This window comes from Aeromicrobium sp. CF3.5 (assembly GCF_051262695.1).
Lineage (GTDB): Bacteria > Actinomycetota > Actinomycetes > Propionibacteriales > Nocardioidaceae > Aeromicrobium.
Genome location: NZ_JBIMEZ010000004.1, coordinates 55,309 through 168,178 on the forward strand (window position 1 = coordinate 55,309; position 112,870 = coordinate 168,178).

Genomic DNA, 112,870 nt, shown 5'->3' on the forward strand with positions numbered 1-112,870 from the left:
CCGAGGACTCCGGACCATAGATCTCCACGACACGGCCGCGGGGCAGACCACCGATGCCCAGAGCGATGTCGAGCGACATGGCTCCGGTGGGGATGGTCGCGATGGGCGCCTGGACGCGGTCACCCAGTCGCATGACGGCATTCTTGCCGTGGGCGCGATCAATCTGCGCCATGGCGTTGTCGAGGGCCTTGTTCTTCTCGTTGAGGGCCTTCTCGGCGGCCTTGTCGGCAACTTTGTCGTTCAGCTTCGCGACAGGCTTGGCGGGTGCTTCGGTGGGAGGCATCTGGTGGTCCGTTCTTTGCTCGTGGGTGGCCGGTCATCGACGACGCTAGGGGGACCCTCAGACATTCGTGGGCCTCATCGACCCGCCTGTGGATGGTGTCCTCCGTACGTCCAACCTGTGCATGAGCCTATAGAACAGATGTTCGAGGCTGCCTCGCGACACGCCGAACTCATGGCTCCAGCGTGACGCGGCACTGGCCCAGGTGGGACAGCGTCGTATCAGTGCCCCTGATACGACGCTGTCCCACCGCCCCTGGACGAATCCCACCGGTTCGCCTCGATCAGTGGTCAGCGCTCGCGGGCCGGCAGACCGAGATGGTCGTGGACGGCTCGCCAGACGGTCTTGGGCAGTTCACCGGCACTGAGGGCCTCGTGCACGGTGCGGCTCTGCAGAGCAGCAATGGCCTGGGTGTCGGCCCAGACCCGCGCATAGCTGACGCCCAGGTGCTCCTCCATGCGAAGCCAGAACTCCGAGTGCTTCACGCTGCGGAGACTTCGACCTCACCGCTGGGAAGAAGAGAGGAGACGCTGGCGAGCGACAGCTCGGCATTCATGGCGAGCGAGAGCTCGGTTGCCTCTTCGATGGCCAGCATCGCGCCGACGTCGAGCAGCACCTCGGACAACGGCACGTCGAGTGCCGCCGCGACGGCGGCCAACAGCTCGGAGCTGGGTTCCTTCTGGCCGCGCTCGATCTCAGAGATGTAGCCGAGGCTGACACGTGCCTTGGCGGAGACGTCACGCAGCGTCAAGCCCTGGGCGGCCCGGCGCGCTCGGAGAACCTCGCCGACCAGCTGGCGCATCGGTGTCATCGGGGCTCCTTGTTCTTCGTCACGACGTCGTCAACGCTCGACGCCTGGTGATTCTTCCCCCAGCGTAGCGACCAGCAACGACAGCGCAGCACCGACCGCACCCGATCGGACCTGCGCACGACCGCCAGCCACGTCCACGCGCGTCGACACGGTCCCAGCCGGCCCCGCGACAGCCACGAAGACCGTGCCGGCGGGCTGGCCCTCGCTGGGACCCGGACCCGCGACTCCCGTGGTCGAGACGCCGTGGCTCGCGCCGCAGGCCGCTCGCACGCCCTCGGCCATCTGCTCGGCCACCTGCGGATGCACCGTGCCGTGCGTCGCGACCAGATCCGCGTCGACGCCGAGCAGAGCGATCTTCACGTCAGCGGCGTAGGCGACCACGGCCCCGCGCACGACGTCGGATGCCCCCGGCACGTCGACCAGAGCCGCGCACACCAGTCCCCCGGTCAGTGACTCTGCCGAGGCCACGGTTGCTCCCGCGGACCGGGCCAGGTCGATCACGTCGCTCGGCTGAACCATCGTGGATAGACCCTCAGAACTCAGGACGGGCGCGCGAGAGACGAACGCCTCAGGTCACGGGCGTCGCGCACATACTGCACTCCGGTGACCAACGTGATGGCGAACGCTCCGGCCATCAGCACGTGGGTGATCCAGCGCAGCGTGTCGGCGCCGGCGTTGTCCCACAGCTCGAGGGGCAGGACGTAGCCGCCCAGCGCGACGGCCTGCAGGGTCGTCTTGATCTTGCCGCCCTGTCCGGCCGGCATCACGCCATACTTCTTGACCACGAAGCGCATCGCGGTGATGCCCCACTCGCGGACCAGGATGACGATCGTGACGATCCAGAACAACCAGCCGAACTGATCGCCGGTGAACACGATCGCCAGGCCCACGAACGCCATGCCGGTCAGAGCCTTGTCGGCGATGGGGTCGGCCAGCTTGCCGAAGTCGGTGACCAGGTCGTGCTTGCGAGCCAGGTCGCCGTCGATGCGGTCGGTGATCATCAGGAGCCCGAACGTGATGCAGGCCCAGACGCGCAGCTCGATGGACTGACCGTCGTCGATCAGCAGGAGCACGCCGAACACCGGCACTCCGGCGATGCGCAGCACCGTCAGAGCGTTGGCGATGTTCAAGTTGCTCGGCGCTGGTGCCGGATCCATGGGTACCTCTCGATGGTGCCGTGTCAGTGGCCGCCCTCAGTATGAGGCAGCCGCCCGGCGACGCGCCAACTCGATCTCGGCCTGGGGCGCCGAGACGTTGGTGGCGAACCCCAGCGTGATGCTGTGCTCGCGGTCGTCGCCCTGCCCGCGCACGCGCACTCTTGGGCCGCGCAGCAGACGTCGGGGATCGACAGCGACGTCGCCCATCTCACGCCACAGGAACCCAACCCAGCCGTTCTCGCCGAGCAGCCGGACGCCGTGCAGATCGGCCACGAACAGCGGCGTGCGCACCTGCCGCAACATCCAGGCGAAGACCAGACCGATCGCCACCAGGACGCCACACGCGCCCCACACCCACGGCAGCGGGGCGTACTGGGGCCGCTCGAGAGCGATCCAGCCGAAACCACCGGCGAGAGCCCACGCGGTCAGCCCGACCAGTCCGTACAGCCAGCTGCGGCGCCGGATCTCGAACGGTTGGGCGGCTCCGACGTCCAGCAGCATGGCGTCGTCGCGCGGACCACCGAAGATGTCCGCGCCGCGCAGACCCCCGGCCCGGCGAGCGTCCGGCGACGACCCGCCCGACTCATCGTCCGGCCAGCTCATGACGTCGCGACCCATCACGTCGGTACTCATGCGCTCTGCACGCTCGCGAGCACGTCCTCGAGCTCGTCGGGCTTGATCATCACGTCGCGGGCCTTGGATCCTTCGCTGGGGCCGACGACTCCGCGACTCTCCATGATGTCCATCAGGCGTCCCGCCTTGGCGAACCCGACGCGCAGCTTGCGCTGCAGCATCGACGTCGAGCCGAACTGCGTCGTGACGACCAACTCGATCGCCTGCAGCACCAGGTCCAGGTCGTCACCGATGTCGTCGTCGAGCTCACGGGTGGTCTCCTTCGGGGCAGTGACGTCCTCGCGGTAGGTGGGCTGCAGCTGCCCCTTGCAGTGCTCCACGATGGTCTGGATCTCGGCCTCGGTGACCCAGGCTCCCTGCATGCGCATGGACTTGTTGGCGCCCATGGGCAGGAACAGTCCGTCACCCTGTCCGACGAGCTTCTCGGCGCCCGGCTGGTCGAGGATGACGCGGCTGTCGGCCAACGACGAGGTCGCGAAGGCCAATCGGCTGGGCACATTGGCCTTGATCAGGCCCGTGACGACGTCGACGCTGGGTCGCTGGGTCGCCAGCACCAGGTGGATGCCAGCGGCGCGAGCCAGCTGGGTGATGCGCACGACCGAGTCCTCGACGTCGCGCGGAGCGACCATCATCAGGTCGGCGAGCTCGTCGACCACGACCAGCAGGTACGGGTACGGGGTCAGCTCGCGCTCGCTGCCGGGCGGAACGGTGACCGTGCCGGCCCGGACGGCCTTGTTGAAGTCGTCGATGTGGCGGAAGCCGTAGTTGGCGAGGTCGTCGTAGCGCAGGTCCATCTCGCGCACGACCCAGGCCAGCGCCTCGGCGGCCTTCTTCGGATTGGTGATGATGGGCGTGATCAGGTGCGGCACGCCCTCGTAGGCAGTCAGCTCGACCCGCTTGGGGTCGACCATGATCATGCGCACCTCCTCGGGCGTCGAGCGCATGAGGATCGAGGCGATCATCGAGTTCACGAACGAGCTCTTGCCCGAGCCGGTGGCACCGGCGACCAGCAGGTGGGGCATCTTGGCGAGGTTCGCCACGACGTAGCCCCCCTCGACGTCCTTGCCCAGGCCGATGACCATCGGGTGGTGGTCGCTACGTGCCTTGGACGAGCGCAGCACGTCACCGAGGCTGACCATCTCCTTGTCGATGTTCGGGATCTCGACACCGATCGCGGACTTGCCCGGGATCGGGCTGAGGATGCGGACCTCGTTGGAGGCCACCGCGTAGGAGATGTTCTTGCTCAGCGCGGTGACCTTCTCGACCTTGACGGCCGGGCCCAGCTCGACCTCGTAGCGCGTCACGGTGGGTCCACGGGTGTAACCGGTGACTTGGGCGTCGATCTGGAACTGCTCGAGCACCTCGGTGAGCCGGTGCACGATGTCGTCCGACGCATCGGACCGCGCCTTGTGCGGCGATCCCTCACCCAGCATCGTGCTGTCGGGCAGGGAGTAGGTCACATCGCCGGCCAGCAGAAGCTGCTCGGAGCGCTGCGGGATCGGCTCCATCGGCGGAAGCTCGACCTCGGCCGGGCTCTTCTCGGCGATCTCGGTGGTGACTGGTGCGGGCGTGGGAGTCGCCTTGGGCTTCTTGGGCGGCACGACCGGCGGAGTCGTGGACTCGGGGCCGTCGACGAGCGGGTTGTCGTACGGCTCGTCGCCAGAGGTCTCGACGGCCGTCTGGTCGGTGCGAGGGTGACGCCGGCGCATGGAGGGCTTCTCAGCCACCGTGTCGTCCGTGGCGCGACGTCCCAGTGCCGTGTCGCGGAGCTCGGCCAGGCGGCCGGGCACGGCGTACACGGGGGTTCCGGTCACGATCAGGACCCCGAAGGCGATGACCATGATCAACAGGGGCGCCACGAGGTACGGCGTGCTGAGCAGGTCGACCAGCACGGCCGAGAACAGGTAGCCGATCGCTCCCCCGGCCTCGCGCATCGCGTCAGGATCCTGATCACTGGGACGCGGAACGCCGTGCGAGAGGTGCACGAGTCCGAGCACGCCACCGGCGACCAGCAGCCAGCCCGTGACCTGCCGCCCGATCGGGCCGTTGGTGTCGGGGTGCCGCAGCGTGCGCCAGGCAATGACGGCCAGCACGATCGGGACCGCCCAGGCCAGCACACCGACCGTGCTGGTCGTGACGCCGCGGATCACGTCGCCGACGGTGCCCGAGATGTCACCCCACACCGATCCTGCGACGATCAGTGCGAGCGCGAGGATCGCGAAGCCCACGCCATCACGGCGCTGCTCCGGATCGAGATCGCGGGCACCCGAACCGATGCTGCGCGCGACGGCACCGATCAGGCCAGCGATGCCGAGCCAGATCGCGGCCACGGCGCGGAACGCGGCATGAATGAGGGTGGGAATGAATCCAGGACCGGTGCGCTTGGGGGCAGGACGACGGGCCGCAGGCTTTTTCGCCTGCGGCTTGCGTCGTGGAGCCGGCTTCTTACGGGCCTGGCTTCCGGACGGCCGCTTGCGCGGCGGGGAAGACGTACGGGTCGCCATGTCTGAAGGGTAAAGCACAGGTTCAGTCTTGTGGCGCACCCCACGCCGGGACGGACGTGACGGGTGTGGCCAGTGGGGCCGACCAGGCGGCCCCACGGGGCAGGGACCCAGTCGTGGCCTCGCCGCCCAGTCCTTGCGTGAAGGTCTGGGCGGCGAGGCTCGACCTCGGTCGGGCGGCCAGATCATCCATGGCCGACGTTCCGGATCGTTGTGGGGGCAACCCCGTGTCTCCATCATCTCGTCACCGGGTTTCGGCAGCGTTAACACCACACAGCAGATCGGTGACACCTGCCGCCCGGGTCGAGCGGGCGGTCCCGAGGGCCTCAGGCCGCCGAGGGTCCACGCTGGCGCACCACGTGGCTCGTGGCCGCCGGGGAGGGCGTCATCCGGGCTGCTCGTCGCTCACGGCGAGGCGGTAGCCGCGCTTCACGACGGTCTGGACGATGGGCTGGCCGATCGCCTCGCGGAGCCGGGCCACGGCGACCTCTGCGGAGTGTGGGTCGTCGGAGTCGCCCGGCAGCACCCTCAGCAGCTCCTCCCGGGAGCTGACGCGTCCGGGATCGGCAGCCAGGGCGCGCAGGACCGCGACGCCACTGGGCGAGACGGGCAGGATCTCGTGCTCGATCGTCGCGGCGGTCGCCCGGACCCGCAGGTGTCCCGCGCACGTCGGCACGCTGGTGCTGGCATCGCCGAGGAGCATCACGAGAGAACGAACCAGGGCTCCGAGTCGGGCCCGCTCCGGCAGCAGGGGGTCGAAGCCCGCGACTCGCAGCGGCTCGGCGGTGACGTGACCGACGACGGCCAGCACGACCCGGCGGTCCTTCTCGAGCCGGCGCAGCGTGTCGAGCACACCCTCACGGGCGGCGGCCTCGAGCCACGCGGCGGCACCGGGCGCCGAGGTGAACACCACGGCGTCGTAGGCGCCTCCAGCGCAGTCGCGCACCGACCGCTCGACGGCGTCGGGGTCCGGCGGAGGTCCCCAGCGATAGACCACGAGACCGAATGGTCGGCCACCGGCCGCGGCGAGCCGCGTCTCGAGACCGTCGTCACCGGCGCCGTGGTGCTGCACCGCTATTGACAGCCCGTCAACACCTTCCGTGACGAGGAGGTCGGCGATCTCGGCCGATGTCTCGGACTCGGCGACCCAGTCGGGCACCAGACCGGCGGCCTGCAGCGCGCCCCGCGCCTTGGGTCCGCGGGCGATGATGCGCATCTCCCGCAATGCCTCCACAAGGTCGTGCCCGAGCCCCGCCGCCTCCGCGGTGTCGAGCCAGCCCCGGAACCCGATCCCGGTGGTCACGACGACGATGTCGGCACCTGTCGCGATGATCTGCCGGGTCTGGGCCAGCAGCGTCTCCTCGTCGATGTGCGACTCGACGCCCAGCGATGCGGCCACGACGACATCGGCACCACGGCGGCCGAGGGCCAGCGACAGGTCGCCCGCTCGCCGCTGGGCCGTCACGAGGATGCGCGTGCCAGCCAGCACGGGTCCGAGGGGCGTCACGGCGAATCGCTGCCCTGGTCGACCGCGACCTCGACCCATCCCCCGGTGACCCGCGTCGGCCACACCGCCAGGGTGACGTCGGGGTCATCGAGGCAGGTTCCCGTCACGAGGTCGAACGACTGCTTGTGCATCGGGGACGCGACAGTCGGGACCCCGCCGCGGCTGCCGACGAGCCCGCGGGCCATGACGTTGGCCCGGCTGAACGGATCGCGGTGGTCGACGGCGTGGACGGCGCCGGAGTCGCTGAGCAGGAAGATCGCGATCTGGTGGCCGTCGACCAACGCCGCGGCGCCTCGATCGGGCACCAACGTGTCGGAGGCACACACCCGCGTCCACGTCATGCTGTCACCTCCGTCGGTCGGACCGGGATGCTGGCTCCCGCGATCAGGACTTCTCGTTCCGCCTCGTCGGCCGGCCGCCGCTGGCCTCGCTCCTGGACGTAGGCGAGGTCCGGGTCGGCGGTGTCGGGTGCGTTGACGAAGGACGCAAACCTTTGCAGCCTGTCGTCGTCAGCCAGTGTGGCAGCCCACTCGTCCTCGTACGTGTCGACGTGCGCGGCCATGGCAGCGTCGAGATCGCCGCCGATGCCGAGGCTGTCGTCGAGGACGACGGCGCGGACGGCGTCGATGCCGCCCTCCACCGACTCGAGCCACGGCGCCGTGCGCTGGAGGCGGTCTGCGGTGCGGACGTAGTACATCAGGAACCGGTCGATGGCGCGGACGAGGTCGTCAGTGCTGAGGTCCTCGGCGAACAGCTGGGCATGGCGGGGCGTGAATCCACCGTTGCCGCCGACGTACATGTTCCACCCGTGGTCGGTCGCGATGATCCCGACGTCCTTGCTGCGAGCCTCGGCGCACTCCCGCGCGCACCCGGAGACTCCCAGCTTGAGCTTGTGCGGCGACCGCAGTCCGCGATACCGCAGCTCGAGGTCGATCGCGAGCGTCGTGGAGTCCTGCACGCCGTAGCGGCACCACGACTGGCCGACACAGGACTTCACGGTGCGCAGCGACTTGCCGTAGGCGTGCCCCGACTCGAAGCCGGCGTCGACCAGCCTCTTCCAGATGGCGGGGAGCTGCTCGATACGGGCGCCGAACATGTCGATCCGTTGACCGCCGGTGATCTTGGTGTAGAGGCCGAAGTCGGCGGCGACCTGGCCGATCACGATCAGCCCTTCCGGGGTCACCTCTCCTCCGGCGATCCGTGGCACCACCGAGTACGTCCCGTCCTTCTGCATGTTCGCCATGACGTGGTCGTTGGTGTCCTGCAGTGTCGCGTTCTCGCCCTCGAGGACGTGACCGTGTCGCAGGGTCGACAGGATCGATGCGGCGACGGGGCGGCAGATGTCACATCCATGGCCCGTGCCGTGCTGGGCGATGAGGTCGCTGAAGGTCGAGATCTCGCTGACCCGGACGATGTCGAACAGCTGCGCACGGGTGAACGCGAAGTGCTCGCACAGGGCGTTGCTGACCTCGATGCCCGCCCCGGACAGCTCGACGTCGACGAGCTTCTTGACCAGGGAGGCGCAAGACCCGCAGCTCGTGCCGGCCTTGGTGCAGGCCTTGACCCCCGCGAGGTCGGTGCAGCCCTGCTCCGTCACGGCGCAGCGGATCTGACCGGCCGACACGTTGTTGCACGAGCAGATCGTGGCATCGTCGGGCAGCGCACTGCCGCTCGGCGGCTCCATGCCCTCCGGGAGGAGCCAGCCGGTCGGGTCACTGCCCAGCGTGCGGCCCACCATGGGCCGCAGGTTCGTGTACGCGCTGGCATCGCCGACGAGCATGCCGCCGAGCAGCGTCTGCGCGTCGTCACTCATGACGAGCTTCTTGTAGACGCCGGCAGTGGGATCGGCGTAGACGACCTCGAGGCTGCCCGACGTCGCCGCGAAGGCGTCGCCGAAGCTCGCGACGTCGACTCCCAGCAGCTTGAGCTTGGTCGACAGGTCGGCGCCGTCGAAGGTCGCGTCACCGCCGAGCAGCCGGTCGGCCACGACCTCCGCCATCGTGTAGCCCGGGCCCACCAGGCCCCACACCCGTCCGGCGATGTGCGCCACCTCGCCGATCGCGAAGATCGACTCGTCGTCGGTCAGGCATCCCTCGTCAGCGACGACCCCTCCACGCTCGGCGATCGCGAGCCCACTCGAACGGGCCAGCTCGTCCCGCGGACGGACACCAGTGGCGAAGACCACGACGTCAGCGGGGATCTTCTCCCCGTCCGCGAACTGCATCCGCGCGATCTTGCCGTCGCGACCGGCCTTGAGCCTGGCGGTCGCGGTCGACGTACGCACCGAGACGCCCAGCTGCTCGATGATCCGGCGCAGCGCTCCGCCGCCGGCGCGGTCGACCTGCAGCGGCATGAGCCACTCGGCGAACTCGACGACCGTCGTCTCGGCCCCCAGCGCCGTCAGCGCGCCCGCCGCCTCGAGGCCCAGCAGGCCTCCACCGACGACCGCTCCCCTGACCGGGCGCCCCAGCGCGACCTCACGGTCAAGGACCCACTGGCGCAGCTCCGCGACGTCGTCGACCGTGCGATAGACGAAGCAGCCGGGCAGGTCCGAGCCGTCCACCGGCGGCACCGTCGCGTACGACCCCGTGGCGATGACCAGCTTGTCGTAGTCGAACGTCGTGCTGCGGGCGTGCAGCTGCTTGGCCTCGCGGTCGATTCCGCTGACGACCGATCCGCGGTAGAGGCGAACGCCGGGGCGTTTCCACAGGCTCCCGTCCCCGAGAAGGAGGTCCTCCGGAGCCCGGTCGGAGAAGAACGACGTCAGCGCGACCCGGTCGTACGGCGGCCGGGTCTCGTCGCCGAACACCTCGATGTCCCACGCGTCGTCGGCGCCGCGCTCGACCATCGCCTCGACGAGTCGGTGGGCCACCATGCCGGCGCCGATCACGGCGAGCTTGCTCTTGGAGGTCATTCGCTCACGCTACGAACGACAGATGTCATCGCGTGAGCGCCTGTGTTACCTCGACGGAACACTTGTCTCACGCTCGGCCGAGGTCCCCTGTGAGATCTCCGGCGGATCGCTGTCCCGCAGCCAGTCGGCGATGCCGCAGACCAGCGTCGTGCAGCCTCCGCACCCTGTCGTCGCCAGCGTCGCGGTCGCGAGGGACTCGACGGTCGTCGCCCCACCGTCCCATGCGTGCACCAGATCACCCTTGGTCACGCCGTTGCAGCGGCACACCGTCGTGGCGGCGGGCATCGTGGTCGGCGACACGCTCTCGACCACTCCTGTCGATCCGCCACCCATCAGCAGGTGCATCGGGTCGCGCGGCAGCATGCCGGGGCGGTCGAACTGGGTCGACAAGTGCGCCGCCAGGGCGGGAGCGCCGACGCAGGTCACGCCCACGAGCGTGTCGCCGCGGGCGACGAGCTCGACGTGGCGGCGCTCGCGCGGATCCGACAGTGTCACGATCCGGTCGTGCTCCGCTGCGGTCGACGCGCGCACGCCCATCGTCACGATGCTCAGCCCGACGGCCTTGAGCCGCATCGCCGATCCGGAGATGGGTGGGAGCTCGAGCTGGGTCTGCCGGGCAATGCTGCGAGCCAGGCCACGCGCCTGGGCCCACCCGGGCGCCACGAGCCCACTCACGCCGGCCGGCGTCTCGGCGCAGTCGCCGATCGCACTGATCGACGGATCGAGGGTCGTGCGCAGGTCGGCACCCACGACGATGCCGATGTTGGTCTCGAGCCCGGCGGCACCGGCCAGCCCCGTCTCAGGCGCCGTGCCGGCGGCCAGCACGACCAGCCCGGCCGGGTACGACGTGCCGTCGGCGAGACATACCCCGGTGACGCGTCCGTCCGTGACGCCGACGGACCCGATCTGCGCAGCGCCGACGAAGTCGATGCCGAGGTCCCGGGCGGCATCCTCGGCGACCTGCGCGACCGCGGGGTCGAGGTCGCGGTCCAACATCGTCGGCATGATCGACATGACCGTGACGGCGACCCCGCGGTGCCGCAGCCCGCACGCGAGCTCGATGCCGAGCGGACCGCCACCGATCACGACGGCGCGATCGACGTTCAGCGCCGCCGCCGAGATGTCACGGGCGTCGTCGAGGCTGCGCAGGACGTGCGCACCACGCGGCAGGCCGTCGCGCAGTCCCGGGATCGGGATGACGCGACCACGGGCCCCGGTCGCCAGGACGAGCTGGTCGTACTCGAAGTCGCCCTCGGCCGTCACGACACAACGTCGCTCACGGTCGATCTCCAGTGCCGCGACCCCGGGGCGCACGCGCACGCGGCCCTCGTCGGGCGTTGGGAGCGTCAGCCCGGCCAGGTCGACCCGTCCCGCCACGAGCTCGGTCAGGAGCACCCGGTTGTAGGGCTCGTACGACTCCTCGCCGAGCAGGTCGACGTCGATCTCCGGCGCCAGGCGGCCCAGCTCGTCGACGAAGCGGTTCCCCACCATGCCGGCACCGATCACGACGACCTTCATGATGCTGCCCTCCTGACCTGGACGGCGCACACCTTGAACTCGGGCATCCCCGACACCGGGTCCGTGGCCGCGTTGGTGACGGCGTTGACCATGCCCTCATCGGCGAAGTGGAACGGCACGAAGACCGTGTCCGGCCGGATGTCGGCGCTGATGCGCGCCTGCGCGACCATCGAGCCACGCGTGGACGTGATGCTGATGTCGTCGGTGCCCTCGATCCCGATGCGCTCGGCCAGCAGCGGGTGGATCTCCACGTGGGCTCGTGGCATCGAGGCGTCGAGCTTCGCGACCCGCCGCGTCTGGGCGCCCGACTGGTAGTGCTGCAGAACCCGACCGGTCACGAGCCACACCGGCGCCTCGACCCGCACCATGTCGTCGGGACCGCACGGACGCACCGCGACCAGGCGGGCCCGCCCGCTCGGCGTCGGAAAGGCGTCGGCGAACAGCCGCGGCGTGCCGGGATGGTCCTCGGTCGGGCACGGCCAGTACAGCGCCTCACCCGCGTCGAGCCGGTCGTAGGAGATGCCCGCGTAGTCGGCCCGCCCTCCGGCGCTGGCCCGGCGCAGCTCGTCGTAGACCTCCCGCGGATCGCTCGACCAGGTGCCCGGGGCGTCGAGCCGTGCGGCAAGAGCCGTGAAGACCTCGAGCTCGGACCGGACCCCGCCCGGCGGGTCGACGGCGCGGCGGCGGCGCAGCACGCGTCCCTCGAGGCCCGTCATGGTGCCTTCCTCCTCGGCCCACTGCGTGACCGGGAGGATGTAGTCGGCGAGCATCGCGGTCTCGGACGGGACGAAGTCGCAGACCACGACGAGGTCGAGGGCCTCGACACGTCGGCGGACTGTCTGCGCATCAGGCGCGCTCACGAGGACGTTGCTGCCGTGGACGAACAGTGCCCGAGGGCCGCCCGTCTGTCCCAGACTCGTCAGCAGCTCGACCGCGGGGACGCCCGGCCCGGGGATCAGCGCCGGGTCGACGCCCCACACCGTCGCCACGTGCTCGCGCGCAGCCGGATCGGTGATCATCCGGTACCCCGGCAGCTGATCGGCCTTCTGGCCGTGCTCCCGGCCGCCCTGCCCGTTGCCCTGGCCCGTGATGGCGCCGTAGCCTCCTCGCTCGGCTCCGACCAGACCCAGGCAGAGGGCGAGGTTGATGACGGCGGTCACGGTGTCGGTGCCGTCGGTGTGCTGCTCGGACCCGCGGCCCGTGAGGAGGAAGGCTCCCCGCCCGCCCCGGTGCGGGCTCGCGTCGGCGAGGAGGCGCGCCACCTGCCGAAGCTGCGTCTCGGACACGCCGGTCGTGGCGGCGACGCGTTCGGGCCACCACTCGGCGACGCTGCGACGGACGTCGTCGAGGCCGTCGACGCGGGCGGCGAGGTAGTCAGCATCGAACAGTCCCTCGGCGAGGACGATGTGCAGCAGGCCCAGGACCAGCACCAGGTCGGTGCCAGGGACGACCTGCAGGTGCTCGCCCTTCCCGTCCTCGGTGAGCCGCGCGGTCGCGCTGCGACGCGGATCCACGACGACGAGGCCACCACGCTCGCGCGTCGGACCCAGGTGCTGCACGGCCGGTGGCATCGTGTCGGCGAGGTTGCTGCCGAACAGGACGATGACGTCGGCGTCGGCGAGGTCTGTCAGCGGGAACGGCAGTCCCCGGTCGACGCCCAGCGATCGGTTGGCCGCAGCGGCGGCCGACGACATGCAGAACCGTCCGTTGTAGTCGATCAGCCGGGTGCGCAGGGCCAGTCGGGCGAACTTGCCGAGCTGGTAGGCCTTCTCGTTGGTCAGCCCACCGCCGCCGAACACCGCGACCGCGTCCGGACCGCTCTCGGCCCTCAGGGTCAGGACGCGGGCCGCGATCTCGTCGAGCGCGACGTCCCACTCGACCTCCTCGAACCCACCGTCGACCTTGCGCAGCGGTTGAGTGAGGCGATCGCCCGCCCGCAGGACCTCGGTGCTCGTCCATCCCTTCTGGCACATCCCTCCCGCACTGGTCGGGAACTCCCGCGGCTCGGCGGCGAGGGGCTCTCCACCGAGTCGCTGGGCGCACTGCAGCGCACAGTAGGGGCAATGGGTGTCCGTCATACCCTGGCCTCGGCCATGATCGAGGCCGGTCTGAGGTAGAACAGCCAGGTCACCGCGAGGCACACGACGTAGAAGATCGTGAACACCACGAAGGCGCTCGTGACGGCATCGACCGGGTCGGCGATCCACGGCGCGCTGAACGTGATCGGGATCAGGAACCCGCCGAGCGCACCGATCGCCCCGGCGATGCCGATGACCGCAGAGGCCTCCTTCGTGGACCGCCCCTCGGCGGCCGCGCGCTCCGGGGTGCCCTCGGCACCGGCTCGGCGGGCATATGTCTTCCAGATCAGCGGGATCATGCGGTACGTCGAGCCGTTTCCGATACCGGTGGCCGCGAAGACCACCAGGAACGCTGCAAGGAAGAACGGGAAGATGTCCGCGTTGTGGTCGACGGCGACACGGACGGCATCGGAGTACTCGAACGTCGCCGGATCGGGTGCCGGCGCACCGGCAGCGGGTTTCGGCACGGCGTCGAGCTGCGCCAGCGAGATCATGACGAGCACCGTGCCGAGGATCATCGCGATGAAAGCGCCGAGCGTGACTCGCGCACCCCCGAACCGGTCGGCGAGCCAGCCACCCAGGGGGCGGGTCAGAGATCCGACCAGGGCGCCGAGGAAGCCGTAGAAGGCGAAGTTGATGCCGATGCCGGGGATCGAGGAGATCGGCTGGTTGAAGAAGTTGATCTTGATCAGCAACGGCATCGCGGCGGAGTAGCCAATGAACGAGCCGAAGGTGCCGATGTACAGGAACGACATGACCCAGGTGTGCTTGTACTTCACGACGGCGAGCTGCTCACGGGGCCTGGAGTAGGCCGCCGAGAGGTTGTTCATGAAGAAGTACGCCGCCAGCGCCGCGACGACGGCCAGCGCCGCGTAGAGATACCCGGCCCGCTCGAGCACGATGCCGTTCTGGCTCGCCTTCACCAGACCGAACGCCCCGGCGCCTCCGACGATGATCGGCAGGAAGAACTGGACGACGGCCACGCCGAGGTTGCCTCCGGCCGCGTTGAGGCCCAGCGCCGTGCCCTTGAGCCGCGCGGGATAGAAGAAGTTGATGCTGGCCATCGACGAGGCGAAGTTGCCGCCGCCGACGCCGGCCGTCGCGGCGATCACGACGAAGACCCAGAACGGCGTGTCGGGCCGCTGCACGAACCAGGTGAACAGCAGCGTCGGCACCAGCAGCATCAGTGCGCTGAAGACCGCGAAGTTGCGGCCACCGAACCGCGGCACCGCGAAGGTGTACGGCAGACGGAGCAGCGATCCGACGAGATTGGGCACCGCGACGAGCCAGAACAGCTCCTGTGGGGTGAAGGCGAACCCGGCTCCCGCCAGCAGAGCCGCGGCGGCGCTCCACAGCAGCCACACCGAGAAGCCCAGATGCTCGCCGAAGATCGACCAGATCAGGTTGCGGCGGGCGATGCGGCTGCCGCCGGATTCCCACTGCGTGGTGTCCTCGGGATCCCAGCCGTCGATCCAGTACTTGCCCCGCGACGGGGTGTCGGTGTCTGTCGTGGCCTTCGGTTCCAGGACTGAGGTCATCGTCGCTCCATCGCCGCCGACACGGCCGGGTGCCGTCGTCGATGGAGCGAACCTAGGCAGCGCGTGTTTCGTCCGACCTGTTTGAACGGTCAGAGCGACGTAACACTGTCCGCACACCGACGCGCGGGTCGGTGTGAGAACTCCCTTCGAGCGTCGTGGCTCAGGCCTGGATGACGACCGGCAGGATCATCGGACGACGACGCAGGCGACGGCCCAGGTACGAGCCGAGGACGCGGCGCATGACCTGCTGCAACTGCGCGGTGTCGCGGGTTCCGTCGGCGACGGCCTGCTCGAGCGCCTGCACGATCTTGGGATAGATCTCGTCGAAGGCGGACTCCTCCTCGGCGATGCCGCGGGCGTGGATCTCCGGGCCCGAGAGGATCTTGCCGTTGGTGGAGTCGACCACCACGACGATCGAGACGAAGCCCTCCTCGCCGAGCATGCGGCGATCCTTGAGGTCGGTGTCGGTGACGTCGCCGACCGAGGAGCCGTCGACGTAGACGTAGCCGCAGTCGACGGCGCCACTGATGGACGCATGACCGTCGACCAGGTCGACGACGTAACCGTCCTCGCACAGGAGCACATTCGGGACGCCCGTCTGGGTGGCGAGAGCGCCGTTGGCGTGCAGGTGCCGGATCTCGCCGTGCACCGGCATCACGTTGCTGGGCTGCACGATGTTGTAGCAGTACAGCAGCTCGCCGGCCGAGGCGTGGCCCGAGACGTGGACCAGGGCATTGCCCTTGTGCACGACGCGGGCGCCGAGCTTGGTGAGACCGTCGATGACGCGGTAGATCGCGTTCTCGTTGCCCGGGATCAGCGAGGAGGCCATCAGCACGGTGTCGCCGGGCTCGAGGTTGACCTGCTGGTGGCTGTTGTTGGCCATGCGTGACAGAGCAGCCATGGGCTCGCCCTGCGAACCGGTCGACATCAGGACCATCTTGTGCGGCGGCGCGGCGTCGATCTTGTCCACGACGACACCGTCGGGCACGTGCAGGTAGCCCAGCTCACGCGCGATCTGCATGTTGCGGACCATGGAGCGACCGACGTAGGCGACCTTGCGACCGTGCTTGTGCGCGGCGTCAAGTACGGCCTGCACGCGGTGGATGTGCGAGGCGAAGGACGCCACGATGATGCGCTTGCTGCTGGTGGCGAAGACGGCATCGATGGCCGGCACGATGTTGCGCTCGGACACCGTGAACCCGGGAACCTCGGCGTTGGTGGAGTCGGTCAGGAACAGGTCGACGCCTGCCTCACCCAGACGTGCGAAGGCGCGCAGGTCGGTGATGCGACCGTCGAGCGGCAGCTGGTCCATTTTGAAGTCGCCGGTGTGCAGGGCGACGCCCGCCGGCGTCTTGATGGCCACGGCCAGCGCGTCAGGGATTGAGTGGTTGACCGCGACGAACTCGCACTCGAACGGGCCGAAGGTCTCGGTGTCGCCCTCGGAGACCACGAAGGTGGGCGTGTCCTTGAGCTTGTGCTCGCGCAGCTTGGGCTCGACGAGCGCGAGCGTCAGCCGCGAGCCAATGATGGGGATGTTGCCGCGCTCGCGCAGCAGGTACGGAACGCCGCCGATGTGGTCCTCGTGGCCGTGCGTGAGCACGATGCCGACGATGTCGTCGAGGCGGTCCCGGATGTGGCTGAAGTCGGGCAGGATCAGGTCGACGCCGGGGTGGTGCTCCTCGGGGAACAGCACGCCGCAGTCGACGATCAGCAACTTGCCGCCGAACTCGAAGACGGTCATGTTGCGGCCGATCTCGCCCAGACCGCCCAGGGGGATGACGCGCAGGGCGCCTTCGGGGAGTGCGGGCGGCGGGCCCAGTTCAGAGTGCATGTGGCTCATGGGTGTGGCGGTCCGTTCAGTTGAGAAGCCCGGCAACCGCGAGGGCATCGCGCAACATGGCGATCTCGTCCTCGGTGGCTTCGGGCAGTGGCGCACGGGTGGTGCGGTGGTCGAGCACACCCAGGATCTGCAGCACGGCCTTGGCCGTGATGACTCCCTGGGTGACGGTCATCATGGCCCGGTCGATGGGCAAGAGCTGGTCGTGCAGGGCGCGCGCCGCGACGAGGTCGCCGCGGTCGACGGCCGTCACCATGTCGGCGAGCTGCCGCGGTGCGGCGTGGGCGACGACGCTCACGATGCCGCAGGCACCGTAGGCCAACCAGCCGAGGTTGAGCGAGTCGTCGCCGGAGTAGATGGTGATGCCGGTCTCGCGCATCAGCCAGGCGCCGCGGTTGAAGTCGCCGACTGCGTCCTTGACCGACAGCACCAGCGGGTTCTTGCGCAGCTCGACGTAGGTCTGCGGCGTGAGCATGACCCCGCTGCGGCCGGGGATGTCGTACAGCATCACCGGCAGGTCGTCTCCGGCCCCCGCCACGGTGTTCACGTGAGCGACGATTCCGGACTGGGGTGGCTTGGAGTAGTACGGGGTGACGATCAGGAGCCCGTCGGCGCCGACCGTGCGGGCCTGCTGGGCCAGCGCGACCGAGTGCGCGGTGTCGTTGGTGCCCACCCCGGCCACGACGGTGGCGCGGTCGCCGACGGCCTCGACGACGGCTGCCAGCAGGCGACCGTCCTCGGCGACCGTGGTGGTGGGTGACTCTCCCGTGGTGCCGCTGATGACCAGACCGTCGTTGCCCTGATCGATCAGGTGAGTGGCCACCTTCTGGGCAGCATCGAGGTCGAGCTCACCGTTAGGGGTGAACGGCGTGACCATGGCGGTCAGCACACGCCCGAAGGGCGCGGCCTCGGTGGCGAGGGGCGACGTCATGGGTCGAGGCTATCGCGAGGACACCGATGGCCACCGGCAGGATGGGCCCATGACTGACGACGTGTACGGCACCGACCTGGCTTCCGTTCCCCGAGTCGATGGTGGGGGCGACGGCCGGCGCGACCTCGTGATGACGGATCGGTGGAACACACCGCTGGGTCGCCCGAACGGCGGCTACATCCTGGCAGCCATGCTCGGTGGCCTCGCCGAGGAGCTCGAGGTCACGGCACCCCTCGTCGCTGCCATCACCTACCTCGCGGCTCCAACGAACGGTCCCGCCGTGATCACGTGCGAACCTGTCCGACGCGGCCGCCGGGTGCAGACCGGCACTGCAACCCTGCACCAGGGCGACCGCCTGATCGCCCAGATGACGGCCAGCTACGGCGAACGATCCGGATCGAGCGCGGAGCTCGGCGCCCCGCCCGCACTGCCCGCTCCGGACTCGCTGCCCGATCCGCGCCATCACGGCATGCCCGGCGGCGGGATCTTTGATCGCGTGAACTACCGGCTGACCGGCATTCCGGGATTCTTTCGCGGCGACCCCACGGGTGACCCGACCGTCGAGCTGTGGCAGAGCCGCAGCGACGGGCGGGTGGCCGACTGGTCGACGTTGGCCTTCTTCTGCGACTCGTTCGCCCCTCCGGTCCTCGAGCTCGGCCCCGACACGGCGCAGAACTCGATGACGATCCAGTTGACGGTACACTTCCACCGCCTGCCGACCACACCGTGGATCGCCACACGCCTCACGACCCGTCACCTGGTCGACGGCTACCACGACGAGGACTGCGAGCTGTGGGACGAGCAGGGCAACCTGCTGGCCCAGAGCCGACAGCTGGCGCTGGCCGTGTGAGGCATCCGCTGATCGGCTGCGTCGCGGTCGTCGCCGCGCTGGTCGCCGGCGGTTGCGCCGGCAGCCCACCGCCCGTGGTCGTGACCACCATCGAGTCGAGCGGGTCGCTCACCGACGTCGCCGGCGATGTGGCGGTCGACGGGGTGAGACTCGTGGCGCCCGATGACCTGGGTCCGCTGCCCGGAGGGCCTCCTGAGCTGCCGACAGGGGCGCAGTCTCAGCTCGTGGTGTCCAACTACCTGCCCGAATCGGGTGGGTACAGCGGCGATCTGGCCCGGGCGATGCTCGCCGACCCTGCGGCCCGATCCGCCGTCACCACCGAGCTGGTGGAGGTGGCGTCGGGCTTCGACGCCGTGCAGGTCTCCTGGCTCAAGCTGGCGTCCACCGACTCGGCCGCCCTGGTCGACTTCACCGCCGATCTCCGCGATGCACTGCCCGAGGACACGTCCCTGGTGCTGACGGTCATCGCCTCGACCGACTTCGGCGGGTACCGCGAGCGCGGCTTCGACGTCGCGGCACTGTCCGATCACGTCGACCGCTTCGTGCTGCAGACCTACGAGCCGGCCGAGGCCGACCTGCCCCCGGCGCCCATCGACGACGCCGGGGGGATCGTCGAGGAGATCGACTACCTCACCTCGCAGATCGACGCCGATCGGATCGACCTGGGCGTCAGCCCCTTGGCCGGCATCGGCGCCGACGAGGGTCTGCGCCTTGCCGCAGAGGCGAACCTGCACGGGCTGCTGATCGGCACCGACGCTCAACCCGAGGTGTCGGTCACTCCCTCGTAGAGTCCGACGACGTTTCCGTCAGGATCCTCGAAGATCGCCCACCAGCTGGTCTCGGAGATCGGCGACTTCTCCATCACGATCCGGCCTCCGCTCTCGGTGACGATCGCCATCGTCTCATCGATCGAGTCGACCTCGACGTACGAGCGTGGCTGGGTGAAGCCGTCGTCGCGAGGGGCGAGTCCCCCGCCGCTGATCTGGTTGGGCGCCTGCCACATGGGATAGCCCTCGAACCCGGGGATCTCGTTGATCTGCCAGCCGAAGAGGGCCGAGTAGAACTGGCTGGCGCGGGCCGTGTCGGTGACCGGGATGTCGATGTGGGTGATGTCTCCGTGGGGCATGGCATTCTCCTCGTGTCCTGACCAGTGTGCTCCCAGCAGCATCCCGGAGTCCAGCGTCAGCCGCGTCGGTACGTGACGATGTCGAATCCCTCGTGCGGCACCCGGCCCACCTCGGTCCAGGCCTCCCAGTCCAGGCGGGGGAACCAGGTGTCACCGTCGGGAGAAGCGGCGACGCGGGTCACCGCCATGAGGTCGACCAGGCCGCGTTCGAGCGCTTCGGCGTAGACCTGCCCCCCACCCACCACGAAGACCTCGTCATCGAGCTCGACAGCCCGGGCCAGTGCCGCGTCGAGGCTCGCGGCGGTCTCGACGCCGTCGGCGGTCCAGTCGCCTTGTCGAGTGACCACGATCGTGGTCCGCCCCGGCAGCGGTCGTCCGATCGACTCGTAGGTGGCACGGCCCATGATCATCGGGTGGCCCAGCGTGAGCGCCTTGAAGTGGGCCAGATCCTCGGGCAGGCGCCACGGGAGGCCGCCTGCCGCACCGATGACGCGGTTGGCTCCCATCGCGACGACCAGGGTGACGGTCATCGGCTCAGATGGCGATCGGCGCCACGATCCGCGGGTGCGGGTCGTAGCCGTCGATCGTCACGGAGTCGAGAGTGAAGCCGTCGATCGAGGTGACCGCAGGATCGAGCCGCAGCTGGGGAAGGGCTCGCGGCTGTCTCGTCAGCTGCTCGCGGGCCTGGTCGAGGTGATTGACGTACAGGTGCGCGTCACCCAGCGTGTGCACGAACTCGCCCACCTCAAGGCCGGCGACCTGCGCGACCATGTGGGTCAGCAGCGCGTAGGAGGCAATGTTGAACGGCACACCGAGGAAGACGTCGGCCGATCGCTGGTACAGCTGGCACGACAAGCGGGCCACGCCATCGGCGTCGTCGGCGACGTAGAACTGGAACAGCGCATGGCAGGGGGCCAGCGCCATGGCGTCGAGGTCGGCGACGTTCCAGGCGCTGACGATGTGCCGACGTGAGTTGGGATCGGCCTTGAGCTGCTCGACGACCCGGGCCAGCTGGTCGATGGTTGCGCCGTCCGGCGTCGGCCAGGACCGCCACTGGTGCCCGTAGACCGGACCGAGGTCGCCGTTCTCGTCGGCCCACTCGTCCCAGATGCTGATGCCGTTGGAGCGCAGGTAGGCGGTGTTGGTGTCACCGGAAATGAACCACAACAGCTCGCCGACCACCGACGTGACGTGGATCTTCTTGGTCGTCACCAGAGGGAAACCGGCCCGCAGGTCGAAGCGCATCTGGTGGCCGAACACGCTGCGGGTCCCGGTTCCGGTGCGATCGCCCTTGGCGACCCCTTCGTCGAGGATGCGCTGCATGAGATCGAGGTACGCCTGCATGCGGCCACAGTACCCATGGGCGAGATCGGCGAGGGCCGCCAGACGGCGAGTCCCCGGTCGCACCATGTGTCAGACTCGGCCGCATGCCCGCCCGCGAGGAGACCACCCCCACCGAGGTGCGCAGAACCATCGCCGTGCAGATCGCGCTCACCGCGGTGTTCCTGCTCGTGGTGTTCGTGCTGCTCGACCGTCTCGATTCCGACGCACCCCCGATCTGGTTGATCGCCGTGCTCCTGCTCATCGTGGTGGCCGGCGCCGTGCTCGCGGAGCGCTCCTGGTTGACGGTGAAGCCGCTCGCCCCGGACGCCCACGACCGCGAACGTGAGGCGCTGGACGTCTACGTGTCGCAGACCCTGCGCAAGTTCGCCTACTGCGAGGGCGCCGTGCTGGTGTGCGTCATCCTCGCGTTCGCCGTCGACCACGCGGCGTGGCCCATCGTGATCGGTGCCCTGCCCGGACTCGCGGTGCTGGCCTTCGAGACATGGCCCAGTCCCCGCAACCTGTCGCTGATCGAGGCCATGCTCGACGCCGACGGCGGTTCATCGCGCCTGATGGAGCGCTTCGACACGGCACGACTGGGAGATGACGCATGACCGAGCCCGGCCCCGACGTGAGCGCCCGACTCGCCTGGCCCGACGACGCCGCCACCCTCACCCGCCTGCAGCTGTTGTCGTGGCAGGAGTCCTTCGGCGAGCTGATCGGCGCCGAGGCCCTGTCCACGCTCGACGCCACCGCGATCGCCGAGCAGTGGTCGCAGCTGATCACCTCGCCACCGGACGCCCGCATCCGTGCCCTGGTGGCCCTGGACCGGGCGGCGGCACGCGGCTACATCCTCGTCCACCCCTCGGGCGACCCCGATGCCGACGGCGTCGCCGACGGCGAGATCGGCGAGTTCACCGTCGACGCGGCCCACCGCGACGCGGGACACGGATCCCGGCTGGTCAATGCCGCCGTTGACACCCTGCGCTCCGACCGGTTCACCCGTGCGGTGTGGTGGATCGACGCCACCGATGACGCTCTGCGTGCCTTCGTCACCGAATCGGGGTGGGAGGCCGACGGCGCTCACCGCGAGCTGGCGACGCCGACCGGAGCGACCATGAAGCAGGTTCGCCTTCACACGAGCCTGGAGTAGAGGCGCAGCGTGAGGTTCGCACCGTGAGCGAGCCCGGCGATCGGTCCGTGATCACGGACTCGCTGGGCGTCTCGGCAGCGGTGGGTCTGTACGGCATCTCCTTCGGAGCGATCGCGACGTCGTCGGGATTGTCGATCTGGCAGGCCTGCGCGTTGTCGCTGTTCGTGTTCACCGGAGCTTCCCAGTTCGCCTTCGTGGGGGTCATCGGGGCGGGCGGCGCTCCGATGACCGGTGCGCTGACGGCCGTCCTGCTGGGCAGCCGCAACATGTTCTACGGGATCGCGCTCGCTCCCCGGTTGCAGCTGGGGCGAGGACAGCGGGCAGCAGCGGCGCACCTGGTGATCGACGAGTCCACGGCCATGGCGATCACCCGGGACACCCGACGCCAGGCCCGTCTCGGCTTCTTCTGGACCGGCCTGGGCGTCTTCACCCTGTGGAACCTGGCGACCCTGGCCGGGGCCGTCGCCGGTGAGACGATCGGCGACCCACGCACCTACGGACTCGACGCGGCCGTCGGGGCGGCCTTCCTGGGTCTGCTGTGGCCCCGGCTGCAGTCGTGGAACGGGCGAGTCGTCGCTCTCGCAGGCGCGGCGGTCGCCACCGGGCTGATACCGGTCACAGCGGCCGGCGCCCCCATCATCATCGGCGGCGCGGTCGCGGTCGGGCTCGGCCTGCTGTGGCGCTCGGGCCCGCCGGCGACGGATCCAGCGGCATGAGTGCTCTGTGGCTGGGGATCGTGCTCAGCGCCGCCGGCTGCTTCGCGCTGAAGATCGCGGGGCTGTCGGTCCCCGAACGCGTGCTGGCTCACCCGCTGACGGTCCGGGTCTCCGACCTCATCCCCGTGGCCCTGCTCGGCGCACTGATCGCCGTCCAGGTGTTCGCCGACGACTCACGCGTGGTGGTCGATGCACGACTCGCCGCTCTCGGCGTCGCGGCCCTTCTGCTGTGGCTGCGCGTGCCGTTTCTACCGATGGTGGCGTTGGCCGCCCTGACCGCTGCCGGCCTGCGCGCTCTCTGAACCGCCCAGAGACCCAGAGACCTAGAGACCCAGGACGGTGTCGAGGCCGACCGTGAGGCCGGGGCGGCCTGCGACTGCACGGACGGCCGCGACGACGCCCGGCATGAAGGACTCTCGGTCGTGGGAGTCGTGGCGGATCGTGAAGGTCTCGCCCACTCCCCCGAGCACGACCTCCTGGCTGGCGACGTAACCGCGGGCCCGCAGCGCATGCACCGGGATGCCAGCCACCGTGGCACCGCGCGCGCCGTCCGGGTCGGTGTGGGTGGCGTCCGGAAGCGGTGGTGAGCCGGCCGCCGACCGGGCGGAGGCGATCATCTCAGCAGTCCGTGTGGCAGTGCCCGACGGCGCATCGACCTTGTCGGGGTGGTGCATCTCGACGACCTCGACCGACTCGAAGTACGGCGCCGCCTCGGCCGCGAACTTCATCATCAGAACCGCACCGATCGAGAAGTTCGGCACGACCAGGACACCGGTGGCGGGCTCGAGCGCACGCACCGTGTCGATCTGGGCGTCATCGAACCCGCTGGTGCCGACCACGACGTGCAGTCGGCGCTCGATGCACCAACGCACGTGGTCGAGGGCGACCGCCGGCTGGGTGAAGTCGAGGACCACCTCGGCGCCGGATTCGGTGATCGCGTCCAGCGCGTCGTCGACGTCGATCTGCGCGACCACCTCGAGTCCGTCGGCCGCGTCGATGGCCTGCACCGACGCCGACCCCATGCGCCCCCGCGCGCCCAGCACTGCCACTCGTGTCATGTCCCGCTTCGTCATGAGTGCGAGCCTATCGACGCGATGACGTCGGCGATCACGCCGAGGCCTTGCTCGACCTCGCCGAACGATGTCGACAGCGGTGAGAACCCGAGCCGGACGAGGTCGGGCTCGCGGAAGTCGGGAATCACCCCACGCTCAGCCGCGGCGGCGGTCACCGCGCGCGCCTGCGGATGGCGCACCGTGACGTGCCCGCCCCGAGCGGTCGAATCGCGCGGAGTGGTCGATTCCAGCCCGTGCCGGTCGATCAGGTCGAGCGCGAATCCGGTCAGCGCGATCGACTTGGTCCGGATCGTCTCGACACCGGCCTCAGCGGTCAGCCGTACGCCTTCCTGCACCGCGATGATGCCCGACACGGCCGGTGTGCCCGACAGCATGCGCCGGATGTCCGGCGCGGGTTCGTAGACGTCGCCCATCGCGAACAGGTCGGCGGCACTCCACCATCCCTCGATCGGCTGGCGGGCCGTGGTGAGGTGACGCTCGGCCACGTACAGGAACGCGGGCGCCCCGGGCCCGGCATTGAGGTACTTGTAGGTGCAGCCGACCGCGAGATCGGCACCGGCGCCGTCGAGATCCATCGGCACGACTCCCACCGAGTGGCACAGGTCCCACAGGGCGAGCGCGCCCGTGGCCTGGATCGTTGCGGTCAGGGCGGGCAGGTCGAGCAGCAGACCGCTGCGGTAGTCCACGTGGTTGAGCACCACCACTGCGGTGCGATCCCCCACCACGCCGGCCAGATCGGTCGGGTCGTCCACGTACACCACCTGGCGGCCGCGAGCACGAGCGACCGAGTCCACCAGATAGCGATCCGTGGGGAAGCCGGACCGCTCGACGACGATCTCGGCGCGGTCCGGGCGCAGGTCGAGCGCGGTGTGCAGCAGCTTGTACAGGCACACCGACGTGGAGTCGGCCACGACGGTCTGTCCGGTCGTCGCTCCGATCAGGGCACCGATCTCGTCCCCGACCACGACGGGCAGGTCGACCCAGCGGTCGGCCCAGCCGCGAATCAGGTCGCCGCCCCACTCCTCGCGCACGAACCGCTCGAGCCGGTCACGCGTCGCCAGCGGCAGCCGCCCCAGCGAGTTGCCGTCGAAGTAGGCCACCACGTCCGGCTCGATCACGAACCGGTCGCGAAGGTCGGCCAGCGGGTCGGTGGCGTCGAGCTCGGTCGAGGTGGTCATGACTCGATTCTGTCCGACGCGGAGGTCGGACACCGCCGACTCAGCTGAAGAACGTCGTGCGACGCGAGTTCTGCAGCTTGAGCTCCCCGTCGCGAGTACCCCGCCACTGCAGGTACATCTCGTACTTCACGTCCTCGCGGATCTGCAGGTTGGGCGTGCACAGCTTGCCGTTGTTCCCCCGACGTGATCTGGCAAGACACGGCGTCTCGCGACACCGACATCCTGACACGACGCTGCCCCCGCACCCGAGTGGGGTGTGGGGGCAGCGTCGGTGACAGATCGATCAGGCGTCGGCCGGGGCCTCGTCGGCCGCAGCGTCCTCGGTGACCGGGATCAGCGAGATCTTGCCGCGGTCGCCGAGCTCGGCGATCTGGACCTGGATCTTCTGGCCGACCGAGACGACGTCCTCGACGTTGTTGACCCGCTCGCCGCCATTGAGGTCGCGCAGCTTGCTGATGTGCAGCAGGCCGTCCTTGCCGGGGCTCAGCGAGATGAACGCACCGAAGTCGACCGTCTTGACGACGGTGCCGAGGTAGCGCTCGCCGACCTCGGGCATCGTCGGGTTGGCGATCTGGTTGATCGCGTCCCGCGCGGCCTCGGCCGAGCCGCCACCGGTACCCGCGACGTAGACGGTGCCGTCGTCATCGACCGAGATCTTGGCGCCGGTGTCGGCCTGCAGCTGGTTGATGATCTTGCCCTTCGGGCCGATGACCTCACCGATCTTGTCGACGGGGATCTTGATCGTCAGGATCCGCGGCGCGTAGGGGCTCATCTCGTCGGGCTCGTCGATCGCCTCGGCCATGACGTCGAGGATCGCGAGGCGAGCGCCCTTGGCCTGCGTCAGCGCGCCGGCCAGGATGTCGGCCGGGATGCCGTCGAGCTTGGTGTCCAGCTGCAGGGCCGTGATGAACTCACGGGTTCCGGCGACCTTGAAGTCCATGTCGCCGAAGGCGTCCTCGGCTCCGAGGATGTCGGTCAGGGTCACGAACGACTGCTGGCCGTCGACCTCACCGGAGATGAGGCCCATCGCGATGCCGGCGACCGGGGCGCGCAACGGCACACCGGCGTTCAGCAGGCCGAGTGTCGAGGCGCAGACCGAGCCCATCGACGTGGAGCCGTTGGAGCTCAGCGCCTCGGAGACCTGACGGATCGCGTACGGGAACTCCTCGCGCGTCGGCAGCACGGGCAGCAGCGCCCGACCGGCGAGCGCGCCGTGGCCGATCTCGCGACGCTTGGGCGAGCCCACGCGACCGGTCTCACCGGTGGAGAACGGCGGGAAGTTGTAGTTGTGCATGTAGCGACGCGTGGTCTCGGGCGAGAGCGTGTCGAGCTTCTGCTCCAGGTCGAGCATGTTCAGCGTGGTGATGCCCATGATCTGGGTCTCGCCGCGCTGGAACAGGGCCGAGCCGTGCACGCGGGGAACCACGCCGACCTCGGCGCTGAGGGCACGGATGTCCTCGAGGCCACGGCCGTCGATGCGGACCTTGTCGCGCAGGACGCGCTCCCGCACGACCGACTTGGTGACGGCGCGCACTGCGGCACCGATCTCCTTCTCGCGACCCTCGAACTGCGCGCCGAGCTGATCGACGAGGTCAGCCTTGATCGCGGACTCACGCTCTTCGCGGTCGGCCTTGTGCAGGATCGTCATGGCCTCGGCGAGCTTGTCCTTGGCGGCCGCCTCGACAGCGGCGTGGACGTCGTCCTCGAACTCCAGGAAGATCGGGAAGTCGCGGACCTCCTTGGCGGCGGTCGACGCGAGCGTGATCTGCGCCTCGCACAGCTGCTTGATGAAGCCCTTGGCGGCGTCGAGGCCGCTGGCCACGACCTCCTCGGTGGGGCCCTGGATGCCTGCCTGGACCAGGTCCCAGGTCATCTCGGTGCTCTCGGCCTCGACCATCATGATGGCGACGTCGCCCTCATCGGTGATGCGACCGGCGACGACCATGTCGAACACGGCGTTCTCGAGCTGGGTGTGGGTGGGGAATCCGACCCACTGGCCGTCGATCAGGGCCACGCGGGTGGCACCGACCGGTCCGGTGAACGGCAGGCCGGAGATCTGGGTGGATGCCGACGCGGCATTGATGGCCAGCACGTCGTACGGGGTGTCGGGGTTGAGCGCGAGCACGGTGATGACGACCTGGACCTCGTTGCGCAGGCCCTTCTTGAACGTCGGGCGCAGCGGCCGGTCGATCAGGCGGCAGGTGAGGATGGCGTCCTCGCCCGGGCGGCCCTCGCGACGGAAGAACGAGCCGGGGATGCGTCCCGCGGCGTACATGCGCTCCTCGACGTCGATCGTGAGGGGGAAGAAGTCGAAGTGGTCCTTGGGGTGCTTGCCGGCCGTCGTGGCCGACAGCAGCATCGTGTCGTCGTCGAGGTACGCGGCGACGGCGCCAGCGGCCTGCTGGGCGAGCACGCCGGTCTCGAATCGGACGGTGCGGGTGCCGAAGGAGCCGTTGTCGATGATGGTCTCGGCGGTGTGCAGGGTGGGTTCGGACATGTATGTCCCTTCCGCAGGCGAAGGCCTGCAATTTCGATCTGCAGGCGAAGGCCTGCAGCGGGCATAGCAGGCGGAGGCCTGCTATTCGGACGCAGCAGGCCGAGGCCTGCTATCGGGAACGAGTGCCGCGGTGACCTCGATGGCGGGCAGGTGCCGGTCTTCGATCGAGGCCCTCGGCTGCAACGTCCGGGAGCCACTACCGAGGACCGAGCGGGGTTCGCAGGTGCGATGCCCGACGGCGTCTCGTCGTGTGTCGGTGTTCAGTTGTGAGCCTACGAGAGAGGCGGCCATTCCCCGAGCTGATGTCGGGCAATGACCGCCTCGTCGTGGCTAGCGGCGCAGGCCGATTCGCTCGATGAGCGAGCGGTAGCGCTCGATGTCACTGTTCTGCAGGTAGTTCAGCAGGCGACGACGCTGACCGACGAGCAGCAGCAGTCCGCGGCGGCTGTGGTGGTCGTGCTTGTGCTCCTGCAGGTGACCGGTGAGGTGCGAGATGCGTCCGGTGAGCAGTGCGACCTGGACCTCGGGAGATCCCGTGTCGCCTTCACTTCGTGCGTACTCCTTGATGATGTCCGCACGATCCATGTCTGCCACGGTGGGGGCAGCGGTCTTCTTCGACACGATGTTCTCCTGAGGGATGTCGTTGCACGGCGCGCCCGGGCTGGTTCTCCGGGGCTCTGTGATCCGTGGCCGATCTACGGCATTCCCCAGATTATCAGCGCAGGCACACGCAGTGCGAATCAGCGCGTCCCGCACAGTGCAGATCAGCGCGTCCCGCACACGGCCAATCGCCGTTCGGACGGCCGACCTAGGCTGATCAGATGACTTTGCGGCGCGCCGGTGCAGCCTTGACGCTCGCAGCCGTGGCCCTCGTGATGGTCTCGGCCTGCACGAGCACCGCATCGGACCCCGAGCCGGCCGAGACCACAGCATCGGCCGCGCCGTCGACACCGGCCGAGCTCGGTACCGCCTACGTGGCGCTGGGCGACTCCTACTCCGCTGGTCCCGGCATCCAGCCCGCAGACACCGAGCAGCCGCAGTGCTTCCGATCCGAGACCAACTGGCCGAATCTGCTGGCCGATGCCGAGGGCCTCGATCTCGCCGACGTGTCCTGCTCGGGTGCCACGACCGAGAGCGCCCTCGATGGCGTCGGCAACGAGATTCCCGCACAGCTCGATGCGCTCGGCGAGGACACCTCCCTGGTCACGCTGGGCATCGGCGGCAACGACGGCGGCCTGTTCTCCTCGCTGATCCAGTCCTGCGCCACCGCTGCGGCGACGTGCCAGCAGTACGTCGACCAGCAGGCTCCCGAGGTGCTGTCGATGATCAGCACCAACGTCGCGGACCTGCTCGGTCAGATCGCCGAGAGGTCGCCCGACGCCCAGGTCGCGCTCGTCGGCTACCTGCGCCTGGCGCCCCAGACCGGCACGTGCGAGCTGCTCGGAGTTCCTGCCGAGGCCGCCGACGACGCCCGGCGCATCGAGCAGGGGCTCGAGGACGCCCTTGCGGCCGCAGCCACCTCCGCTGATGTGCCGTTCGTGTCGATGCGCGAGGTCTCCACCGGGCACGACGTCTGCGCGGGCGACGAGGCCTGGGTCAACGGTGCCCAGGTCACCGACGGCGACGGCATCGTGTTCCACCCCCGCTCGGCGGGCATGCAGGCCGTGGCCGCCGAGGTCGCCCGGAGCCTGTGAGGATCGGCTACAGAGCCCGTCGGGCGGCCTCGACGTCACGGGCCATCTGCTCCACGAGGGCGTCGACACCGTCGTAGGCCTCCATCTGACGCAGTCGCTCGACCAGCTCGACGCGGATGGTCTCGCCGTACAGGTTCAGGTCCTGACCCGATCCGAAGGGACGGTCCAGCACGTAGGACTCCACGCGTCGGTCGTGCTCGCCGAAGGTCGGGTTGGTGCCGATCGACACCGCCGCGGGCAGCGACTCCCCGTCCGCCCGGATGACCCGCCCCGCGTAGACACCGTCGGGCGGGACGGCATAGGTGTCGTCGATGGGGGTGTTGGCCGTGGGATACCCCAGCTCGCGGCCGCGTTGCTCGCCACGGATGACCTCCCCGACGACCTCGTGGGATCGCCCCAGGATGTCGGCGGCGCCCCGCATGTCTCCGGCCGCGACCAGGGCCCGCACTCTCGTCGATGACCACGGCTCGTCCGTCCCGGCGAGCCCCAGACCCAGCGCAGCGAATCCTGCAGACGCTCCGAGCTCGACCAGCGTGTCGACGGTCCCCGCGGCCTTGGCGCCGAAACGGAAGTTCTCCCCCACGACCACGTGCTGGGCGGACAGCTGATCGACGATGACCTCGTGCACGAACTGCTCGGGCGTCATCCCCGCCATCTCACGCTCGAAGGCCAGCACACGCACCTCATCGGCGCCGTGCTCACGCAAGAGCTCGATGCGGCGGTGCAACGTGGTCAGGCGCGCGGGCGCACGATCGGGCGCGAAGACCGCCGTGGGATGCGGATCGAACGTGACGGACACGACAGGCAGGCCGCCTCCGGCTGCACGCGTCCGCTCGAGCAGGGTCTGATGACCGCGGTGCACCCCGTCGAACGCGCCGATCGTGATCGCTGCGGGGGTGTGGCGAGGTGCGGTCTCCGCACCCTCGACGTCACGCCAGATCATCACGGTGGAACTGTGCCACAGGGACGCTGGAGCGTGCGCGGCCGATCCTAAGAGTTCTCTCATCGCACCCTCATCGAAGCGGGCCCCCGGATGCGACACCCTGAGGACATGGACCTGAGACGACGACTTCCCGTGCTGGTGGTGTCCGTGCTCGCGGCCGTGCTGGTCGTGGTCATCTCCGGGCGCGTCACGGCCGGCGCCGGCACGGCTCCCCGTGACACGACACCGGTGACGATCGCCCCGTCATCACCCTCGTCATCACCCTCGCCCTCCGCGTCCGCCCCGGCAGCGACCCCGTCGCCCACTCCGGCACCGACGGACGATGATGATGACGACAGCGATGATGATGACGACGGGGGTCGGATCGATCCGGAGATCAACGACGACGATGATCGTGATGATGACGACGACTGAGCGGAGCACCTGACACGTGGCAAGGCTGCCGTGGTCGCGCCTGTCGGTACGCCAGCGACTGACCCTCACCGTCGCCGCGACCACGACGACCGCGCTGGTGGTCGTGGGGTTCACCGTGTTCTTCGTCGAGGCGAATCGGATCGAGGGGACCATCGACACCTCGATCAGTCAGGAGATCGGCGAGTTCCGGGCGCTGCAGGCCGAGGGCGACCCCACGACGGGAGCACCCTTCGCCAGCGCTGATCGGCTGTCGACGTTGTTCCTGCAGCAGAATCTCCCCGACGACAACGAGACCCTCTATGCCTTCGGGCCCACCGGAGGGCCCTCGTTCCAGGGTGGTGGATCGGACCCCTTGCGGGACTCGTCTCAGCTGAGAACGCTCGTCGACGATCTGCGCCAGGTCGGTGGCACGCGCTCTCTCGACGTGGACGGGCGCGAGTACCGCGTGGCCGTGCAACCGGTCAACGACCCCGAGGGTGCCTCGGCCTTCGTCGTGGCGCACGACGTGAGCTCGAGCCTCGACGAGCTGCGCGAGCTGATGATCACCTACGCCCTGCTCGCGGCGCTGTCGGTGCTGATCGTGACAGCGGCGTCGTCCTGGATCGCGGGACGACTCCTGCGTCCCGTGCGCCATCTGCGCGACACCGCCCGCGGCATCACCGATGGCGATCTCGGTGGACGCATGGAGGTGACCGGCCACGACGACATCAGCGACCTGCAGATCACCTTCAACGACATGCTGGATCGGCTCGAGGCGGCCTTCGTGGCCCAGCGGGCGCTGCTCGACGATGCCGGACACGAGCTGCGCACTCCGCTGACCGTGCTGCGCGGTCATCTCGAGGTGCTGGATCCGACCGACCCTGATGACGTCGCCGCGACCCGGTCCCTGCTGGTGGACGAGGTCGATCGGATGGCCCGACTCGTCAACGACCTCCTGATGCTGGCGAAGGCGCGGCGACCCGACTTCGTCACCGTGGCGCCGACCGACATCACCTCGCTGACCCGTGGCGTCCTGGACCGGGCCCGCGGTCTGGCGGACCGCTCCTGGCTGCTCGAGGAGTCCGCTGACATCGAGGCCGTCGTGGACGGCCAGCGGGTGACGCAGGCGATGCTTCAGCTGTGCGACAACGCCGTCCGGTTCACCCAACCTGGCGACGAGGTGGCGGTCGGATCCCGGGTCCTGGGCGACGACCTCGAGCTGTGGGTGCGCGACACCGGCCCCGGTGTCAGCCCGGCGGTGCAGACCTCATTGTTCGAGCGGTTCGCCCGCGACGACGACGCTGCCGCCGAGGCGGACCATGTCGGCTTCGGCCTGGGACTGTCGATCGTGAGCGCGATCGCCGCAGCCCACGGCGGGCACGCCTCGCTCGATGACGCGACGTCCCGAGGCGCGACCTTCCGCCTCCACCTTCCGATCCACCCCACGAGAGCAGATGACACATGAGCCGCATCTTGATCGTCGAGGACGAGGAACGCATCTCCTCGTTCGTCGCCAAGGGTCTACGGGCGGAGGGATTCACGCCCACGGTCGTCGCTGATGGCATCACGGGACTGGACTACGCCCTGACCGGCGAGTTCGACCTGATGGTGCTCGACATCGGGTTGCCCGGCATGGACGGATACCGGGTGCTGGAACGGGTCACGGTCGACCGGCCGGCCTTGCCGGTCATCGTGCTGACGGCCCGTGACTCGGTGACCGACACCGTGGCCGCCCTCGAGGGTGGGGCAGCGGACTACATGGCCAAGCCCTTTCGGTTCGATGAGCTGGTGGCGCGGGTTCGATTGCGGTTGCGCGGCACCAACGAGCCCGCTCCGTCCGACGACCTCGAGGCTGGACCCGTGCGGTTGGACCTCCGTCGCCGGCGGGCCTACGTCGATGGCGCCGAGGTCGACCTGTCGGCCCGCGAGCTGACGCTGGCCGAGGTGCTGATGCGCAACCGCGGGCTCGTGCTCTCGCGGGAGCAGCTGCTCTCGCAGGTGTGGGGCTATGACTTCGATCCCGGCTCCAACGTGGTCGACGTGTACGTGGGCTACCTGCGCAAGAAGCTCGGCGCCGGCCTGGTGACGACGGTGCGCGGGCTGGGGTACCGCGTCGACTGACGCACATCGGACCCGCGTCGACTGACGCGCGTCAGCGCCGCAGGCTGAAGCCGGCGAGGCGGGCCTTGGGAAGCGCCCCGAGCAGGGGGTCGATGCGATCGACGATCTCGCGCGGGGTGGGACGGTCGGCCGCGTCCGGGGCGAGGCAGTCCAGGATCAGCCGGGACATCGGCTCGCCGACGTGGTGTGGCAGATCGTGGGGCTCGTCGGTGAGCTGGCGCCAGCGGGGTTCGCGCTCGAACCCGCGGCGTCCGGCGGCGGCGCGAAACATGGTGGCGCCGAACGCCCACACGTCGCTGGCCGGACCGGGCGTCCCGCGCTCGCCGGGCAGGCACTGCTCGGGTGCCATGTACTCGTCGCTGCCGACGGGGTGATCGAGTGCGGCGGCGTCGCCGACGGACATGGCGATGCTGAAGTCGATCAGCTTGGCGGGCGCGCCCATCACGACGTTGCTGGGCTTGAGGTCAAGGTGGCACAGGTCACGTCCGTGCAGGTAGTGCAACGCCGACGCGAGGTCGGCGCCCAGAGGCAGCAGCTGCTGCTCGGGCAGGTGGCCGTGCGTGGAGATGAGACTCGACAGGGTGGGCCCGTCGATGTGCTCGATGACCAGGTAGGGGCGGTCGCACTCGTCGTCGTAGGAGAAGAGTCGGGCGATTCCGGGGTGGGCGATGGAGGACAACAGCTCCAGCTCGCGGCGGTAGCTGGCCACGCTGCTCTCGTCGTGGGCGTGCTCAGCACGCATCTGCTTGACGACGACGGGGGCGAGGAGTCGTTCGTCGAAGGCAAGCCACGCCTCGTAGACGAGGCCACCGCCGAGCTCCTTGAGCGGCACGAGGCCGGGGGCGATGCTCTCGCCCCCGGCCGGTGCGATGTCGACGGGCATCAGCGGTCGTCGGTGTTTCGGGTGTCGACCGAGGGGGCGGTGTTCTTCGACGGTGCCGTGTTCGCCGACTGTGCCGTGTTCGCCGACTGTGCCGTGTTCGCCGACTGTGCCGTGTTCGCCGACTGTGCCGTGTTCGCCGACTGTGCCGTGTTCGCCGACTGTGCCGTGTTCGCCGACGGGGCCGTATTCGCCGACTGTGCCGTGTTCTTGGACGGGGCGGTGTTGATCGTCTTGGCTGTGTTCTTGGTGGGTGCCGAGCTCGTGGTCTGTGCCGTGTTGCGGGTGTTCTGGGTGGGGTCGTCGGCCGAGGTGGGCTGATCGGCGTCGTCGAGGTCGTCGAGGTCGACGTCCTGCATCACTGCGCTGCTGGCCTGCTCGCGCTTGGCGGGTTCGTTGTCGGCGCTGGCCGCTGCGAAGCCGAGGGTGCCGAGGGCCAGGACGCTGGCCGAGGAGATGATGCCGATTCGGATCGAGTTCTTCATGAGGTGCTCCTATGTGGGTTCACTGGTGTGGGTTGGTACGACCACAGTCGCGAACGTGCGTGAGACCTCGGTGAGGTCTGCGTGAGAGGACTCTCATGGTGCGATGGGCCGTCGACGCCGCCTCACAGCAGCGGCGCCAACGGTCGCAGGATCGCCTCGTAGACCTTGGCAACCCACGGTCTGCGATTCCACTCGGCCAGGGTGAGCCGCTCAGCGCCGCGCAGGTCGTTCTCGAAGATGTCCTGCATGCCTCGAGCCAGACCTGGATCGAGGATCTCCAGGTTGATCTCGTAGTTGCCCAGCAGGCTGAGCCGGTCGATGTTGGCCGTGCCGACCGTGGACCACTGGCCGTCGACCGTGGCGGTCTTGGCGTGCACCATGTGGTCGGTGTACCGGTGGATCTGCACCCCACCGCGCAGCAGCTGGCCGTAGAAACCACGCGAGAGCCAGTCGGTGACGACGTGGTTGGAGACCTTGGGTGTCAGAACGCGCACCGTCACTCCGCGCCTCGCTGCCTCCAGCAGGGCGGAGAGGATGTCGTGATCGGGGATGAAGTACGCGGCGGTGATGTCGATGCTGTGGTGCGCTCGGTCGATGGCCTCGAGGTAGAGGGCCCTGATCGGGTACACCAGCTGGTGCGGGAGGTTGCGGTGGGCGCGCACCTGCGGGTTCCAGGTGGCCGATCCGAGTGGTCGCAGCGGACCGGTGGGCTTCTTCGCGGTGGTCGCGTGCACGTTCCAGAAGTCGATGAACGCGTTGTCGAGGTCCCACACGGCCGCCCCGGTGACCTTGACGTGGGTGTCGCGCCACTCGGTCGCGTACAGGGCACCGATGTTGTAGCCACCGACGAATGCGGCGGTGTCGTCGACCACCAGGATCTTGCGGTGGTCGCGGCCCTGCTTGCGCGGGCTGAAGATCTTCCAGCCGGCGTTCCACAACGGATAGCGATAGACCCGGATCGGGGCCGGGAACTCAAAGAAGCTGGGCCGCACGACCAGGTTGGCGAAGCCGTCGTAGACGACACAGACATCGACTCCGCGCTCGGCGGCGCCGATGAGGGCCGCCTTGAAGGCTCGACCGGTCTCGTCGTTCTTGATGATGTAGGACTCCAGCAGCACTCGGTGCTCGGCACCCTCGATCGCCGCGATCATGTCCTCGAACAGCGTGGCCCCGTACGTGTACGTCGTCAGGACGCTGCTGCCATCGCCACGTCCGGCGAGCTCGTGCACGCGAGCATCGGCCGGCGCGAGCGTGGGGACGTTCGAGCCTCTGAGCATGCGCCGCAGCCGGTCGGCTCCCATCAGCGAGGCGACCGCCGCCACCTGCACCGCCAGGAAACCGAGAAGCCCTCGGCGCACCACCGCACGGGTCGATCGGCTCACACTCATGCCGAGACCCTACTGAACCTGCGCGTGCGGCTTGTCGAGCGTGCGGCGCATCGCGACCCGAGGCATCAGCCGCGCGAGGTCCTGCTCGTCCTCGAGGTGCTGGGCGAGGACTCCGCTGGGCGCCTCGACGACGGAGAAACCCATCCTCGCGTACCAGGGCGCGTTGAAGGCCACGTCGCGGAACGTGGTCAGGGTCAGCTCCGTGTGTCCACGTCGGACCGCCTCCTCGCAGCAGGACTGCACGAGCGCAGAACCGAGACCACGGCGGCCATGGCTGGGATCGACGGCCAGCTGTTGCAGATGGGCGGCCCGGCCCGTCTCGACCACCTGAGCGAAGCCGACACAGGGCCGCTCCGCCACCAGCACGAATCCCGGCGCCGCGTCGCGGGCCTCCCCCGGCGTCACACCGGCGAAGGCCTCAGGCCCGAACAGATCGATCAGGAGGCGGTCGGCGGCTGCTTCGATGAGGGGCAGACGAGACACGTCCTCGGACTCGATCAGGCGAGTCACCGGGGTCGTGGGCACATCGTCGACCTCGTGGTCGTCGTCGGCGTGTGACGCCGCGATGATCGGCTTGCTGACCCGGGCCGCCACCACCGAGAGCTCGCGGAGGGCCAGGGCGATCTCCGGCTGCCCGGAGGTGCCGCCGCGCACCAGCACCCGGACGTGCCGCACGGGAGAAGGGTCGCCGCGCAGGGGCACCCGAACCAAGTCGTTCACACCAGGGACGCGTGCCAGTCGCGGCACGAGCGCGACCCCGAAGCCCGCCGCGACCAGAGCCGCCCCGGTGTCCCACTCGACGACCCGGTGCACGTGACGCGGGGTGAAACCGGCCTCCAGGCAGGCACTGACCACCAGCTCGTGGTGCGGGGAGCCGGGGCGGTCGAGGATCCAGGACTCCTCGGCAGCCTCCTCGAGGCGGATGGAACGGCGCCCAGCCAGCGGATGGTCCACCGGCACGAGGAGATCGAGCGTGTCGTCCATCAGTGACTGCTGCACGAATCGGGGATCATCGGCCGACGGAAGCTGACCGGTCCCCACGACGACAGCGATGTCGACCGTGCCGCTGAGCAGCATGTCGACACACTCGTTCGGGTCGGCCTCGACGATCTGGATCAGCGACTCGGGGAACTGTCTCATCGCGGCGATCGCGACGGGCGGCAGCAGAGCGGAGGCCGCGGTCGAGAACCCGGCCATCGACAGACGTCCTGCGCCCACGCCGCCCGCGGTCTGCAGCTCACCGCGAATCTCCTCCCAGTGCGCGAACAACCCGTCCGAGCGACGCAGCAGCAGCGTCGCCGCCGGGGTGAGTCGGACATTGCGCCCCTCGGGCTTGAACAGCGGCACGCCGAGCTCGCGCGAGAGGCTGCGCAGCTGGTGGGACACGGCCGAGGGCGTGTAGTCAAGGGCGCGAGCGGCGCCAGCCATCGTGCCGGTCTGGGCCACCACCTGAAGAACGTGCAATCGCGGGTCGATCATGCAGTCATATTGCACGATCATGATGCAATATGTTTGCTTTTCTTCATCTGTCGCTGGTCGCATGATGAGGAAATGCACCTCGACCCACTCCTCGACGGATACCGCCTCCGGGATCTCGAGCTGCGCAATCGCGTCGTCAGCACGTCGCACGAGCCGGCGTACACCGAGGACGGGATGCCCAAGGACCGCTACCGGCTCTATCACCTCGAGAAGGCCCGCGGCGGAGTCGGTCTGACCATGATCGGCGGATCGGCCGTCGTCTCCCCCGACAGCCCGCCCGCATTCGGCAACATGCTGCTCTACTCCGATGAGGTGGTGCCCTGGCTGCGTCGACTCACCGACGACGTCCATGAGGCCGGAGCCGCCGTGATGTGCCAGGTCACCCACCTGGGACGACGCACCTCGAACTTCGCCGGCGACTGGCTCCCCCTCGTCTACCCCTCACCACTGCGCGAGGCGCAGCATCGATCAATCCCCAAGGAGGCCGAGGCCTGGGACGTCGATCGCATCGTGCGCCACTACGCCGAGGCGGCAGCGCGCTGTCAGGCGGGCGGACTCGATGGGATCGAGATCGACGCCTACAGCCATCTCTTCGACGCCTGGCACTCCCCCGCGACCAATCATCGCCACGACGAGCTGGGTGGAGACCCCGAGGCTCGGCTGGTGTTCGGGACGCGGGTGCTGGACGCCGTGCGCGCCGCCGTCGGTCCCGACTTCATCGTCGGGCTACGGATGGCGATGGACGAGTGCCTGCCGGACGGCCTCGGGCTGCCCGAGACGCTCGAGGTGCTGCGCCACTACCTCGGGCACGGGGTCGACTTCCTCTCGGTCATCAAGGGCGGGGTGGATTCGGACGCCCGGCTCGCCGCCGCCATCCCGTCGATGGGCACTCCGTCCGCTCCGTTCCTGGAGTTCGCCGGTCAGGTCCGCCGCCAGATCGACGTTCCCGTCATGCACGCCGCGCGGATCGGTGACGTCGCCACGGCTCGGCACGCGATTCGCGACGGCCTGCTCGACCTGGTCGGGATGACGCGACCCCAGCTGGCCGACCCGCACCTCGTGGCCAAGGTGGCGCGCGGCGAGGAGGACCGCATCCGGCCCTGCGTGGGCGCGAGCTACTGCCTCGACGCGATCTACGAGTCCGGCGACGCCAAGTGCCTGCACAACCCGGCGACCGGTCGCGAAGCCACGATGCCGCACGTGATCGCACCCACCATCGGTCGGCGTCGGCGCGCCGTCGTGATCGGCGCGGGACCCGCTGGCCTCGAGGCAGCACGGGTGCTCGGCGAGCGCGGCCACCAGGTCGTCGTGATGGAAGCAGCCGACCGTCCCGGCGGTCAGGTCTTGCTCGCCAGCTCCAGCCTGCGTCGCCGCGACCTGATCGGCATCGTCGACTGGCGCGTGTCCGAGGCCAAGCACTCGGGGGTGGAGTTCCGCTTCGGGGCGTGGGCCGACACCGACACCGTGCTCGCCGAGGAAGCCGATCTGGTCATCGTGGCCACGGGAGGCATGCCCGACCGCTCTGTCGTCACCGCCGGCGAAGATCTCGTGCTGGACACCTGGGACGTGCTCAGCGGCATGGGAGCGCAGGGCCCGAAGGCCGGACACCGCGTCCTGGTCTTCGACGACCACGGCGGAGAGCAGGCCCTGGATGCCACCGAGCATCTCGCGCACCTCGGGGCGCAGGTCGAGCTGGTCACGCCCGAGCGGACGGTGGGGATCGGGGTCGGCAGCATGAACAGTCCGGCCTACCTGCGCGCCTTCGCCGAGCACGACGTCCAGATCACCGTCGCGCGCCGACTGACCAGCGTCCGCCGGAGCCGGACGGATGAGACCGGTCGCCTGGTCGCCACGCTGGGCAGCGACTACACCGACCGCATCATCGAACGGCACGTCGACCATGTCGTCGTCGAGCACGGCACCGCACCCAACGACGAGCTCTACCACGACCTGGTCGGGCTCTCGAGCAATCTGGGAGAGGTCGACCAGGACGCGCTGCTCGCTGGTCGCGGCCAGCACGTCCGGACCAACCCCGAAGGCCGATTCCAGCTCTTCCGGATCGGTGACGCGGTCACCAGCCGCAACATCCATGCCGGCATCTACGACGCGCTGCGACTGTGCGTCACCGTCTGATCCCCGCACCACCCTTCAGGAGGCAACCGTGACCCTCGACGATCTGACGGCACCCACCAGCGGCACCCGCAGGCCCGAGCACGCGGCGCTCGCGGCCGCACTCGACGCCCGCCGACCGGGGCACAGCCTGCCCGCCCCCCTGTACACCGACCCCGAGCTGCACCAGCTCGAGCTCGACCTGCTGTGGGGACGCCAGTGGATCTTCGTGGGCACCTCGGCCGATGTTCCCGAGCCGGGCGACTACATCACCGTGGACCTCGGTCGGGCGTCCGTGCTGATCCTGCGTGACGACGACGAGCAGGTGCGCGCCTTCCACAACGTGTGCCGGCACCGCGGCGCTCGGCTCGTCGAGGATCGTGGCTCGGTCGGCAACATCGTGTGCGGCTACCACCGTTGGACCTATGCCACCGACGGACGCCTGGTCCACGCCCCTCAGCTGGGACCGGGCATCGACACGTCCTGCCTGTCCCTGCTGTCGGTCCATCTCCGGGAGATCGGTGGCCTCCTGTTCTGCTGCCTGGCCGCCGATCCGCCCGCCGACATCGATGACGTCGCCGAGGTGCTGACGCCATACCTCGCACCGCACCGGCTGGCCGGCGCCAAGGTCGCCGCCCAGATCGACCTGGTCGAGGACGGCAACTGGAAGCTCACGATGGAGAACAACCGGGAGTGCTATCACTGCGACGGCCACCCCGACCTGCTGAACACCTTTTTCCAGACCTGGGGGCTCGAGGACCACCAGATCCCGGATCGACTCAGGGCCGCCCACCAGCGCTTCCTGCTTGCTGACGCCGAGCTGGCCCAGCGCTGCGCCGCATTGGGCCTGCCCTACCCCGTCGTCGAGGACCTGGTCGAGCGACCCTTCGGCTTCCGGGTCGAGCGCTCCCCCCTCGACCAGGCCGGGGAGTCCTTCAGCCTCGACGGATCCCGCCTGGTGCACCGCCTGCTCGGCGACGTCGACAGCTTCGCGATGGGCCGACTCGGGCTGCACGTCCAGCCCAACGCGTGGTTCCACGTGCTGGGCGACCATGCCGTGACCTTCGCGGTGTTTCCTCGCGGGGTCGACCAGACCCTGGTCCGCACCACGTGGTTGGTCGACGCCGATGCGCGCGAAGGAGTCGACTACGACGTCGACGAGCTGACCGCCGTGTGGCGCCACACCAACGAGGAGGACGCGGCGTTCGTCGCCCGGGCGCAGCGCGGCGTCAGCGATCCGGCCTACGTGCCGGGCCCGTACACCGAGACCGAACGGCAGGTCGACTCGTTCGTGACCTGGTTCACCACCCGCATGCGTGAGGAGATGGCGCGATGAGCGAGTGGCCGCACGACACCTGGTCCCAGCCCGCGACCACCCCCGGGCTGCGGCTGGTCCCCGACCTGCCCCGCCCGGTCGGTGACCGATTCCTGGCCCCGGAGTCGGCGCTCGACCAGGAGATGGTGGTGCGCCGCCGGGTTCCGGTGACCCATGACGTCGTGACCTTCGTGCTGGAGCCCACCATCCCCGGCACCCTCTCCTTCCTGCCCGGTCAGTTCGTCACGCTCGTGGTCGACGTCGACGGCAGCTCGGTCGAGCGGTGCTACACGATCTCCTCGCCGCCGACCCGGCCACACCTGCTGACCATCACGGTCAAGCGGATCAAGGGTGGGGCGCTGTCCCCCCACCTGCACGACCGGCTCTCACCGGGTGACCGCGTGGGGGTCCGCGGGCCCTGCGGCGACTTCTCGATCGCAGCCCATCCGGCCAACCGGTACCTGTTGCTGTCGGCCGGCAGCGGCATCACTCCCAGCCTTTCCACGGTGCGCGCGATGGCCGACCTCGCCGAGCTCGACGACGTGGTCGTCGTGCACAGCGCGCGGACTCCGGCCGATCTGGCCTGCGGCAACGAGCTCGATGCGCTCGCGACCACTCATCCCGGCCTCCGGGTGGTGTGGGTGTGCGAGAACGACTCCCCCGCATCCGTCCCGTGGACCGGCCAGCGAGGGCGGCTCGACGCCCGCCTGCTCGCCTCCCAGGTGCCCGACATCGCCGAGCGGGAGGTGTTCACCTGCGGACCTCCCGGTTACATGGCTGCCACGCGTCAGGTGCTGGCGGAACTGCACGTCGACTCCGGCCGGTGCCACGAGGAGAGCTTCACGATCGGTGACCGCGGCGGCCCGACGCCGGACCTGGCCGTGCTCCTGACCGAGGTCGTCGAGCCGACCGAGGAAGCCGCACCCACCGTGACCTTCGGGCGCAGCGGCCGCTCGGTCGCGTGCCCGCTCGGGATGACGGTGCTGGAGGCCGCGACCTCGGCCGGTGTCCCCCTGCCCAGCTCGTGCGGCGGCGGTCTGTGTGGCACCTGCAAGTCCGGACTGCTGGCCGGACGGGTCGCGATGTTCCACCAGGGTGGTATCCGGCCACGCGAGATCGCCGCTGGGAAGTTCCTGCCGTGCTGCTCGACCCCCGACGGCGACATCGTCGTCGATGCCTGAGGAGGCACGCGTGAACGCTTCACCGGACACGACCGCACCCGCCACGGCACGGACCGCTGATGCGGTGGTCGTCGGCTCCGGCGTCATCGGTTCAGCCGTCGCTCTCGAGCTCGCGCGGGCCGGACGCAGCGTGCTGGTGCTGGACAAGGCTGCCGGCCCGGGACACGGATCGACCTCCGCCTCGAGCGCCGTGATCCGATTCCTGTACTCGACCTTCGACACCACGGCGACCGCCTGGGAGGCGAAGTTCATGTGGGAACGGTGGGCCGACCATCTCGGCCTTCCCGCCCATGCGCCGCTGGCCGATCCTCCGAGCCTGACCACGTTCCACCGCACGGGAATGCTCCACCTCGATGTCCCGGCCGTCCCCCACCAGACCAGCCAGGACCTGTTGCGTGCGACCGGTGTGCCGTTCGAGTACCTCGACCCCGACGACCTCGCTACACGCTTTCCCCACCTCGACGTCGGAGCGTACTGGCCCAACAAGCCGATCTCCGACGACGCATTCTGGGAGGACACGCAGTCTCGGCTCGGTGCCATCTACACGCCCGACGCCGGCTACATGGACGATCCGCGGCTCGCGGCCGACAATCTGGCCTATGCCGCGCGTCTGCACGGCGCGCGGACCTCGTACCGCGCCGAGGTCGTCTCGTGCGATCGGATCGGCAGCACCTGGCACCTGAGCCTGGCCGACGGCAGCGTCGTCGAGTCACCCGTCGTGGTCAACGCCGCAGGGCCATGGTCGGGTGCCTTCAACGCGCTGGCCGGAGTCGGCGACGAGTTCACCGTCGGAGTCCGCCCGCTGCGACAGGAGGTGCACCAGGTGCGCCGGCCCGCCGCATGGGACGGCCGGGACGATCCGGCACCGGCGATCTTCGACCTCGACCTCGGCACCTACATGCGCCCCGGGCCCGGCGGTGCCTGGGTCGTCGGCGGCAGTGAACCCGCGTGCGACCCGATGGAATGGGTCGATGCTCCCCACACGGTCGACGGGATCGACCAGCACGTCAGCCTGGAGCGCTACGAGGCCCAGGTGACCCGAGCGGCTCGCCGTCTGCCGGACCTGACGATGCCGAACCGGCCCAGCGGGGTGGTCGGGGTCTACGACGTGGCCGACGACTGGACCCCCATCTACGACCGCACGGATGCGCCGGGCTTCTACGTGGCGATGGGTACGAGCGGCAACCAGTTCAAGAATGCACCCATCGTCGGCTGCTTCCTGGCTGCCCTCATCGGGGCCGTCGAGGACGGCCACGACCACGACGCGTCCCCGGTGACCTACACCGGAGAGCACAGCGGGCTCACGATCGACCTGTCCGCGTTCTCGCGCACGCGCGAGGTCAACACCGCCAGCACTCACACGGTGCTGGGCTGAACCCACGCCTCGCTCATCGGGTCTACGTGACTCGTCAATGGGTCTATGTGACTCGTCAGCGGGTCTCCGTGACTCGTCAGCGGTCAGACGAACACGGCGACGGCGCGGGCCGTCGAGCCCTTCTGCTCGTACAGGGCCAGGAACTCGCCAGCGGGGTCGAACAGCGCCACGGGTCCGGCGGCGCCGAGGTCCACGCCGGTGAGCACCCGCCCGAATCGCACGTCGGTGGCCTCGGCCTCGGACAGGGCGTGCGTCGTGAAGGCACCGCGAGCGGCGTCGGACAGGTCCACGACCGACAGCGCCTCCTCGTGCTGCTCGAGCGTGCCGGCCAGATCCAGGCCGAATCCGCCGACGCGGGTGCGTCGCAGCATCTGAAGGTGTCCGCCGACCCCGAGGACCGCCCCGACGTCGCGGGCCAGCGCTCGTACGTAGGTGCCGCTGGAACAGACCACGCGCACGTCGATGTCGGTGGTCATGGCACCCGGTCGCACGTCGGTGACCTCGAAGGTCGAGACGGTGACCGGTCGCGCCGTGAGCTCGACGGCCTCACCCGCGCGCACCCGGGCATAGGAGCGTTCGCCGTCGACCTTGATCGCCGAGACCGACGACGGCACCTGCTCGATCTCCCCGGTCAGACCGGCCACGGCCTCCCGGAGCGCGGTCTCGTCCACCGATCCCGCCGCCGCCTCGGCGACGATCTCGCCCTCGGCATCGTCGGTCACGGTGCTCTGGCCCAACCGGATCGTGGCGAGATACTCCTTGTCGACCAGGGTCAGGTGGCCGAGCAGCCGCGTCGCCCGGTTGATGCCCAGCACCAGCACACCGGTCGCCATGGGGTCGAGCGTTCCGCTGTGCCCGACCTTGCGTGTCCCGGCGAGGCGTCGCATGCGCCCCACCACGTCGTGCGAAGTCCACCCGGCCGGCTTGTCGACCACGACGAGGCCCGAGACGGACCCCGTTGGTTGCCCACTCACTCCTGGTCGTCCTCGTCGTCGTGCTTCTTGTACGGATCGGCCTCACCGGCGTAGGCGGCGCCGGCCGAGCGGGCCGTGACCTCCTCGTCGGCGGCCCGCGCCTTGGCCAGCGCCTCCTCGATCTCGCGCGCCGTCTCCGGCACCGAGTCGAGGAAGAACTCCAGCGACGGGGTGACCCGGGTGGCCAGCTGCTTGCCGACCTCCGAGCGGATCAGTCCGGTAGCGCTGCGCAGTGCGGCAGCGGTCTCGGTGCGAACCCGCTCGTCACCCATGACGGTGTAGAACACCGAGGCCTGCTGACCGTCGCCGGTCAGACGGACATCGGTGATGGTCACGAAACCCAACCTCGGGTCCTTGACCCGACGCTCGAGCATCTGCGCCACGATCACCTTGATGCGGTCCGAGACCTTAGCGTTCCGCTGACCCGCCATGACTACTCCTCAAAACTGTTGTCCTGCCCACGGCCCAACGGCGCCAGGCGATCCCTACCCACGACTCATCTGTACCCGCGACATGGACCACCCGAAGAGGCGACCATGGAACGCGCCCGACGCGGCCCCCTGGACCAGGTGACCACGTACGTGCCAGCCGCGGTGGTCGGGCGCCCGACTATTCATCAGGCGACCGACCACGCAACGTCAGACGAATTACTTAGTTGCAATCTCCCGCATTTCGAAGGTCTCCACGACGTCGTCGATCTTGATGTCGCCGAAGCCCTTGAGCACCAGACCGCACTCGAAGCCCTCGCGGACCTCGGACACGTCGTCCTTCTCGCGCCGCAGGCTGCCGAAGTCGAGGTTGTCCGCGACCACGGCACCGTCGCGCAGCACACGTGCCTTGGCATTGCGCTTGATGGTGCCCGAGGTGACCATGCAACCGGCGATGTTGCCGGTCTTGCTGGAGCGGAAGATGTCACGGATCTGCGCCGTGCCCAGCTGGTGCTCCTCGTACTCGGGCTTGAGCATGCCCTTGAGTGCTGCCTCGATCTCGTCGATCGCCTGGTAGATGACCGAGTAGTACTTGATCTCGACACCTTCGCGATCGGCCAGCTCGGTGGCCTTGCCCTGTGGGCGCACGTTGAAGCCGATGATGACGGCGTCGGACGCGGCAGCGAGGTTGACGTCGGTCTCGGTGATGGCACCGACACCTCGATCGATGACGCGCAGCGCAACCTTCTCGCCGACGTCGACGGTGGACAACGAGTCCTCCAGCGCCTCGACCGAACCTGCACCGTCACCCTTGAGGATGAGCAGCAGCTCGTCGGTCTCGCCCTTCTCCATCGAGGACATGAAGTCCTCGAGGGTCCGGCGGCTGGTGCGCTTGGCCAGGGCGGCATTGCGCTCGCGCGCCTCGCGCTTCTCGGCGATCTGACGCGCCACCCGGTCATCGCTGACGACCATGAAGTTGTCACCCGCACCGGGCACGGACGTCAGACCCAGCACCAGGGCGGGCCGCGACGGCGGAGCCTCGGTGATGTTGTTGCCGTGCTCGTCGAGCATGGCGCGCACACGACCGAAGGCCGAACCGGCCACCAGGGTGTCGCCGACGCGTAGCGTGCCGCGCTGGACCAGGACCGTGGCCACCGGGCCGCGACCGCGGTCCAGGTGTGCCTCGATCGACAGACCCTCGGCGTTCTGCTCCGGGTTGGCCCGCAGGTCCAGAGCCGCGTCGGCGGTCAGGACGATCGATTCGAGCAGCTGGTCCAGACCGATGCCGGACTTGGCCGAGACGTCGACGAACATCGTGTCGCCGCCGTACTCCTCGGGCACGAGTCCGTACTCGGTGAGCTGACCGCGCGTCTTGGACGAGTCGGCGTCGGGCTTGTCGATCTTGTTGACCGCGACCACGATCGGCACCCCGGCGGCCTTGGCGTGGTTGAACGCCTCGACCGTCTGGGGCATGACGCCGTCGTCGGCCGCAACCACCAGCACCGCGATGTCCGTGGCCTGTGCACCACGAGCACGCATGGCGGTGAACGCCTCGTGACCGGGGGTGTCGATCAAGGTGATGCGACGCTCGGTGCCGTCGACCTCGGTGGAGACCTGGTACGCACCGATGGACTGCGTGATGCCACCGGCCTCCTTGTCCACGACGTTGCTGCTGCGCAGCGCGTCGAGGAGCTTGGTCTTTCCGTGGTCGACGTGACCCATGACGGTGACGACCGGAGGACGCGCCACGAGCAGCTCTTCGCCGCCTTCGTCGTCGCCGAACTCGAGTGAGAACGACTCGAGCAGCTCGCGGTCCTCGTCCTCGGGCGAGACGACCTGAACCACGTAGTTCAGCTCGTCACCGATCAGCTGCAAGGTCTCGTCGTTGACCGACTGGGTGGCCGTGACCACTTCGCCGAGCCCGAACAGCAGCGCGACCAGCGATGCTGCGTCCGCACCGATCTTGTCGGCGAAGTCGGTCAGCGAGGCGCCACGGGCCAGACGCACGGTCTGACCGTCGCCCTTGCGCAGACGCACGCCGCCGATGGACGGAGCCTGCATCTGGTCGAACTCTTGACGCTTCGCGCGCTTGCTCTTGCGTCCTCGGCGCACCGGACCGCCGGCGCGACCGAACGCACCCTGCGTGCCGCCGCGCTGATTGCGACCGGGACCACCGGACCGCGGAGGTCCGGAGAAGCCGCCGGGGCGACCGGGGGCTCCGCCGCCACCGCCACCGGGACGGCCGGCGAATCCGCCGCCACCGCCACCTGCACCGGGACGACCCTGGCCGCCGGGGCGACCGGGTGCACCACCGGGAGCGCCGCGACGCGCGGACGGTCCGGGCAGGCCGGACTGCTTGGGCATCATGGCGGGGTTGGGCCGGGGCATGCCCGGACGACCGGCCGGGGCCGGGGCGCCGGGCGCAGGAGCTGCGCCGCCCTCACGAGCGGCCGGCGGACGCGGCGAACGCGACTGCATGCCCTGCTGCGAGGAGAACGGGTTGTTGCCGGGGCGGGCGCTGCCGCCCGGCTTGGGGCCGGGACGCGGACCGGGGGTCGGTCCAGCCTGGGCAGCAGGCGCGTCGACCTCGGGAGTCGACTCGGCCACAGGTGCAGGTTCGGGGACCGGCGGCGCGCTGGCGACCTCGGGGGCCGGTTCGGGCGCCTTGGGGGCCGGCGGACCCGGACGAGGGCCGGGGGTGGCGGCGCGGGGCGCCGTCTCCTGGCCCGCGGGCTCGGGGGCGGAGACCTCGGCGGCCGGCTGCTGGGGAGCCGATTCCGCAGGTGCTGCCTCAGGAGCAGCGGCCTCGGGTGCGGACGGCTTGGGGGCGGCCTTCTTGGCGCCGCCCTTCTTGGCGGCCTGTGCGGCGAGCGCGTCGCCGTGCTCTTCCTTGAGGCGCCTGATGACGGGTGCTTCGACGGTCGAGGAGGCGGACTTCACGTACTCACCCATGTCTTTCAACGTGGTGAGGACGATCTTGCTCTCGACGCCGAGCTCGCGTGCGAGCTCGTGGACTCTGACAGCCACTTTTCTCCTTCGGGTGGGCCCGACCCGAAGGAGGATCAGACCCTAGTTGACGAACAAACTCATTGCGGAGTACTCATCGGTTTTCCATGAGCGGATGCTCCGATTCGGGTCGGGGATCACCGGTCGGCGATCCATTGGGTGCTGCGAGGTCGTACATCGTGGTCAGGTCGAACGGTCCGCTCGTGCGGAAGGCCCGGCCCCACGCCTTGCGGCGCGTCGCCAGCTCCAGACACCGTTCCGTGGGGTGCAGATGCGCTCCACGGCCCGGCAGCGACCTACCCAGATCGGGAGTCACGACCAGGGTCGTGGACTCCCACACTGCGACGAGCCGCACCAGAGTGCTTGCCTCCACACGCTCACGGCAACCGATGCACGTGCGGACGACCTTCCCCACTCTACCCGTTTGCGGCGACGTCTTCCGCATCGGTCGTCACCGCTCGTCGTCGATCGGCGCAGATCTCGATGCCGCCGGGTCCGCGGTATCCGAACGGATGTCGATGCGCCAACCGGTCAGCTTGGCCGCCAGACGGGCGTTCTGCCCCTCCTTGCCGATCGCGAGCGACAGCTGGAAGTCCGGGACGACCACGCGGGCCGATCGGGTGCTCGCGTCCACGATCGTGACGCTCTTGACCCGCGAGGGCGACAGCGCGTGGCCGATGAACTCGGCCGGGTCCTCGCTGTAGTCGACGATGTCGATCTTCTCGCCGTGCAGCTCGTGCATCACCTGACGCACCCGCTGGCCCATCGGGCCGATGCACGATCCCTTGGCGTTGACGCCCGGAATCGTGGCGTGCACCGCGATCTTGGTTCGGTGCCCGGCCTCACGTGCGATCGCAGCGATCTCCACCGAGCCGTCGGCGATCTCGGGGGCCTCGAGCGCGAACAACAGCTTGACCAGGCTCGGGTGGGTGCGCGAGACCTTGACCCGCGGGCCGCGCATGCCCATGTCGACCTCGTACACGTAGGCCTTGAGCCGCTCACCGTGGGCATACCGCTCCTCGGGCACGCGCTCGTTGGGCGGCAGCATCGCCTCGATCTTGCCGAGGTCGAGGCGAACGTCACCGGCGTCGCGCGCCTGGACGATCGTGCCGGAGACGATGTCGCCGACCTTGCCGGAGAACTCACCGAAGTTCGACTTGTCCTCGGCATCGCGGATGCGCTGCATGATGAGCTGGCGCGCGATGGTGGCCGCGTAGCGCCCGAAGTCGTCGGGCGTGTGGTCGAACTCCGGCGTGAACCGCGGCTCGGGTCGGACCGGTGCAACCGGCGGCGTCTCCTCATCGGCCGTCTCGTCGACCTCGACGGGCTCGGACTCGATCCGTTCCCTGGCCCAGACCGTGACGTGGCCTGTCGACCGGTCGAGCTCGACACGCGCCTCGCGGTGCGCGTCCGAGGTCTTCTGGTAGGCCGAGAGCAGGGCCGTCTCGATCGCGTCGGTGAGCATCTCGACGCTCAGGCCCTTCTCGCGCTCGAGCATCCGTAGTGCGGACATGTCGATGTCCATGTCAGTCATCCTCTCCAGCAGGCGGCTTGCTCAGCTCAGCCTGGATCACGGCCGACGCGATGTCGGCATAGTCGATGCGGCGAGCGGCCGCCTTGGTCATCAGGTCGACCCCGGTGTCGTCGCTGGCGCCGATGCGGCCCTCGGTCACGGTCTCGTCGGTCAGACGCACGCGCACCAGCCGATCGGTGTTGCGTCGCCAGTGTCGCGGTGCGGTGAGCGGACGCTCGACACCGCGCGACGTGACCTCGAGCGTGTAGGCGGCGGGCCCCACGATCGAGTCGTCGGCGTCGAGCTCGGCCGACAGCGCACGGGTCACCCGGGCGATCACGTCGATGTCGACGCCTCCGTCGGCGTCCACTGCGACCAGCAGTCTGCGGTGGCGGCCACCGGAGGTCATCTCGACGGCCTCCAGATCGAGGCCGAGCTCTGAGACACAGGCCTCGATCAGTGCTTCGAGTCGATCGGCCATGTCGTTCCTCCAGTGTTCTGTTGTCGGGTGCTGCGCTCGGACCGCGGGTCGTGATCGACCGTCGCGGCGGCGTGCAGACATGCTACCGAATGAGACGGGGTGCTCTGACCACTCAGCCGCGACGCACGACGTCAGCGATCACCCCGAGGCCGCGTCCACCGCATGAGGCGGTGACTTGGCGTCCCAACAGCGCCGGCCCCGGTGGGGCAGCGTCGGATCAACACCCCGGATACGACGCTGCCCCACCGCGCCGGGCGCGGTTCACCACGCCCGCCTATCTGACCGCCCGCGAGGAGCGGTGGCGACACCGACTGGCCGGGTTGCTCGAGGCCGCCGGGGACGATCCGCTGGAGCGTATCCTCGCGTACGTGCACGGGTACGCCCGCATTCCGGAGACCGACGTCGGCGGTGGATTTCGCGGTTGTGCCCTGGTGAACGCAGCCGCTGAGCTGGCGGGCGATGACGACCCCTCGCTGGCTGTCGTGCGTGGGTCGCTGGCCACCGTGCGTCGCGGACTCGAGCAGATCCTGCTGGACGCGGCGGTCGAGGAGACCGAGGCGAAGCGCCTGGCCGGCCACGTCCTGATCGTGCTGGAGGGAGCCGTCGCTGTCGGAGGCATCTATCGCGACGAGCAGCGCGCCCTCGACGCCCTCGACCTGGTGCGCGACGTGGTGGCACCAGCGCTTCGTCCCGCCGGCGGCTGACCCGACTCGTGGTCGCCGGGCTGACGGCCCAGACCGGGCCCGGCTGACCCGGCTGGACTACCGTGGCGTCGTGGTCAGTCGGCGTGCGCTCCTCATCGGCACCGGGAGCGTGATCGTGGTGGGTGGCGCAGGAGTCGTCGCAGCGGTCGAGACCGACACGCTCGACGATGCGCTTCGGGCCGTCGGCGTCGAGCCGCTCCCCGAGCCCGCCCCCGGCGATGTCCGTCTCACAGCGCTCGCGCTGGCTGATGCGATCGCACTGGTGGTGCTCGCTGAGAGCGCTGACGCACCTACCGAGGTGATCGCCGCCCTCATCCAGCAGCGTGACTCCCTGCCCCCGGGTCGGCCCGAGGCGCCCACGGTGGGCGATGACCTCGCCGAGGCCTGCAGCACCGCCGCCGACGCCCGGACGTCCGGAGCCGGCCAAGCGGTCTCCATCGATCTCGCGCAGGTGCTGGCCGCGATGGCAGCCGGCCTCGACCAGTGCGCGGCGACGGTGTCGGCATGAACGACGTGACCGCGTGACCGGCACCGAACCTCAGGGACGACAGCGTCGACTGATCGACTGGCTGGAGCTCGAGCGCGAGGCGACCTGGTTCTATCCCTTCGTGCAGGCGCGTGTCCCCGATGTCGACGACCTCGCCCGCGCCTCGGCCGCAGCGCACGTCGCCACGCGAGACGGTCTGTTGGCTCGCATCGCTCGCGACACGACCGTGGCACGTCCCAGCTACGACGTCGGCCCGCTCGACTCCGCCGATGACGCCCGCGCGGCCGCCCGGTCGCTCGAGCAGCGCATCCAGGCTGCGTGCGTGGCGGTCGTCGGTGCCTCGCTCACCCAGGATCGGTCGTTCGCGATCCGTGGGCTCCGTACCGCTGCCGTCGCCGAGCTGCGCTGGGGCGGCGAGGCCCGCGCGTTCCCGGGACTCGCCGCCGCAGATCGGCCCAGATCAGCTGGCGCCTGAACCCCGCACGGTGTCCACGACGCTCTGCACGATGTCAGCGACATCGACGTCCTCGCGCTCGCCGGAGGCTCGCAGCTTCAGCTCCACCGATCCGTCGACGATGCCCCGGCCGACCACGACGGTGATCGGGACGCCGATCAGCTCGGCATCCTTGAACTTCACGCCCGGCGAGACCTTGCCGGGTCGGTCGTCGATCAGCACGTCCAGTCCGGCCCCGCGCAGATCGTCGTACAGCTGCGATCCGGCGTCGAGGATGGTCTGGTCCTTGCCGGCCACCACGACGTGGACATCGAACGGGGCCAGCGCAGCCGGCCAGGCCAACCCGAGGTCGTCGTGGGCGTACTCGGCGACAGCAGCCACGGCGCGGGAGATGCCGACGCCGTACGAGCCCATGGTGACCGTGACGAGCTTGCCGTTGTGGTCCAGCACCTGCAGACCAAGCGCTTCGGCGTACTTGCGACCGAGCTGGAAGATGTGCCCCATCTCGATGCCGCGTGCCAGGGACAGGGGGCCCGAGCCGTCGGGTGCTGGATCGCCCGCACGCACCTCTGCTGCCTCGATGGTCCCGTCGGGGGTGAAGTCGCGTCCGGCCACCAGGCCGATGACGTGCGAGCCCTGGACGTTGGCCCCGGTCACCCACGAGGTGCCGTCGACCACGCGGGGGTCGGTCAGGTAGCGGATGCCCGAGGAACTCTCCGCGCCGAGGACCGCGCCGGACCCGGGCGCCATCAGAACAGGTCCGATGTAGCCCTTGACGAGGGCCGGATTCGCGGCGAAGTCCTTGTCCTCGAACGGCTCGACCTCGGCGGGTGACACCTGGGTCTCGAGCCGCTTGGCGTCGACCTCGCGATCACCGGGCACGCCGATGACCAGCGGTTCGCGGGTGCCGTCAGGGTGGCGCAGCATGACGAGCACGTTCTTGAGCGTGTCGGCGGCCGTCCAGGGACGGTCGTCGCGAGCGAAGGCGTCGTTGAGGTGAGACACCAGCGAATCGATCGTCGGGGTGCCCGGAGTCTCGACGGGTCGTGACGCAGGCAGGCCCGTGTGGTCGATGGGGGCCGGCGGGATCGTGGTGACCGCCTCGACGTTGGCCGCGTAGCCGCCAGCGGAGCGAACGAACGTGTCCTCACCGGTCTCGGAGACGGCCAGGAACTCCTCGCTGGCCGAGCCGCCCATGGCGCCTGAGTCGGCCGCCACGATGACGTACTCGAAACCGAGGCGGTCGAAGATACGGATGTAGGCGTCTCGGTGCGCCTGGTAGGCCACCTCGAGCCCGGCGTCGTCGATGTCGAAGGAGTACGAGTCCTTCATGATGAACTCGCGTCCACGCAAGATTCCGGCGCGGGGACGGGCTTCGTCGCGGTACTTGGTCTGGATCTGGAACAGGCTCAGCGGCAGGTCCTTGTACGAGGAGTACAGGTCCTTGACCAAGAGGCTGAACATCTCCTCGTGGGTGGGGCCGAGCAACATGTCGTTGCCCTTGCGATCCGAGAGCCGGAACAGGTTGGGGCCGTACTCGGTCCACCGGTTCGTGACGTCGTACGGTTCGCGCGGCAAGAGCGCGGGAAACCGCACCTCCTGAGCTCCCATCGCCTCCATCTCCTCGCGGACGATGGCCTCGACCTTGGCCAGCACCCGCAGCCCCAGTGGCAGCCAGGAGTAGATGCCCGGGGCGACGCGACGGATGTAGCCGGCACGCACCAGCAGCTTGTGACTGGGCACCTCGGCATCGGCCGGATCGTCGCGCAGCGTACGAAGGAACATTCGGGACATGCGCATGGCGCGACCCTATCGGCGGGACCGGACCCGGACCCCACTCGGTGCCTGCGAGCGGGCGAGGCGGGCCGAGACCCGTAGCAGCGGGATCTGCAGCGGCAGGCGAGCGATCGTGGCGGCGACGTACCAGCGTGGCCGGGGCCCGCGGACCGCATCGACGGTCATCTGCAGGTTGGCCGGCCACACGCCGGCGAACAGGCCCAGAGCCACCGCTCCCCCGGCCCGACGGCTCGACGGGTGCAGCAGGAGTGCGGCCGCAGCGATCTCGACCGCGCCCGAGACGAGCACCAGCTCGTGCTTGCGAGGCAACGGGGCCGGCACCATCGAACGAAACAGCGAGGGTCGAACGATGTGCAGCACGCCTGCGCCGCCCAGCAGTGCCGCCAGCAGGTAGGGCTCGCGTGAGCGGGAGGACGTCGTCATGCCAGCCATGGTGCCAGTCGCCGGAACGTCTTCAGAGCAGGATCGAGGCGAACGTGTCGGTCTGCTCGAAGCCGACCCTCTCGTAGGCCCGGCGCGCCGCGATGTTGTGGTCGTTGACGAACAGGGTGACCACCGGGGCGATCGTGGCCCGGGCCTGTTCCACGACGGCTGCGAGCGCAGGTGCCGCGATACCGCGACCCCGCAGGTCAGGACGCACGTAGACCCCCTGCAGCTGGCAGGCCTCCGGCGACACCGCCCCGACCTCGGCCTTGAACAGGATCGAGTCCTCCTCGACGATGCCGAACGACCATCCCTGGGCCACCAGCTGGGTCACCCGGGCGAGGTACCCGCCACCGCCGATCTCGGGATCGATGCCGACCTCCTCGGTGAACATGGCGACGCTGGCGGGGTACAGCAGATCGATCTCGTCGAGCGCGATGCGACGGACGCGAGGATCCGGGGTGAGCGCACTGTCGTGGGTGATGGTCATGAAGGGCTGGTCGAGCCGCGGCGATCGCGCGGGGCCCCACTCGGCGCAGACCTTCTGCCACAGGTCCAGCACGGCCGTCTGGGGGCCGACGATCGAGGAGGGTTTCACGCGGTCGGCCAGCAGCTGGCTGGCGAACGCCTCGATGGCAGCTCCGGTCGCCTCGACGGGCACGATGTTGGCGCCGGCATGGCAGGCCGAGACGAGCTGACCGTCCTCGAAGTAGCCCAGCACCCGGCTGCCGATCCACCGCCGGTTCAGTCCGGTGGCGTCGACGCGGGATCGCACGAAGAGGTTCACCTGGGGGTCGCGGTGCAGCAGCGCCAGCAGGTCGGACAGGTCATCGGGGCCGAGGGGCCGCAGTTCCGTCGATGTCCGCAGCATCGTGATCGCCTCCTCGCCCGTGTCCTGTTGCGCCGTGTCCAGTCGCGCTCTGGCTCAGCCTACGTCGGGGCCGCGGAGTGGGCAGGGATCAGGTGATCTTGACCGAGGCGCTGCCGCCCTCGACGGGCTCCATGGTCTCGGCGATGCGCATGGCCTCCTCGATCAGGGTCTCCACGATCTCCTTCTCCGGCACGGTCTTGATGACCTCGCCCTTGACGAAGATCTGGCCCTTGCCGTTGCCCGAGGCGACGCCGAGATCGGCTTCGCGGGCCTCGCCGGGGCCGTTGACGACGCAGCCCATGACGGCCACGCGCAGCGGGACCTCGAGTCCTTCGAGTCCGGCGGTGACCTCCTCGGCCAGCTTGTAGACGTCGACCTGGGCGCGACCGCACGAGGGGCAGGAGACGATCTCGAGCTTGCGGGGTCGCAGGTTCAGTGACTGCAGGATCTGGATGCCGACCTTCACCTCTTCGACCGGCGGGGCCGACAGGGACACCCGGATCGTGTCGCCGATGCCCTTGCTCAGCAGCGCACCGAACGCCGTGGCGCTCTTGATGGTGCCCTGGAAGGCGGGTCCGGCCTCGGTGACACCGAGGTGCAGCGGCCAGTCGCCCCGCTCGGACAACATCTCGTACGCCTGGACCATGACGACCGGGTCGTTGTGCTTGACCGAGATCTTGAAGTCGTGAAAGTCGTGCTCCTCGAACAGCGACGCCTCCCAGACGGCCGACTCGACCAGCGCCTCGGGCGTAGCCTTGCCGTACTTCTCGAAGATGCGCTTGTCGAGGGATCCGGCGTTGACGCCGATGCGAATCGACGTCCCGTGATCCTTGGCGGCCTGCGCGATGGCCTTGACCTGGTCGTCGAACTTGCGGATGTTGCCCGGATTGACGCGCACCGCGGCGCAGCCGGCCTCGATGGCCGCGAAGACGTACTTGGGCTGGAAGTGGATGTCGGCGATCACCGGGATGTTGGAGTGCTGCGCGATCTGCGGCAGCGCCTCGGCATCATCGGTGCTCGGACAGGCCACCCGGACGATGTCGCAGCCCGCGGCCGTCAGCTCGGCGATCTGCTGCAGGGTGCTGTTGACGTCGGACGTCAGCGTCGTGGTCATGGACTGCACCGACACCGGAGCGTCTCCGCCGACGTCGATCGAGCCGACCTTGATCTTGCGGGTCTTTCGCCTCGGCGCGAGGACCGGCGGCGGCGCCTCGGGCATGCCGAGCGAGATCGGAACGGACGATGACGACGGTGTGGTCATGACAGCCTCACTGGATTGACGATGTCGGCATAGACGAGGATCACGCTCATCACGATAAGGACCAGCCCCATGGCGTAGGCCACCGGCAGCGCCTTGGCGACGTCGACGTACCCGGGATCCGGTCGACCGCGCAGGCGAGCCCATCCGCGCCGCAGCCCCTCCCACAGCGCACCGGCGACGTGGCCGCCGTCGAACGGCAGGATCGGGATCATGTTGAACATGGCCAGGAACACGTTGAGCCCGGCCAGCAGCGCCAGCACCCGGCTGGCGCGTTCACCCCACGTGGGGTCACCGAGGGTGACCAGCTCACCGGAGATGCGGCTCGCCCCGACCACGCCGACCGGACCTTCGGGATCGCGTTCGGCGCCGAAGGCAGCCTGCGTGACGTCGACCATGCGCGCCGGCAGGTACACGATGGCCTCGGCGGTGCCCTCGACGTACTGCCACATGGTCTGGGCGACGTCGACGGGGGTGCCGCGCTCCAGAGCGGTCGCGGGCTGGACGCCCAGGAAGCCGACCTGCACCGTGGAGTCGGGATCGTCCAGATCGGCCCGGGCGATCACCGAGGGCGAGATCGTGACCGTCTCGGCACTGCCATCGCGGGTGTAGCCGAGCTCGACCGGGCGATCGCCGTTGGCGCGGATGTCACGCGAGAGCTGCTCCCAGGAGGTGACCTGCTCGCCGTCGAAGGACGTGATCTCGTCGCCCGTCTGGAGGCCCGCCTGCTTGGCGGGAGTGACCGGATCTTCGGCGGTGCAGGCACGACCCGCATCGGCGTCGCTGATCGCGCAGTCCGAGACCTCCTCGACGGTCGTGGTGGGTTGCTGCGCACCGAATCCCATGATGACGATGCCGAAGAGCACCACCGCGATGGCGACGTTGACCGCCGGACCGCCGGACATGACGATGACCTTCTTCCACCACGGAAGGCGGTAGAACAGGCGATCCATGTCGTCGTCGGTGACGGTCTCGTACTCGGCGTTGCGCGCGTCGGTGGCCAGCTGGGTGAACAGGCCGGTGTTGGAGTCACGCACCTCGTGCGGGTCGGCATCCTTGGCCGGCGGCAGCATGCCGACGAGCTTGACGTAGCCGCCGAGCGGGATGGCCTTGAGGCCATACTCGGTCTCGCCTCGCTTGGTCGACCACACGGTGTTGCCGAAGCCGACGAAGAACTGGGTGACCTTCACGCCGAACTTCTTGGCCGGGATCATGTGGCCCATCTCGTGCAGGCCGATGGAGACCACGATGCCGACGACGAACGCCAGGACGCCCAGGGCGTAGATGAGCGCGTTCATCGGCTGTCTCCCACGAGTCGTGCTGCACGCTCGCGCGCCCAGCGATCGGCACCCAGCACGCTGTCGAGCGTGACTGTGTCGGTGAACCAGACCGGATCGGCGAGATGTTCGTCGAGCACGGCAGCCACCGTGTCCACGATGCCGAGGAAGTCCAAATCTCCGGCCACGAACGCATCCACACAGACCTCGTTGGCCGCATTGAACACGGCGGGCCCGGTGCGACCGTACTCGCCGGCGCGGCGGGCGACCTGCACGGCGGGGAAGGCGGTCTCGTCGAGCGGGTGGAACTCCCACGTCGCGGGAACCGACCAGTCGCAGCCGGCCGCGACGCCGGGAACACGCTCGGGCCAGGCGAGACCGAGGGCGATCGGCAGCTTCATGTCCGGCGGCGAGGCCTGCACCATCGTGGCTCCGTCGACGAACTCCACCATTGAGTGCACGATCGAGGGCGGGTGCACCACGACGTCGATGCGATCGAAGCCGATGCCGAACAGCAGGTGCGCCTCGATGACCTCCAGCCCCTTGTTGACCATGGTGGCGGAGTTGATCGTGATGACGGGTCCCATGTCCCAGGTGGGGTGGGCGGCCGCCTGCTCGGGCGTCACGTCAGCGAGCTGGTCGCGGGTGAACCCTCGAAACGGCCCCCCGCTGGCGGTCACGATGAGGCGCCGGACCTCCTCGTGTCGCTCTCCGCGCATGGCCTGGGCCAGCGCCGAGTGCTCGGAGTCGACCGGCACCAGCTGGCCGGGCCGCGCAGCCCGCATGACGAGCTCGCCACCGATGATCAGCGACTCCTTGTTGGCCAGGGCCACCGTGGTGCCGGCCTCGAGGGCCGCGAGGGTGGGCAGCAGGCCGACCGCCCCGGTCATGGCGTTCAGCACGACGTCGCAGGGGGTGCGAGCGATCTCGATCGCGGCGTCGGGGCCGGCCAGCAGCCGGGGCACCCGGTGATCGCCGTGGGCGAATCCACGTCGTTGCGCCTCGGCGTACAGCGCCAGCTGGACGTCCTCGGCGGCCTGCGCCCGGGCGACGGCCACCACGCTGACACCGTGCTCGATGGCCTGCTCGGCCAGGAGCCGTGGGTTGCCACCACCGGCGGCCAGGGCCACGACCTCGAACCGGTCGGGCTCGGCCGCGATCACTTCCAGAGCCTGGGTCCCGATCGATCCGGTGGACCCGAGAATGGCGACACGCCTACGCATGCCGCCATTCTCACTCACCCGCGTCATCGAGGTGGGACGAGGCCTACTTGACCTCGCTGCGCATGATCATGAGGATGCCAGCGGTGAACGGGATCACGAACCAGATCAGGCCCGACGTTCCCAGCTGCGCCCACTGCTCACCGTCCAAGTTGCCCTCGAACAAGGGCGCCTGTGCTGAATTGAAGTCGACCCACGGCTGGATGTTGTCGAACCAGTCCTGGAGTGCCGCCAACAGCTGGAAGAGCCCTGGCAGCACCAGGCTGTACACGAAGTAGCCGACGATCGCGGCAGGCGTGTTGCGGAACAACGCACCCAGCGTGAACCCGAGCAGCAGGCCCAGGACGTTGGCCAGCAGGATCAGGAAGAACTGTCGAATGCTGACGTCCCAGACCATGTCGACGCCGTTGATGGCTGCACCGATCACATTGCCCAGCGCGCCGACCCCGAACGCCACCAGCAGTGCCGCGACGCCGACCACGACCGATGCGAGCGCCTTGGCCCAGATGACCGAGGCACGGTTGGGGACCAGGGTGAAGGTGGTCAGGCCACCACGCTGGCTCCATTCGCCCGTGACCGCAAGGATCGCGACGACGGGCAACAGGACACCGAGAGGGACGCCGAACGCCGTGGAGAACGTGGCGAACGTGATGACGTCGTCCGGTGCGAAGGCGATGACCGCGGCCGCGGCGAGCACCGACAGCACGGCGATGCTGATCAGTAGCCAGCGCCCCGCACGGGTGTCGAACATCTTGCGCAGCTCGACCTGGAGCAGGCGCACGAGCGGGATGGTGGGGCGTGTGGTGTCGATCTCCACGGTCGTGGCGCTCATGCTTGGGCTCCTGCCGGTGTGGCGACTTCGCGTTGGGTGTCGGAGGTGAGCTCGAGGAACATGTCTTCCAGACCTGCTCCGTCGGCATTGCGCAGCTCAGCCAGCACGAGACCGTGCTGGGCGGCGAGACGGCCGACCTCCAACGGCTCGGCATCCATGCGCAGCCCGATTCCCGACGGGCTGACCGCCAGACCGGCCGCCGTGGCCGCTGCCGACAACGCTGCGTTGTCCTCGGCCCGGACGTAGCTGCCCGCTCCCTGCAGGAGCTCGGCCTTGGTGCCCTGCGCGACGATCTTGCCGCGGCCGATGACGATGATCTCGTCGGCGATGACCTCGATCTCGTGCAAGAGGTGCGAGCTCAGCAGCACCGTGCCGCCGCGGTTGGCGTAGTGCCGCAGCAGGCTGCGCATCCAGTGGATACCCGCCGGATCGAGCCCGTTGGCGGGCTCGTCGAGGATGAGGATCTTGGGATCACCCATCAGGGCGTTGGCGATGCCGAGTCGCTGGCGCATGCCGAGCGAGTAGTTCTTGACCCGGCGCTTGGACTCCTCGGGCGTGAGGCTGACGAGCTTGAGCATCTCATCGACACGGCTCATGGGCAGACCCATGGTGAGGGCACTGAGCGCCAGGATCTCGCGCCCGGTGCGGCCGGCGTGCTGGGCCGAGGCGTCGAGCAGGACGCCGACCTGGGTGCCTGGGTTGGGGATGTCGCGGTAGTGGACGCCGCCGATCGTGGCCGAGCCTGACGTCGGTGGAGTCAGGCCCGCCATGATGCGCATGGAGGTGGACTTGCCGGCACCGTTGGGACCGAGAAAGCCGGTGACGGCTCCCGGCTTGCAGGTGAACGACACGTCGTCGACGGCCCGGTAGGGACCGTACGTCTTGGTGAGGTGTTCGACTGTGATCATGCGACCAGCATGCACCACGTCTCGGACAGGCTGCATCCGTCGCGCGACCATGATCGACTGGCCGAAAGTCGTAGGGGTCGAACCCCATCGGCCGACGCGGTTCGAGGCTCCCCCGGCCTAGCCTTGCAGGGTGCAGCCCGTCGAGTACCAACCGCCACTGACGCGGTGGAGTCATGCGTGGCGCCTGATCCTGGTCCTGGCCGTGTCCGCGCTGGCCTGGTGGGAGCTGGCGCCGTGGCAGCTGGAGAACTCACCCTGGTGGTTCGCCGTCGATGTCGTCCTCGGCCTCGCGTCGCTCGGGCTGGTCTTCTGGAGGCGCGCCCATCCGGTGGCCGTCGCCGCCGTCGTCAATGCGCTGACCGCCGTGTCGGCATCGGCCGGTGGACCGGCCACTCTCGCCCTGATGTCACTCGCCACGCGCCGCCGGTGGCGCGAGATCATCCCGGTCGGCGTGCTGACCGTGGTGGCCGGCACAGTTCTCGAGGCGATGAATCCGGTGTCGACCGAGGCTCTGGGCCTCACGGTGCCGTTCATCCTCGTGATCGTGGCCACCACGATCGGCTGGGGCATGTTCCTCGGATCGCGCCGCGAGCTGCTCGCCACGCTCCGGGCTCGCGCCGAGACGGCCGAGTCCGATCAGGCGGTCCGCGTCGCACAGGCACGCACGTTCGAGCGCACACGGATCGCGCGCGAGATGCACGACGTGCTGGCGCACCGCATCTCCCTGGTCACGATGCACGCCGGTGCTCTGTCCTACCGCGACGATCTCGCACCCGACCAGGTCAGGCGAACCGCCGACGTGATCCAGGAGAACTCCCACCAGGCGATGGTCGAGCTGCGCGAGGTGCTCGGCATCCTGCGCGAGGATCCAGGCGATGCTGCGCCCGAGCTGCCACAACCGTCGGCCAGCGACCTGCCTGCGCTCGTCGAGGAGGCGAGATCGGCCGGCATGCGGGTCCAGATGAGGTCCAACGTCAGCCTGGACCTGCTGCCCGACACGCTCGGACGCACCCTCTACCGGGTGGTGCAGGAGGGCCTGACCAATGTGCGCAAGCACGCGCCCGAGACTGTCGTCAGCGTTGACCTGGACGGCTCGGAGAACCGTGGTCTGAGGGTTCACGTGCTGAACCCGCTGCCCATCGGGGATCGCCGGGGCGCCACCGAGTCCGGTCTGGGGCTGATCGGCCTGATCGAGCGCGCCGAGCTCATCGGCGGACGTCTGGAACACCGCATCACCCCAGAGCGCGAGTTCGTCCTCGAGGCATGGCTACCGTGGCCGACATGATCCGCGTGCTGCTGACCGACGACGACGCCCTGGTGCGCGCCGGTCTCGCCCTGATGCTGGGTGGATCACCGACCATCACCATCGTCGGTGAGGCGTCCAACGGGCGCGAGGCGGTCGACGCGGTCGCGGCCGGCGGCATCGACGTGGTGCTGATGGACATCCGCATGCCCGTGTTGGACGGCATGGCGGCGACCGAGGCGATCATGGCGACGCCGGATCCGCCCCGCATCATCATCTTGACCACCTTCGACGCCGATGAGTACGTCGTGCGAGCCCTGGCGGCCGGCGCCACGGGATTTCTGCTCAAGGACACCTCGCCGGCGGAGATCGTCGATGCGATCGGTCGGGTGGCCGCCGGCGAACCGATGCTGTCGCCCACGATCACCGCCCAGCTGATCCGACAGGTCGCCGAGTCGGCACCGGACCGGCGCAGCGAGGCCGCAGCAGCGCGCATCAACCGGCTCACCGAACGTGAGCGCGAGGTGGCCATGGCCGTCGGCCGCGGTGCCTCCAACGCCGAGATCGCGTCCTCGCTGCACCTGAGCCTGGCGACGGTCAAGGCACACATCTCGCACATCTTCACCAAGCTCGACGCCACCAATCGGGTGCAGGTCGCCATCGCGATGCACGACGCCGGCCTGCTCTGAGCGCTGGCGATCGGGCAGGCCTGCTGCGCGAGGAGGTTCGCTCTACGGTTGGGCCATGACCTCTCGTCCTGTCCAGCTGCTCGACACCGTCCTGGACAAGTCCCTGCTGCTCGGCTACTCCTCCGTCGGACCGGCCCTGCGCAAGCGTTGGTGGCCGGCCGACGCGGCCCCGGACTCCCTGGTGGGCCGCCACGTCGTCGTGACCGGAGCCAGCGGCGGTCTCGGCGAGGCTGCCGCGGCCGGTATCGCACGCCTGGGCGCGACGGTGCACCTGCTCGGCCGCACCGAGTCCCGTCTGCTCGAGGCAATCGATCGCATCCGGCGTGACCAGCCGAACGCCGACCTGATTCCCGAGGTCTGCGACATCAGCGACCTGAAGGCCGTGCGGGCCTACGCCACCGACCTCGTCCGACGAGTGCCGGTCCTGCACGGGATCGTGCACAACGCCGGCGTCATGCCGCCGGAGCGCACGGAGTCCGAGCAGGGGTACGAGTCGACGCTCGCCACCCACGTGATCGGACCGCTGCTGATGACCGAGCTGCTGCGTCCGGCCCTGGCGGCGTCAGAGTCCGCACGCGTCGTGATGGTCGCCTCCGGCGGCATGTACTCCGCGCCCCTGGACGACCGGATCGGCGACGACATCGAGTACGAGCGAGGTCGCTACGAGGGCATCCGCGCGTACGCCCGCACCAAGCGGATCCAGGTCACGATGGCCGAGCTGCTGGCCCAGCGGTACGCCGGCGACGGCATCACGGTGCACGGCATGCATCCGGGCTGGGCCGACACCCCCGGCATCACCGACTCGATGCCGCGCTTCGCCAAGGTGGTGGGCCCGATCCTGCGCACCGCCGACTCCGGCGCGGACACGATCGTGTGGCTCATCGCGGCTGACGCGGCAGCTCAGACGTCAGGACAGTTCTGGTGCGACCGCCGCCCCCGCTCGACGTACTACCTGCCCGGCCAGAGCGACGACGACGACGCCCTCCGCGCCGTGTGGGCCTACGTCTGCGCCGCCGCCGACGTCAGATGACCGCCACCCTCCCGAACCTCCGCGACGTCGGCGGCCTGCGCACCGACGACGGCCAGGTCGTTCGTCGCGGAGTCCTGCTGCGTGGGGCCACGCCGGCGTTCGTCGACGCGGCCGGAGCGGCACGCCTGGTCGACGACCTGGGTCTCGCCACCCGGATCGATCTGCGCGGGGCCGCCGAGATCGAGGCCGAGACCAGCGCCCACCTGCTGGAGCGCGAACGCCGCGCGGTGCATCTGCCGGTGCGGGCCCCCCGCGAGGCCGGCACCTTCGCCGAGGCACACGGCCCGGCGATGGTGGGCCGCTACTACCTGGCCTATCTCGCAGCCTCGGCCGAGTCCCTCGTCGCCCTGGCCCGCGTGCTGATCGATCCGTCGCAGACCCCGGCGCTGGCTCACTGCACGGCCGGCAAGGACCGCACCGGCACGGCCGTGGCTGTCCTGCTCGACGCGGTCGGGGTCAGTCACGACGAGATCGTGGCCGACTACGCGCTGACCCACGACCAGATGCCGGCCCTGCGCGCCCTCTTCGCCGACCTGCCGACCTACCGCGAGCGGATGAGCGCTCTGCCGGCCGAGGCCTTCGCTGCCGTGCCCGAGACGATGGAGACGTTCTTGTCCCTGTTGGCCACCGAGCATCGCGGTGGGCGGGCCTATCTGGCGGCGCACGGCATGAGTCGCACCGAGTTGGCCGCGCTCACCGAGGCACTCGTGGAGCCAGTCGCCCGCTGAGCGCCGGACAATTTCAGGCGTGCGCGGTGTTGAACGCCTCGATGACCTTGGAGGGGGCACGCCGGTTGTCGCTGACCTGGTGACCGTTGGCCCGGGCCCATTCGCGCAGGTCGTGGATCGTGTAGCCGTCGCGGATGGTGGCGGCCGTCCCGCTGCGGCGTGCAGCCGGCGAGGCGTCGCGGACCACTTCCGCGCCCCGGGTCAGGTTGTCGAGGAAGGCGTCGACCGCATCCTTCGAGGCCTCGGACAGGTAGAGGTCATAGGTGCGACCGCGCAGCTGGTAGCGCTCGGGTGGGGTGTGCGGGTGCAGCTCCGCTCCGTCGTGGTCGTCGATGATCGTGACGATCGGCTCAGGGACGATCTCGCGCTTGGGCATGCTGGCTCCTTGAGTGGACCCGCTCAGGATATACGGCTAGACGATCGCTCGACCGTCCAGCAGCGGCCCGAAGATCTGCTCATGGGCAGCACGGAGCCGGTCTGCGTACCCCTCAGGATCGGCATCGGGTGCGCCCGCCGGGTCGGTGCGTCCGGCCCGCAGCAGGACGTCCCACGGCACCTCGGTGTCGGGAGTCTGCAGCATGATCGGGTCGCCGGCGATCCGAAGCGTCTGACTCTCGCCGATCTCGGCGCCCAGGCGGGCGCAGGCCAGCACCGAGATCACCTGATGGCGACCGGGCGGCAGGTCGACTGCCACCACGGACTCGACGGCCACCCCCAGCTGCCACAGTGCTCCCGCGATCGAGGCTGAGTCGTGCAGGAGGTGGGCGTAGGTCATCGATCCAGCGGCGTCGGTCAGGGCGATGTCGTCCGCGCGTCCCTCGACGACGTTGAGCTCCAGGGCGCGGAACACCAGGCTGCGCTCGGGCGAGGTCACCGTCACTCCCCCACGAACACGGGGGTGCGCTTGTCGGCGCGCGCCTGCTGCGCCTCGCGGACGTCGGCGCTGGCCCACACGTGGGCGAAGCTGGCTTCGACGGCAGCCTCGTCACCGGGTGCGCCGTTGAGCACCATCTTGTTGTGCGCGAGCGTCAGCGGCGCGAAGGCGGCGATCTCCTGAGCCCAGTCGAGGGCCGTCTGGACGGCGCCGGCCCGATCGGCGAGTCCGCAGTCCAGGGCCTGCGTCTGGTCGAGGAGCTCGGCACCGAGCATGATGCGTCGCGCCGGTCCCCCGCCGGCAAGCTTCTCCAGCGTGCGGATGGTCCACGCGTCGACGGCCATGCCGTTGCGCGCGGTGGGAACGCCGAATCTCGCCGTCTCGTCGGCAACGCGCAGGTCGCAGGCCATCGCCAGCTGGGTGCCTGCACCGATGGCAGGACCATTCACGGCAGCGACGATCGGCACCGGCAACTGGGTGAGGTGGTGCAGCATCCCGTACAGGGCCTCGAGGAACTCCCCGCCGTACACCCCGTCGAGGTCGGCCCCGGCGCAGAAGGCCGTGCCCTCGCCGGTGATCACGAGCGCCCTGGCACCGGCGGCGATCGCGTCATCGACCCCGGCGTGGAGGGCGCGACACAGGTCGACGTTCAGCGCATTGCGGCGATCGGGGCGGCGCAGCACGAGTGTGGCGACATCGCCGTCGTGATCGAGCGTCAGCACCGAGTTCTGGTCGTCGGTCATGGTCCTCCTGAGGTCCCGCCCACGGTATCGAGACGACCTCGGCGCGAGGGCGGCGGTCCGTCGGTGGTCATCACCCGGCGATTCACGGGGCGACGAGTCGCTCGAGGACGGTGGCGACGGCGTCGTCGTCGTTGCTGACGAGGATCTCGTGAGCGGCGGCGAGCACCTCGGCGTGCGCGTTGGCGACGGCGAAGGCGCGGCCGGCCCAGCGCAGCATGGGCAGATCGTTGGGCATGTCGCCGCAGGCCCAGACCTGCTCGGCGGTGATGTCGCGCTCGTTGCACCACATCGACAGCCCAGCTGCCTTGGTGACGCCCGGGGCGGTCATCTCGGCCAGTCCGTGCACTCCGCTGAAGCCGATCTCGGCGCGGTCCCCCACCGCCTCCATCACCAGCCGGTGGAACTCGGGCGCCTCCAGCTGCGCGGACTGCGCCAGCAGCTTGCCGACGGGGCGATCCGTGCCCGGGTCCTCCAGGTCACGGCCCATGCCGTCGGACCGTTCGGCGGCGAAGCCGATGCCCGGCACGGCGTCGCGCAGATCGGCCACCAGGGCCGAGACGGCATCAGGGTCGAAGGCCCGCTCGATCACCACACGCCGCTGCGGCACGTCGTAGACGAACGCGCCGTTGCCGCAGATCGCGATGCCGTGCTCCCCCACGTGGTCGACCAGGTCATCGAGCCAGCGAGGTGGTCGAGCCGTGACGAACACCGTGATGATGCCCGTCGCCCAGGCAGCCTCGAGTGCTCGTCGGGTGCGATCGGAGACCGTGCCGTCCGAGCGCAGCAGCGTGCCGTCGAGATCGGTCGCCAGCACCCGTGGAAAGGACTCAGCCATCAGCGGCGGCGAGCTGGCCGCAGGCGCCGTCGATCTCGCTGCCGCGGGTGTCCCGCACGGTCGTGGAGACGCCCTTGGCCTCGAGCCGGCGGACGAACTCTCGCTCGTCCTCGCGACGCGACGCCGTCCACTTCGACCCCGGAGTGGGGTTGAGCGGGATCAGGTTGACGTGCACCCAGCTGCCCGGCGAACGGGCATCCTTGCCGTACGACAGCAGCACGTCGGCGAGCAGGTCGGCCCGCCACGCCTGGTCGTTGATGTCGCGCATCATGGCGTACTCGATCGACACGCGACGGCCGGTGAGCACCGCGTACTCCCACGCCGCCTCGACCGCCTCGTGGACGCTCCAGCGGGTGTTGACCGGCACCAGCTCGTTGCGCAGCTCGTCATCGGGAGCGTGCAGCGACAGGGCCAGAGTCACCGGGATCCCTTCGGTGGCCAGCTGCTTCATGCGCGGCACGAGGCCCACCGTGCTGACCACGATGTTGCGCGCCGACATGCCCAGACCGTCGGGCGCGGGTGCGACCATGCGGCGCACGGCCCCGATGACGGCCTTGTAGTTGGCCATCGGCTCACCCATGCCCATGAACACGACGTTGGACAGCCGACCCGGCCCACCGGCGACGTCGCCGCGAGCCATGGCGCCAGCGGCGTCGACCACCTGATCGACGATCTCGGCGGTGCTCATGTTGCGCTGCAGGCCGCCCTGGCCGGTGGCACAGAACGGGCAGGCCATGCCGCAGCCGGCCTGGCTCGACACGCACACGGTGGCGCGCCCGGACGAGGTCTCCGTGGCCGCGTAGCGCATCAGGACCGACTCGACCATCGCGCCGTCGAACAGCCGCCACAAGGTCTTGCGGGTGGCTCCCTTGTCGGCCTCCATGGTGCGCACCGACGTCAGCAACGGAGGCAAGAGCGCCTCGACGATCGCGTCGCGCGAGGAAGCCGGCAGGTCCGTCATCTTCGACGGGTCGCGCTCGAGCCGGGAGAAGTAGTGCGTGGCCATCTGCTTGCCCCGAAAGGCGGGCTCGCCGAGCGCGGTGACGACCTCGGTGCGCTCCTTCGCGCTCAGATCAGCCAGGTGCCGGGGCGGCTTGCCGCGCCCCCGGGGCTGCTCGAACACCAACGGAAGAGTCTTGATGGGCTCGGTCATGATTCCAGTGTCCCATCCACGACCATGAGGCCCGAATCGCCGATGCCCGGGCCGATCAGCGGGGCAGGTCCGCCACGAACTGCAGCTTCTCCAGCACCGGGGCCGGAATGACGAACGGGTACAACGGGCCCTTGCCCATGCTCCGGTTGATCTGGTTCAGACCGATGCTCAACGGCACCCACACCCCGGTCACCAGGTCACGGAACGAGGTGAAGTTCTGCGGCGATCCGACCGTGGACAGGCCGTGCGCGGACGCGGTCTCGATCGTGTCGCAGATGTGCATGTAGTGCGCGAACGTCTCGGCGAAGTCCTCGAACGGGTGCATCGTGGCGTACATGCTGATGAAGTTCTGCTCCCAGCCCGACGGCGGGCCTTCGCTGTAGTGCCGGTCGATGGCGTCGGCGTAGCTCTGCTCCTCGTTGCCGAACAGCTCACGTCCGGTGTTGATCAGGTCGCCGCGCACGTACTGCCACTCGATGTAGTGACCCACCTCGTGACGGAAGTGGCCCAGCATCGTGCGGTACGGCTCGTCGAGATCGACGCGGACCTTCTCGCGGTGCGCATCGTCGCTCTCGGCCAGGTCGAGGGTGATGACGCCGCTGTCGTGCCCGGTCGTGACGCTCTCCTCGACGCTGGACAGCAGGTCGAAGGCGAGTCCGTTCTCCTCGTCGATGCTGCGCGGTGTGACCGCGAATCCGAGCGTGTCCAGCTCGACGACGAGTCGCCGCTTGGCCTCCTCGGCCACCTTGTACTCGCGCAGACCCACGACGTCGGCGTCGCTGGGACGCGTGCGGGTGAGGGCGCAGCTGAAGCAGTAGCCGCCGGGGAACTCGCTCAGCCAGGTGCAGCCGGACAGGTTGAGGTTCTTGCACACGTGCCAGATGTCACCGTCAGAGTCGATGTACTGCCCCTTGTCGTCGACCGGGACGATGGCTCGCTCCTCGCGGGAGAACCCGAGGTTGGTGTGGCACGACACGCACACGGAGTTCTCGAAGTAGAGGGAATTTCCGCACACGCGGCACACGAAGGACTTCACCGCGCAAGTGTGGCAGGGCGGAGAGGGGGACACCGATGGCCGGGTCCCTGTTCGATCCGTTCGGTGTCGCGTTCGGTCGCGAGCGACCCTCTGATCAGACGGGCGCCACGTCGACCTCGACCTTGAGGGTCGAGGTCTTCGCCTCGGTGAAGATCACACCCTTCACCGGCGGGACGTCGCCGTAGTCACGACCCCACGCGACCGTGACGTACCGGTCGCCCGCCCACTGGTCGTTGGTCGGGTCCACCGCCAGCCACTCCCCGCCGGTCGGCCCACCGGGGATCCACACCGCGACCCACGCATGGGTGGCATCGGCACCGACGACCCGCTCCTTGCCCGGAGGCGGGGTGGTGGCGAGGTAGCCGCTGACGTACCGGACCGCCAGCCCGTGCGAGCGCAGGCACGCCAGCATCAGGTGCGCGAAGTCCTGGCACACCCCCGCCCGCTTGGCGAAGGCGTCGTCGATCGTGGAGGTGACCGTGGTCGCCGTCTTGTCGTACACAAAATCCGCGTGCACGCGCCCCATCAGGTCGGTGACGGCCTCGCCGACGGGCCGTCCCGGGGTCAGTGACTGCGCCCCGTACTCAGCGGCCTGCGCCGTCTGCTCGACCAACGGCGACGCCACGGCGAAGTCGATCGACCTCCACGCGTCGGGCACGTCGGTGCGCTCGGCCGGTCGCGCCGCTTCCCACGGCTGGGCCAGCGCCGCCTCGTCGTGGACGGGGACCGCGGCCTCGACCTCGCTGGTGGCCAGCACGACCAGGCTGCGATGCGGCTCGAGCACCTGGAAGTACGTCGACGTGTTGCCGTGGTAGTCGACGTCGACCGAGCGATCAGCAGGAACAGGTTCGATGGAGACGTCATGTGTACGCACGCGCTGTGACTGCATCGCGCGCGGCACGAGGTAGGCGATGCCGAGGCTGTCGGAGACGTCGTCGTCGTAGGAGTACGTGGTGCGGTGACTGATGCGGTAGAGCACGGGCGCCCCTACTCCTGGACCGTCGCGAAGCCGAACACCCGCGGCACGGGTGCCGGTGCGAAGTGGACCTGACCGATGGAGTCCGCGAAACGGGTCAACCGGTCGAGGTGCTCGTCGAGGAAGCGCTCCAGGTGGGGCCTGCGCTCCCCCTCGATCGCGGTCAGTGCCGCCACCTCGACCCGGTCCAGCTCTTCGACGAGGTCGTCGAGGAGCCGCTCGGGACGCGTCGCACCGGTGGACTCGGGCAGTGCGGCGAGGTGCTCGCGCAGCCGTTCGTGTCCGAACGCCAGCGACCGAGGGTTCTCCGCATCGAGCAGCAGCAGGTCCAGCACCCCGGCGATCCGGACGTAACCCCGGTACCGGCGCTGATGGGTCACGCTGCTCTCGGCTGCGGTGAGGACGGCGGTCAGCACCTCGCGATCGACGTCGATGCCGCGCCGCACCGTGGCACTCCCCCGCAGCAGATGGATCAGCTGCATGGCTCGTTCGACGGCGCGACCGATGGCGATCATGTGCCAGCCGGGATCGCGCATCATGTTCGACGTCACGCCGTGCAGCGCCAGGATGCCGGTGAGCATCCGGCCCGCGCTCTCGGCGATCTGGTGGCTGTAGGGGTAGGCACGCAGGACCGCCGACGCCCGGTCCGTGCTGCCGAAGGCGTGCCACGTGTCCGGGGACAGCTGGTCGCGCACGCTCTGGGCGGCGTCGCGCAGCGCACTGACCGACTGCGCGACCGATCCGCGTCGGTGCGGGTCCAGCAGCACCGACCGGAACTGCTCGTCGGGATCGTCACCGACCGACGACCCCGGGCCGGCAAGGTGCTCGAGAACGCCCATCATGACGGCCAGGCCGGCGCCACCGGCACTCTGGGGACGGTTGCGGAAGTCCTGGCCGATCGCGTGCGACGTCAGCACCAGTCGCAGCATGTCCTCGGCGCGTTCGCCGTAGCGACCGAACCAGAACATGTCCTCGAGGATGCGCGGCACCATGGCTGCGGGAGCGCGCACATTGGTCAGCGGCAGCACGTCGGCGAGCCCCTGGTCGGGGTCCTCCGGACTGTCCTTGAGCACCCACACGTCCTTGCTCGAGACGGGATCGGGCCCGTCGTAGACGTTGGCCAGTCCCCCGACCATGGGCCGGTAGCCGGAGCCGTACCGGACCGTGAAGGTGCGCATCGAGATCGACAGGGGCCGGATGCCGTCGGGGCGCAGCACCGGCGACTGCGACAGCACCACCGGCTCCTGACCCACGTACCGGTGAGGTTGTGCCTCGATCAGCTCACGCAGCCGGTTCGGCGACAGCTGGCTGACATCGACCGAGTCGTCGATCGTGCGCACCACCAGCTCGTCGAGGCGGTCCAGCACCTGACGACGCGCGTGCACGTCACCGCACCACCAGGTCTGCACCGACGGCAGACGCAGGGGCTCCTCGAGCAGCACCTCGCACAGCTGCGCCAGGTACGGCATGAGGGCCGGGTTCTCCAGGACGCCGGCACCGAGGCCGTTGACGACCCGCACCGAGCCGCGGCGGACCGCCTCGGACAGTCCGGCCACCCCGAGACGGGAGTCCTTGCGCAGCTCGAGGGCATCGCTCCACGCGGCATCGACGCGACGCACGATGACGTCGACCCGCTCCAGACGGCCGAAAACCCGCATCCACACGGCACCGTCGCGCATCGTCAGGTCGCTGCCCTCGACCAGTGGGAAGCCCAGGCTCGAAGCCAGGAAGGCCTGGTCGTACGCGGTCTCGGACTGCGGGCCGGGCGAGAGCACCACGACCCGCGGATTGGCACGGTCGTCGGGGCCGGCCTCGATCAGGGTCGCGCGCAGGGCCTGGAAGAACGGTGCCATGCGATGCAGGCCGGCCCGGCGGTACATCTCGGGCATGACCCGCGAGATCACCCGCCGGTTCTCCATCGCGAACCCGAGACCTGACGGCGCCTGCGCGCGGTCGGCGATGACCTGCCAGTCGCCGGCATCGGTCCGTCCGAGGTCGGCCGCCGAGAACAGCAGCGGCTGCGGGTCGCGGGAGGACGCCCGGGCGGCGACGCGCAGGAACCCGCTGTGTCCGAACACCACCGCGGGAGGCAGCACGCCCGACGACAGCAGTCGTTGCGGACCGTACAGGTCGACGAGGATCGCGTTCATCAGCTCGGCACGCTGCGCCAGCCCCATCTCCAGGGGCGCCCACTCCTCGGCCGAGATCACCAGAGGGACCGGGTCGAGCCGCCACGGCTCGGCTGGTTGGTCCGGCGGCGTGTAGCTGACGCCGTCGTCGGCGAGGAATCGTTCGATGTCGCCCTCGACCCGGCGCAGCTCGCGCTCGGTGAGCTGGACCGCGGTCTCGGCGAGCCCGGCCCAGGCAGGTCGCAGCGACCCGTCCGGGGCGATGACCTCGTCGTAGCGGGTGTTCTCGGTGGTCAGGTCCGGCTGGTTGACGGCCGCCGCATAGTCACCGAGCGCCGTCACGACCATTCCCATCCGCGTGGGACCTGCCCGGTCGGACCGGGAGCACCCGACGCAGGTCGAGCGTGTGCGGGTACTCCGGCGAGGCGGCCCGCCGAGACAGGGTCTCCAGCGCCGCGACGTCGACCCGACCGGTGGAGTGACCACCCTCCTCGAAGCGACCGGCGCGACGAGACTCGGCCTCGCGGGCGTTGACCGGAGGATGCTGGTGAGCGCGACCGCCCGGGTGCACGACGTGGTAGGTCGCACCACCCAACGAGGTGGCGGCCGTCGTGTCGATGACCTCGAACGTCAGCGGCGAGTGCACCTCGATCGTGGGGTGCAGCGCCGAGGGCGGCTGCCACGCGCGATACCGCACACCGGCGTAGTACTCGCCGTGGCGACCGGTGGGTGTGAGGGGCACGGGAACACCTTGGCAGGTGACGAGGTGTCGGCCGGGAACGACACCACGGGCCAGCACCTGTACGCGCTCCAACGAGGAGTCGACGTAACGAGCAGTGCCGCCAGCGGTCGCCTCCTCGCCCAGCACGTGCCACGGCTCGATGGCGTTGCGCAGCTCCAGCTCGACCGCAGCACCTCCGGACGTGGGGATGCGGGTCGCACCGATGCGCGGGAAGCGGAACTCGGTGAACGGCTCGAGCCAGGTGGTGTCGAAGTCGATGCCGAACGCCTGGAGATCGGCCACGACGGCCTCGATGTCGCGGATCGCACCCTGCGGCAGCAGGAAGTCCTCGTGCAGGGCCGTTCCCCATCGTTCGAGTGGCTCACGGTAGGGGCGTTCCCAGAACATCGCCACCAGCGATCGCACCAGCAGCGACTGCACCATGGCCATGCGGGGGTGCGGCGGCATCTCGAAACCACGCAGCTCCAGCAGGCCCAGACGTCCGCGCGAGGAGTCGGGGCTGTAGAGCTTGTCGATGCAGAACTCGGCGCGGTGCGTGTTGCCGGTCAGGTCGGTGAGGATGTTGCGCAGCGCCCGATCGACCACCCAGAGCGGGACCTCCCCGTCCTCGGAGCGCTCGACCTCGGACAGACGATGGATCTCCGACAGCGCGATCTCGGCCTCGTAGACCGCTTCGGGGCGACCTTCGTCGAATCGCGGCGCCTGACTGGTCGGGCCGATGAAGCGTCCCGAGAACAGGTACGACAGTGCCGGGTGACGCTGCCAGTACGCCACCATGCTGGCCAGCAGCTCAGGACGGCGCAGCATCGGGGAGTCGGCGGCCTGGGCGCCACCGAGGGTGATGTGGTTGCCGCCACCGGTGCCGGTGTGGGTGCCGTCGAGGTCGAACTTCTCGGTCGACAGACGCAGGGTGCGCGCCTGCTCGTAGAGGGTGGAGGTGAGGTCGCGCAGCTCGGCCCACGAGCCCGAGGGCTGCAGGTTGACCTCGATGACACCAGGGTCGGGAGTGACCACCAGCTGGGTCAGGCGCGGGTCCGGTGGCGGACCGTAGCCCTCGAGCACGACCGGCTGGTCGAGCGTCGTGGCGGCGACGTCGACGAGGTGCAGCAGGTCGGCGTAGTCCTCGAGTCGCTCGGTGGGTGGCAAGAACACGTGCACGTGACCGTCGCGGGACTCCACCGCGAGCGCCGTGGTCGGCTGGCCCTCGACCGGCACGACGACCGCCGTGGGGATCGAGGCGTCGATGGCCGGGCCGGCCTCGAGGTAGGAGGGATCGCCGCTGGCCTCGGGGGCTGTCCAGCTGATCGCATCGAGGGGAAGGCGCAGACCCACGGCAGAGGTTCCGGGGCTCAGCACGAGGCGACCGCGGCGCAGGGTCCAGTCCGGGCTGGTCCAGTCCTCGCCCGTGACGATCGGCAGGACCCACCCGCTGGGGACCGACTCCTGCTCGTCGAGGGCCACGACGAGCGTGGGATCGGCGACCTCCGGGTCGATCTCCGGTCGCTGCCCATCGGGTTGGCGCAGCTCGCCGGCCAGCTGCAGCAGCGGGTCCTCGAAGGCGGGTCGCAGCTGCTCGTGCGGAAGCCCGAGCAGCCGGGTCATCTCGCGGGCCAGCTGTTCGGCTGCCTCGCGGCCGACGTCCGGATCGAGATCCGCGGCCATCTCGGCGAACGGGTCAGCCAGCAGCGCCGGATCGGACCACAGCGAGACCCCGTCGTCGCGCCACTGCATGGCGATCTGCCAGCGCGGCAGCGGCTCGCCGGGGTACCACTTGCCCTGACCGCGGTGCACCACTCCGCCGGCGGCGAAGGTCTCGCGCAGGCTGTCGGCGAGACTGCTGGCGAGGCGACGCTTGTCGTCACCGTCTGCCGCGGTGTTCCACTGCGCCGAGACCATGTCGTCGAGGGACACGAAGGTCGGCTCTCCGCCCTGGGTGAGGCGCACGTCGCCGGCCACGAGTCGTTCGTCGACGGCCTCGCCGAGTGCGTCGATGCGCTCCCAGGCCTCTTCGGTGTACGGAAGGGTGACGCGAGGGTCCTCGTGGACGCGGCGCACCGTGTTGGAGAACGCGAACTCGACGGTGGTCGGCTCGGTGACACCGGAGATGGGCGCCGACGACGACGGGTGCGGAGTGGCCGACAGCGGGATGTGGCCCTCGCCGGCGAACAGCGCCGACGTGGGGTCGAGCCCCACCCACCCGGCGCCGGGCACGTACACCTCGGTCCAGGCGTGCAGGTCGGTGAAGTCCTCGGCGGGACCGTTGGCGCCACCCCCGAGCGCCTCCACGTCGGAGGTCAGCTGCACCAGGTACCCGGAGACGAAACGGGCGGCCAGACCGTGCTGGCGCAGCAGCGAGACCAGCAGCCAGGCACTGTCGCGGCACGATCCGATGGCGCGGTTCAGCGTCTCGTCGGGCGACTGCACGCCCGGCTCCATGCGCACCGAGTACCCCACGTCGCGGTTGACCGCGGCGTTCAGCTGGGCCAGGAACGTCACCGTGGGTACCCCGGCAGGGTCGAGCGGGGGCAGCTGCTCGCGCCACGCGGTCACCACCGGGCCGGGGCCCTGCTCGGTTCCGAGCTCGGAGCTGCCACCTGGGACCTCACCGACCGGACGCAGGTACGGCGCGAGATCCGCGGCCAGCGCAGGCGTGTAACTGAACGGGAAGCGCTCGGCGTACTCCTCGATGAAGAAGTCGAACGGATTGATCGAGACGAGATCTGCGACCACACCGACCGTGATGTCGAGCTCGTGCACCGGCTCGGGGAACACCAGGCGAGCCATCCAGTTGCCGAACGGATCCTGCTGCCAGTTCACGAAGTGGGTCACCGCTGCGGAACCGGCCGTGTCCGGCCGCGCGCGGACGTCCAGCGAGTACGCCTCGATCGGCGTCCGCGTGTGCGGCGCCGGTCGCAGTCTCACCACGTGCGGCCCCAGAGCCACCGATCGGTCGAACGTGTAGGTGGTGCGGTGCTCGAGCGCTACCTTGATCGACATGTGCCCAGCCTGCCGGTCGGGTGTGCGGACTGTGACGGGCGGGTCAGGTAACCGGGACCAACGCGTACAGCACCAGCCACGCGATCGGTGCCACGGCGATGAGCGAGTCGAGCCGATCCATCAAGCCGCCGTGGCCGGGCAGCAGGTTGCCCATGTCCTTGATGCCCAGGTCACGCTTGATCAACGATTCGGACAGATCGCCCAGCGTCGCGAACACGACACCCGCGACACCCAGCGCCACGCCGGCCCACCACGGGCCGTCGAGGGCGAACACGACCATCACGATGCTCGCCGCGATACCCGCGACCAGCGAGCCGCCCACACCCTCCCAGGACTTCTTGGGGCTGATGGTCGGCGCCATCGGATGGCGGCCGAACAGCACGCCGGCCGCGTAACCCCCGATGTCGGAGGTGACCGTCGCGACGATGAAGGCCACCACGCGCCACGGCCCGTCGTCCTCGATGAGCATCAATGAGACGAACACACCCATGAGGTACAGGTACGACAGGCAGAACACGCCCGCCGTGCTGTCGCGCACGAAACCGTCGGCACCGTCGCCGAGCCGCCAGATCAGCGTTCCGATCACGGTCAGGGCCATGGCCACGGCGGCGGTCTCCATGCCGCCCAGATAGCCACCCACCAGCATGATCACGCCACCGCCGGCCACGGGCAGCAGCGGGATCTCGATCCCCACGGTCCTCATGGCGCGGCTGAGCTCCCACAGACCGATCGTCAGGGCGACCGCCACGACGAGGACGAAAGCGGCCTTGACCAGCACCAACGACAGCACCACGAGCAGGGCAAGACTGACCCCGACGCCGATGGCCGCCGGAAGATCGCGCCCCGCGCGGCTCTTGCGCGGCTCGGCGGGGTTCGCGACCTCCGGAGATGGTGAGTCAGACGTCAAGGAGCTCTGCCTCTTTGTTCTTGAGCAGGTCGTCGACCAGGTCGACGTGCTTCTTGGTGAGGGCGTCGAGACGCTTCTCGCCACCGGTGTTGTCGTCCTTGCTGATCTCGGAGTCCTTCTCGGCCTTGTCCATCGCCTGCTTGGCGTTGCGGCGCACCCCACGCACCGCGATCTTGCCGTCCTCGGCCTTGGTGCGCGCGAGCTTGATGTACTCCTTGCGGCGCTCCTCGGTCAGCTCGGGCAGGGTCACACGCAGCACCTTGCCGTCGTCGGAGGGGTTGACGCCGAGATCGGACTCGCGGATCGCCTTCTCGATGGCCCCCTTGGCGCCCTGGTCGTACGGCTGGATGATCACGGTGCGGGGCTCAGGAACCTGGAAGCCCGCCAGCTGCTGCAGCGGTGTCGGCTGACCGTAGTAGTCGGCCGTGATCTGGGCGAACATCGCCGGGTGCGCGCGGCCGGTGCGGATCGCGGAGAACTCCTCGCGGGTGTGCTCGACGGCCTTCTCCATCTTGGACTCGGCGTCACGCAGGGTCTGATCGATCACGGTGGTGTCCTTAGCTGTCTCTGTACGGGCGGTGTCTGGCGGAGAAGTTTGTCGTGCTGGAGCGTCAGGTCGGGTGCGGTGGGACGGTCACCCGGCGTGCACCAGTGTCCCGATCTTCTCACCGCGCAGCACCCGCGAGATGTTGCCCTCGCCCTCCATGCCGAACACGATCATCGGCAGCTGGTTCTCCATGCACAGCGCGAAGGCGGCGGCGTCGACCACCTTGAGGTTCTGCTGCAGTGCGTCGGCGAAGGTCAGCTCGTCCAGCTTGCGGGCCGAGGAGTCGGTGCGCGGATCGGCGGTGTAGACGCCGTCGACCCCGCTCTTGGACATCAGGACCGCGTCGGCCTTGATCTCCAGGGCTCGCTGGGCCGAGACGGTGTCAGTGGAGAAGTAGGGCATGCCGGCACCCGCACCGAAGATGACGACCCGGCCCTTCTCGAGGTGCCGGATGGCCTTGCGCGGGATGTACGGCTCAGCGACCTGCCCCATCGTGATCGCCGACTGCACCCGCGTGTCGATGCCCTGCTTCTCACAGAAGTCCTGCAGGGCGAGGCAGTTCATCACCGTGCCGAGCATCCCGATGTAGTCGGCTCGAGATCGCTCCATGCCACGCTGACTGAGCTCGGCGCCACGGAAGAAGTTGCCGCCGCCGACGACGATCGCGACCTCGACGCCCTCACGGACCGCTTCGGCGATCTGGGCGGAGATTCCGTTCACGACATCGGGATCGATCCCGATCTTGCCGCCTCCGAAGACTTCGCCGGACAGCTTCAGGAGAACGCGTCGAGTCATGACTGGCAGTCTATCCGAGCGCGCGCGCCGCTCCGTCCACGGGAACACGAACGCCCCGCAGAAGAATCTGCGGGGCGTTCGTGATCCGAGCTCAGGTCAGGAACCGACCTCGATGTGCGCGAATCGCAACAACCTGACGCCCGCACCCTCGAGCACGGCCTTGACCGACTTCTTGTCATCGGTGACCGACGGCTGCTCCAGCAGGACGACGTCCTTGAAGAAGCCGTTGAGGCGCCCCTCGGTGATCTTGACGATCGCCTGCTCGGGCTTGCCCTCCTCGCGGGCCGTGGCCTCGGCGATCTCGCGCTCCTTGGCGACGAGATCGGCGGGCACGTCCTCACGGGTGAGGAACCGCGGACGCATGGCCGCGATCTGCATCGCGACTCCACGGGCGGTGTCGGCATCGCTGCCCTCGTACTCGACGAGCACGCCGACCGCGGGGGGCAGGTCACTGGCCCGGCGGTGCATGTAGGTGGCGACGTCGCCCTCGAACGCGGCCACGCGGCCGAGCTCGAGCTTCTCGCCGATGACGACGGCCAGATCGGCGACCGACTCGGCCGCCGTCTTGCCCGACTCCAGCTTCGTCGCGGCGAACTCCTCGTTCGAGGCCGGCTTGGTGGAGTCGGCCAGCTCGGCCAGCTCCTGAGCCAGGGCGATGAACTGCTCGTTCTTCGCCACGAAGTCGGTCTCCGAACGGAGCTCGACGATCGCCGAGCCCGAGGCCGAGCTGGCGACGAGGCCAGCCGAGGCCTCCCGCTCGGCTCCGCGCTTGGCGGCCTTGGCGGCACCGGAGATGCGCAGCGCCTCGACTGCCTGGTCGAAGTCGCCGTCGGCCTCGGTGAGCGCCTTCTTGGCGTCCATCATGCCGGCGCCCGTGGCGTCACGGAGCTTCTTCACGTCAGCGGCTGCAATGGCCATGGTGATGCCCTTCTGTGATGTCGTGAGAGTGGGTGGGAATCAGGCGCCGGCGCGAGTGAAGCCGGCCGCCTCGGCGGACTCAGCAGTGTCGAACCAGACCTCGGCAACGGTCTGCTCGTACCACTGGCCGTCCTCGGCGTGGTACTTGCCGGAGTCGGCGTTGCCCTTGATCGGGTGACCCTTGGGAGCGTTGCCGCTCTTGAGGGGAGCCTTGGAGCCGGGACCGAACGGCGCGGTGGCCGTGGCGCCCTCGGGAGGCGTGGTGCCGGCGCCCGAGGTGGTGGCCGGCGAAGCCGCGGCGTCCGCAGCCGGGGCTGCATCGACCGGCTCGGCGGCAGGTGCGTCGGCCAGGGTGGCCGGCGCGGCCTCGGGGGTCGCGGAGGGAGCAGGAGCGGCAGCCGCGGCAGCCTTGTCCTCGGCGTCCTTCTTCTCCAGCAGCTCGCGCTCCCAGTCCGCCATGGGCTCGTCGGCGCCGAGCTCGGTGCCGGCGTCCTCCTCGCCGGTCTTGCTGCCACCGCGGGCGATGAGGCCCTCGGCGACGGCGTCGGCGATGACGCGGGTCAGCAGGCCGACCGAGCGGATGGCGTCGTCGTTGCCCGGGATCGGGTAGTCGACGTCATCGGGATCACAGTTGGTGTCGAGGATCGCGACGATCGGGATGCCGAGCTTGCGCGCCTCGTCGACGGCGAGGTGCTCCTTCTTGGTGTCGACGATCCAGACGGCGGCCGGGGTGCGGCCCATCTCGCGGATGCCGCCCAGGGTGCGCGTGAGCTTCGCGTGCTCGCGGCGCATCTGCAGCAGCTCCTTCTTGGTGCGGTTGGAGCCGGCGACGTCGTCGAAGTCGACCTCGTCGAGCTCCTTCATGCGCTGCAGGCGCTGGTGCATCGTCTGGAAGTTGGTGAGCATTCCGCCGAGCCAGCGCTGGTTGACGAACGGCATGCCGACGCGGTTGGCCTGCTCCTCGATGGGCTCCTGCGCCTGACGCTTGGTGCCGACGAACAGGACGGTGCCTCCGCGGGCGACGGTGCTCTTGACGAACTCGTAGCCTGCATCGATGTAGGCCAGCGACTGCTGGAGGTCGATGATGTAGATGCTGTTGCGCTCGGTGAGGATGAAACGCTTCATCTTCGGGTTCCAACGACGGGTCTGGTGCCCGAAGTGAACGCCGCTCTCGAGCAGCTGGCGCATGGTGACGACTGCCATGGTCGTATCTCCTTGTGGCACGACGAGTGCCGGTTCCTGGTTGATCCGCCGGCGGATTGCCGGTGGCCTGGCGCCCGGCTCCGTGACCCACCCTCACCGAATCGGTGCGGGACCAGGACCACGGCCGTCTTTCAGCTCTCGCGTCAAGACGGGAACGGGCGCGCGAATTTCACCTCCGAAGAGGTGATGACACCACTGTAGTGCAGACCTGCCATCGCACTGAAATCCCGTCGCCCTGAATCGCGGCACCGTCCACAGGCCGGTGGCCTGCGCAGCTGTTTGCACAGGGATGTCAGCAGCCCTGGTGACACTCGCTCCCGAGCCGTTGGCTGGAGCGCATGCGACTGATCCGACTGCTGCTGACCACACTGACCGCCTCGGCGTGCATCTGCGCCGTCACCGCCGTTGCAGCCCACGCTGATGAGCCGTGGAGCTGGCCCGTGGGGCGCGACGGACTGGGTCGCGCCTTCGAGAAGCCAGATTCCGAGTACGGGGCGGGTCACCGGGGTCTCGACATCGCCGCACCGGCCGGCACCGCGGTGCGGGCCGTGGCACCGGGCACGGTGACATTCGTCGGGAGGGTCGGCACGGTCGACGTCATCACGGTCCTGCACGGCGCAGAGCGCTCGACCTATCAGCCCGTGCTCGCCGGCGTCCGCCAGGGGGACGCCGTCGAGCGCGGCGAGGTGCTGGGCACGCTGCTGCCGGGACCGAGCCACTGCGCCGGACCGTGTCTGCACCTGGGACGAGTGGGCCAGGCGGACCGCGACTATCGCGATCCACTCGAGCTGCTGGGAGGTGGGCGGTTCCGTCTCATCTCACCGGACGGTCCGCCTCCCACTCCCCCCGCTGGCGCCGGTGGCGCGCTGCTGGACCCGTTGAACGGACCCGTCTCATCGCCGTTCGGCATGCGCGTCCATCCAGTGACGGGAGTGCGCAAGCTGCACGACGGCACCGACTTCGCCGCCCCGTGCGGCACTCCGGTACGGGCAGCGAGCTCCGGCGTGGTGGAGGCCACGCCCACCGACGCCGGTTACGGTCAGCGTGTCCTGCTCGATCACTCGGACGGACTCACGAGTGGCTACGCGCACCTGTCCTCGCGATCGGTCACGGTCGGCGAGAAGGTCGACGCCGGACAGGTGGTGGGCCGGGTCGGCAGCACCGGGATGTCCACGGGGTGCCACCTGCACTTCATGGTCCTCGACCACGGCGCGCCCACGAATCCGTCGCCCTACCTGTAGAGACAAGATCGCTACCCACCGAACCGCCTCCACGCGGAGGACAGTTCAGTGGGTAGCGATCTCGGTGATGCCGTGGGTCAGCTGACGAGCTCGGTCTCCAGCGTGATCTCCACGCCAGTGAGCGCCTTGCTGACCGGGCAGCCGGCCTTGGCCTTCTGCGCTGCCTGCTCAAAACCGTCCGCATCGAGGCCGGAGACCTCGCCGCTGACCTTGAGGGTGATGCCGGTGAGCTTGAACCCGCCGTCGGCCGAGTCCGGGCCGAGCGAGACGTCGGCCGTGACCTCGAGCGAATCGGGGGTTCCGCCGGCCTCGGCGACGAACGCCGACAGCTGCATCGCGAAGCAGGCCGAGTGGGCCGCGGCGATGAGCTCTTCGGGGCTGGTGGTGCCCTCGGCCTCTTCTGCGGCGCGCTTGGGGAACGAGACGTCGAACGTGGCGGCCTTCGAGCTGCTCAGCTCGACCTGTCCGGATCCGGCCTCGAGGGTGCCGTTCCATGCAGTGCGTGACGTACGTGTGGGCATATCTGCTCCTCAGTCGATGGATGATGCACCTTTATCTTGTGCACAAGATAAACGTACACGCGATACAGTGATCGCACCACACCACTTCGAGGAGGCCACGTGTCCCCCGCCGCCGCACGCGCTGCATCGATCGACGATCTCCTCTGCTTCGACCTCTACGCGGCCTCGCGCGCCATCACGGCCTGCTACCGACCTGTGCTCTCCGAGCTGGGCCTGACGTATCCGCAGTACCTGGTGGTCCGGCTGCTGTCCGAGGGCCCCCCGCGACCTGTCTCAGATCTCGCGAGTGATCTTCACCTCGACCACGGCACGATGACTCCCCTGCTGCGCCGGCTGGAGTCCGCGGGCCTGATCACCCGGACCCGCAGCGCTCGCGACGAGCGCGTGGTCGAGATCGAGCTGACCGCTCAGGGGCGAGCCCTGCAGGCTCGTTTCACCGCCATCGACTGCCATCTGCGCGACGCCATGGGCCTCGAGGAGACCGAGGCTCGCAACCTGCAGATCCAGCTGCGCTCCCTCACCGAGCACCTCACCTGCTGAGCAGCTCCGAGAGGGAGGCTAGGCCCGGGGGTGGGCCAGGCGGTAGGCGCTGCGGAGGCGTTCGGTGCTGACGTGCGTGTAGATCTGGGTGGTGCCCAGCGAGGCGTGACCGAGGATCTCCTGGACCGATCGCAGGTCGGCGCCGCCCTCGAGGAGGTGCGTGGCAGCGGTGTGCCGCAGGCCGTGCGGCCCCAGGTCAGGGGCACCCTCGACTGCGGCGATCCGCTCGTGCACCACGCGTCGTACGGCACGCTGATCGATGCGCGCGCCCCGCATGCCCAGGAAGAGTGCAGCACCACTGCTCTCGACGACCAGCTCGGGGCGGCCACCTTCGACCCACCCGTCCACGGCGTCGGCCGCCGGCGCTCCGAACGGAACCATGCGTTCCTTGCGGCCCTTGCCGAACACCCGCACCACGCGGCGAGCACGGTCCACGTCGTCGATGTCGACGCCGACGAGCTCGCCGACCCGAATGCCGGTGGCGTACAGCAGCTCGAGGATCGCCAGGTCCCGAAGGCCTGCCACACCGTCGTCGACGACAGCGGCGGTGGTGGCGTCGAGCAGGGCTCGCACCTCGGCCAGGGACAGTGCCTCAGGGAGCTCACGATGTGCCTTCGGACTGGCCAGCAACGCACCAGCATCCGAACTGGCTCGGCCCGTGCGCACCAGCCAGCCGGTGAACACACGAGCGGCGGTCGCGCGTCGGGCCATCGTGGTGCGGGCTCGCCCCAGCGTCTGCAGGGTCGCCAGCCAGCTGCGGAGCGATCGGATCGTGACATGGGTCGGGTCGTCGATGCCCTGGCGCATCGAGTGCTCCGCGAGGCTGCTGAGGTCAACGAGATACGCACGCACCGAATGGGCCGACAGGTCCCGCTCCGCGACCAGATGATGTTCGTAGTCACCCAGCACTCGTGCCCACGGCTCACTGAGGACTGCGCCTCCTGCCTCACCCATGCCGTCATTATGCGGGGCGTCGACCTGCAGATCGGTCACCATGCCGGTGCTCAGTCGATCACCTTGAGACCCACCACGCAGACCACGATGCCGGCGAGCAGCAGCACCTTCACCAACGAGGCGGGCTCGGTGCCCGTGATCATGGCGTAGGCGACGGTGAGCGAAGCGCCGATGCCCACCCACACGGCGTACGCCGTGCCGACGGGGAGCTCGCGCATCGCGTAGGCGAGTCCCGCCATGCTGGCCGCCAGCGCGACGAAGAAGGTCAGCGATGCTCCAAGGCGCGTGAAACCTTCTGAGCGCCCGAGCGCTGTGGCCCAGACTGCCTCGAGCACACCGGATGCGATGAGAATCAACCACGACATGACGACTCCTCAGGGGCCGTCTTGTCGCACACCGGGTACGGCACCCACTCGTCCGGGAGCTCCTCAGGAACTCTCCGACGATTCTCTCACAATTCAGGCCGCTGGCCCGCGACCGTCAGGAGCGCAGCGCCCGGGTGAACTCCCGGAGGTCGTCGACCAGCAACTGCGGCTCCTCCAGGGCAGCGAAGTGGCCACCCCGGTCCTCCACATCGGTCCACCGGACGATCGAGCTCGACCGCTCCGCCAGGTGTCGCAGGCCGATGTCGTGGGCGAACTGGATCGCGGCAGTCGGGACGCCCGACGACTCCGAGACCGAACCCCAACCGCCCGCCTGGGCATAGCCGACGTAGGCGGCTGACCCTGCGGACGCGGTGAGCCAGTACAGGGAGATGTTCTCGAGCACGAACTGCTCACCCAGGACGTCCACCGCCGAGCGGGTCGATGGATGGCTCCAGGCCTCCAGCTTGTCGAGGATCCAGGCCAGCTGGCCCACGGGGCTGTCGGCAGCCATCGTCCCGATCAGCCCGGGCCGGGTCGACTGGATGGCGATGTAGCCGAACTCCTCGCGCATGAACTCCCCGACACGACGCATCCGATCCTGCTCGAGCGTCGTGAGCCCGGCCATCGTGCCCTCGTCCATCTCGTCCGCGAAGTCGCCGAGCGCTCCGTTGACGTGCACCCCGATGACGCGCTCCGGGGCCAACCGGCCGACCTCGGGCGCGACGCCGGCGCCGATGTCACCTCCCTGCACCATGAACCGCTCGTGACCCAGACGTGACATCAGCTCGAGCCACGTCATCGCGATCCGTGAGGTGGTCCATCCCTCGTCGCGTAGCGGCGTGGAGAACCCGAATCCCGGGATCGACGGGATCACGACGTCGAATGCGTCGGAGGCGTCCCCGCCGTGGGACTCGGGGTCGGTGAGCGGACCGATCAGACCCTCAAACTCTAGGAACGAGCCCGGCCAGCCATGCGTCAGCAGGACGGGGACCGCACCCTCGACCGTCGATCGCACGTGGATGACGTGGATGTCCTGCCCATCGATGCAGGTCGTGAACTGCGGCAGGGCGTTCAGGCGATCCTCCGTGCCACGCCAGTCGTGGCGTGACCAACGACCGACCAGGTCGCGCAGGACGTCGTTCGGGACCCCGGTCGACCAGTCGTCGCCCGGCAGTGCCGCGGGTAGGCGAGAGGCTCGGAGGCGCGCCCTCAGATCGTCGAGATCGGGCTGCGGGATATCGATGCGGAAGGCCATGACGGCGTCTGTGTGGGTCATGTTCTGATCCTCGATCCAATTGCGGCCACCATATGACCGTGATCGACGAAATGATGAGTCCATGACGCGAACCACCGGACGGGTCCTGATGCTGCTCGGAATCCTGCAGTCGCGGCGGGAGTGGACCGGAGCCGAGCTGCGTCTCCGGCTCGAGGTGAGCGATCGCACCCTGCGTCGCGACATCGAGGATCTCCGAGATCTGGGCTACGGGATCGTCGCCCGCCCGGGCGTCGGCGGTCACTACAGACTCGGGCCCGGCGCCTCACTGCCGCCACTCAGCCTGGCCGCGGACGAGGCGGTGGCGATCGCGATCGGGCTTCGGGCGGCTGCTGCGTGGAGCGTCGCGGACGTCCAGGATGCAGCCGCCCGCGCGCTCGGGAAGCTCGAGCGATCACTGTCATCGGCCACCCGACGCCTCATCACCGACGTGGAACAGGCGCTCGTGCCCCTGGGCGGGGCACGCCAGGACGTCTTGGTCGACGTCCTGGTCGGCGTCGCGCAAGCCGTCAGCGATCACCATCAGCTCCGGGTCGACTACATCCGGCACGACGGAGAGCGATCACAGCGCACGATCGAGCCCCATCGGGTCGTCCACACGGCTGATCGGTGGTACCTCGTGGCCTGGGACGTGCAGCGGACGTCATGGCGGACGCTGCGACTGGACCGGGTTCGCCAGGCAGCACCCCTGCCCACCACCTTCGTGCCGCGCACCATCCCCGACGATCAGATCCGCGACTTCACCACCCGGAGCATCACCACGGATCCGTATCCGTGCAGAGCCCGCCTGCTCATGCAGGCTCCCGCCGATGAGGTGGCCCGCCACTTCGGTCCAACGGTCGTGGCCCTCACCGACACCGGAGACGGGACCTGCATCCTCACCACGGGTGCGCGCTCGCCCCACGAGATCGCGATGTACGTCGGCACCAGCACCATCGAGTTCACTGTGCTGTCGGGTGAGGAGGTGCGCGACGCCCTGGTCGACCTGGCGCAACGCTTCACCCGGGCATCGCAGGGACTCCCCGCCCGACCGGGCCGAGACCGGCCAGCTCCTCGGCCACGTCCTGGCCCGACGTGACCAGGATGGCCTTGCCGCCGCGAACAGCAGCGTGAGTCCCGCTGGAACGCGGCGACGTCACCGGACCGGGCAGCGCCATGGTGATGCGACCGAGCAGATCGGCCCAGTGCATCGTGTTGAGCGATCCACTGCGCAGAGCCGCCTCGACGACGACCGTGCCGCGCGACAGGGCCGCGATGATCCGGTTGCGGGACAAGAACCGGTGCTTGAGCGGGCTCGCTCCCGGCAGCTGCTCGCTGATCACGAGGCCCCCTTCGGCCACGATGCGCTCGAGCATCGTGGTGTGCGCCCGCGGATAGGCCGCATCGGCTCCGCAGGCCAGCACGGCGATGGTCGGACGACCCATCACGAGTGCACCACGGTGCGCGCACGCATCGATGCCGTAGGCGGCACCGCTGATGATGGTGAATCCCATCGACGCGAGATCGGCAGCAACCTCTCCGGCGATCTCGGCACCGTACGTGCTGCACGATCGTGCCCCGACGACGGCGACCGACAGGTCGGCCAGCTCGTCGAGTCGGGCCTCGCCCCGCACCCACAGGCCGAGCGGCGAGCCAGCGGTGCCCTGCAGCGGCTCCAGGTGGTGGAGGTCTTCGAGCTGGGCGGGCCACTGCTGATCCGACGGCGTCACCCAGCGCAGACCGTGGACGCTCGCCTGATCGAGCACGTGCCCCAGGTGGTGTTCGAGCTCGCGGGTCGTGGTCTGTCCGTCCAACAGCTCACGCAGGACCGCCGGCGGCTCCAGATCCGACCGAAGGTCACGCACCCGTGGATCTCCCGGCTCGGCCAGGATGCTGATCGCGAGCCGCGCCCTCGCCTCGGCGTTCACGAGGCCTGCACCACGTCTCGCACGGACCCGCCCAACGCAGTTCCGCGACGCAGAGCCAGAGCGGATTCGACGTCCTCGACCGTCGGGACGTGGTGGCCGTTGAGGTCTGCTGCGGTCCAGGCGAGCCGGAGCACGCGGTCGGCCGAGCGCGGATTCAGCGCATGTCCACGCAGCTGCCCGTCGATGAGATCACGTCCGGCCGGTAGCACCGGCCACCGCCGTCGAAGGTCGGCCCCCGGGACGTCGGCGTTGACGGTCCACGGAGAGTCGGCCAGCCGGACTGCCTGTCGCTGGCGGGCCACGTCCACGGCCTCGCGCAGCTCGGCGGTACCGCGTCCCGTGCCGAGCGCTGCGGCGAGCTCGGGGCGGGCCGGGGCGGTGAGGACCCGATGGATGTCGATGCGGTCACGGATCGGACCCGACAGCCGGTCGACGTAGCGCCGACGCATCAGCGGCGAGCACCTGCACTGCTCCCCCGCTGCGCCGTCGAGCCCGCACGGGCACGGATTGGCAGCGAGCACGAGCTGGAACCTGGCCGGATAGGCGGCCGTCTGCGCCGCCCGGGACACCACGATGCGCCCACTCTCCAAGGGTTGACGCAGGGCTTCGATCACGTTGCTGGCGAACTCGGGGGCCTCGTCCATGAACAACACCCCGCGGTGCGCCAGGCTCAGCGCACCGGGCTTGATCACCCGGCTGCCGCCGCCCACGATCGAGACGGCGCTGGCGGTGTGGTGCGGGTCGAGGAAGGGGGGCCGGCGCAGCAGCGGCGCATCGCTGGGCAGCACTCCCGCCACCGAGTGCACTGCACTGACCTCCAGCGACTGCTCGTGGGAGAGGTCGGGCAGGAGCGCCGGCAGGCGCTGCGCGAGCATCGTCTTGCCCACCCCGGGTGGACCCGTCATCAGCAGATGATGACCACCCGCGGCCGCCATCACGACCGCCAGCCGCGCGTCCTCCTGACCCGCGACGTCGAGCAGGTCCAAGTCGGCCAGCCGGTCGGCCGCGGTCCACGACGCGCCGTTCACGTCGTCAAGAGGCGGTACGGGCGGGTCGTCCGGTTCTTCGGTGCCGGTCAGCAGCGCCACGGTCTGGCGCAGCGACCGCACGCCCACCACCGAGATCGAGCCGACCAGCTCGGCCTCGGCCACGTTGACCTCGGGCACGAACACCCGGTCGAACCCCGCTTCGGCCGCAGCGAGCGTGGCCGGCAGCACCCCGCGTATCGCTCGAAGGCGACCGTCGAGGGCCAGCTCGCCCAGGAAGACGGCACCGCGCAGGCTCGACGACGGAACCACGTCCTGCGCCGCCAGCACGGCCATGGCGATCGCGAGGTCGTAGTGGGAGCCGGACTTGGGCAGCGTGCTGGGAGCCAGGTTGATCGTGACGCGCTGGTCTGGCCACGTGCGACCCGAGTTGGTGATCGCCGACCGACAACGATCCCGCGCCTCGCTGACCATCACGTCGGCCAGCCCCACGATGACGGTACGCGGCAGTCCACCGGAGATGTCGGCCTCGACCTCGATGGATCGGCCGGCCAGACCGTCGAGGGTCACCGAGTGCGTGGCGCCCGACATCAGGCCACCCCCGCGATGCGCTCGACCCGCGGAGCCCCGGCAGGCGGGACCACCACCGACACGACGTCGATGCGCACAGCCGGCGGATGCACGTCGTGCGCCTCGAGCCAGGCAGACGCCAGGCGACGCAGTCGCGCGGCCTTGTGACCCGTGACGGCCTCGAACGGACCGCCGTATCGCGTCGACGTGCGGGTCTTGACCTCGCAGATGACCAGGGTCGATCCGTCGCGGGCGACGATGTCGATCTCGCCGAACCGACAGGTCCACTGCTGGGCGAGCACCACCATGCCCAGCGAACGCAGATGGTCCGCGGCGAGCCTCTCGCCGTAGTTGCCGATCGACTTGTTGCGTGCGTACGTCATGCCAGCAGCCTCGCGACACGAGGCGACAACCACCACGCACCACCGGGGCGCTGTGGACAGTCACGACCGGGTCCGCAGCCTGTGGACAGGGCTCCGTGACGCGCGCCGTTCAGTCGCCGGTGGGCGGCTTCACGTCGGAGTCCTGCAGCTCCTCGACGTTGACGTCCTTGAAGGTCAGGACCTTGACGCTCTTGGCGAACCGGGCGGGCCGATAGATGTCCCAGACCCAGGCATCGGTCATCGACACCTCGAAGTAGGCGTCGCCGGTCTCCGAGCGCACCTTCACGTCGACCGCATTGCACAGGTAGAAGCGTCGGTCGGTCTCGACGACGTACTTGAAGATGCTGATGACATCGCGGTACTCGCGGTACAGCGCGAGCTCCAGGTCGGACTCGTACTTCTCCAGATCTTCTGCGCTGCTCATGCTCGTGCCTCCATGGACGCCTTGACGTTGACGTACTGCGTGCGGTGCTGGGCACACGGACCGTGCTCGCGCAACGCCGCCTGGTGCACCGGCGTGCTGTAGCCCTTGTGCGTGGCGAAATCGTATGCCGGGAACTGCTCGTGCAGCTGCACCAACAGGCGGTCGCGTGTCACCTTGGCCACGACCGACGCCGCCGCGATGGACGCCGACACACGATCGCCCTTCCAGACCGCCAGCCCGGGGACACCCAGACCGTCGACCGGGAATCCGTCGGTCAACACGTAGCCGGGCCGGATCGTCAGCCGCCACAGGGCGCGGCGCAGTGCCGCGATGTTGGCCTGGTGCAGACCCATGGCGTCGCACTCGGCAGCCGAGACGATGATCACCGAGACGTCGACTGCGCGCTCCATGACCAGGTCGAAGCAGGCATCGCGGCGCTTGGAAGTCAGCAGCTTGGAGTCAGCCAGGCCCGGGATGGGCCGATCGAGCACCACGGCTGCAGCCACCAAGGGACCCGCACAGGCGCCACGACCTGCTTCGTCCACCCCGGCGACCGGCGTCAGACCTTGGCGGGCCAGCGCACGCTCGTAGCCGTACAGTCCCGCATTGCGTCGCACGGTGGAGCCGCGGGCCAGACGGGTCATACCCACCTCTGGTGGCAGATCATGGAGTCCTCTGGTGGCAGATCATGGAGTCCTCTGGTGGCAGATCATGGGGTGCGAACGTCGTCGAAGGCGTCCGTGCCTCCGAGGAAACCGGCGCGACCCAACGGCCACACCCGCACCCAGGTCTTGCCGACCACGGAGTCCTCGTCGATGAAGCCTCCGCCGGGATCGCCCAGATGGGCACGCGAGTCGGCCGAGTTGTTGCGGTTGTCGCCCATGACCCACAAGAAGCCGTCGGGGACCTTCTGCTCGAACGGCTGATCACGGTTGACGGTCTCGTCGAGCAGGTACGGCTCGCTCAGCGCCGTTCCATTGACCGTGAGCTTGCCGGCCGCGTCGCAGCACTGGACCGTGTCGCCGCCCACGCCCACGACCCGCTTGATGAGGTGACCGCCGGTGGGAAACAGTCCGACGGCCTCGAGCCCGCGCTGCACGACGGTGTCGGCCCGCGGTGTCTCTGAGGCGTCGAGCCATCCCCCGGGATCGTCGAAGACCACGATGTCGCCGCGATCGACGTCGCCCAACCAGTAGGAGACCTTCTGGACGAGGATCTTGTCGTCGGGCCTGAGCGTCGGTTCCATCGATTCGGACGGAATGTAGAACGCCTGCAGGAAGAAGGTCTTGACCACCACGGCCATGATGACGGCCGTCACGATCAGCAGGATCGATTCCTGCCAGATGGGAAGCTGCCGCTTCTGTGAGGCTGCCGCCCGATGATCAGTCACACGCTCGAGCCTAGCCGGTCGCTGAGCAACCGACGGGATCAGGCGTCGCGCTTCTCCTTGATCTTCGCGGCCTTGCCCCGCAGGTTGCGCAGGTAGTAGAGCTTGGCGCGACGCACGTCGCCCCGGGTGACGACGTCGATCTTGTCGATCACGGGGGTGTGCAGCGGGAAGGTGCGCTCGACGCCGACGCCGAAGCTGACCTTGCGCACGGTGAACGTGCGACCCACGCCGGAGCCCTGGATCTTGATGCAGACGCCCTTGAAGACCTGCACGCGCGAGCGAGCACCCTCGATGACCTTGACGTGCACGTCGAGCGTGTCGCCGGCGCGGAACGCGGGGATGTCAGTGCGCAACGACTGTGCGGCAACCTGATCGATGATGTTGGTCATGAGTGTTCTCCTCGCTGGTGCCTGCAGGTCACCGACGGATGTGGGGGTGATTCGAGAATGTCGGCGCGAAGCGACATCTCCCCTGCGGCAGGGACGTCGGCGCCAAGGAGCAAGTCTGCCACAGCGTGGACCCGCAGCTGAAATCCGGGCCGGATCAGGTGGTCAGTGCGACGTGTCGTCCCCGGCGGGTTGCACGCGCTGCTGGGTGCGCAGCTGAGCCTGCTCGAGGCGCCAGGCAGCGATCGCAGCATGATGACCCGACAGCAGGACCTCGGGCACCTCACGTCCGCGCCAGGCGGCGGGCTTGGTGTACACCGGGTACTCCAGCAGGCCGTCCTCGCCGTGCGACTCCTCGACCAGCGAGGCGGGATTGCCCATGAACCCCGGCAACAGGCGCACGATCGACTCGATGATCGCCAGAGCCGCGACCTCTCCGCCGTTCAGCACGAAGTCGCCCAGCGAGATCTCCTCGACCCGGTGATGCTCTCCAGCGTGGTCGACCACGCGCTGATCGATGCCCTCGTACCGTCCGCAGGCGAACAGCAGATGAGGCTCTGCGGCCAGACGCTCGGCATCGCGCTGGGTGAAGGTGGCGCCCGACGGGGTGGGCACGACCACGAGGGTTGCGGGGGCGGCGAGGGCGTCGAGTGCCTCACCCCACGGCTCAGGCTTCATGACCATGCCCGCGCCGCCGCCGTACGGAGTGTCGTCGACGCGGCGGTGCTTGTCACGGGTGAAGTCACGCAGATCGTGCACGGCGACGTCGATCAGGCCAGCGTCGCGAGCCTTGCCCGGAAGAGACAGCGCCAGCGCGTCGAGGTACGACGGGAAGATCGAGACGACGTCGATCTTCATGACGTGGTCGGCCTCATGAGTCGGCGACCTCGGCCTGCTGCGGATCGAGCAGACCCGGAAGGTCGGCCACGGTGACGAATCCGGCCGCGACGTCGACGTCGGGCACCAGATCGGTGACGAAGGGAATCAGCACCTCGCGGCCGTCGACGTCGACGGCCAAGGTGTCCTGATCGGGCAGGTGAAGTACTGCCGCGACGATGCCGACCACGGTGTCGCCGCGGCGGACCTCGAGCCCGACCAGCTGGTGATCGTAGAACTCCTCGGGGTCGTCGGGCAGGTCGCTGGGGTCGATCTCCGCCTCCAGCACCGTGCCGTGCAGCGCTTCGGCCGCCGTGCGATCGGTGACGTGCTCGAAGAAGACGAGCAGGCGACCCGAGTGATGTCGCGAGCTCGCCACCGTCAAGGTGCGGTCACCGCACACGACTGACGAGCCCGCGGCGAAACGCCGTTCGGGCTCGTCAGTTCGAATCTGGACACCCAGCTCACCGCGCAGGCCGTGGGCCCGGGCGATGCGGCCGATCACGACCAGCACGACCGGAGCACCACCCTCAGCGTCGGCGGTCGACGTCGACGAAGTCGATGCGCGCACCGGCTGGACCGGCGATGGCACCTGCGACCTTGCGGATGGCTGTGGCGGTACGACCCTGACGGCCGATCACCTTGCCGAGGTCGTCGGGGTTGACCCGGACCTCGAACAGCTCGCCGCCGCGGGCCTGCTTGATCCGGACATCGACGTCATCGGGATGATCCACGATGCCGCTGACCAGGTGCTCGACGACTTCGTCGATGGGAGCAGCCACGATCAGGCCTCGGCGCTGTCGTCGGCCTTCGCCTCGTCGGCCTTCGGCTCTTCAGCCTTGGGCTCGTCGGCCTTCTTGGCCTCTTCAGCCTTCGGCTCGTCGGCCTTCTTGGCCTTCTTGGTCGTTGCACCGGCCTTGGGCTCGCTGTGCAGGTCCTTCAGCGCGTCCTGGAAGACGTCTTCCTTGCTGCGCTTGGTCTCAGCAACCTTCAGCGTGGAGGTGCCACCGATGTCGCCGGTGATCTTCAGCAGAGCAGCGACGGCCTCGGTCGGCTGGGCGCCGACTCCGAGCCAGTACTTGGCGCGCTCACCGTCGACCGAGATCAACGAGGGCTCGGCCTTCGGGTTGTAGGTGCCGATCTCCTCGATCACGCGGCCGTCGCGCTTCTTGCGCGAGTCGGCCACGACGATGCGGTAGAACGGGGTGCGAATCTTGCCCATGCGCTTCAGGCGAATCTTGACTGCCACGAGTGTGGTGTCTCCTTGTGTATCAGGGGTGATCGGGTGTGATCAGTGGTGACCTGTCGGAACGCGTGGGGACACGACCGACGAAATCGATGAGCCGGTGACGTCGAGGATGAGAGGGTCCTGACGCACGCGGACGCAAAGACTGATTGTGCCAGACGGCGACGACAGGCTCCAATTCGGGCAGCCGCTCTGGCGGGGTCCTGCTCCTCAACGCGTTCCGTGTCGACCCGCTCCGTCGACGAAACGCTGCGCGCCCGCGGCGCCCTCGGAGAAGACGACCGGAACGCCGTGCGAGCCTTCCGCGCGCAGGGCGTCCGCGAGGTCGAGGTCGGCCTGGCGGTAGACCGAGGCGCGATCGGTGAGCATGCACTCCTGCGGGAAGGCGGCGATCTGCTCGGCCAGGGCGTGCGCAGCGGTGAGCGACTCCCCCACCGGCACGACACGGTTGACCAGTCCCATCTGCAGCGCCTCGTGCGCACCGACCGGTCGACCGGTCAGGATCAGGTCGAGCGCCCGTCCCTGACCCACGAGCCGCGGCAGCCGCACGGTTCCGCCGTCGATCAGGGGCACACCCCAGCGTCGGCAGAACACGCCCAGCTCGGCGTCCTCATCCATCACCCGCAGGTCCGCCAGGAGCGCGAGCTCGAGTCCCCCGGCAACGGCATGCCCGGAGATCGCCGCGATGACCGGCTTGGACAGCTGCATGCGACTGGGACCCATCGGGCCCGATCCCCTGCCGTCAGGGTCGAGCTCGTTGCGTCGGGCCGGATCGGAGACCGCTGCGAGGTCCGCGCCGGCGCAGAACGTGCCACCCGCTCCGGTGAGCACGGCGACCCGGAGCGAGTCGTCGGCCTCGAACCGCTCGAAGGCCTTGCGCAGGGCGGTCGCGGTGGGTCGGTCGACCGCGTTGCGGACCTCAGGCCGGTTGATCGTGATGGTGCAAACGTCGTCGTCGATATCGAACAGGACAGGGCTCATGGCGCGATCACTCCAGGTGGCCAGACGGTGGTGGCAGGTTCAGTAGGGTCGAGGACATGTCGGAACTCACGATCCTGCACCACACCGGTTGCTCGACCTCGCGCCACGCAGTCGCCGAGGCGGCCTCGGCCGATGTCGAGGTCGACGTGGTGCAGTACCTGAAGACGCCGCTCGATCGGGCCACGCTGATCGACCTGATGGGCAAGCTCGAGGACGAGCCGGCCGACCTGGTGCGCCAGGACAGCTTCTTCAAGGGCCTCGACCTGGATCCTGCCGACTTCGTGACCCCGGACGCGGTGGCTGACCTGTTGGTCGAGCACCCGCGATTGATGCAGCGACCCGTGCTGGTGCGCGGCGACCGCGCGATCATCGGCCGCCCGAAGGATCGGGTGGCAGGTTTCATCGCCTGAGGTTCAGCCGGTTCTCGTTCGTTCGGCTCGTCGGCGCCTGATCGCGACGTCCATCTGGTGGATGTGGATCGCTTCGCGGTGGATGTCGCGTCGCCGTCGGTACTGCTCGATCAGGGTGCGGCCGTCGCGGCTGCTGAAGTCGAATCGTCCGTCGTCGCTGGATCGGATGGTCAGCAGGTCACGGTGGACCAGGTGATGGCATCGCGAGCACAGGCCGATGAGGTTGTCGAGGTCGGTCGGGCCGCCGTTGGACCACCACACCACGTGATGCACCTGTAGGTGGGTGTTGCGGCAGCCGGGGGCGGCGCAGCGGCCGTCTTGGCGGTCGAGGACCGCGGTGCGCTGACGGGCGGTGGCGAGGCGGTGGGTGCGGCCGACGTTGAGGATCCGGTCAATCGAGAAGTCGGGCATGTGGTGGGTCAGGATCGGGGTGACGTCGGCGGCGCAGCCGATCATCGCCAACAAGGCCGGTCCGATCGGGCCGAAGGTGGCCAGATCGGCCGGGGCCATGGGCTCGGACGTGGTGCCGCGCTGGTGGTTGGCGGCGGCGTGGACGGTCTCGGCGTCGGCGCGCACTCCCAGGTGCGGACGCACCCCGTTGTCCGACGGTAGTCCCGCGTTCAGGATCTGGTCGCACAGCTGATCAATCGCATCGCCCCGGCGCTGAGCACCCGTGCGGGTGTCGTCGGCATCGACCGGTGCGGACAGCGAGTCCACCACCGTGCGGAACTTGGCGCCCACGTGCGTGGGCAGGAACCCGTTGACAAAGGAGCCACCGCATTGAGGGCGTAGCCGCGGTGGAGAAGCCCTGGGGAACCGGGTTGACCTGCAGATCGGCCTTGTCCATCCCCTTGGCCCACGCGTCGTCGAGCTCGTCGGGGAACACCGCCTCGCGCAGGGCACGCATCACCTGCATCAGCTCTCCGGGCTCGCAAGTGGTCGCGACCCGCAGCAGCACGTCCATCATTTGCTCGATCGGTGCTGCACCCACGTGCCGCAACCCGTAGCTGAACACGTTGACGTGCGCCGAGCGCATCTGACCGGCCGCAGCAGCCTCGGCGACCTGCGGCAACCGGGCCAGCGTGGCCGCCGCACGCGTCAACGTGGCCGCCTCACGCTCCCCGATCCGCAGATGCAACCGCGCCCACGATCCGATCGACGACGCACCCTCGGACTCGAACGCCCGCGACTCGGCCAACGCCGCCAGGTGGGCGACCTTGACCGCGTCGAGCGCATCCTGCGCTCTCTGGATGGTCCGCAACGCATCGGCATCAGGCCCGCGCCCGACAAGACCCGCCGCTTCGCGCAGCGCCTCGATGGTGGGGGTCGGTTCCATGTGATCACTATACTAGAACAGGTGTTCGATTGATGGGGACTTTAGGCTCTAGTTGCAGACATTTCTGCTCAGTCAGAAGGATGGTAGGTGCGCTCGCCCTCGGCGATCCGACGGTTGAGGTCGCTGAGCCGGCGCACCAGCTCAGGGGCGTCCTGGGCCACCGATCCCGACCACCCGTCACAGTCGGCCACGGCGGCCACGACCGCTCTGACCCTGCGTAGCCCCGCCCATTGTCGGAGAACGCCCGGAGCCCGGCCTGGATCTCGGCGCCACTGAGTGCCACCGAGGTCAGTGCAGACGCAGGCTGTCGCCGGCGAAGTAGGTGTCCTGTTGAAGTCGCTTGCGCGACTTCTCGAGATCGGGAATCAAGGCAGCGAGCGCTAGCTCGGCGTTGTGTCGACGCCGTCCTTCTGCACGACCTTGAGTGCCTTCTTGGCCGCTGCGATGGAGTGCTCGAGGTTGAGCAGGACGTCGGAAACCTTCTGGGCGGAGCGCTCCATGGCCACCTGGTCGGGCGTGAGGCCGTCGATGGTGTGCTGGCCCTTGTCGGGCTCGGGAACTGCTGAGCTCATGGACTCCCCTTCGTCGGTGTTGACCGTAGTTGGTTGCCCGGACAGGGGAACCGTGGCGCGCATGGCGGTGTGGGAAACACGTCAGGACGGCCGCGGTCAGCCGCACCTCAGTCGGAGGTCGGAGCGGAGAACTGCGCCTGGTGCAGGCGCTGGTAGGCGCCACCGGCCTCGATGAGGGAATGGTGCGTGCCCTGCTCCACGATGTGTCCGTCCTCCATCACCACGATGTGGTCGGCGTCGCGAATCGTGGACAACCGGTGGGCGATGACGAAGGACGTGCGCCCCGCCCGCAGCTGCTCCATGGCCGTCTGCACGAGCGCCTCGGTACGGGTGTCGACCGAGCTGGTGGCCTCGTCGAGCACGAGGATCGCCGGGTCGGCGAGAAAGGCGCGCGCGATGGTGAGGAGCTGACGCTGACCGGAGCTGACGCCGGCGCCCTCGTCGTCGATGATCGTGTCGTACCCCTCGGGAAGCGTCCGCACGAAGTGATCCACCGAGGCGACCTCGGCGGCAGCCAGCACCTCGGCCTCGCTGGCGTCGTCGGCGCCATACGCGATGTTGTCGCGGATGGACCCCTTGAACAGCCAGGTGTCCTGCAGCACCACGCCGAGCTCTCTGCGCAGGTCGCCTCGGCGCATGTCGGCGATGTCGACGCCGTCGAGCGTGATGCGCCCACCCTGCAGGTCGTAGAACCGCAGCACCAGGTTGGTCAACGTGGTCTTTCCGGCGCCGGTCGGCCCGACGATCGCGATGGTCTGGCCCGGTTCGGCCACCAGGTCGAGGTGCTCGATCAACGGTTCGTCGGACCGGTAGGAGAAGGACACCTCCTCGAACACGACGCGACCCCTCACGGGGTCGGGCATCGGCGCGTCGAGCGGATCGGCGCTCTCCTCGGGCTCGTCGAGCAACCTGAACACCCGCTCGGCCGAGGCGACGCCGGACTGCAGCAGGTTGATCATGCCGGCCAGCTGCGTGAGTGGCTGGGTGAACTGGCGCGAGTACTGGATGAACGCCTGCACCTCGCCGATGCTCAGATTGCCCGAAGCCACCCGCAGCCCACCGATCACGGCGACCAGCACGTAGTTGATGTTCGACACGAACATCATCACCGGCGCGATGACACCGGAGATGAACTGCGCCTTGAACGCGGCATCGAACAGATCGTCGTTGCGGCGATCGAACTCCTGGGCGGCCTCGGCCTGGCGACCGAACACCTTGACCACGTCGTGACCGGTGAAGACCTCCTCGATGTGCCCGTTGAGACGCCCCGTGCTGGCCCACTGCTTGACGAACTCAGGCTGCGAGCGCCGCGTCACGAACCGCACGATCAGCAGGGCCAGCGGGATCGTCAGCACCGCGATGATCGCGAGGAGCGGTGAGATCAGCAGCATCATCACCAGCGTGCCGATGACCATCAGCAGACTGGTCAGCAGCTGGCTGAGGGTCTGCTGGAACGACTGCGCGATGTTGTCGATGTCGTTGGTGGTGCGCGAGAGGACGTCGCCGCGCTCGGTGCGGTCGAAGTAGCTCAGCGGCAGACGGTTGACCTTGTCCTCGACGTCGTCGCGCAGCGTGGCCACGGTGCGCTGCACGACGACGGTCGTCACCTGTCCCTGGAACCACATCAGCACGCTCGCGATGACGTACAGCACCACGACGCCACCGAGGACGAACCCCAGCGTGCGGTAGTCGATGCCGGCACCGGGCTGCAGGTCGACCGACCCGACCAGGTCGGCCAGGGTGTCGCGGCCCTGGTCGCGCAGCCGGGCCACGACCTCGGCCTTGGACTGTCCCGCAGGGAACAGGCCGGACAGATAGCCGGTGAACACGATGTCGGTGGCGTACCCGAGGATGCGCGGGCCCACGACCGACAACAACGTGCCGACCACGCCGAATCCGACCAGGGTGGCGACGAGGCGGCGGTCGACGAGCAGTCTGGTGGCCATGCGACGCAAGGAGCCGCGGAAGTCGTCGGCGCGCTCGTGGCCGGTCGTTCCCATGGGCCCGCGCCCGCTCATGCGACCACTTCCGAGGAGAGGCAAGGATACGGAAGCGGCCGCACGACAACTGCCTGATGGTTCACTCGCTGACGCTCGCTCATTGCGCCTCCTCCAGCGTCAGCTGGGACAGCACGATCTCGCGGTACACGTCGCACTCGTCCATCAGGGCGGTGTGCGTGCCGGTGCCCACGACGCGCCCGTGCTCGAGCACGACGATGCGGTCGGCGGACCGGATGGTCGAGACCCGCTGGGCGACGACCACGACCGACGAGTGATCGGTCTCGGCGGCGAGCGCAGCCCTCAGAGCGGCGTCGGTGCTGTAGTCGAGTGCGGAGAAGGAGTCGTCGAACAGGTACACGGCAGGTCGCTTGACGATGGCGCGAGCGATGGCCAGGCGCTGGCGCTGACCGCCGGAGACGTTGGTCCCACCCTGGGAGATCGGCGCGTCGAGCCGCGCCGGCATGCGTTCGACGAAGTCGCGGGCCTGCGCGACCTCGAGGGCGTGCCACAGCTCGGCGTCGGTGGCGTCGGGGCGGCCGTAGCGCAGGTTGGAGGCGACAGTGCCCGAGAACAGGAACGGCTTCTGCGGCACCAGCCCGATCGCCGCCCAGACGTCTTCGGGGTGCATGGAGCGGATGTCGTGACCATCGATCTCGACCCGGCCACCGGTGGCGTCGAACAGGCGCGGAATCAGGCCGAGCAGCGTGGTCTTGCCACTGCCGGTCGACCCGATGATGGCGGTGGTCTCGCCGGGCCGGGCGATCAGGTCCACCGCGTGCAGGACGTCGGCCTCGGCACCGGGATAGGCGAACGAGGCGCCGATCACGTCGACCCGGCCACCAGTGAGGGACCGTCGCTCGACCGTTCCCTCCATCAGATGGGGCGGCAGCACGCTGGGCTCGGTGTCGAGGACCTCGGTGATGCGCTCGGCGGACACCTCGGCACGGGGCCAGAGCATCAACATGAAGGTGGCCATCATGACGGCCATCAGGATCTGCACCAGGTAGTTCTGGAAGGCCGTGAGCGTGCCGACCTCGAGGTCGCCCGATCCGATCCGGTAGCCGCCGACCCAGGTCGCGACGGCCACCGAGACGTTCATGACGAGCATGACGATCGGGAAGAACAGCGCCATCAGGCGGCCAGCGGCGATCGCCACCTCCATGTTGTCGCGGTTGGCCTGACCGAAGCGCTGCGCCTCGTGGTCCTCCTTGACGAAGGCCCGGATGACGCGCACCCCCATGATCTGCTCGCGCATGACCCCGTTGATGACGTCGATGCGCTCCTGCATCTGACGGAACAGGGGTCGCAGCTGACGGATGACGAGCCCGACGCTGACAGCCAGGACCGGGATGACGAGCACGAGCAGGGCGGACAGCTGGACGTCCTGACGCAGCGCCATGAAGATGCCGCCGACCGCCATGATCGGTGCGGTGACCAGCATCGTCAGGCCCATGAACACCAGCATCTGGACCTGCTGGACGTCGTTGGTGGAGCGCGTGATGAGTGTGGGCGCGCCGAACTGCGCCATCTCGCGGGCTGCGAACGTCTCGACCGTCGAGAACACCGACGAGCGCAGGTCGCGCCCCAGCGCCATCGCGGTGCGCGCGCCGTAGTAGACCGCCACGATCGTGCACGCGACCTGCAGGACCGTGATCGCCAGCATGAGCGCGCCGGTGCGCACGATGTATCCGGTGTCACCGCGCACGACACCGGTATCGATGATGTCGGCGTTCAGACCCGGCAGGTAGAGGTTGGCCAACGTCTGGATGAGCTGGAACACCAGCACGACAGCGATGGGGACCCGGTACCGCCCAAGATGCGAGCGGAGCAACGGGATCAGCACTGTTGCAGGCTACAACCGACCGACGACACCAACAGGTCGTCCACCTGCATCAGCGACGGCGCGGATGACGCATGCGCTGTCGTCGATCGCCCCTGCTGCGCAGGTCCCGCGCGAGTCTCCGGTCGCCGTAGTAGAGGATCGCCGCCCAGTCGACGTCGCGGTCGCCCGTCACGCCCGGCTCAGCGGTCTTCGACTTCTTGGGCTTCTTCTCGACGTACAGCCAGTTGACGAAGCCCAGGCTCATGTCGACCACCGAGGCGCTCAAGCCGATGTAGGCCCGGATCGCGCCGGCGGCCAGCACCGCGTTCAAGATGGCAAAGGCGAAGTTGCCCCAGTTCTGCTGCTGGTAGTCACGCCACGCGGTCAGCAACGAGAAGGCCACGATCAGGTACGGCATCAGCACGTGCCAGCCGGGCGCCGCCGTGCGATCGCGTACCTTCGGCGTGCGCGCGAAAGGGATCTTCTCCCCCGTGAATGCCTGCTGGATCGACTTCAGGACGCCAGCGAGGTTGACCGGAAGCAGGACCAGGTTGAAGCCGTAGATGCGGAAGATGTCGGTGAACCGGTGACCCCCCTCGCGCAGATCGCTGCCCATCGCCAGAAAGTACGGCAGCGCAGCACCCACCACCAGGGGGCTCAGCAGCCGACTGTCGAACGGGTAGAACAGCAAGAAGAGCAGACCGAAGGTCGCCCACGTGATCGAGGCCATGTAGTTGACCCGAAGCGCAATCTCACTGACACGAATCCGCTCGCGGCGGAATCGACGTTGGCGTATCTGGCGCCACAGCTTGGGCAGGATCAGCAGACCGCCGTTGGCCCATCGGCGTCGCTGCACCACGAGGGATCCGAAGTCCGGCGGCGTGGCGCTGTAGCTGAGCCGCTCGGGGTAGTTGACGAGCGTCCACCCCGCGCTGCCGATGTCGATGCTTGACTCGGTGTCCTCGATGACGGTCCGGTCCTGGATGTAGGTCCGGACCTCGAAGCCCCCCACTGTCTCGACCTCGACGATGTCCTCGAGTGCCGGCTTGCGGATGACGGCGTTCGCGCCCACCCAGAATGTTGCACCGTGATACGTCATGCCTTGGTGCAGGACGTGTTGCAGATCGGTCGTCGCGCCGGCGACGCGCTCGATCCGGGTCGGTGCCCCCCGAAATGAGGAGTACGGCGTCTGGATGATCGCCACCCGCTCGTTCTCGGCCTGCTCGAGATAGTGCACGAGTCGGATGCAGTAGTCGCGCAGCAGCTGCGAGTCCGCGTCCAGCGTCAGGACGAACCCGGAATCGTCGACGACCATGTCCTCGGACAGGACGTTGTCGTCATCGACCCGCTGCAGCAGGACGCCATCTGGGGTCTCGACCGGACGCCACGTGTGGCCCATCAGCGAGAGGTAGGCGTTGATGTTCATCGCCTTGTTGGCCTCGTGGGACAGCGACGCCCACGTCTTGCGCTCGAAGTTCTCGAGACGAGCGGTGAAGATCCAGACCAGTCGTCGGTGCAGCTCCAGGATCCGTCCGGACTCCAGCATCGCGCCCTGGTCGAGGGCGGCCTCCAACGCAAGAAGCGTGAGTCGCAGCTCGCTGGCCAGTCCCATCAGCACCTGATCGACGAAGAACTCGCTGACGTGGTCGACGACCTCCTCGGCCTCGGCCAGGGCCACCAACCAGTCGGCCGCCGCGCGGTACTCCGACACCAACCGGTTGACGTCACCGACATCGGCAGCACGCGTGCCGAGGTCCTCCTCGGCCTTTCGCAGCGACGCTGCGAAGCGGTCGGCGGGAGCGGCCAACGTCGTGGCGATCTCCTGGACCATCCCACGGGTCGCCGTGAGCTTGGCCAGCACGTCCGGATCGGTCGGGGTGGGTGGATCGTCGATCAGCAGCACCACCCGGAGGTCGGGGTACTCCTGCAGCGCTGCACTCCACACCGTGAGGCGAACGACGTCCGGCTCCTCGGCGTACGACGGGATCAGCACGGTCAACGGCTCGCTGGGACCCTGTGCGAAGTGTTGGTCGATGACGGCTCGTGCTGCCCGCTGATGATCACGAAAGCGGTACAGCGCGCCCTGCCGCGCCATGAGATACATCAGGGCAGAGAAAGTCAGGAACGTCACGACCACCAGGTAGATGACCGCCTCCATCGCGAACCGGAAGCTGGTGTCGATCGTCAGGAACTGCCGGATCACCGTCGACACGATGTATCCGATCCACGACAGCACGGTCACCACGATCGCGATCCGGCCCCAGGTGAGCTTGCTGGAACTGGGCTTTGGATGAACGATCGACAAGGGTTCTGATCGGCGTTCGGCTCCCCACTGCCTGCGAGGAGCCGATTCTGCGGGCACTTCGACGTGCGTCATGTTCTGGTGTGTCGCCTTCGCGAGTCATGGGAGCTGCCGCAATCTGCGGAAACCACTTTCACATTCCCAAGACCTACGGTCATGCAGGTGGGATACTGAGTCTCGCAGCAGAGCGGGCCATCTCAAGGGGAATGCACACAGTGGGCAGATTTGACGGCCGAAAAGTCTCGATTCCTCGTGTCGGCGTGGCTGTCGTGGTTGCCGGAGCCCTCGCGTTCAGCGCGTTGTCCGGCGTGCGGTGGTTCGAGGACTCCCAGGCCGCTTCCACCGGGACGACCTGGTTCGCCGGCTACGCCGATGTCACCGTCACGCCCCAGTTCGAGTTCGAGGACCCCGCATCGCGTGCGGCACGACACGTGGTCCTGTCCTTCGTGGTGGCCTCTGCTGAAGACCCCTGCGATCCGTCCTGGGGCGGTGCGTACTCCTTGGACGACGCGTCCAAGGAGCTCGACCTGGATCGTCGGGTCGCGAGGCTTCGCCAGAGCAGCGGCGAACCCGTCGTCTCGTTCGGCGGAGCGATCAACGACGAGCTCGCCACGGCGTGCACCGACCCGGCGCAGCTTCTCGGCGCGTACCGAGACGTCGTCGATCGGTATGACCTGCGCGTGATCGACCTCGACATCGAGGGCCCCGCCCTGAGCGACGCAGCCGCTAGCGAGCGCCGGGCGACAGCGATCGCGGCGCTCCAGGCCGAACGCGCGGCAGCCGACAAGGATCTGCGCGTCTGGCTCACTCTTCCCGTGACACCCGCCGGGCTCACGATCGAGGGGCGCCAGAACGTCGCAACCCTGCTGGACAACGACGTGCAGCTGTCGGGCGTCAACCTGATGACGATGAACTACGGCGACTCGCGTGTGGCCGATCAGTCGATGGCCGAGGCCTCGATCTCGGCGCTCAACACCACGCACCAGCAGCTGCAGGCCGTGTACTCCGAGAACGGCACCTCCATCGGAAGTGCGACGTTGTGGAAGCGCATGGGCGCGACTCCCATGATCGGCCAGAACGATCTCGCCGGCGAGATCTTCGATGTCCAGGACGCACGCGAGCTCAACAGGTTCGCCCGGTCGAAGGGGCTTGCGCGTCTGTCGATGTGGTCGTTGAACCGCGATCTGACCTGTGGGGCCAACTACCCTGACATCCGGGTGGTGTCCAACTCCTGCAGCGGGGTCGAGCAGGGGGATGTGACCTTCGCCGACGTTCTCGGCGCGTCCATGAAGGACCGTCCAGGCGGGGCAGCCGTCACACCCACCGCCCCGGCGGGCGCCCCGGCCGAGGCGATCGACGACGACCCGCTCACCAGTCCCTACGCGATCTGGGATCCGGCGCAGACCTACCTCGAAGGCACGCGAGTGGTCTGGCACCGCAACGTCTACGTGGCCACGTGGTGGACCCAGTCCGATGTGCCGGACGACCCGACCGTCGACGTCTCATCCTCACCGTGGCAGCTGGTCGGCCCCGTTCTTCCGGGGGAGAAACCGATCGAGGTTCCGACCCTTCCCGCCGGCACCTACCCGGCGTGGGACGACGAGAGGGTCTACGAGAAGGGCGAGCGTATCCTCTTCGAAGGCGTCGCCTTCCGGGCCAAGTGGTGGAACCAGGGCGACAACCCCACCTCGCGAACCGGGCGGACCGAACCGAGCCCGTGGATCCAGCTGGCCCCGGCCGACCTGGCCGAAGCGGCAGGCTCACCCCGTCAGTCGTCGTCGTGACACCCCACAGGCCACACTGACGGCACGGCACGATCACGAGCACGGGAGCCCCGGACACCGAGATGGAGATCGACACTGCGACGCTGCGCCTCGCCTTCATGATCATCGCGCTGACCTTGCTGGTCCTGTTCTACTTCGCGACGTACCGCGTGACTCGGTCGCCGTACTGCGGCTGGTGGTGTGTCGCGCTCGCCGCCTTCCTGAGCGGTTCCGCGGCCTATCTGCTGGACGGAACACCTCATCAGTGGTGGGCCAACCCCGCCGGCAGCATTCTGCTGACCTTCGGCGCGACCAGCAGCTGGGCGGCAGCCCGGAGCCTGCGCACTTCATCGCCTCCGCTCTGGAGCCTGCTGACAGGTCCGGCTCTGGTCGGCGCCATGGCAGCCGCAGACAGCCCCTCGACCAACGACTGGTCCGGTGGGACCTGGTACCTGCTCATGGTGGCCACCATGTTCGGCATGGGAGCCGCGGAGCTGGTGCGTCTGGGTCCGCGGCGCCCTCCCGCAACCATGGCGATGATTGCAGCCGCCACCCTGGCGAGCGGCTTGTACTTCTTTCGTCTGATCGCGTACCTCGCGGTCGGACCCCGCGACGGCTTCTTCACCACGTACGCCGGTTCTGAGGTCACAACGCTGACCAACAGCGTGCTGCTGGTGACCGTCTCGTACAGCATGACCGCGCTCAGCACCGACCAGACGACCACCGAGCTGCGCCGCAGAGCCACGCACGACGGCCTGACGAACCTGCTCAACCACACCGAGTTCTTCTCGCGGGCAGCGGCCGGGATGCAGCAGGTGCAGCGCACCGGCACGCCCGGCACATTGATCCTGGCCGATCTCGATCACTTCAAGCGGATCAACGACACCCACGGCCACCAGGCTGGTGATGAGGTGCTCAAGGCATTCGCGGCCGCGTGCCTGGCCACCGTGCGCTCCACCGATCTCGTCGGACGCTACGGCGGGGAGGAGTACGTCCTCTTCCTGTCCGGCTCGACCGTCGACGATGCCGCCGACATCGCATCGAGCATCAGCCGCGGCCTGTCGGCGGCGAGCGGGGTGCGCGACCTCCACCCGACGGCCAGCTACGGCATCGCCGAGGTCGGACCTGACATGACCCTGGTCGAGCTCGTGGCAGCCGCCGACGCCGCGCTGTACCGCGCCAAGGAGTCCGGTCGCGATCGGTACGTCGTCGATGGCCGGCCTGACCGAACCTCACCTACATGAGGTCCCGCAGCTCCTTGGGGATCTCGAAGTCCTTGCCCTGAGCGGACTGGTCGAAGCCGAAGGCGCCGGCCCCATCCTTTCCCGTGCCGTCCTGCTGGGGCGTGGACTCCACAGCCGCCCGCTTGGCCGGGTTGCCGGACTGCCGCTTGCCCTTCTTCTTCTGCTGCGGCTTCTGCTTGGCACCAGCGCGCTTGCCGCCTCCCGGCATGCCGGGCATCCCGGGCATTCCCGGCATCCCACCGCCCTTGGCCATCTGCTGCATCATCTTGCGCGCGTCGAAGAATCGGTCGACCAGGCCGTTGACGTCCTGGACCTTGGTTCCCGAACCGGCGGAGATGCGCGCGCGCCTGGACCCGTCGATCAGCTTGGGGTTGTCGCGCTCCTTGGGCGTCATGGACCGGATGATCGCCTTGACCTTGTCGACCTCACGCTCGTCGAAGTTGGCCAGCTGATCCTTGTACTGCCCCATGCCGGGCATCATGCCGACGAGCTTGGACATCGACCCCATCTTGGACAGGGTCTCCATCTGGGCCAGGAAGTCGTGCAGCGTGAACGAGCCGCCGGCCAGCTTGGCCGCCGCAACTTCGGCCTCGTCGGCGTCGAAGGCCTTCTCGGCCTGCTCGATGAGGGTGAGCATGTCGCCCATGTCGAGGATGCGCGAAGCCATGCGATCGGGATGGAACTGCTCGAAGTCGGTGAGCTTCTCACCGGTCGAGGCGAACATCACCGGACGACCGGTGACCGAACGCACCGACAGCGCGGCGCCACCGCGCGCATCGCCGTCGAGCTTGGACAGCACCACTCCCGTGAAGTCGACGCCCTCGAGGAATGCCTCGGCCGTCGCGACGGCGTCCTGGCCGATCATGGCGTCGATGACGAACAGCACCTCGTCAGGGTCGACGGCCGTGCGGATGTCAGCGGCCTGCTTCATCAGCTCGGCGTCGATGGCCAGACGGCCTGCGGTGTCGACGATGACGACGTCGTGCAGGGTGCGGCGGGCCTCAGCGACACCATCGCGCGCGACCTTGACCGGATCACCTGTTCCGTTGCCGGGCTCGGGTGCATAGACCGTGGCGCCGGCCTGACCGCCCACGACCTGCAGCTGGTTGACGGCGTTGGGCCGCTGCAGGTCGCAGGCCACCAGCATCGGCGACATGCCCTGGTCCTTGAGCCACAACGCCAGCTTGCCGGCGAGCGTGGTCTTGCCCGCGCCCTGGAGGCCGGCCAGCATGATGACGGTCGGCGGGTTCTTGGCGTACTGCAACCGGCGTGTCTCGCCGCCCAGGATCGAGACGAGCTCCTCGTTGACGATCTTGATGACCTGCTGGGCCGGGTTCAGCGCCGTGCTGACCTCCGAACCGCTGGCACGCTCCTTGATGCGCCCGATGAACTCGCGCACCACGGAGACCGCGACATCGGCATCGAGCAGCGCGATCCGGATCTCGCGGGCCACCGCATCGATGTCGGCCTCGGACAGCTTGCCCTTGCCGCGCAGGTTCTTGAACGCCGACTGCAGACGATCTTGCAAGGTGTCGAACATGGTGGTCGCTGTATTCCTCGGCTCGGACGAAAGGTCGTGCCCAGCCTAACCGGGCTCACATCACGTCAGTGCAGTGGCGACGTCGTCACGTCAGTGCAGTGGCGACGTCGTCACGCAGCCGGGCGGCGGCGTCAGCGGACAAGGGCTCCCCGTCGGGGCTGAGCAGGTAGAGCACCTGGCGGGCCTCGTTGCCGTAGGTCGACATGTGCACCGAACGCATCGAGTACCCGGCCGTCGCGATCGCGTGGCACACCGTCCACAGCAGTCCGCGGCGATCGTGGGCGCGGACCTCCAGGATCGTGGCGGTGGCCGTGTCACCGCCCACCAGCGCCACCCGTGCGTCGACGTCACCGTCGCGCGCCGCCACCGTGAGCCTGCCCGCGAGGTCGAGGTCGCCCGCCAGAGCCGAACGGAGGCGTTCGCGCACGACAGCCCGGTCGAGACCGGAGCGCCTGACCTCGAACAGCGAGACCGCAGCATCGCCGAGCGTCACGGTGCGCGCCGAGCGGATCCCGATCCCGGCCAGGGCGAGGCCACCGGCGAGATCGGCCACGACTCCGGCGCGGCTCGACGTGACGATGGTCAGCATGGAGCCATCGAGGTGCGACTCCACGGAGACCTCGACGTCGTTCGGCCCGAACACTCCCACTGCGGGGATCGGCACGTCCCGGGGCCAGCCCTCGTACTCGGCCGCCGAGGGCGAGGCACGCGAGGCGTCCAGCTCGAGGAACGTCTTGTCGAGCAACCCCTCCACCAGTCCTCGGCGCCAGGTGCTCCAGGCCTGTGGTCCCGTAGCCCGCGCATCGCAGACCGTCAGTGCGGCGAGCAGCTCGAGCTGGGCCGTCGAGCCCACGGTGGCGGCGACGCCCGCGGCGGTGTCCGGGTCCTCGATGTCGCGCCGCGTCGCCGTGCCGGGCAGCAGCAGGTGCCATCGCACCACGTGTGCGATCGCGTCGGCGTCGCGGGTGTCGAAACCCCATCGCAGCGCGATCGCGCGTGCCATCGGTTCACCCTCGACCGAGTGATCTCCATCGACACCCTTGCCGATGTCGTGCAACAGGGCCGCCACGGCCAGCAGGTCCGGTCGCGCGACGTCCCGATCGACCTCGGCGGCGTAGACGCACGTCTCGATGCTGTGGCGATCCACGGTGAACTGATGGACCGGAGATGAGGACCCGCGCAGGCGGATCGCGCTCCACTCCGGCAGGAGCCGGTCGATCACCCCGGCGAAGTCCAGCTCGTCCCACACCGGCACGAGTCCCGGCCCCGCCGTCAGCAAGTCCACCATCAGGCGGGTCGTCGAGGGCGCCCACGGTTCGGGCAGGTCGCTCATCGACCGACCCAGCCGCGCCGCACTGCCCGAGTTGAGCGGCAGCTGCTCGCGGGCTGCGGCTGCTGCGGCACGCAGCGGCAGCTCGGGATCCGCCGCGACGTCGACGCCACGACGCACGATCACCTCGCCGCCGAGCACCCCGATGCCCTCCCCCAGGGGGCGGACGACCGGCCCCGTGGCGGTGACGGCCTGCTTGCGGGGGCTCACCGCAGCCTCGACGTTCCGCCAGGCCAGCATCGACAGGTGCGCGATGCGTCGACCCAGACCACGCGTGTGCAGGTCGAGCTCCACCGCAGTCGTTCCGAGCCGTTCGGCGACGTCGGGAATCAGCTCCGGCATGAGCCGGTCGACGCGCCGCCCTGCCGCTTCGTGCAGTGCGTCGCGGACGTCGAGCAGCTGTCCCCGCAGGCCCTCGGCGTCGGCATGGGGCACGTCGATCAGCCAGGTGGCGACCAGTGCTCGGAGCAGGACCCCGTCGCGCAGACCGCCTCCGGACTCCTTCAGGTCGGGGATGGCAGCATGTGCCAGCCAGCCGGAGCGCTCCAGCCGCTCGGTCCGACCGTCACGTGCCTGCTGCACCCGGGTGCGGGCGTCGCGGCGCCAGTCGGCCAGCACGGACGAGCGCAGCGTCGTGACCAGCTCGTGGTCGCCGGCCACGCACCGTGCGTCGAGCATGCCCATCGCGAGGCGGTAGTCGCCCGCTGCCATGGTGCGGACCTCGCTGGCGTCGCGCACCGAGTGATCGAGGTCGAGGCCCTCGTCCCACAACGGGTACCAGATCTGCTCGGCGACCCGGGCGACCTGCTGGGAGTCGACGCCTGGGCCGTGCAGCAGGACCACGTCGACGTCGCTGTGCGGAGACAGCTCGGAGCGCCCGTACCCACCGACCGCCACGAGGGCGAGGTCGTCGGGGGCATCGGACGCTCCGAACAGTCCACGGATCAGGTCATCGATCCGCTCGGCACGCTCGATGCGTGCCAGAGGTGCGCTGGTCATGACACGGTCAGAGCGCAGCCTCGTCGACCTCGCCCGTGCGCACGCGCACCACGGACTCCACCGGCATGACCCAGACCTTGCCGTCGCCGATCTTGCCGGTCTGCGCGGCCCCGGTGATGGTCGACACCACGCTCTCCACGTCGACGTCGTCGATGACGACCTCGAGGCGGATCTTCGGCACCAGCGAGACGTCGTACTCGGCGCCCCGGTAGATCTCCGTGTGACCCTTCTGCTGGCCGTAGCCGCTGGCCTCGGTGACCGTCATGCCGGCGACGCCGGCTCCGGCGAGGGCCTCGCGGACCTCTTCCCACTTGTGCGGCTTGATGACCGCTGTCACGAGCTTCATCTGGTCAGGCTCCTGTCTTGATGTTCGAACCACCGAGCAGTCCGGCTTCGTCGTACGCAGTCTCGAGGTGCTCGACCTGGTCGATGCCCAGCCGCTCGTCGTCCTCGTCGATCCGGAACCCGATCGTGAGATCGATCAGCTTGCCGATGATGAACGTGAGGACGAACGAGTAGGCCAGGACCGCCAGGGCGGCTACGACCTGCTTGCCGAGCTGCGACGCACCTCCACCGTAGAACAGACCCACGTCGCCCACAGCCAGGAAGCCGATCAAGATGGTGCCGACCAGACCACCGACGAGGTGGACGCCCACGACGTCGAGCGAGTCGTCGTAGCCGAGCTTGTACTTCAGACCGACGGCGAGCGCGCACAGCGCACCGGAGATGATGCCGAGCGCGATCGAGCCCAGCGGCGAGATCGACCCTGCCGCGGGAGTGATCGCGACGAGGCCCGCGACGGCACCCGAGGCAGCACCGAGGCTGGTGCCCTTCTTGTCGCGCAGCGCCTCGACGGCCAGCCAGCCGAGGATGGCAGCGCCCGTGGCAACGGCTGTGTTGACCAGCGCGAGCGCGGCCAGACCGTTGGCACCGAGGGCGGAGCCGGCGTTGAAGCCGAACCAGCCGAACCACAGGAGGCCGGCGCCGAGCAGGACGAATGGCAGGTTGTGGGGACGCATGGGATCACGACGCCACCCGACCCGCTTGCCGAGCACCAGCGCGAGAGCCAGGCCCGCAGCACCGGCGTTGATGTGCACCGCGGTGCCGCCGGCGAAGTCGATCGCCTCGAGCTGCGTGGCGATCCAGCCGCCGTTGTCGCCGAAGTCGAAGACCCAGTGCGCGACCGGGAAGTACACAACGCTGACCCAGATGACGGTGAACAGCACCCAGGAACCGAACTTGGCGCGGTCGGCGATCGCGCCGCTGATCAGGGCGACGGTGATGATCGCGAACATCAGCTGGAAGCCGACGAACACGTACTCGGGGATCGTGCCGTAGGCCGTCTCGACCGTGATGTTGGACAGGCCGAGGCGTTCGAAGCCGCCGAGGAGGCTGTTGCCTCCGGGGCTGAACGTCAGGGAGTAGCCGTACAGGACCCACAGGACCGGCACGATGGCCAGCGCGGCGAAGCTCATCATCATCATGTTGAGCACGGTCTTGGAGCGGACCATGCCGCCGTAGAAGAACGCCAGTCCTGGCGTCATGAGCAGAACGAGGGCCGAACAGGCCAAGATCCAGGCAGTGTCGCCGGTATCCATGAGACCTCCGAGGTCAGGGGGAGCGGACCGGTTGGCCCGTGACCTCACAGTCGCGGAGACGCATTTCGATTCACGGGCCTGCAGGTTTCAGCCAGATCACGAAGTGACTCGTGCGTTACGAGCACATGACGAATCGGAGTGCGAACGGTCAGTCGAGCAGTGCGTCCACGAAGTCGACGGCGTCGAACGGCGCCAGGTCGTCGACGCCCTCGCCGAGGCCGACGAACTTGACCGGAACGCCCAGCTCCTGCTGCACGGCGATGACGATGCCGCCCTTGGCGGTGCCGTCGAGCTTGGTCAGCACGATGCCGGTGACGTCGACGACCTCACCGAACACGCGAGCCTGGGTGAGCCCGTTCTGACCGGTGGTGGCATCAATCACCAGCAACACCTCGGTGACGGGGGCCTTCTTCTCGATGACGCGCTTGACCTTGCCCAGCTCGTCCATCAGGCCACTCTTGGTGTGCAGGCGGCCGGCGGTGTCCACGAGGACGACGTCGGCGCCGTCGGCGATACCGTGCTGCACGGCCTCGAAGCCGACACTGGCGGGATCGCCGGCCTCGGGCCCGCGCACCGTGTGCACGCCGACCCGGTCACCCCAGGTCTGCAGCTGGTCGGCGGCGGCTGCACGGAAGGTGTCGGCCGCGCCGAGCACCACCGACTTGTCGTCGGCGACCAGCACCCGGGCGAGCCGTCCGACCGTGGTGGTCTTGCCCGTGCCGTTGACCCCCACCACGAGGACCACACCGGGCAGTCCGTCGGCTCCGACCGAGGACAGGGTGCGGTCGCGCCCGGGATCGACGATGGCGATCAGCTCTTCGCGCAGCACCTCCTGAGCGCGCTGCGGGTCCGTGACGCCCTCGACCCTGAGACGGGTGCGCAACGACTCCACCAAAGCCTGGGTGGGGCCGACGCCCACGTCCGCGGCCAGCAGCGTGTCCTCGATCTCCTCCCACGCGGCCTCGTCGAGCGTCGACCGTCCGAGGATCGCGAGCAGGCCCTTGCCGAGCGAGCTGTTGGACCGGGCCAGGCGGCTGCGCAGCCGCACCAGCCGCCCCTGCGGTGCGTCGGGACGCTCGCGGTCGGACAGCTTCTCCTCGAACGGCTCGTCCTCGGACGGCAGCTGCGGTTCGGGATGCTCGGGATGCTTGATCGACTCGGCGGTGATCTCGTCGAGCACGTCGGGCGGGGGCAGCTCCCCGCTGGATCGGCGCGCCACGAGGAGCGCGACGCCGCCGCCGAGGATGACGACGGCGGCCGCGATGATCAGGACGAACAGTGAGGTGGTCACCGGTCAATCGTAGGTACCGGTTCGGCTCATGGCGTGGGCGACATGGCCGAAACGCCGACCTGGACCTCAACACCGTGTCGGCGCACGGCGGACACGACGCCCGGCTCGTGCGAGATCAGCACCACGCTGCGTTCGGGAGCCAGCGCGAGCAGGTCGGCCACCAGCGCCTGGCCGGCGGCGTGGTCGAGGTGCTCGGTGGGCTCGTCGACGATGAGGACGTGGTGCTGGTCGAGGAGCAACCGCGCCAGGCACAGCCGTTGACGTTCTCCACCCGACAACGCCGTGCCCGCCTCACCGACCGGGGTGTCCAGGCCCCGCGGCAAGGACTCCACGAACCGGCCGATGCCGGCTGCGGCGAGCGCCCGCCACAGGTCGACGTCAGAAGCGCTCGGAGCCGCGATGAGCAGGTTCTCGCGGATCGAGGTGTTGAACACGATCTCGTCCTGGGCCAGCACACCCACCACGGACCGCACGTCATTGCCCCTCAGGTCCCTGACATCGATGCCGCCGAGCCTCAGCACTCCGTCGACCGGGTCGAGCAGGCGCGCCATCGTGAGCCCCAGCGTGCTCTTGCCCGAACCACTCGGGCCGGTGACCACCATGACACCGCCGGCGGACAGCTCGAACGAGATCGGCTCGGTGTGCGCACCAGTGACGGGGTCGGGCCATCCGACCACGAGATCCTCGGCGACCAGGTCGAAGGCAGCCGGCACGGCGCGCGACTGCACCGGGTCGGCGACCGGGGTCGGCACGGAGGACAGATCGGCAAGACGGCGACGGGCCGCCTCGATCTCGGGGCGCAGTCGCTCGGCGTCGGCCAACGCCTCGAGCGGCTCGAGCATCGCCAGGGGCGCCAGGACCGCGACGCCCACCAGCACCGGGGCGATGTCGGCGGTCAGCAGCGCGCAGGCCGCCATCGCGACTCCGGTCAGCGCCGTGACGGCCGCCCCGGCCGCTGCTGCCGCCCCGACGCCGCGCTGCTGCGCGCGGCCCAGGACCGTCGTGCGCTCACGTACAGCGGTGAGCACCGGCCCCGCCGCTCCGGCCATCACGAGGTCCGGCGCGGCCCGCACGGCCTCGGCGACGTCTGCGGACATCTCGCCCCGCAGGTGGACGGCGTCGACCTGTCGACGGGCGTGCACCGCCATGCCGTACCGGACTGCGGCCATCGACACCACCGTCTGGGCCGCAACCACTGCGGCGGCGGCCGGCACGAGCCAGGCGAGGACGGCCACGAGCACCGCGGCCGAACCGAGTGCGGTGATCCACGGCGATCGCAGACGCAGCATCCGGTCGAGCACGGAGTCCACGTCGGACACCACCCGATGCACCAGGTCACCGCGCCGGCGCCGGCCCAGACCGGCCGGTGCGACGCGGTCCAGCTCGCCGTGCACCGCGACCCGCGCATCGGTCAGGGTCGCGAAGGCGGCGTCGTGGGTCAGGAGTCGTTCGGCGTAG

Annotated in this window: 111 protein-coding genes and 1 riboswitch (2 of these 112 running past the window's edge); of the genes, 27 read left to right on the forward strand and 84 right to left on the reverse strand. The window is 69.1% G+C overall.

Annotation, left to right across the window (positions count from 1 at the left end; genetic code table 11):
- From recA to dapA, 15 genes are all read right to left on the reverse strand, one after another.
- A protein-coding gene (gene recA / locus ACHAA3_RS09180; RefSeq protein ID WP_435708694.1) for a recombinase RecA crosses the window boundary here: on the reverse strand, positions 1-283 show its 5' portion. The gene continues 857 nt to the left of window position 1, outside the view; the window shows 283 of its 1,140 coding nt (coding positions 1-283); the start codon lies at positions 281-283; the stop codon falls past the left edge of the window.
- A 287-nt stretch (positions 284-570) separates the two neighbouring features.
- Positions 571-765, reverse strand: a complete 195-nt coding sequence (locus ACHAA3_RS09185) for a DUF3046 domain-containing protein (protein ID WP_435708695.1) — start codon at positions 763-765, stop codon at positions 571-573.
- The gene (locus tag ACHAA3_RS09190) at positions 762-1,091 is read right to left on the reverse strand and encodes a helix-turn-helix domain-containing protein (protein WP_435708696.1); all 330 of its coding nucleotides are present in this window, start codon (positions 1,089-1,091) and stop codon (positions 762-764) included. Before ACHAA3_RS09190 ends, ACHAA3_RS09185 begins: the two co-directional genes overlap by 4 nt.
- A 30-nt stretch (positions 1,092-1,121) precedes the next feature.
- Complete coding sequence (locus tag ACHAA3_RS09195; RefSeq protein ID WP_435708697.1) at positions 1,122-1,610, reverse strand: CinA family protein; 489 nt, start codon at positions 1,608-1,610, stop codon at positions 1,122-1,124.
- A 20-nt stretch (positions 1,611-1,630) separates the two neighbouring features.
- A complete protein-coding gene (locus ACHAA3_RS09200; RefSeq protein WP_435708698.1) occupies positions 1,631-2,248 on the reverse strand; it encodes a CDP-alcohol phosphatidyltransferase family protein in 618 nt (205 codons plus the stop codon).
- Between the two features lie 36 nt (positions 2,249-2,284).
- Positions 2,285-2,881: a hypothetical protein gene (locus ACHAA3_RS09205; protein ID WP_435708699.1), complete on the reverse strand. Its 597-nt coding sequence runs from the start codon at positions 2,879-2,881 to the stop codon at positions 2,285-2,287.
- The gene (locus ACHAA3_RS09210; RefSeq protein WP_435708700.1) at positions 2,878-5,385 is read right to left on the reverse strand and encodes a DNA translocase FtsK 4TM domain-containing protein; all 2,508 of its coding nucleotides are present in this window, start codon (positions 5,383-5,385) and stop codon (positions 2,878-2,880) included. Before ACHAA3_RS09210 ends, ACHAA3_RS09205 begins: the two co-directional genes overlap by 4 nt.
- A gap of 382 nt (positions 5,386-5,767) precedes the next feature.
- On the reverse strand, positions 5,768-6,889 hold the full coding sequence (locus ACHAA3_RS09215) for a uroporphyrinogen-III synthase (protein WP_435708701.1): 1,122 nt from the start codon (positions 6,887-6,889) through the stop codon (positions 5,768-5,770).
- Positions 6,886-7,230: a nitrite reductase small subunit NirD gene (gene nirD, locus ACHAA3_RS09220; protein WP_435708702.1), complete on the reverse strand. Its 345-nt coding sequence runs from the start codon at positions 7,228-7,230 to the stop codon at positions 6,886-6,888. Before nirD ends, ACHAA3_RS09215 begins: the two co-directional genes overlap by 4 nt.
- Positions 7,227-9,803 carry a nitrite reductase large subunit NirB gene (nirB, locus tag ACHAA3_RS09225; protein WP_435708703.1) on the reverse strand — a complete coding sequence of 859 codons (2,577 nt, stop codon included), beginning with the start codon at positions 9,801-9,803 and terminating at the stop codon, positions 7,227-7,229. The genes nirD and nirB overlap by 4 nt, the downstream gene beginning before the upstream one ends.
- A gap of 45 nt (positions 9,804-9,848) precedes the next feature.
- Positions 9,849-11,321: an FAD-dependent oxidoreductase gene (locus tag ACHAA3_RS09230; RefSeq protein WP_435708704.1), complete on the reverse strand. Its 1,473-nt coding sequence runs from the start codon at positions 11,319-11,321 to the stop codon at positions 9,849-9,851.
- Positions 11,318-13,399, reverse strand: coding sequence for a molybdopterin oxidoreductase family protein (locus ACHAA3_RS09235; RefSeq protein WP_435708705.1), 2,082 nt, complete (start codon positions 13,397-13,399; stop codon positions 11,318-11,320). The genes ACHAA3_RS09230 and ACHAA3_RS09235 overlap by 4 nt, the downstream gene beginning before the upstream one ends.
- Positions 13,396-14,937 carry an MFS transporter gene (locus ACHAA3_RS09240; protein WP_435708706.1) on the reverse strand — a complete coding sequence of 514 codons (1,542 nt, stop codon included), beginning with the start codon at positions 14,935-14,937 and terminating at the stop codon, positions 13,396-13,398. The genes ACHAA3_RS09235 and ACHAA3_RS09240 overlap by 4 nt, the downstream gene beginning before the upstream one ends.
- A 160-nt stretch (positions 14,938-15,097) precedes the next feature.
- Entirely contained in the window at positions 15,098-16,777 is a 1,680-nt protein-coding gene (locus ACHAA3_RS09245) for a ribonuclease J (RefSeq protein WP_435708707.1), read from the reverse strand.
- 16 nt (positions 16,778-16,793) lie between these two features.
- Positions 16,794-17,705 carry a 4-hydroxy-tetrahydrodipicolinate synthase gene (dapA, locus tag ACHAA3_RS09250; protein ID WP_435708708.1) on the reverse strand — a complete coding sequence of 304 codons (912 nt, stop codon included), beginning with the start codon at positions 17,703-17,705 and terminating at the stop codon, positions 16,794-16,796.
- 49 nt (positions 17,706-17,754) lie between these two features.
- On the opposite strand from dapA, the gene ACHAA3_RS09255 reads away from it, so the two are divergent.
- Together ACHAA3_RS09255 and ACHAA3_RS09260 are read left to right on the forward strand one after the other, a co-directional pair.
- Positions 17,755-18,555 (forward strand): thioesterase family protein, encoded by an 801-nt coding sequence (locus tag ACHAA3_RS09255; RefSeq protein WP_435708709.1) that lies wholly within the window; start codon positions 17,755-17,757, stop codon positions 18,553-18,555.
- On the forward strand, positions 18,552-19,343 hold the full coding sequence (locus ACHAA3_RS09260; protein WP_435708710.1) for a hypothetical protein: 792 nt from the start codon (positions 18,552-18,554) through the stop codon (positions 19,341-19,343). Before ACHAA3_RS09255 ends, ACHAA3_RS09260 begins: the two co-directional genes overlap by 4 nt.
- Here ACHAA3_RS09260 and ACHAA3_RS09265 read toward each other — a convergent pair.
- From ACHAA3_RS09265 to ACHAA3_RS09275, 3 genes are read right to left on the reverse strand one after another with little or no spacing between them, the layout of a single operon-like run.
- Positions 19,313-19,681: a VOC family protein gene (locus tag ACHAA3_RS09265; protein ID WP_435708711.1), complete on the reverse strand. Its 369-nt coding sequence runs from the start codon at positions 19,679-19,681 to the stop codon at positions 19,313-19,315. The two genes, ACHAA3_RS09260 and ACHAA3_RS09265, sit on opposite strands and share 31 nt — an antisense overlap.
- Before the next feature lie 56 nt (positions 19,682-19,737).
- Positions 19,738-20,211, reverse strand: a complete 474-nt coding sequence (locus ACHAA3_RS09270) for a dihydrofolate reductase (RefSeq protein WP_435708712.1) — start codon at positions 20,209-20,211, stop codon at positions 19,738-19,740.
- A 4-nt stretch (positions 20,212-20,215) separates the two neighbouring features.
- Positions 20,216-21,025, reverse strand: coding sequence for a thymidylate synthase (locus tag ACHAA3_RS09275; protein WP_435708713.1), 810 nt, complete (start codon positions 21,023-21,025; stop codon positions 20,216-20,218).
- Positions 21,026-21,108: 83 nt separating this feature from the next.
- On the opposite strand from ACHAA3_RS09275, the gene ACHAA3_RS09280 reads away from it, so the two are divergent.
- Genes ACHAA3_RS09280 through ACHAA3_RS09295 form a run of 4 tightly spaced genes read left to right on the forward strand, consistent with a single transcriptional unit; the run spans position 21,109 to position 23,175 of the window.
- Complete coding sequence (locus ACHAA3_RS09280; protein ID WP_435708714.1) at positions 21,109-21,618, forward strand: hypothetical protein; 510 nt, start codon at positions 21,109-21,111, stop codon at positions 21,616-21,618.
- A complete protein-coding gene (locus ACHAA3_RS09285; RefSeq protein WP_435708715.1) occupies positions 21,615-22,157 on the forward strand; it encodes an N-acetyltransferase family protein in 543 nt (180 codons plus the stop codon). Before ACHAA3_RS09280 ends, ACHAA3_RS09285 begins: the two co-directional genes overlap by 4 nt.
- 23 nt (positions 22,158-22,180) lie before the next feature.
- Positions 22,181-22,873 carry an AzlC family ABC transporter permease gene (locus ACHAA3_RS09290; RefSeq protein WP_435708716.1) on the forward strand — a complete coding sequence of 231 codons (693 nt, stop codon included), beginning with the start codon at positions 22,181-22,183 and terminating at the stop codon, positions 22,871-22,873.
- Positions 22,870-23,175, forward strand: coding sequence for an AzlD domain-containing protein (locus ACHAA3_RS09295; RefSeq protein ID WP_435708717.1), 306 nt, complete (start codon positions 22,870-22,872; stop codon positions 23,173-23,175). The genes ACHAA3_RS09290 and ACHAA3_RS09295 overlap by 4 nt, the downstream gene beginning before the upstream one ends.
- A 21-nt stretch (positions 23,176-23,196) precedes the next feature.
- Here the strand turns inward: ACHAA3_RS09295 and dapB are convergent, their stop codons facing one another.
- The 4 genes from dapB to rpsO all read right to left on the reverse strand — a co-directional run bounded on the left by dapB (position 23,197) and on the right by rpsO (position 28,206).
- Positions 23,197-23,931 carry a 4-hydroxy-tetrahydrodipicolinate reductase gene (gene dapB / locus ACHAA3_RS09300; RefSeq protein WP_435708913.1) on the reverse strand — a complete coding sequence of 245 codons (735 nt, stop codon included), beginning with the start codon at positions 23,929-23,931 and terminating at the stop codon, positions 23,197-23,199.
- Positions 23,932-23,942: 11 nt separating this feature from the next.
- Positions 23,943-25,124 (reverse strand): kynureninase, encoded by a 1,182-nt coding sequence (locus ACHAA3_RS09305; RefSeq protein WP_435708718.1) that lies wholly within the window; start codon positions 25,122-25,124, stop codon positions 23,943-23,945.
- Between the two features lie 283 nt (positions 25,125-25,407).
- The gene (locus tag ACHAA3_RS09310) at positions 25,408-27,621 is read right to left on the reverse strand and encodes a polyribonucleotide nucleotidyltransferase (RefSeq protein WP_435708719.1); all 2,214 of its coding nucleotides are present in this window, start codon (positions 27,619-27,621) and stop codon (positions 25,408-25,410) included.
- Between the two features lie 330 nt (positions 27,622-27,951).
- Positions 27,952-28,206 carry a 30S ribosomal protein S15 gene (rpsO, locus tag ACHAA3_RS09315; protein WP_435708914.1) on the reverse strand — a complete coding sequence of 85 codons (255 nt, stop codon included), beginning with the start codon at positions 28,204-28,206 and terminating at the stop codon, positions 27,952-27,954.
- A 236-nt stretch (positions 28,207-28,442) separates the two neighbouring features.
- Between rpsO and ACHAA3_RS09320 the strand changes: the two genes are divergently transcribed.
- Positions 28,443-29,315 carry an SGNH/GDSL hydrolase family protein gene (locus ACHAA3_RS09320; protein WP_435708720.1) on the forward strand — a complete coding sequence of 291 codons (873 nt, stop codon included), beginning with the start codon at positions 28,443-28,445 and terminating at the stop codon, positions 29,313-29,315.
- A gap of 7 nt (positions 29,316-29,322) precedes the next feature.
- Here the strand turns inward: ACHAA3_RS09320 and ACHAA3_RS09325 are convergent, their stop codons facing one another.
- Positions 29,323-30,258 carry a bifunctional riboflavin kinase/FAD synthetase gene (locus tag ACHAA3_RS09325; RefSeq protein ID WP_435708915.1) on the reverse strand — a complete coding sequence of 312 codons (936 nt, stop codon included), beginning with the start codon at positions 30,256-30,258 and terminating at the stop codon, positions 29,323-29,325.
- A 108-nt stretch (positions 30,259-30,366) separates the two neighbouring features.
- Here ACHAA3_RS09325 and ACHAA3_RS09330 point away from each other — a divergent pair, with 108 nt between their 5' ends.
- Genes ACHAA3_RS09330 through ACHAA3_RS09340 form a run of 3 tightly spaced genes read left to right on the forward strand, consistent with a single transcriptional unit; the run spans position 30,367 to position 32,772 of the window.
- The gene (locus ACHAA3_RS09330; protein WP_435708721.1) at positions 30,367-30,672 is read left to right on the forward strand and encodes a hypothetical protein; all 306 of its coding nucleotides are present in this window, start codon (positions 30,367-30,369) and stop codon (positions 30,670-30,672) included.
- A 16-nt stretch (positions 30,673-30,688) separates the two neighbouring features.
- A complete protein-coding gene (locus tag ACHAA3_RS09335; RefSeq protein ID WP_435708722.1) occupies positions 30,689-32,116 on the forward strand; it encodes a sensor histidine kinase in 1,428 nt (475 codons plus the stop codon).
- Positions 32,113-32,772 (forward strand): response regulator transcription factor, encoded by a 660-nt coding sequence (locus ACHAA3_RS09340; RefSeq protein WP_435708723.1) that lies wholly within the window; start codon positions 32,113-32,115, stop codon positions 32,770-32,772. Before ACHAA3_RS09335 ends, ACHAA3_RS09340 begins: the two co-directional genes overlap by 4 nt.
- A 31-nt stretch (positions 32,773-32,803) precedes the next feature.
- Here the strand turns inward: ACHAA3_RS09340 and ACHAA3_RS09345 are convergent, their stop codons facing one another.
- From ACHAA3_RS09345 to ACHAA3_RS09360, 4 genes are all read right to left on the reverse strand, one after another.
- Entirely contained in the window at positions 32,804-33,655 is an 852-nt protein-coding gene (locus tag ACHAA3_RS09345; protein ID WP_435708724.1) for a serine/threonine-protein kinase, read from the reverse strand.
- Entirely contained in the window at positions 33,655-34,137 is a 483-nt protein-coding gene (locus ACHAA3_RS09350) for a hypothetical protein (RefSeq protein ID WP_435708725.1), read from the reverse strand. The genes ACHAA3_RS09345 and ACHAA3_RS09350 overlap by 1 nt, the downstream gene beginning before the upstream one ends.
- Positions 34,138-34,259: 122 nt before the next feature.
- Positions 34,260-35,525 carry a phospholipase D-like domain-containing protein gene (locus ACHAA3_RS09355; RefSeq protein WP_435708726.1) on the reverse strand — a complete coding sequence of 422 codons (1,266 nt, stop codon included), beginning with the start codon at positions 35,523-35,525 and terminating at the stop codon, positions 34,260-34,262.
- 9 nt (positions 35,526-35,534) lie between these two features.
- A complete protein-coding gene (locus tag ACHAA3_RS09360; protein ID WP_435708727.1) occupies positions 35,535-37,004 on the reverse strand; it encodes a GNAT family N-acetyltransferase in 1,470 nt (489 codons plus the stop codon).
- Positions 37,005-37,076: 72 nt separating this feature from the next.
- On the opposite strand from ACHAA3_RS09360, the gene ACHAA3_RS09365 reads away from it, so the two are divergent.
- From ACHAA3_RS09365 to ACHAA3_RS09380, 4 genes are read left to right on the forward strand one after another with little or no spacing between them, the layout of a single operon-like run.
- Positions 37,077-39,137 (forward strand): FAD-dependent oxidoreductase, encoded by a 2,061-nt coding sequence (locus ACHAA3_RS09365; RefSeq protein WP_435708728.1) that lies wholly within the window; start codon positions 37,077-37,079, stop codon positions 39,135-39,137.
- A 28-nt stretch (positions 39,138-39,165) separates the two neighbouring features.
- A complete protein-coding gene (locus ACHAA3_RS09370; protein WP_435708729.1) occupies positions 39,166-40,449 on the forward strand; it encodes an aromatic ring-hydroxylating oxygenase subunit alpha in 1,284 nt (427 codons plus the stop codon).
- A complete protein-coding gene (locus ACHAA3_RS09375; RefSeq protein WP_435708730.1) occupies positions 40,446-41,609 on the forward strand; it encodes an FAD-binding oxidoreductase in 1,164 nt (387 codons plus the stop codon). The genes ACHAA3_RS09370 and ACHAA3_RS09375 overlap by 4 nt, the downstream gene beginning before the upstream one ends.
- A gap of 10 nt (positions 41,610-41,619) precedes the next feature.
- Positions 41,620-42,984, forward strand: a complete 1,365-nt coding sequence (locus ACHAA3_RS09380; protein WP_435708731.1) for an NAD(P)/FAD-dependent oxidoreductase — start codon at positions 41,620-41,622, stop codon at positions 42,982-42,984.
- 83 nt (positions 42,985-43,067) lie between these two features.
- Here the strand turns inward: ACHAA3_RS09380 and truB are convergent, their stop codons facing one another.
- From truB to rimP, 6 genes are all read right to left on the reverse strand, one after another.
- Complete coding sequence (truB, locus tag ACHAA3_RS09385) at positions 43,068-43,958, reverse strand: tRNA pseudouridine(55) synthase TruB (RefSeq protein ID WP_435708732.1); 891 nt, start codon at positions 43,956-43,958, stop codon at positions 43,068-43,070.
- Entirely contained in the window at positions 43,955-44,389 is a 435-nt protein-coding gene (rbfA, locus tag ACHAA3_RS09390; RefSeq protein ID WP_435708733.1) for a 30S ribosome-binding factor RbfA, read from the reverse strand. The genes truB and rbfA overlap by 4 nt, the downstream gene beginning before the upstream one ends.
- Before the next feature lie 216 nt (positions 44,390-44,605).
- Positions 44,606-47,413, reverse strand: coding sequence for a translation initiation factor IF-2 (infB, locus tag ACHAA3_RS09395; RefSeq protein WP_435708734.1), 2,808 nt, complete (start codon positions 47,411-47,413; stop codon positions 44,606-44,608).
- A 73-nt stretch (positions 47,414-47,486) separates the two neighbouring features.
- Complete coding sequence (locus ACHAA3_RS09400) at positions 47,487-47,837, reverse strand: YlxR family protein (protein ID WP_435708735.1); 351 nt, start codon at positions 47,835-47,837, stop codon at positions 47,487-47,489.
- Between the two features lie 6 nt (positions 47,838-47,843).
- Positions 47,844-48,917 (reverse strand): transcription termination factor NusA, encoded by a 1,074-nt coding sequence (gene nusA / locus ACHAA3_RS09405; protein ID WP_435708736.1) that lies wholly within the window; start codon positions 48,915-48,917, stop codon positions 47,844-47,846.
- A gap of 1 nt (position 48,918) precedes the next feature.
- Entirely contained in the window at positions 48,919-49,386 is a 468-nt protein-coding gene (gene rimP / locus ACHAA3_RS09410; RefSeq protein WP_435708737.1) for a ribosome maturation factor RimP, read from the reverse strand.
- Between the two features lie 170 nt (positions 49,387-49,556).
- On the opposite strand from rimP, the gene ACHAA3_RS09415 reads away from it, so the two are divergent.
- The 3 genes from ACHAA3_RS09415 to ACHAA3_RS09425 all read left to right on the forward strand — a co-directional run bounded on the left by ACHAA3_RS09415 (position 49,557) and on the right by ACHAA3_RS09425 (position 51,052).
- A complete protein-coding gene (locus ACHAA3_RS09415) occupies positions 49,557-50,090 on the forward strand; it encodes an LmrA/YxaF family transcription factor (protein WP_435708738.1) in 534 nt (177 codons plus the stop codon).
- A gap of 70 nt (positions 50,091-50,160) precedes the next feature.
- Positions 50,161-50,598, forward strand: coding sequence for a hypothetical protein (locus tag ACHAA3_RS09420; RefSeq protein WP_435708739.1), 438 nt, complete (start codon positions 50,161-50,163; stop codon positions 50,596-50,598).
- 13 nt (positions 50,599-50,611) lie between these two features.
- Positions 50,612-51,052, forward strand: a complete 441-nt coding sequence (locus ACHAA3_RS09425) for a DUF4439 domain-containing protein (protein ID WP_435708740.1) — start codon at positions 50,612-50,614, stop codon at positions 51,050-51,052.
- Here ACHAA3_RS09425 and ACHAA3_RS09430 read toward each other — a convergent pair.
- The 8 genes from ACHAA3_RS09430 to ACHAA3_RS09465 all read right to left on the reverse strand — a co-directional run bounded on the left by ACHAA3_RS09430 (position 51,038) and on the right by ACHAA3_RS09465 (position 59,617).
- Positions 51,038-52,825 carry a proline--tRNA ligase gene (locus ACHAA3_RS09430; RefSeq protein ID WP_435708916.1) on the reverse strand — a complete coding sequence of 596 codons (1,788 nt, stop codon included), beginning with the start codon at positions 52,823-52,825 and terminating at the stop codon, positions 51,038-51,040. The genes ACHAA3_RS09425 and ACHAA3_RS09430 overlap by 15 nt on opposite strands.
- 15 nt (positions 52,826-52,840) lie before the next feature.
- Entirely contained in the window at positions 52,841-53,251 is a 411-nt protein-coding gene (locus tag ACHAA3_RS09435) for a DoxX family protein (protein ID WP_435708741.1), read from the reverse strand.
- Between the two features lie 31 nt (positions 53,252-53,282).
- Positions 53,283-54,122, reverse strand: a complete 840-nt coding sequence (locus tag ACHAA3_RS09440; RefSeq protein ID WP_435708742.1) for a GNAT family N-acetyltransferase — start codon at positions 54,120-54,122, stop codon at positions 53,283-53,285.
- An 88-nt stretch (positions 54,123-54,210) separates the two neighbouring features.
- Positions 54,211-55,383, reverse strand: a complete 1,173-nt coding sequence (gene ispG, locus ACHAA3_RS09445; protein WP_435708743.1) for a flavodoxin-dependent (E)-4-hydroxy-3-methylbut-2-enyl-diphosphate synthase — start codon at positions 55,381-55,383, stop codon at positions 54,211-54,213.
- Positions 55,380-56,678 (reverse strand): M50 family metallopeptidase, encoded by a 1,299-nt coding sequence (locus ACHAA3_RS09450; protein ID WP_435708744.1) that lies wholly within the window; start codon positions 56,676-56,678, stop codon positions 55,380-55,382. The genes ispG and ACHAA3_RS09450 overlap by 4 nt, the downstream gene beginning before the upstream one ends.
- Positions 56,675-57,880, reverse strand: coding sequence for a 1-deoxy-D-xylulose-5-phosphate reductoisomerase (dxr, locus tag ACHAA3_RS09455; RefSeq protein ID WP_435708745.1), 1,206 nt, complete (start codon positions 57,878-57,880; stop codon positions 56,675-56,677). Before dxr ends, ACHAA3_RS09450 begins: the two co-directional genes overlap by 4 nt.
- 43 nt (positions 57,881-57,923) lie before the next feature.
- On the reverse strand, positions 57,924-58,709 hold the full coding sequence (locus tag ACHAA3_RS09460; protein ID WP_435708746.1) for an ABC transporter permease: 786 nt from the start codon (positions 58,707-58,709) through the stop codon (positions 57,924-57,926).
- Positions 58,706-59,617, reverse strand: coding sequence for an ABC transporter ATP-binding protein (locus ACHAA3_RS09465; protein ID WP_435708747.1), 912 nt, complete (start codon positions 59,615-59,617; stop codon positions 58,706-58,708). The genes ACHAA3_RS09460 and ACHAA3_RS09465 overlap by 4 nt, the downstream gene beginning before the upstream one ends.
- Before the next feature lie 130 nt (positions 59,618-59,747).
- Here ACHAA3_RS09465 and ACHAA3_RS09470 point away from each other — a divergent pair, with 130 nt between their 5' ends.
- From ACHAA3_RS09470 to ACHAA3_RS09485, 4 genes are read left to right on the forward strand one after another with little or no spacing between them, the layout of a single operon-like run.
- Complete coding sequence (locus ACHAA3_RS09470; protein ID WP_435708748.1) at positions 59,748-60,902, forward strand: sensor histidine kinase; 1,155 nt, start codon at positions 59,748-59,750, stop codon at positions 60,900-60,902.
- The gene (locus ACHAA3_RS09475) at positions 60,899-61,549 is read left to right on the forward strand and encodes a response regulator transcription factor (RefSeq protein ID WP_435708749.1); all 651 of its coding nucleotides are present in this window, start codon (positions 60,899-60,901) and stop codon (positions 61,547-61,549) included. Before ACHAA3_RS09470 ends, ACHAA3_RS09475 begins: the two co-directional genes overlap by 4 nt.
- Before the next feature lie 55 nt (positions 61,550-61,604).
- On the forward strand, positions 61,605-62,579 hold the full coding sequence (locus tag ACHAA3_RS09480; RefSeq protein WP_435708750.1) for an SDR family NAD(P)-dependent oxidoreductase: 975 nt from the start codon (positions 61,605-61,607) through the stop codon (positions 62,577-62,579).
- A complete protein-coding gene (locus tag ACHAA3_RS09485; RefSeq protein ID WP_435708751.1) occupies positions 62,576-63,307 on the forward strand; it encodes a tyrosine-protein phosphatase in 732 nt (243 codons plus the stop codon). Before ACHAA3_RS09480 ends, ACHAA3_RS09485 begins: the two co-directional genes overlap by 4 nt.
- A 13-nt stretch (positions 63,308-63,320) precedes the next feature.
- Here the strand turns inward: ACHAA3_RS09485 and ACHAA3_RS09490 are convergent, their stop codons facing one another.
- The 14 genes from ACHAA3_RS09490 to rpsB form a co-directional block, all read right to left on the reverse strand.
- Positions 63,321-63,683 carry an Lsr2 family DNA-binding protein gene (locus ACHAA3_RS09490; protein ID WP_435708752.1) on the reverse strand — a complete coding sequence of 121 codons (363 nt, stop codon included), beginning with the start codon at positions 63,681-63,683 and terminating at the stop codon, positions 63,321-63,323.
- 36 nt (positions 63,684-63,719) lie between these two features.
- Positions 63,720-64,181, reverse strand: coding sequence for an AMP-binding protein (locus ACHAA3_RS09495; RefSeq protein ID WP_435708753.1), 462 nt, complete (start codon positions 64,179-64,181; stop codon positions 63,720-63,722).
- 2 nt (positions 64,182-64,183) lie between these two features.
- Complete coding sequence (locus tag ACHAA3_RS09500; protein WP_435708754.1) at positions 64,184-64,924, reverse strand: enoyl-CoA hydratase; 741 nt, start codon at positions 64,922-64,924, stop codon at positions 64,184-64,186.
- Between the two features lie 82 nt (positions 64,925-65,006).
- The gene (locus ACHAA3_RS09505; RefSeq protein ID WP_435708755.1) at positions 65,007-65,759 is read right to left on the reverse strand and encodes an HAD family hydrolase; all 753 of its coding nucleotides are present in this window, start codon (positions 65,757-65,759) and stop codon (positions 65,007-65,009) included.
- Positions 65,752-66,912 carry a 23S rRNA (adenine(2503)-C(2))-methyltransferase RlmN gene (rlmN, locus tag ACHAA3_RS09510; protein ID WP_435708756.1) on the reverse strand — a complete coding sequence of 387 codons (1,161 nt, stop codon included), beginning with the start codon at positions 66,910-66,912 and terminating at the stop codon, positions 65,752-65,754. The genes ACHAA3_RS09505 and rlmN overlap by 8 nt, the downstream gene beginning before the upstream one ends.
- Before the next feature lie 55 nt (positions 66,913-66,967).
- A complete protein-coding gene (locus ACHAA3_RS09515) occupies positions 66,968-67,948 on the reverse strand; it encodes a zinc-binding metallopeptidase family protein (RefSeq protein WP_435708757.1) in 981 nt (326 codons plus the stop codon).
- A 94-nt stretch (positions 67,949-68,042) separates the two neighbouring features.
- On the reverse strand, positions 68,043-68,927 hold the full coding sequence (locus ACHAA3_RS09520; protein WP_435708758.1) for a transglutaminase family protein: 885 nt from the start codon (positions 68,925-68,927) through the stop codon (positions 68,043-68,045).
- 8 nt (positions 68,928-68,935) lie between these two features.
- Entirely contained in the window at positions 68,936-71,407 is a 2,472-nt protein-coding gene (locus ACHAA3_RS09525; protein WP_435708759.1) for a circularly permuted type 2 ATP-grasp protein, read from the reverse strand.
- Positions 71,379-74,792 carry a DUF2126 domain-containing protein gene (locus ACHAA3_RS09530; protein WP_435708760.1) on the reverse strand — a complete coding sequence of 1,138 codons (3,414 nt, stop codon included), beginning with the start codon at positions 74,790-74,792 and terminating at the stop codon, positions 71,379-71,381. The genes ACHAA3_RS09525 and ACHAA3_RS09530 overlap by 29 nt, the downstream gene beginning before the upstream one ends.
- Positions 74,793-74,835: 43 nt before the next feature.
- Entirely contained in the window at positions 74,836-75,699 is an 864-nt protein-coding gene (locus tag ACHAA3_RS09535) for a phosphatidate cytidylyltransferase (RefSeq protein WP_435708761.1), read from the reverse strand.
- The gene (gene frr / locus ACHAA3_RS09540) at positions 75,689-76,243 is read right to left on the reverse strand and encodes a ribosome recycling factor (protein ID WP_435708917.1); all 555 of its coding nucleotides are present in this window, start codon (positions 76,241-76,243) and stop codon (positions 75,689-75,691) included. Before frr ends, ACHAA3_RS09535 begins: the two co-directional genes overlap by 11 nt.
- 90 nt (positions 76,244-76,333) lie before the next feature.
- Positions 76,334-77,041 (reverse strand): UMP kinase, encoded by a 708-nt coding sequence (gene pyrH / locus ACHAA3_RS09545; RefSeq protein ID WP_435708762.1) that lies wholly within the window; start codon positions 77,039-77,041, stop codon positions 76,334-76,336.
- Positions 77,042-77,137: 96 nt separating this feature from the next.
- On the reverse strand, positions 77,138-77,959 hold the full coding sequence (gene tsf, locus ACHAA3_RS09550; RefSeq protein ID WP_435708763.1) for a translation elongation factor Ts: 822 nt from the start codon (positions 77,957-77,959) through the stop codon (positions 77,138-77,140).
- Between the two features lie 39 nt (positions 77,960-77,998).
- Positions 77,999-79,162, reverse strand: a complete 1,164-nt coding sequence (gene rpsB, locus ACHAA3_RS09555) for a 30S ribosomal protein S2 (RefSeq protein WP_435708764.1) — start codon at positions 79,160-79,162, stop codon at positions 77,999-78,001.
- 338 nt (positions 79,163-79,500) lie between these two features.
- Here rpsB and ACHAA3_RS09560 point away from each other — a divergent pair, with 338 nt between their 5' ends.
- Positions 79,501-80,403, forward strand: coding sequence for a peptidoglycan DD-metalloendopeptidase family protein (locus ACHAA3_RS09560; protein ID WP_435708765.1), 903 nt, complete (start codon positions 79,501-79,503; stop codon positions 80,401-80,403).
- A 77-nt stretch (positions 80,404-80,480) separates the two neighbouring features.
- Here the strand turns inward: ACHAA3_RS09560 and ACHAA3_RS09565 are convergent, their stop codons facing one another.
- Complete coding sequence (locus ACHAA3_RS09565) at positions 80,481-80,924, reverse strand: OsmC family peroxiredoxin (protein ID WP_435708766.1); 444 nt, start codon at positions 80,922-80,924, stop codon at positions 80,481-80,483.
- Positions 80,925-81,023: 99 nt separating this feature from the next.
- Here ACHAA3_RS09565 and ACHAA3_RS09570 point away from each other — a divergent pair, with 99 nt between their 5' ends.
- Positions 81,024-81,464, forward strand: a complete 441-nt coding sequence (locus ACHAA3_RS09570) for a MarR family winged helix-turn-helix transcriptional regulator (protein ID WP_435708767.1) — start codon at positions 81,024-81,026, stop codon at positions 81,462-81,464.
- Positions 81,465-81,482: 18 nt separating this feature from the next.
- On the opposite strand, the gene ACHAA3_RS09575 is transcribed toward ACHAA3_RS09570, so the two are convergent.
- The 3 genes from ACHAA3_RS09575 to ACHAA3_RS09585 form a co-directional block, all read right to left on the reverse strand.
- Positions 81,483-82,418: a tyrosine recombinase XerC gene (locus ACHAA3_RS09575; protein ID WP_435708768.1), complete on the reverse strand. Its 936-nt coding sequence runs from the start codon at positions 82,416-82,418 to the stop codon at positions 81,483-81,485.
- 50 nt (positions 82,419-82,468) lie between these two features.
- Entirely contained in the window at positions 82,469-82,783 is a 315-nt protein-coding gene (locus ACHAA3_RS09580) for a DMT family transporter (RefSeq protein WP_435708769.1), read from the reverse strand.
- Positions 82,784-82,793: 10 nt separating this feature from the next.
- Positions 82,794-82,859, reverse strand: a riboswitch (guanidine-III (ykkC-III) riboswitch).
- A 39-nt stretch (positions 82,860-82,898) separates the two neighbouring features.
- A complete protein-coding gene (locus tag ACHAA3_RS09585; RefSeq protein ID WP_435708770.1) occupies positions 82,899-84,059 on the reverse strand; it encodes an epoxide hydrolase family protein in 1,161 nt (386 codons plus the stop codon).
- Positions 84,060-84,120: 61 nt separating this feature from the next.
- Here ACHAA3_RS09585 and ACHAA3_RS09590 point away from each other — a divergent pair, with 61 nt between their 5' ends.
- A complete protein-coding gene (locus ACHAA3_RS09590; protein ID WP_435708771.1) occupies positions 84,121-85,134 on the forward strand; it encodes a helix-turn-helix transcriptional regulator in 1,014 nt (337 codons plus the stop codon).
- Here ACHAA3_RS09590 and dprA read toward each other — a convergent pair.
- From dprA to ACHAA3_RS09650, 12 genes are all read right to left on the reverse strand, one after another.
- Positions 85,055-85,963 (reverse strand): DNA-processing protein DprA, encoded by a 909-nt coding sequence (dprA, locus tag ACHAA3_RS09595; protein ID WP_435708772.1) that lies wholly within the window; start codon positions 85,961-85,963, stop codon positions 85,055-85,057. The two genes, ACHAA3_RS09590 and dprA, sit on opposite strands and share 80 nt — an antisense overlap.
- Positions 85,960-87,540 (reverse strand): YifB family Mg chelatase-like AAA ATPase, encoded by a 1,581-nt coding sequence (locus ACHAA3_RS09600; RefSeq protein WP_435708773.1) that lies wholly within the window; start codon positions 87,538-87,540, stop codon positions 85,960-85,962. The genes dprA and ACHAA3_RS09600 overlap by 4 nt, the downstream gene beginning before the upstream one ends.
- The gene (locus ACHAA3_RS09605; protein WP_435708774.1) at positions 87,540-87,902 is read right to left on the reverse strand and encodes a YraN family protein; all 363 of its coding nucleotides are present in this window, start codon (positions 87,900-87,902) and stop codon (positions 87,540-87,542) included. The genes ACHAA3_RS09600 and ACHAA3_RS09605 overlap by 1 nt, the downstream gene beginning before the upstream one ends.
- Positions 87,903-88,011: 109 nt before the next feature.
- Positions 88,012-88,326 carry a DUF2469 domain-containing protein gene (locus ACHAA3_RS09610; RefSeq protein ID WP_435708775.1) on the reverse strand — a complete coding sequence of 105 codons (315 nt, stop codon included), beginning with the start codon at positions 88,324-88,326 and terminating at the stop codon, positions 88,012-88,014.
- On the reverse strand, positions 88,323-88,970 hold the full coding sequence (locus ACHAA3_RS09615; RefSeq protein ID WP_435708776.1) for a ribonuclease HII: 648 nt from the start codon (positions 88,968-88,970) through the stop codon (positions 88,323-88,325). Before ACHAA3_RS09615 ends, ACHAA3_RS09610 begins: the two co-directional genes overlap by 4 nt.
- A 65-nt stretch (positions 88,971-89,035) precedes the next feature.
- Positions 89,036-89,716: a signal peptidase I gene (gene lepB, locus ACHAA3_RS09620; RefSeq protein WP_435708777.1), complete on the reverse strand. Its 681-nt coding sequence runs from the start codon at positions 89,714-89,716 to the stop codon at positions 89,036-89,038.
- A gap of 38 nt (positions 89,717-89,754) precedes the next feature.
- The gene (gene rplS, locus ACHAA3_RS09625; protein ID WP_435708778.1) at positions 89,755-90,105 is read right to left on the reverse strand and encodes a 50S ribosomal protein L19; all 351 of its coding nucleotides are present in this window, start codon (positions 90,103-90,105) and stop codon (positions 89,755-89,757) included.
- A 162-nt stretch (positions 90,106-90,267) separates the two neighbouring features.
- Positions 90,268-90,960, reverse strand: a complete 693-nt coding sequence (gene trmD / locus ACHAA3_RS09630; protein WP_435708779.1) for a tRNA (guanosine(37)-N1)-methyltransferase TrmD — start codon at positions 90,958-90,960, stop codon at positions 90,268-90,270.
- 13 nt (positions 90,961-90,973) lie between these two features.
- Complete coding sequence (gene rimM / locus ACHAA3_RS09635; protein WP_435708780.1) at positions 90,974-91,549, reverse strand: ribosome maturation factor RimM; 576 nt, start codon at positions 91,547-91,549, stop codon at positions 90,974-90,976.
- The gene (locus ACHAA3_RS09640) at positions 91,509-91,760 is read right to left on the reverse strand and encodes an RNA-binding protein (protein WP_435708781.1); all 252 of its coding nucleotides are present in this window, start codon (positions 91,758-91,760) and stop codon (positions 91,509-91,511) included. The genes rimM and ACHAA3_RS09640 overlap by 41 nt, the downstream gene beginning before the upstream one ends.
- 2 nt (positions 91,761-91,762) lie before the next feature.
- A complete protein-coding gene (gene rpsP, locus ACHAA3_RS09645) occupies positions 91,763-92,227 on the reverse strand; it encodes a 30S ribosomal protein S16 (protein ID WP_435708782.1) in 465 nt (154 codons plus the stop codon).
- A gap of 207 nt (positions 92,228-92,434) precedes the next feature.
- Entirely contained in the window at positions 92,435-93,205 is a 771-nt protein-coding gene (locus ACHAA3_RS09650; protein WP_435708783.1) for a crotonase/enoyl-CoA hydratase family protein, read from the reverse strand.
- A 56-nt stretch (positions 93,206-93,261) separates the two neighbouring features.
- On the opposite strand from ACHAA3_RS09650, the gene ACHAA3_RS09655 reads away from it, so the two are divergent.
- Complete coding sequence (locus ACHAA3_RS09655; protein WP_435708784.1) at positions 93,262-93,615, forward strand: arsenate reductase family protein; 354 nt, start codon at positions 93,262-93,264, stop codon at positions 93,613-93,615.
- Positions 93,616-93,618: 3 nt separating this feature from the next.
- Here ACHAA3_RS09655 and ACHAA3_RS09660 read toward each other — a convergent pair whose 3' ends face one another.
- The 7 genes from ACHAA3_RS09660 to ACHAA3_RS09690 all read right to left on the reverse strand — a co-directional run bounded on the left by ACHAA3_RS09660 (position 93,619) and on the right by ACHAA3_RS09690 (position 101,722).
- Entirely contained in the window at positions 93,619-94,335 is a 717-nt protein-coding gene (locus ACHAA3_RS09660; protein WP_435708785.1) for an HNH endonuclease, read from the reverse strand.
- A complete protein-coding gene (locus ACHAA3_RS09665) occupies positions 94,259-94,951 on the reverse strand; it encodes a DUF222 domain-containing protein (protein ID WP_435708786.1) in 693 nt (230 codons plus the stop codon). Before ACHAA3_RS09665 ends, ACHAA3_RS09660 begins: the two co-directional genes overlap by 77 nt.
- Before the next feature lie 68 nt (positions 94,952-95,019).
- Positions 95,020-95,151 (reverse strand): hypothetical protein, encoded by a 132-nt coding sequence (locus ACHAA3_RS09670; RefSeq protein ID WP_435708787.1) that lies wholly within the window; start codon positions 95,149-95,151, stop codon positions 95,020-95,022.
- Between the two features lie 180 nt (positions 95,152-95,331).
- Positions 95,332-95,523: a hypothetical protein gene (locus ACHAA3_RS09675; protein WP_435708788.1), complete on the reverse strand. Its 192-nt coding sequence runs from the start codon at positions 95,521-95,523 to the stop codon at positions 95,332-95,334.
- Positions 95,524-95,630: 107 nt separating this feature from the next.
- Positions 95,631-97,541: an ABC transporter ATP-binding protein gene (locus tag ACHAA3_RS09680; RefSeq protein WP_435708789.1), complete on the reverse strand. Its 1,911-nt coding sequence runs from the start codon at positions 97,539-97,541 to the stop codon at positions 95,631-95,633.
- Between the two features lie 79 nt (positions 97,542-97,620).
- Positions 97,621-99,366 carry an ABC transporter ATP-binding protein gene (locus ACHAA3_RS09685; protein ID WP_435708790.1) on the reverse strand — a complete coding sequence of 582 codons (1,746 nt, stop codon included), beginning with the start codon at positions 99,364-99,366 and terminating at the stop codon, positions 97,621-97,623.
- Positions 99,367-99,415: 49 nt separating this feature from the next.
- Positions 99,416-101,722: a glycosyltransferase family 2 protein gene (locus ACHAA3_RS09690; RefSeq protein ID WP_435708791.1), complete on the reverse strand. Its 2,307-nt coding sequence runs from the start codon at positions 101,720-101,722 to the stop codon at positions 99,416-99,418.
- Positions 101,723-101,907: 185 nt separating this feature from the next.
- Here ACHAA3_RS09690 and ACHAA3_RS09695 point away from each other — a divergent pair, with 185 nt between their 5' ends.
- On the forward strand, positions 101,908-103,431 hold the full coding sequence (locus ACHAA3_RS09695) for a chitinase (RefSeq protein ID WP_435708792.1): 1,524 nt from the start codon (positions 101,908-101,910) through the stop codon (positions 103,429-103,431).
- Positions 103,432-103,493: 62 nt separating this feature from the next.
- Complete coding sequence (locus ACHAA3_RS09700) at positions 103,494-104,654, forward strand: GGDEF domain-containing protein (protein WP_435708793.1); 1,161 nt, start codon at positions 103,494-103,496, stop codon at positions 104,652-104,654.
- Here the strand turns inward: ACHAA3_RS09700 and ffh are convergent.
- The 6 genes from ffh to cydC all read right to left on the reverse strand — a co-directional run.
- The gene (gene ffh, locus ACHAA3_RS09705; RefSeq protein WP_435708794.1) at positions 104,647-106,194 is read right to left on the reverse strand and encodes a signal recognition particle protein; all 1,548 of its coding nucleotides are present in this window, start codon (positions 106,192-106,194) and stop codon (positions 104,647-104,649) included. The two genes, ACHAA3_RS09700 and ffh, sit on opposite strands and share 8 nt — an antisense overlap.
- A gap of 85 nt (positions 106,195-106,279) precedes the next feature.
- Positions 106,280-108,523 (reverse strand): [protein-PII] uridylyltransferase, encoded by a 2,244-nt coding sequence (locus ACHAA3_RS09710; protein WP_435708795.1) that lies wholly within the window; start codon positions 108,521-108,523, stop codon positions 106,280-106,282.
- Positions 108,524-108,530: 7 nt separating this feature from the next.
- Positions 108,531-108,869 carry a P-II family nitrogen regulator gene (locus ACHAA3_RS09715; RefSeq protein ID WP_435708796.1) on the reverse strand — a complete coding sequence of 113 codons (339 nt, stop codon included), beginning with the start codon at positions 108,867-108,869 and terminating at the stop codon, positions 108,531-108,533.
- Between the two features lie 4 nt (positions 108,870-108,873).
- Positions 108,874-110,121, reverse strand: coding sequence for an ammonium transporter (locus ACHAA3_RS09720; protein WP_435708797.1), 1,248 nt, complete (start codon positions 110,119-110,121; stop codon positions 108,874-108,876).
- Positions 110,122-110,269: 148 nt separating this feature from the next.
- Positions 110,270-111,412, reverse strand: a complete 1,143-nt coding sequence (gene ftsY / locus ACHAA3_RS09725) for a signal recognition particle-docking protein FtsY (RefSeq protein ID WP_435708798.1) — start codon at positions 111,410-111,412, stop codon at positions 110,270-110,272.
- Between the two features lie 26 nt (positions 111,413-111,438).
- Positions 111,439-112,870: the 3' portion of a thiol reductant ABC exporter subunit CydC gene (gene cydC / locus ACHAA3_RS09730; RefSeq protein ID WP_435708799.1), read on the reverse strand. 203 nt of this gene lie beyond the right edge of the window; 1,432 of the gene's 1,635 nt are visible here — the last part of the coding sequence; its start codon lies off the right edge, out of view; it ends in the stop codon at positions 111,439-111,441.

Excerpts from the sequence above, each read along its gene's own strand:
- ACHAA3_RS09605 (WP_435708774.1), bottom strand. The coding sequence starts at position 87,902 with ATGACGTACGCACGCAACAAGTCGATCGGCAACTACGGCGAGAGGCTC.
- ACHAA3_RS09325 (WP_435708915.1), bottom strand. The coding sequence starts at position 30,258 with ATGATCTGGCGTGACGTCGAGGGTGCGGAGACCGCACCTCGCCACACC.
- ACHAA3_RS09565 (WP_435708766.1), bottom strand. The coding sequence starts at position 80,924 with ATGCCCACACGTACGTCACGCACTGCATGGAACGGCACCCTCGAGGCC.
- ACHAA3_RS09375 (WP_435708730.1), top strand. The coding sequence starts at position 40,446 with ATGAGCGAGTGGCCGCACGACACCTGGTCCCAGCCCGCGACCACCCCC.
- dapA (WP_435708708.1), bottom strand. The coding sequence starts at position 17,705 with ATGACGTCGCCCCTCGCCACCGAGGCCGCGCCCTTCGGGCGTGTGCTG.
- ACHAA3_RS09235 (WP_435708705.1), bottom strand. The coding sequence starts at position 13,399 with ATGACGGACACCCATTGCCCCTACTGTGCGCTGCAGTGCGCCCAGCGA.
- ACHAA3_RS09690 (WP_435708791.1), bottom strand. The coding sequence starts at position 101,722 with ATGACGCACGTCGAAGTGCCCGCAGAATCGGCTCCTCGCAGGCAGTGG.
- ACHAA3_RS09485 (WP_435708751.1), top strand. The coding sequence starts at position 62,576 with ATGACCGCCACCCTCCCGAACCTCCGCGACGTCGGCGGCCTGCGCACC.
- ACHAA3_RS09440 (WP_435708742.1), bottom strand. The coding sequence starts at position 54,122 with ATGCTGCGGACATCGACGGAACTGCGGCCCCTCGGCCCCGATGACCTG.
- ACHAA3_RS09305 (WP_435708718.1), bottom strand. The coding sequence starts at position 25,124 with ATGACCACCTCGACCGAGCTCGACGCCACCGACCCGCTGGCCGACCTT.
- ACHAA3_RS09680 (WP_435708789.1), bottom strand. The coding sequence starts at position 97,541 with ATGAGCGGGCGCGGGCCCATGGGAACGACCGGCCACGAGCGCGCCGAC.
- rbfA (WP_435708733.1), bottom strand. The coding sequence starts at position 44,389 with ATGGCGGGTCAGCGGAACGCTAAGGTCTCGGACCGCATCAAGGTGATC.
- ACHAA3_RS09505 (WP_435708755.1), bottom strand. The coding sequence starts at position 65,759 with ATGGCTGAGTCCTTTCCACGGGTGCTGGCGACCGATCTCGACGGCACG.
- ACHAA3_RS09600 (WP_435708773.1), bottom strand. The coding sequence starts at position 87,540 with ATGTCGGGCGCCACGCACTCGGTGACCCTCGACGGTCTGGCCGGCCGA.
- ACHAA3_RS09465 (WP_435708747.1), bottom strand. The coding sequence starts at position 59,617 with ATGATCACAGTCGAACACCTCACCAAGACGTACGGTCCCTACCGGGCC.
- ACHAA3_RS09230 (WP_435708704.1), bottom strand. The coding sequence starts at position 11,321 with ATGAAGGTCGTCGTGATCGGTGCCGGCATGGTGGGGAACCGCTTCGTC.
- ACHAA3_RS09285 (WP_435708715.1), top strand. The coding sequence starts at position 21,615 with ATGACCGAGCCCGGCCCCGACGTGAGCGCCCGACTCGCCTGGCCCGAC.
- ACHAA3_RS09360 (WP_435708727.1), bottom strand. The coding sequence starts at position 37,004 with ATGATCGACCCGCGATTGCACGTTCTTCAGGTGGTGGCCCAGACCGGC.
- ACHAA3_RS09580 (WP_435708769.1), bottom strand. The coding sequence starts at position 82,783 with ATGTCGTGGTTGATTCTCATCGCATCCGGTGTGCTCGAGGCAGTCTGG.
- ACHAA3_RS09430 (WP_435708916.1), bottom strand. The coding sequence starts at position 52,825 with ATGTCCCGAATGTTCCTTCGTACGCTGCGCGACGATCCGGCCGATGCC.
- rpsO (WP_435708914.1), bottom strand. The coding sequence starts at position 28,206 with ATGGATCGTGCGGACATCATCAAGGAGTACGCACGAAGTGAAGGCGAC.
- ACHAA3_RS09490 (WP_435708752.1), bottom strand. The coding sequence starts at position 63,683 with ATGCCCAAGCGCGAGATCGTCCCTGAGCCGATCGTCACGATCATCGAC.
- ACHAA3_RS09330 (WP_435708721.1), top strand. The coding sequence starts at position 30,367 with ATGGACCTGAGACGACGACTTCCCGTGCTGGTGGTGTCCGTGCTCGCG.
- ACHAA3_RS09655 (WP_435708784.1), top strand. The coding sequence starts at position 93,262 with ATGTCGGAACTCACGATCCTGCACCACACCGGTTGCTCGACCTCGCGC.
- dapB (WP_435708913.1), bottom strand. The coding sequence starts at position 23,931 with ATGACACGAGTGGCAGTGCTGGGCGCGCGGGGGCGCATGGGGTCGGCG.
- ACHAA3_RS09275 (WP_435708713.1), bottom strand. The coding sequence starts at position 21,025 with ATGCAGGCGTACCTCGATCTCATGCAGCGCATCCTCGACGAAGGGGTC.
- ACHAA3_RS09585 (WP_435708770.1), bottom strand. The coding sequence starts at position 84,059 with ATGACCCACACAGACGCCGTCATGGCCTTCCGCATCGATATCCCGCAG.
- ACHAA3_RS09710 (WP_435708795.1), bottom strand. The coding sequence starts at position 108,523 with ATGACCAGCGCACCTCTGGCACGCATCGAGCGTGCCGAGCGGATCGAT.
- ACHAA3_RS09365 (WP_435708728.1), top strand. The coding sequence starts at position 37,077 with ATGCACCTCGACCCACTCCTCGACGGATACCGCCTCCGGGATCTCGAG.
- ACHAA3_RS09700 (WP_435708793.1), top strand. The coding sequence starts at position 103,494 with ATGGAGATCGACACTGCGACGCTGCGCCTCGCCTTCATGATCATCGCG.
- ACHAA3_RS09270 (WP_435708712.1), bottom strand. The coding sequence starts at position 20,211 with ATGACCGTCACCCTGGTCGTCGCGATGGGAGCCAACCGCGTCATCGGT.
- ACHAA3_RS09475 (WP_435708749.1), top strand. The coding sequence starts at position 60,899 with ATGATCCGCGTGCTGCTGACCGACGACGACGCCCTGGTGCGCGCCGGT.
- ACHAA3_RS09480 (WP_435708750.1), top strand. The coding sequence starts at position 61,605 with ATGACCTCTCGTCCTGTCCAGCTGCTCGACACCGTCCTGGACAAGTCC.
- ACHAA3_RS09525 (WP_435708759.1), bottom strand. The coding sequence starts at position 71,407 with ATGGGAATGGTCGTGACGGCGCTCGGTGACTATGCGGCGGCCGTCAAC.
- trmD (WP_435708779.1), bottom strand. The coding sequence starts at position 90,960 with ATGAAGATCGACGTCGTCTCGATCTTCCCGTCGTACCTCGACGCGCTG.
- ACHAA3_RS09350 (WP_435708725.1), bottom strand. The coding sequence starts at position 34,137 with ATGAAGAACTCGATCCGAATCGGCATCATCTCCTCGGCCAGCGTCCTG.
- ACHAA3_RS09265 (WP_435708711.1), bottom strand. The coding sequence starts at position 19,681 with ATGCCCCACGGAGACATCACCCACATCGACATCCCGGTCACCGACACG.
- ACHAA3_RS09715 (WP_435708796.1), bottom strand. The coding sequence starts at position 108,869 with ATGAAGCTCGTGACAGCGGTCATCAAGCCGCACAAGTGGGAAGAGGTC.
- ACHAA3_RS09340 (WP_435708723.1), top strand. The coding sequence starts at position 32,113 with ATGAGCCGCATCTTGATCGTCGAGGACGAGGAACGCATCTCCTCGTTC.
- rplS (WP_435708778.1), bottom strand. The coding sequence starts at position 90,105 with ATGACCAACATCATCGATCAGGTTGCCGCACAGTCGTTGCGCACTGAC.
- rlmN (WP_435708756.1), bottom strand. The coding sequence starts at position 66,912 with ATGACCGAGCCCATCAAGACTCTTCCGTTGGTGTTCGAGCAGCCCCGG.
- ACHAA3_RS09665 (WP_435708786.1), bottom strand. The coding sequence starts at position 94,951 with ATGGAACCGACCCCCACCATCGAGGCGCTGCGCGAAGCGGCGGGTCTT.
- ffh (WP_435708794.1), bottom strand. The coding sequence starts at position 106,194 with ATGTTCGACACCTTGCAAGATCGTCTGCAGTCGGCGTTCAAGAACCTG.
- ACHAA3_RS09400 (WP_435708735.1), bottom strand. The coding sequence starts at position 47,837 with ATGCGGAAGACGTCGCCGCAAACGGGTAGAGTGGGGAAGGTCGTCCGC.
- ACHAA3_RS09310 (WP_435708719.1), bottom strand. The coding sequence starts at position 27,621 with ATGTCCGAACCCACCCTGCACACCGCCGAGACCATCATCGACAACGGC.
- ACHAA3_RS09615 (WP_435708776.1), bottom strand. The coding sequence starts at position 88,970 with ATGACCCGTCTGGCCCGCGGCTCCACCGTGCGACGCAATGCGGGACTG.
- pyrH (WP_435708762.1), bottom strand. The coding sequence starts at position 77,041 with ATGACTCGACGCGTTCTCCTGAAGCTGTCCGGCGAAGTCTTCGGAGGC.
- ACHAA3_RS09190 (WP_435708696.1), bottom strand. The coding sequence starts at position 1,091 with ATGACACCGATGCGCCAGCTGGTCGGCGAGGTTCTCCGAGCGCGCCGG.
- rpsB (WP_435708764.1), bottom strand. The coding sequence starts at position 79,162 with ATGGCAGTCGTCACCATGCGCCAGCTGCTCGAGAGCGGCGTTCACTTC.
- ACHAA3_RS09345 (WP_435708724.1), bottom strand. The coding sequence starts at position 33,655 with ATGCCCGTCGACATCGCACCGGCCGGGGGCGAGAGCATCGCCCCCGGC.
- ACHAA3_RS09450 (WP_435708744.1), bottom strand. The coding sequence starts at position 56,678 with ATGAACGCGCTCATCTACGCCCTGGGCGTCCTGGCGTTCGTCGTCGGC.
- ACHAA3_RS09530 (WP_435708760.1), bottom strand. The coding sequence starts at position 74,792 with ATGTCGATCAAGGTAGCGCTCGAGCACCGCACCACCTACACGTTCGAC.
- ACHAA3_RS09200 (WP_435708698.1), bottom strand. The coding sequence starts at position 2,248 with ATGGATCCGGCACCAGCGCCGAGCAACTTGAACATCGCCAACGCTCTG.
- tsf (WP_435708763.1), bottom strand. The coding sequence starts at position 77,959 with ATGGCCATTGCAGCCGCTGACGTGAAGAAGCTCCGTGACGCCACGGGC.
- ACHAA3_RS09280 (WP_435708714.1), top strand. The coding sequence starts at position 21,109 with ATGCCCGCCCGCGAGGAGACCACCCCCACCGAGGTGCGCAGAACCATC.
- ACHAA3_RS09320 (WP_435708720.1), top strand. The coding sequence starts at position 28,443 with ATGACTTTGCGGCGCGCCGGTGCAGCCTTGACGCTCGCAGCCGTGGCC.
- ACHAA3_RS09460 (WP_435708746.1), bottom strand. The coding sequence starts at position 58,709 with ATGAGCGCCACGACCGTGGAGATCGACACCACACGCCCCACCATCCCG.
- dxr (WP_435708745.1), bottom strand. The coding sequence starts at position 57,880 with ATGCGTAGGCGTGTCGCCATTCTCGGGTCCACCGGATCGATCGGGACC.
- ACHAA3_RS09720 (WP_435708797.1), bottom strand. The coding sequence starts at position 110,121 with ATGGATACCGGCGACACTGCCTGGATCTTGGCCTGTTCGGCCCTCGTT.
- ACHAA3_RS09210 (WP_435708700.1), bottom strand. The coding sequence starts at position 5,385 with ATGGCGACCCGTACGTCTTCCCCGCCGCGCAAGCGGCCGTCCGGAAGC.
- ACHAA3_RS09255 (WP_435708709.1), top strand. The coding sequence starts at position 17,755 with ATGACTGACGACGTGTACGGCACCGACCTGGCTTCCGTTCCCCGAGTC.
- ACHAA3_RS09560 (WP_435708765.1), top strand. The coding sequence starts at position 79,501 with ATGCGACTGATCCGACTGCTGCTGACCACACTGACCGCCTCGGCGTGC.
- rimP (WP_435708737.1), bottom strand. The coding sequence starts at position 49,386 with ATGGCCGATCGACTCGAAGCACTGATCGAGGCCTGTGTCTCAGAGCTC.
- ACHAA3_RS09650 (WP_435708783.1), bottom strand. The coding sequence starts at position 93,205 with ATGAGCCCTGTCCTGTTCGATATCGACGACGACGTTTGCACCATCACG.
- ACHAA3_RS09675 (WP_435708788.1), bottom strand. The coding sequence starts at position 95,523 with ATGAGCTCAGCAGTTCCCGAGCCCGACAAGGGCCAGCACACCATCGAC.
- nirB (WP_435708703.1), bottom strand. The coding sequence starts at position 9,803 with ATGACCTCCAAGAGCAAGCTCGCCGTGATCGGCGCCGGCATGGTGGCC.
- ACHAA3_RS09610 (WP_435708775.1), bottom strand. The coding sequence starts at position 88,326 with ATGAGCAGCGCAGAAGATCTGGAGAAGTACGAGTCCGACCTGGAGCTC.
- nusA (WP_435708736.1), bottom strand. The coding sequence starts at position 48,917 with ATGGACATCGACATGTCCGCACTACGGATGCTCGAGCGCGAGAAGGGC.
- ACHAA3_RS09295 (WP_435708717.1), top strand. The coding sequence starts at position 22,870 with ATGAGTGCTCTGTGGCTGGGGATCGTGCTCAGCGCCGCCGGCTGCTTC.
- ACHAA3_RS09355 (WP_435708726.1), bottom strand. The coding sequence starts at position 35,525 with ATGAGTGTGAGCCGATCGACCCGTGCGGTGGTGCGCCGAGGGCTTCTC.
- ACHAA3_RS09500 (WP_435708754.1), bottom strand. The coding sequence starts at position 64,924 with ATGACCGACGACCAGAACTCGGTGCTGACGCTCGATCACGACGGCGAT.
- ACHAA3_RS09245 (WP_435708707.1), bottom strand. The coding sequence starts at position 16,777 with ATGAGCCACATGCACTCTGAACTGGGCCCGCCGCCCGCACTCCCCGAA.
- ispG (WP_435708743.1), bottom strand. The coding sequence starts at position 55,383 with ATGACCACACCGTCGTCATCGTCCGTTCCGATCTCGCTCGGCATGCCC.
- ACHAA3_RS09435 (WP_435708741.1), bottom strand. The coding sequence starts at position 53,251 with ATGACGACGTCCTCCCGCTCACGCGAGCCCTACCTGCTGGCGGCACTG.
- ACHAA3_RS09590 (WP_435708771.1), top strand. The coding sequence starts at position 84,121 with ATGACGCGAACCACCGGACGGGTCCTGATGCTGCTCGGAATCCTGCAG.
- ACHAA3_RS09195 (WP_435708697.1), bottom strand. The coding sequence starts at position 1,610 with ATGGTTCAGCCGAGCGACGTGATCGACCTGGCCCGGTCCGCGGGAGCA.
- ACHAA3_RS09575 (WP_435708768.1), bottom strand. The coding sequence starts at position 82,418 with ATGGGTGAGGCAGGAGGCGCAGTCCTCAGTGAGCCGTGGGCACGAGTG.
- ACHAA3_RS09205 (WP_435708699.1), bottom strand. The coding sequence starts at position 2,881 with ATGAGTACCGACGTGATGGGTCGCGACGTCATGAGCTGGCCGGACGAT.
- nirD (WP_435708702.1), bottom strand. The coding sequence starts at position 7,230 with ATGACGTGGACGCGGGTGTGTGCCTCCGACACGTTGGTGCCCGATCGA.
- ACHAA3_RS09240 (WP_435708706.1), bottom strand. The coding sequence starts at position 14,937 with ATGACCTCAGTCCTGGAACCGAAGGCCACGACAGACACCGACACCCCG.